At 61.0% G+C, this 115,343-nt stretch carries 92 protein-coding genes and 1 pseudogene (2 of these 93 running past the window's edge); 45 read left to right on the top strand and 48 right to left on the bottom strand.

Features of this window, described 5'->3' with window-relative positions; translation table 11 throughout:
* The 3 genes from JFV30_RS28870 to JFV30_RS28860 all read right to left on the bottom strand — a co-directional run.
* Positions 1 to 2,551: the 5' portion of a DEAD/DEAH box helicase gene (locus JFV30_RS28870; RefSeq protein WP_201125764.1), read on the bottom strand. It extends 3,719 nt beyond the left edge of the window; 2,551 of the gene's 6,270 nt are visible here — the first part of the coding sequence; its start codon is at positions 2,549 to 2,551; the stop codon falls past the left edge of the window.
* Between the two features lie 36 nt (positions 2,552 to 2,587).
* Positions 2,588 to 5,656 carry a hypothetical protein gene (locus JFV30_RS28865; protein WP_201125763.1) on the bottom strand — a complete coding sequence of 1,023 codons (3,069 nt, stop codon included), beginning with the start codon at positions 5,654 to 5,656 and terminating at the stop codon, positions 2,588 to 2,590.
* A gap of 477 nt (positions 5,657 to 6,133) precedes the next feature.
* Entirely contained in the window at positions 6,134 to 7,393 is a 1,260-nt protein-coding gene (locus JFV30_RS28860; protein WP_201126250.1) for a DNA cytosine methyltransferase, read from the bottom strand.
* 108 nt (positions 7,394 to 7,501) lie between these two features.
* Here JFV30_RS28860 and JFV30_RS33765 point away from each other — a divergent pair, with 108 nt between their 5' ends.
* The 3 genes from JFV30_RS33765 (at position 7,502) to JFV30_RS28845 (ending at position 11,119) form a co-directional block, all read left to right on the top strand.
* Positions 7,502 to 8,266, top strand: a complete 765-nt coding sequence (locus JFV30_RS33765) for a hypothetical protein (RefSeq protein ID WP_446739867.1) — start codon at positions 7,502 to 7,504, stop codon at positions 8,264 to 8,266.
* Positions 8,267 to 9,374: 1,108 nt separating this feature from the next.
* A complete protein-coding gene (locus tag JFV30_RS28850; protein WP_201125761.1) occupies positions 9,375 to 9,956 on the top strand; it encodes a LemA family protein in 582 nt (193 codons plus the stop codon).
* Positions 9,953 to 11,119 carry a hypothetical protein gene (locus JFV30_RS28845; RefSeq protein ID WP_201125760.1) on the top strand — a complete coding sequence of 389 codons (1,167 nt, stop codon included), beginning with the start codon at positions 9,953 to 9,955 and terminating at the stop codon, positions 11,117 to 11,119. The genes JFV30_RS28850 and JFV30_RS28845 overlap by 4 nt, the downstream gene beginning before the upstream one ends.
* Here JFV30_RS28845 and pbpC read toward each other — a convergent pair whose 3' ends face one another.
* From pbpC to JFV30_RS28830, 3 genes are all read right to left on the bottom strand, one after another.
* A complete protein-coding gene (gene pbpC / locus JFV30_RS28840; RefSeq protein ID WP_201125759.1) occupies positions 11,120 to 13,417 on the bottom strand; it encodes a penicillin-binding protein 1C in 2,298 nt (765 codons plus the stop codon). It lies immediately after the preceding gene.
* A complete protein-coding gene (locus JFV30_RS28835) occupies positions 13,398 to 19,241 on the bottom strand; it encodes an alpha-2-macroglobulin (protein WP_201125758.1) in 5,844 nt (1,947 codons plus the stop codon). The genes pbpC and JFV30_RS28835 overlap by 20 nt, the downstream gene beginning before the upstream one ends.
* Positions 19,242 to 19,320: 79 nt before the next feature.
* Complete coding sequence (locus JFV30_RS28830) at positions 19,321 to 19,950, bottom strand: LysE family translocator (protein WP_201125757.1); 630 nt, start codon at positions 19,948 to 19,950, stop codon at positions 19,321 to 19,323.
* Positions 19,951 to 20,095: 145 nt separating this feature from the next.
* Between JFV30_RS28830 and JFV30_RS28825 the strand changes: the two genes are divergently transcribed.
* Positions 20,096 to 20,569, top strand: a complete 474-nt coding sequence (locus JFV30_RS28825; protein ID WP_029615789.1) for an Lrp/AsnC family transcriptional regulator — start codon at positions 20,096 to 20,098, stop codon at positions 20,567 to 20,569.
* A 195-nt stretch (positions 20,570 to 20,764) separates the two neighbouring features.
* Here JFV30_RS28825 and JFV30_RS28820 read toward each other — a convergent pair whose 3' ends face one another.
* The 6 genes from JFV30_RS28820 to JFV30_RS28795 are packed head-to-tail and all read right to left on the bottom strand — an operon-like array spanning position 20,765 to position 26,449.
* Positions 20,765 to 21,697, bottom strand: a complete 933-nt coding sequence (locus JFV30_RS28820) for a phosphatidate cytidylyltransferase (RefSeq protein ID WP_003213523.1) — start codon at positions 21,695 to 21,697, stop codon at positions 20,765 to 20,767.
* A 1-nt stretch (position 21,698) separates the two neighbouring features.
* The gene (locus JFV30_RS28815; protein ID WP_201125756.1) at positions 21,699 to 22,319 is read right to left on the bottom strand and encodes a lysophospholipid acyltransferase family protein; all 621 of its coding nucleotides are present in this window, start codon (positions 22,317 to 22,319) and stop codon (positions 21,699 to 21,701) included.
* 9 nt (positions 22,320 to 22,328) lie between these two features.
* Complete coding sequence (locus JFV30_RS28810; protein WP_201125755.1) at positions 22,329 to 22,772, bottom strand: hypothetical protein; 444 nt, start codon at positions 22,770 to 22,772, stop codon at positions 22,329 to 22,331.
* Positions 22,762 to 24,060: a phosphatase PAP2/dual specificity phosphatase family protein gene (locus JFV30_RS28805; protein WP_201125754.1), complete on the bottom strand. Its 1,299-nt coding sequence runs from the start codon at positions 24,058 to 24,060 to the stop codon at positions 22,762 to 22,764. The genes JFV30_RS28810 and JFV30_RS28805 overlap by 11 nt, the downstream gene beginning before the upstream one ends.
* 3 nt (positions 24,061 to 24,063) lie before the next feature.
* The gene (locus JFV30_RS28800) at positions 24,064 to 25,818 is read right to left on the bottom strand and encodes a bifunctional alpha/beta hydrolase/class I SAM-dependent methyltransferase (RefSeq protein ID WP_201125753.1); all 1,755 of its coding nucleotides are present in this window, start codon (positions 25,816 to 25,818) and stop codon (positions 24,064 to 24,066) included.
* A gap of 10 nt (positions 25,819 to 25,828) precedes the next feature.
* Complete coding sequence (locus JFV30_RS28795; RefSeq protein ID WP_201125752.1) at positions 25,829 to 26,449, bottom strand: CDP-alcohol phosphatidyltransferase family protein; 621 nt, start codon at positions 26,447 to 26,449, stop codon at positions 25,829 to 25,831.
* Between the two features lie 184 nt (positions 26,450 to 26,633).
* Here JFV30_RS28795 and hflK (JFV30_RS28790) point away from each other — a divergent pair, with 184 nt between their 5' ends.
* From hflK (JFV30_RS28790) to cfaB, 8 genes and pseudogenes are all read left to right on the top strand, one after another.
* Positions 26,634 to 28,565: a protease modulator HflK gene (hflK, locus tag JFV30_RS28790; RefSeq protein WP_201125751.1), complete on the top strand. Its 1,932-nt coding sequence runs from the start codon at positions 26,634 to 26,636 to the stop codon at positions 28,563 to 28,565.
* 9 nt (positions 28,566 to 28,574) lie between these two features.
* Positions 28,575 to 29,573: a protease modulator HflC gene (gene hflC, locus JFV30_RS28785; RefSeq protein WP_161635746.1), complete on the top strand. Its 999-nt coding sequence runs from the start codon at positions 28,575 to 28,577 to the stop codon at positions 29,571 to 29,573.
* Positions 29,570 to 30,604 carry a protease modulator HflK gene (gene hflK, locus JFV30_RS28780; protein WP_088421967.1) on the top strand — a complete coding sequence of 345 codons (1,035 nt, stop codon included), beginning with the start codon at positions 29,570 to 29,572 and terminating at the stop codon, positions 30,602 to 30,604. The genes hflC and hflK (JFV30_RS28780) overlap by 4 nt, the downstream gene beginning before the upstream one ends.
* Positions 30,601 to 32,495, top strand: a pseudogene (locus JFV30_RS28775) (cation-translocating P-type ATPase). Before hflK (JFV30_RS28780) ends, JFV30_RS28775 begins: the two are co-directional and overlap by 4 nt.
* A gap of 116 nt (positions 32,496 to 32,611) precedes the next feature.
* Complete coding sequence (gene bufA2 / locus JFV30_RS28770) at positions 32,612 to 32,863, top strand: BufA2 family periplasmic bufferin-type metallophore (protein ID WP_201125750.1); 252 nt, start codon at positions 32,612 to 32,614, stop codon at positions 32,861 to 32,863.
* A 66-nt stretch (positions 32,864 to 32,929) separates the two neighbouring features.
* Positions 32,930 to 33,775: an MNIO family bufferin maturase gene (bufB, locus tag JFV30_RS28765; RefSeq protein WP_201125749.1), complete on the top strand. Its 846-nt coding sequence runs from the start codon at positions 32,930 to 32,932 to the stop codon at positions 33,773 to 33,775.
* Positions 33,766 to 34,551, top strand: a complete 786-nt coding sequence (locus JFV30_RS28760; protein ID WP_201125748.1) for an HvfC/BufC N-terminal domain-containing protein — start codon at positions 33,766 to 33,768, stop codon at positions 34,549 to 34,551. The genes bufB and JFV30_RS28760 overlap by 10 nt, the downstream gene beginning before the upstream one ends.
* Before the next feature lie 87 nt (positions 34,552 to 34,638).
* Positions 34,639 to 35,823, top strand: a complete 1,185-nt coding sequence (gene cfaB, locus JFV30_RS28755; protein WP_010168413.1) for a C17 cyclopropane fatty acid synthase CfaB — start codon at positions 34,639 to 34,641, stop codon at positions 35,821 to 35,823.
* A 129-nt stretch (positions 35,824 to 35,952) separates the two neighbouring features.
* Here cfaB and cls read toward each other — a convergent pair whose 3' ends face one another.
* Entirely contained in the window at positions 35,953 to 37,392 is a 1,440-nt protein-coding gene (cls, locus tag JFV30_RS28750; RefSeq protein WP_201125747.1) for a cardiolipin synthase, read from the bottom strand.
* A 130-nt stretch (positions 37,393 to 37,522) separates the two neighbouring features.
* Between cls and JFV30_RS28745 the strand changes: the two genes are divergently transcribed.
* Positions 37,523 to 38,044, top strand: coding sequence for a DUF3617 domain-containing protein (locus JFV30_RS28745; RefSeq protein WP_010168411.1), 522 nt, complete (start codon positions 37,523 to 37,525; stop codon positions 38,042 to 38,044).
* 54 nt (positions 38,045 to 38,098) lie between these two features.
* On the opposite strand, the gene JFV30_RS28740 is transcribed toward JFV30_RS28745, so the two are convergent.
* From JFV30_RS28740 to folE2, 7 genes are read right to left on the bottom strand one after another with little or no spacing between them, the layout of a single operon-like run.
* Positions 38,099 to 39,436 carry a dihydroorotase gene (locus JFV30_RS28740; protein ID WP_201125746.1) on the bottom strand — a complete coding sequence of 446 codons (1,338 nt, stop codon included), beginning with the start codon at positions 39,434 to 39,436 and terminating at the stop codon, positions 38,099 to 38,101.
* Positions 39,437 to 39,438: 2 nt separating this feature from the next.
* Positions 39,439 to 39,999, bottom strand: coding sequence for a gamma carbonic anhydrase family protein (locus tag JFV30_RS28735; RefSeq protein ID WP_201125745.1), 561 nt, complete (start codon positions 39,997 to 39,999; stop codon positions 39,439 to 39,441).
* The gene (gene hisI / locus JFV30_RS28730) at positions 39,996 to 40,421 is read right to left on the bottom strand and encodes a phosphoribosyl-AMP cyclohydrolase (protein ID WP_169386786.1); all 426 of its coding nucleotides are present in this window, start codon (positions 40,419 to 40,421) and stop codon (positions 39,996 to 39,998) included. The genes JFV30_RS28735 and hisI overlap by 4 nt, the downstream gene beginning before the upstream one ends.
* Entirely contained in the window at positions 40,418 to 41,302 is an 885-nt protein-coding gene (locus JFV30_RS28725) for a metal ABC transporter substrate-binding protein (RefSeq protein WP_010168406.1), read from the bottom strand. The genes hisI and JFV30_RS28725 overlap by 4 nt, the downstream gene beginning before the upstream one ends.
* A gap of 11 nt (positions 41,303 to 41,313) precedes the next feature.
* On the bottom strand, positions 41,314 to 42,180 hold the full coding sequence (locus JFV30_RS28720) for a metal ABC transporter permease (protein ID WP_010168404.1): 867 nt from the start codon (positions 42,178 to 42,180) through the stop codon (positions 41,314 to 41,316).
* Positions 42,180 to 42,848 (bottom strand): metal ABC transporter ATP-binding protein, encoded by a 669-nt coding sequence (locus JFV30_RS28715; protein ID WP_169386787.1) that lies wholly within the window; start codon positions 42,846 to 42,848, stop codon positions 42,180 to 42,182. Before JFV30_RS28715 ends, JFV30_RS28720 begins: the two co-directional genes overlap by 1 nt.
* Positions 42,845 to 43,741, bottom strand: a complete 897-nt coding sequence (gene folE2 / locus JFV30_RS28710; protein ID WP_201125744.1) for a GTP cyclohydrolase FolE2 — start codon at positions 43,739 to 43,741, stop codon at positions 42,845 to 42,847. Before folE2 ends, JFV30_RS28715 begins: the two co-directional genes overlap by 4 nt.
* 128 nt (positions 43,742 to 43,869) lie before the next feature.
* On the opposite strand from folE2, the gene JFV30_RS28705 reads away from it, so the two are divergent.
* Complete coding sequence (locus tag JFV30_RS28705; protein WP_010168395.1) at positions 43,870 to 45,093, top strand: N-acetylmuramoyl-L-alanine amidase; 1,224 nt, start codon at positions 43,870 to 43,872, stop codon at positions 45,091 to 45,093.
* Here the strand turns inward: JFV30_RS28705 and JFV30_RS28700 are convergent.
* Positions 45,090 to 45,458: a hypothetical protein gene (locus JFV30_RS28700; RefSeq protein ID WP_010168393.1), complete on the bottom strand. Its 369-nt coding sequence runs from the start codon at positions 45,456 to 45,458 to the stop codon at positions 45,090 to 45,092. The two genes, JFV30_RS28705 and JFV30_RS28700, sit on opposite strands and share 4 nt — an antisense overlap.
* Before the next feature lie 127 nt (positions 45,459 to 45,585).
* Here JFV30_RS28700 and dksA point away from each other — a divergent pair, with 127 nt between their 5' ends.
* Genes dksA through JFV30_RS28680 form a run of 4 tightly spaced genes read left to right on the top strand, consistent with a single transcriptional unit; the run spans position 45,586 to position 48,875 of the window.
* Positions 45,586 to 45,990, top strand: a complete 405-nt coding sequence (gene dksA / locus JFV30_RS28695; protein ID WP_169386790.1) for an RNA polymerase-binding protein DksA — start codon at positions 45,586 to 45,588, stop codon at positions 45,988 to 45,990.
* A gap of 27 nt (positions 45,991 to 46,017) precedes the next feature.
* Positions 46,018 to 47,223 (top strand): zinc metallochaperone GTPase ZigA, encoded by a 1,206-nt coding sequence (gene zigA / locus JFV30_RS28690; RefSeq protein ID WP_201125743.1) that lies wholly within the window; start codon positions 46,018 to 46,020, stop codon positions 47,221 to 47,223.
* Complete coding sequence (locus tag JFV30_RS28685; RefSeq protein ID WP_010168386.1) at positions 47,223 to 47,867, top strand: DUF1826 domain-containing protein; 645 nt, start codon at positions 47,223 to 47,225, stop codon at positions 47,865 to 47,867. Before zigA ends, JFV30_RS28685 begins: the two co-directional genes overlap by 1 nt.
* 45 nt (positions 47,868 to 47,912) lie before the next feature.
* Positions 47,913 to 48,875, top strand: a complete 963-nt coding sequence (locus JFV30_RS28680; protein WP_201125742.1) for a CobW family GTP-binding protein — start codon at positions 47,913 to 47,915, stop codon at positions 48,873 to 48,875.
* On the opposite strand, the gene JFV30_RS28675 is transcribed toward JFV30_RS28680, so the two are convergent.
* Positions 48,869 to 49,267: a DUF3301 domain-containing protein gene (locus JFV30_RS28675; protein WP_010168378.1), complete on the bottom strand. Its 399-nt coding sequence runs from the start codon at positions 49,265 to 49,267 to the stop codon at positions 48,869 to 48,871. The two genes, JFV30_RS28680 and JFV30_RS28675, sit on opposite strands and share 7 nt — an antisense overlap.
* Before the next feature lie 117 nt (positions 49,268 to 49,384).
* Here JFV30_RS28675 and pdxY point away from each other — a divergent pair, with 117 nt between their 5' ends.
* Complete coding sequence (gene pdxY, locus JFV30_RS28670; RefSeq protein WP_063033787.1) at positions 49,385 to 50,257, top strand: pyridoxal kinase PdxY; 873 nt, start codon at positions 49,385 to 49,387, stop codon at positions 50,255 to 50,257.
* A gap of 80 nt (positions 50,258 to 50,337) precedes the next feature.
* Positions 50,338 to 51,381 (top strand): hypothetical protein, encoded by a 1,044-nt coding sequence (locus JFV30_RS28665; protein WP_201125741.1) that lies wholly within the window; start codon positions 50,338 to 50,340, stop codon positions 51,379 to 51,381.
* Between the two features lie 36 nt (positions 51,382 to 51,417).
* On the opposite strand, the gene JFV30_RS28660 is transcribed toward JFV30_RS28665, so the two are convergent.
* Complete coding sequence (locus JFV30_RS28660; protein ID WP_003213461.1) at positions 51,418 to 51,903, bottom strand: acyl-CoA thioesterase; 486 nt, start codon at positions 51,901 to 51,903, stop codon at positions 51,418 to 51,420.
* Between the two features lie 295 nt (positions 51,904 to 52,198).
* Between JFV30_RS28660 and JFV30_RS28655 the strand changes: the two genes are divergently transcribed.
* Complete coding sequence (locus tag JFV30_RS28655) at positions 52,199 to 53,962, top strand: cation:proton antiporter (RefSeq protein ID WP_010168375.1); 1,764 nt, start codon at positions 52,199 to 52,201, stop codon at positions 53,960 to 53,962.
* Positions 53,963 to 54,024: 62 nt separating this feature from the next.
* Here the strand turns inward: JFV30_RS28655 and JFV30_RS28650 are convergent, their stop codons facing one another.
* The 3 genes from JFV30_RS28650 to uvrD form a co-directional block, all read right to left on the bottom strand.
* Positions 54,025 to 54,432 (bottom strand): SMI1/KNR4 family protein, encoded by a 408-nt coding sequence (locus tag JFV30_RS28650; RefSeq protein WP_003213456.1) that lies wholly within the window; start codon positions 54,430 to 54,432, stop codon positions 54,025 to 54,027.
* 136 nt (positions 54,433 to 54,568) lie between these two features.
* Positions 54,569 to 55,441 carry a Tim44 domain-containing protein gene (locus JFV30_RS28645; protein ID WP_010168374.1) on the bottom strand — a complete coding sequence of 291 codons (873 nt, stop codon included), beginning with the start codon at positions 55,439 to 55,441 and terminating at the stop codon, positions 54,569 to 54,571.
* Between the two features lie 191 nt (positions 55,442 to 55,632).
* The gene (gene uvrD / locus JFV30_RS28640; protein WP_003213452.1) at positions 55,633 to 57,816 is read right to left on the bottom strand and encodes a DNA helicase II; all 2,184 of its coding nucleotides are present in this window, start codon (positions 57,814 to 57,816) and stop codon (positions 55,633 to 55,635) included.
* A 279-nt stretch (positions 57,817 to 58,095) separates the two neighbouring features.
* Here uvrD and JFV30_RS28635 point away from each other — a divergent pair, with 279 nt between their 5' ends.
* The 3 genes from JFV30_RS28635 (at position 58,096) to JFV30_RS33330 (ending at position 62,417) form a co-directional block, all read left to right on the top strand.
* Positions 58,096 to 60,969 carry a GGDEF domain-containing phosphodiesterase gene (locus tag JFV30_RS28635; RefSeq protein WP_201125740.1) on the top strand — a complete coding sequence of 958 codons (2,874 nt, stop codon included), beginning with the start codon at positions 58,096 to 58,098 and terminating at the stop codon, positions 60,967 to 60,969.
* A 162-nt stretch (positions 60,970 to 61,131) separates the two neighbouring features.
* On the top strand, positions 61,132 to 61,998 hold the full coding sequence (gene hexR, locus JFV30_RS28630; protein ID WP_010168370.1) for a transcriptional regulator HexR: 867 nt from the start codon (positions 61,132 to 61,134) through the stop codon (positions 61,996 to 61,998).
* Positions 61,999 to 62,219: 221 nt separating this feature from the next.
* On the top strand, positions 62,220 to 62,417 hold the full coding sequence (locus JFV30_RS33330; RefSeq protein ID WP_081480060.1) for a PA3496 family putative envelope integrity protein: 198 nt from the start codon (positions 62,220 to 62,222) through the stop codon (positions 62,415 to 62,417).
* On the opposite strand, the gene JFV30_RS28625 is transcribed toward JFV30_RS33330, so the two are convergent.
* Complete coding sequence (locus JFV30_RS28625; RefSeq protein WP_169386795.1) at positions 62,347 to 63,321, bottom strand: LysR family transcriptional regulator; 975 nt, start codon at positions 63,319 to 63,321, stop codon at positions 62,347 to 62,349. The genes JFV30_RS33330 and JFV30_RS28625 overlap by 71 nt on opposite strands.
* Positions 63,322 to 63,517: 196 nt before the next feature.
* Here JFV30_RS28625 and JFV30_RS28620 point away from each other — a divergent pair, with 196 nt between their 5' ends.
* Together JFV30_RS28620 and oadA are read left to right on the top strand one after the other, a co-directional pair.
* Positions 63,518 to 64,933 carry an acetyl-CoA carboxylase biotin carboxylase subunit gene (locus JFV30_RS28620; RefSeq protein ID WP_003213442.1) on the top strand — a complete coding sequence of 472 codons (1,416 nt, stop codon included), beginning with the start codon at positions 63,518 to 63,520 and terminating at the stop codon, positions 64,931 to 64,933.
* Positions 64,934 to 64,944: 11 nt separating this feature from the next.
* On the top strand, positions 64,945 to 66,753 hold the full coding sequence (oadA, locus tag JFV30_RS28615; RefSeq protein ID WP_010168367.1) for a sodium-extruding oxaloacetate decarboxylase subunit alpha: 1,809 nt from the start codon (positions 64,945 to 64,947) through the stop codon (positions 66,751 to 66,753).
* A gap of 70 nt (positions 66,754 to 66,823) precedes the next feature.
* Here oadA and JFV30_RS28610 read toward each other — a convergent pair whose 3' ends face one another.
* The 5 genes from JFV30_RS28610 to JFV30_RS28590 all read right to left on the bottom strand — a co-directional run bounded on the left by JFV30_RS28610 (position 66,824) and on the right by JFV30_RS28590 (position 73,182).
* Positions 66,824 to 68,128, bottom strand: a complete 1,305-nt coding sequence (locus JFV30_RS28610) for an autotransporter outer membrane beta-barrel domain-containing protein (protein ID WP_201125739.1) — start codon at positions 68,126 to 68,128, stop codon at positions 66,824 to 66,826.
* Between the two features lie 111 nt (positions 68,129 to 68,239).
* Positions 68,240 to 71,212: an autotransporter outer membrane beta-barrel domain-containing protein gene (locus tag JFV30_RS28605; protein ID WP_201125738.1), complete on the bottom strand. Its 2,973-nt coding sequence runs from the start codon at positions 71,210 to 71,212 to the stop codon at positions 68,240 to 68,242.
* Between the two features lie 209 nt (positions 71,213 to 71,421).
* Positions 71,422 to 72,093 (bottom strand): GNAT family N-acetyltransferase, encoded by a 672-nt coding sequence (locus JFV30_RS28600; protein WP_201125737.1) that lies wholly within the window; start codon positions 72,091 to 72,093, stop codon positions 71,422 to 71,424.
* Between the two features lie 10 nt (positions 72,094 to 72,103).
* Positions 72,104 to 72,550, bottom strand: coding sequence for a GNAT family N-acetyltransferase (locus tag JFV30_RS28595; protein WP_201125736.1), 447 nt, complete (start codon positions 72,548 to 72,550; stop codon positions 72,104 to 72,106).
* Entirely contained in the window at positions 72,547 to 73,182 is a 636-nt protein-coding gene (locus JFV30_RS28590; RefSeq protein WP_201125735.1) for an FMN-binding negative transcriptional regulator, read from the bottom strand. Before JFV30_RS28590 ends, JFV30_RS28595 begins: the two co-directional genes overlap by 4 nt.
* A 104-nt stretch (positions 73,183 to 73,286) precedes the next feature.
* Between JFV30_RS28590 and pdxR the strand changes: the two genes are divergently transcribed.
* Positions 73,287 to 74,834, top strand: coding sequence for a MocR-like pyridoxine biosynthesis transcription factor PdxR (gene pdxR / locus JFV30_RS28585; protein WP_201125734.1), 1,548 nt, complete (start codon positions 73,287 to 73,289; stop codon positions 74,832 to 74,834).
* 6 nt (positions 74,835 to 74,840) lie between these two features.
* On the opposite strand, the gene JFV30_RS28580 is transcribed toward pdxR, so the two are convergent.
* The 7 genes from JFV30_RS28580 to aspA form a co-directional block, all read right to left on the bottom strand.
* On the bottom strand, positions 74,841 to 79,478 hold the full coding sequence (locus JFV30_RS28580) for a dermonecrotic toxin domain-containing protein (protein WP_201125733.1): 4,638 nt from the start codon (positions 79,476 to 79,478) through the stop codon (positions 74,841 to 74,843).
* A gap of 124 nt (positions 79,479 to 79,602) precedes the next feature.
* Positions 79,603 to 80,694 (bottom strand): polyamine ABC transporter substrate-binding protein, encoded by a 1,092-nt coding sequence (locus JFV30_RS28575; RefSeq protein ID WP_201125732.1) that lies wholly within the window; start codon positions 80,692 to 80,694, stop codon positions 79,603 to 79,605.
* Positions 80,691 to 81,725 carry a histone deacetylase family protein gene (locus tag JFV30_RS28570; RefSeq protein WP_201125731.1) on the bottom strand — a complete coding sequence of 345 codons (1,035 nt, stop codon included), beginning with the start codon at positions 81,723 to 81,725 and terminating at the stop codon, positions 80,691 to 80,693. Before JFV30_RS28570 ends, JFV30_RS28575 begins: the two co-directional genes overlap by 4 nt.
* A 133-nt stretch (positions 81,726 to 81,858) precedes the next feature.
* Positions 81,859 to 82,851, bottom strand: coding sequence for an AraC family transcriptional regulator (locus tag JFV30_RS28565; protein WP_201125730.1), 993 nt, complete (start codon positions 82,849 to 82,851; stop codon positions 81,859 to 81,861).
* Between the two features lie 50 nt (positions 82,852 to 82,901).
* The gene (locus JFV30_RS28560) at positions 82,902 to 83,888 is read right to left on the bottom strand and encodes an asparaginase (protein WP_201125729.1); all 987 of its coding nucleotides are present in this window, start codon (positions 83,886 to 83,888) and stop codon (positions 82,902 to 82,904) included.
* Between the two features lie 86 nt (positions 83,889 to 83,974).
* Positions 83,975 to 85,426 (bottom strand): alanine/glycine:cation symporter family protein, encoded by a 1,452-nt coding sequence (locus JFV30_RS28555; protein WP_201125728.1) that lies wholly within the window; start codon positions 85,424 to 85,426, stop codon positions 83,975 to 83,977.
* A 392-nt stretch (positions 85,427 to 85,818) separates the two neighbouring features.
* Positions 85,819 to 87,243, bottom strand: coding sequence for an aspartate ammonia-lyase (aspA, locus tag JFV30_RS28550; protein WP_201125727.1), 1,425 nt, complete (start codon positions 87,241 to 87,243; stop codon positions 85,819 to 85,821).
* A 181-nt stretch (positions 87,244 to 87,424) separates the two neighbouring features.
* Here aspA and JFV30_RS28545 point away from each other — a divergent pair, with 181 nt between their 5' ends.
* From JFV30_RS28545 to JFV30_RS28525, 5 genes are all read left to right on the top strand, one after another.
* Complete coding sequence (locus JFV30_RS28545) at positions 87,425 to 88,348, top strand: LysR substrate-binding domain-containing protein (RefSeq protein WP_010168340.1); 924 nt, start codon at positions 87,425 to 87,427, stop codon at positions 88,346 to 88,348.
* A 316-nt stretch (positions 88,349 to 88,664) separates the two neighbouring features.
* The gene (gene purE, locus JFV30_RS28540; RefSeq protein WP_201125726.1) at positions 88,665 to 89,156 is read left to right on the top strand and encodes a 5-(carboxyamino)imidazole ribonucleotide mutase; all 492 of its coding nucleotides are present in this window, start codon (positions 88,665 to 88,667) and stop codon (positions 89,154 to 89,156) included.
* A gap of 11 nt (positions 89,157 to 89,167) precedes the next feature.
* Positions 89,168 to 90,253 carry a 5-(carboxyamino)imidazole ribonucleotide synthase gene (locus tag JFV30_RS28535; RefSeq protein WP_201125725.1) on the top strand — a complete coding sequence of 362 codons (1,086 nt, stop codon included), beginning with the start codon at positions 89,168 to 89,170 and terminating at the stop codon, positions 90,251 to 90,253.
* A gap of 104 nt (positions 90,254 to 90,357) precedes the next feature.
* On the top strand, positions 90,358 to 90,603 hold the full coding sequence (locus tag JFV30_RS28530) for a GlsB/YeaQ/YmgE family stress response membrane protein (protein WP_010168336.1): 246 nt from the start codon (positions 90,358 to 90,360) through the stop codon (positions 90,601 to 90,603).
* Between the two features lie 78 nt (positions 90,604 to 90,681).
* The gene (locus tag JFV30_RS28525; protein WP_010168335.1) at positions 90,682 to 91,218 is read left to right on the top strand and encodes a DUF3299 domain-containing protein; all 537 of its coding nucleotides are present in this window, start codon (positions 90,682 to 90,684) and stop codon (positions 91,216 to 91,218) included.
* A gap of 120 nt (positions 91,219 to 91,338) precedes the next feature.
* On the opposite strand, the gene JFV30_RS28520 is transcribed toward JFV30_RS28525, so the two are convergent.
* Both JFV30_RS28520 and JFV30_RS28515 read right to left on the bottom strand, forming a co-directional pair.
* Complete coding sequence (locus JFV30_RS28520; protein ID WP_201125724.1) at positions 91,339 to 92,238, bottom strand: D-hexose-6-phosphate mutarotase; 900 nt, start codon at positions 92,236 to 92,238, stop codon at positions 91,339 to 91,341.
* Positions 92,239 to 92,296: 58 nt separating this feature from the next.
* Entirely contained in the window at positions 92,297 to 92,701 is a 405-nt protein-coding gene (locus tag JFV30_RS28515) for an acyl-CoA thioesterase (RefSeq protein ID WP_003176975.1), read from the bottom strand.
* 457 nt (positions 92,702 to 93,158) lie between these two features.
* Here JFV30_RS28515 and JFV30_RS28510 point away from each other — a divergent pair, with 457 nt between their 5' ends.
* The 9 genes from JFV30_RS28510 (at position 93,159) to JFV30_RS28470 (ending at position 104,822) form a co-directional block, all read left to right on the top strand.
* Complete coding sequence (locus tag JFV30_RS28510) at positions 93,159 to 94,448, top strand: MFS transporter (protein WP_010168327.1); 1,290 nt, start codon at positions 93,159 to 93,161, stop codon at positions 94,446 to 94,448.
* A 250-nt stretch (positions 94,449 to 94,698) separates the two neighbouring features.
* A complete protein-coding gene (locus tag JFV30_RS28505; protein WP_003213401.1) occupies positions 94,699 to 95,688 on the top strand; it encodes a phosphate ABC transporter substrate-binding protein PstS in 990 nt (329 codons plus the stop codon).
* Between the two features lie 430 nt (positions 95,689 to 96,118).
* Positions 96,119 to 98,152: an ABC transporter permease subunit gene (locus JFV30_RS28500; RefSeq protein WP_177324989.1), complete on the top strand. Its 2,034-nt coding sequence runs from the start codon at positions 96,119 to 96,121 to the stop codon at positions 98,150 to 98,152.
* A gap of 15 nt (positions 98,153 to 98,167) precedes the next feature.
* Positions 98,168 to 99,838 (top strand): phosphate ABC transporter permease PstA, encoded by a 1,671-nt coding sequence (pstA, locus tag JFV30_RS28495; protein ID WP_201125723.1) that lies wholly within the window; start codon positions 98,168 to 98,170, stop codon positions 99,836 to 99,838.
* A 175-nt stretch (positions 99,839 to 100,013) separates the two neighbouring features.
* Positions 100,014 to 100,847 carry a phosphate ABC transporter ATP-binding protein PstB gene (pstB, locus tag JFV30_RS28490; protein WP_010168321.1) on the top strand — a complete coding sequence of 278 codons (834 nt, stop codon included), beginning with the start codon at positions 100,014 to 100,016 and terminating at the stop codon, positions 100,845 to 100,847.
* A 72-nt stretch (positions 100,848 to 100,919) separates the two neighbouring features.
* Entirely contained in the window at positions 100,920 to 101,681 is a 762-nt protein-coding gene (gene phoU / locus JFV30_RS28485) for a phosphate signaling complex protein PhoU (RefSeq protein WP_010168319.1), read from the top strand.
* Positions 101,682 to 101,848: 167 nt separating this feature from the next.
* Positions 101,849 to 102,748, top strand: a complete 900-nt coding sequence (locus tag JFV30_RS28480) for a response regulator (protein ID WP_010168318.1) — start codon at positions 101,849 to 101,851, stop codon at positions 102,746 to 102,748.
* A 139-nt stretch (positions 102,749 to 102,887) separates the two neighbouring features.
* On the top strand, positions 102,888 to 103,538 hold the full coding sequence (locus JFV30_RS28475; RefSeq protein WP_201125722.1) for a M23 family metallopeptidase: 651 nt from the start codon (positions 102,888 to 102,890) through the stop codon (positions 103,536 to 103,538).
* A 207-nt stretch (positions 103,539 to 103,745) separates the two neighbouring features.
* A complete protein-coding gene (locus JFV30_RS28470; protein ID WP_201125721.1) occupies positions 103,746 to 104,822 on the top strand; it encodes a hypothetical protein in 1,077 nt (358 codons plus the stop codon).
* An 81-nt stretch (positions 104,823 to 104,903) separates the two neighbouring features.
* On the opposite strand, the gene JFV30_RS28465 is transcribed toward JFV30_RS28470, so the two are convergent.
* The 3 genes from JFV30_RS28465 to phoB form a co-directional block, all read right to left on the bottom strand.
* Positions 104,904 to 106,244, bottom strand: a complete 1,341-nt coding sequence (locus JFV30_RS28465; protein ID WP_003213385.1) for a hemolysin family protein — start codon at positions 106,242 to 106,244, stop codon at positions 104,904 to 104,906.
* Between the two features lie 124 nt (positions 106,245 to 106,368).
* Complete coding sequence (gene phoR, locus JFV30_RS28460; RefSeq protein ID WP_201125720.1) at positions 106,369 to 107,691, bottom strand: phosphate regulon sensor histidine kinase PhoR; 1,323 nt, start codon at positions 107,689 to 107,691, stop codon at positions 106,369 to 106,371.
* A gap of 43 nt (positions 107,692 to 107,734) precedes the next feature.
* The gene (gene phoB / locus JFV30_RS28455; RefSeq protein WP_003176964.1) at positions 107,735 to 108,424 is read right to left on the bottom strand and encodes a phosphate regulon transcriptional regulator PhoB; all 690 of its coding nucleotides are present in this window, start codon (positions 108,422 to 108,424) and stop codon (positions 107,735 to 107,737) included.
* A 152-nt stretch (positions 108,425 to 108,576) separates the two neighbouring features.
* Between phoB and JFV30_RS28450 the strand changes: the two genes are divergently transcribed.
* Entirely contained in the window at positions 108,577 to 108,957 is a 381-nt protein-coding gene (locus JFV30_RS28450) for a COG4315 family predicted lipoprotein (RefSeq protein ID WP_201125719.1), read from the top strand.
* Between the two features lie 38 nt (positions 108,958 to 108,995).
* Here JFV30_RS28450 and ubiA read toward each other — a convergent pair whose 3' ends face one another.
* Both ubiA and JFV30_RS28440 read right to left on the bottom strand, forming a co-directional pair.
* Complete coding sequence (gene ubiA / locus JFV30_RS28445; protein ID WP_201125718.1) at positions 108,996 to 109,886, bottom strand: 4-hydroxybenzoate octaprenyltransferase; 891 nt, start codon at positions 109,884 to 109,886, stop codon at positions 108,996 to 108,998.
* Positions 109,886 to 110,449: a chorismate lyase gene (locus tag JFV30_RS28440; protein WP_201125717.1), complete on the bottom strand. Its 564-nt coding sequence runs from the start codon at positions 110,447 to 110,449 to the stop codon at positions 109,886 to 109,888. The genes ubiA and JFV30_RS28440 overlap by 1 nt, the downstream gene beginning before the upstream one ends.
* Positions 110,450 to 110,644: 195 nt before the next feature.
* On the opposite strand from JFV30_RS28440, the gene JFV30_RS28435 reads away from it, so the two are divergent.
* The 3 genes from JFV30_RS28435 (at position 110,645) to JFV30_RS28425 (ending at position 112,457) form a co-directional block, all read left to right on the top strand.
* Positions 110,645 to 110,812, top strand: a complete 168-nt coding sequence (locus tag JFV30_RS28435) for a rubredoxin (RefSeq protein ID WP_003213373.1) — start codon at positions 110,645 to 110,647, stop codon at positions 110,810 to 110,812.
* A gap of 29 nt (positions 110,813 to 110,841) precedes the next feature.
* Complete coding sequence (locus JFV30_RS28430) at positions 110,842 to 111,990, top strand: NAD(P)/FAD-dependent oxidoreductase (protein WP_201125716.1); 1,149 nt, start codon at positions 110,842 to 110,844, stop codon at positions 111,988 to 111,990.
* A gap of 191 nt (positions 111,991 to 112,181) precedes the next feature.
* On the top strand, positions 112,182 to 112,457 hold the full coding sequence (locus JFV30_RS28425; protein ID WP_003213368.1) for an HU family DNA-binding protein: 276 nt from the start codon (positions 112,182 to 112,184) through the stop codon (positions 112,455 to 112,457).
* Positions 112,458 to 112,566: 109 nt separating this feature from the next.
* Here the strand turns inward: JFV30_RS28425 and JFV30_RS28420 are convergent, their stop codons facing one another.
* Both JFV30_RS28420 and JFV30_RS28415 read right to left on the bottom strand, forming a co-directional pair.
* Positions 112,567 to 112,941 (bottom strand): DUF4259 domain-containing protein, encoded by a 375-nt coding sequence (locus JFV30_RS28420; protein WP_201125715.1) that lies wholly within the window; start codon positions 112,939 to 112,941, stop codon positions 112,567 to 112,569.
* Positions 112,942 to 112,951: 10 nt separating this feature from the next.
* Positions 112,952 to 115,343, bottom strand: the 3' portion of a protein-coding gene (locus JFV30_RS28415; RefSeq protein ID WP_201125714.1) for an RHS repeat-associated core domain-containing protein. The gene runs 1,979 nt beyond the window's last position; only the last 2,392 of its 4,371 coding nucleotides appear in the window; its start codon lies beyond the right edge, outside the window — the gene reads right to left on this strand; its stop codon occupies positions 112,952 to 112,954.

Raw genomic sequence — 115,343 nt, 5'->3', positions numbered from 1 at the left:
CTATGCCGCTATCAGATCGTTTCTTCAGCTCTTGATTGATGAAAGTGCGTAGCAGCAGCATCCATTGCTCTTCTTCCACGCCAACAGAAAGATTCGCTGCCGCCTCGCGGCTATCAGAGAAAGCCACAAGCTTACGGGTCTTTCCCTCAGGCAGGACTCCCATCAGGTGCTTGGAGAACAAGTGTGACATGCGCGCCAAGCCAGTCACAAACGATCGGATCGGCGTACGACGGCCATAACGTTCTGAATAGTCAATGTGACACGATGGACAACGCTGGGGCATCGCCGAGTATTCATGGCGGTTTGCCTCTGGTATTTCTGCGTGAAAGAGATAGCAGGGCTGACCACCTTTTTGTGTCCCAGTAGTGACTAGACCTGTAATGGGATCGATGGTCGCCGTAATCCAACTTGCGGGTTTGTTGTCTCGTGGCTTACCTGGGCGACCATCCTTTGAGTCAGTTTCAATCGTACCGTGCTTCCATTTCAGATTGTCCGGGATTGTAGTAGGGTCTAAATCAAGGTTACGCAACCAAACGACACCGACATCCTTATATCTCTGGGCGTCTGTGCGTGTCTCGACTGTAGTCTCGGGAAGTCCGTTGATTTGGGTTTCGAGGGAAGTTAATTCGAATTGTGTTTCGATTCCCAGCCCATTCTTTAGCGGAATCCTGTTCCCACATAGAAGCTGCGTGCCACAACACTCGCAATAAAGAACTTCAAGCACGCGCCGCCCATCCAAGGAGAGCTTCCGGTCAGGCAGGAGCATTCCGCTGCGTCGATCATGGTCTTCGTCGTGCAACTCGATGGTTGCCCAGAGACCTTCGACATTCTTGGCCATCCAATGGAAGCGAAGGCGCGGGAAGGACAGCCTCTTGTCCCTCGCGTGCTTGGAACCAATGGCACGGAACAAACCCCTAGCGGCAATGGGGCGCTTGTTAGCGGGAAGGCTAGCGAACCAGTAATCGGAAAGCATATTGATCGGCTTGGCTCGGATCTGCCCGTTGGTATCGAATCCAGCGAGAATGCACTTGTTGCTGGTGACTTCGTCGACGGCAAGGAGATCAACGACAGAAATCACTTCTAGGGTTTCATTGTCGTCGCCTTCTTGAATATTGGTACCCCCAGCCTTGAGGCAGGCTTCCACTATGGCATTGTTGAATTCGGGGATGTCGTCTTCCAGTGTATGGAGGTGCTCTCCGGATTCGATATGGAAGCGAGCCTTCGCATCCTCACTCGTATAACCAAAGAAGCCGCCAAGATATTCGTAGGTGGCATCATCACTTCCATCAAGCGACGCACTAGATGCGAGTATCCGTAACTGAGGGCTTGTCGGGTCAAGCCCGAGTCTGTTCAGAAGGAGACGTATTAGATAAGCGACTTCCGTACCTGCCGAGCTACGATGCAGGTGGAGTTCATCTACGATGAGTTGGAATACGTGGTTCTGACGATCTTTTTCAAGCCATTTTCGCGTTTCCTCGAACATGTCGGAGTCGGCACGATCACCGGGTATGTGGGGATCGGGGTGCCGCATTAGCATGATGGACAACATGCTGATGTTTGTGACGAGGATGTCCGGCGGCATTGCCTGCATTTCCCAGCGATGAAACATTTCCGCCGCGTCTGGTGACATACGTCGGATGAAACTGGCTTCCTCTAATGATTGAGATAGTTGTTTTCTGGCCTTGTCAATCTCTTCCGAGATATTGGCTGCCTCAGCTTCAGCAACCGCATCACGGCAATGCTTAATTTTTTGGCACATTGAGACATAGTCTGTGACTGCTGCCTTCAAATCCTCGCGTAGCTCGGAGCGCTTGCCTGTATGTGGCTTCCCATCGGCCTTGAAAGGATGGCCGGAAACTGGCGTGGAACCATTGTAGCGGCCAAATCGGATTCGATTACCCGCGAGATATTGGTCAAGCGCTGCATGGACTTCATCTGTATCGAGTGCGAGGCGTAGGCGAGAAACCTGATCTTCAACGAGCGCATTCATGGGATACAGAACGAGTGCCCGAACTGCCGCCGTACGCTTCTCACCTCGCAACTCTTTTCGAGTATCATTCCATTTCGGCAGTTCTTCCTTGGTCCACTCACTAGGAGTCTTCGAGGGATGTTGCCATTGAGTGGATGGACTTGTAGCCTCCCGGACGATATTGGCCAAGGCGGGAAGCAAGAAGGATTCCGTCTTGCCTGAACCTGTGCCGGTTACGACGACGCAATGCTTGCCTTCCAGTGACTTCCTAAGCATCGTTTGCTGATGTAGGTAGAGTGGATGACCACCACTGAATAGCCCAGCACTGACAACCGCTTTGAACGCATCGCGTCCCACCTCGTTTAAGCTAGGGAGGTCACTTTCGAGCAACTCTGTAAGTTTTCGACCTGACTTGTAGGAAGGAATTGGTTCAACATAGGGTGTTTGAAACAAAATCCCAGGCAGGTCCAGTAATTCCTTTCGATCTTCCTCAAAGGTTTGGGAGTTCGTTCGAAATGCTGAGGTTATGTATCGCTTGATTCCGTTCTGGAAAGTATCGAAAGCGCCAACTGGGTCTTTCATTCTTTTTCCTTATAGCTTCAATTAGTGTGCTGCGAATCAGAAAATATCTAGAACCGCCCCAAGTTTGGTGGCAATAAGATTAGCAACCACCTCAGGGACATGTCGGTATGCAAGCCACTTACCTTCTGCCATATCGTTGTAAAACCGATTGGCGAAAAAGACTGTTGGTCCATCTACTGTGTAGGAAAGTGAGATCCTATTACCTGGGCCATTCGTCTCTTGTTTTTGAAGCGTAAGAACCTCCGGGGCATAGCCAGCACATAGAACGAGGGCACGTTCAAGAACACTTGGTAAGCCAAGTCTGGCTGGGAGCCAAACGGTCCCATTATTTCGCTCATACGTGATAGGTATTGGGTGAAGGTCCTCAAGGCCTGTTCTAATGCTCACCCACTTTGCAAATGCGTCAAGCGCCAGCCAAACACCCCAACGTGAGTCGCGGACGAAGGCGTACCTTCCTTGGTCCGCGAGCACGTACAGGTTGTCCATTCCTGTGTCAAGATCCTGCACCTTCCAAAGCTCGCTTGTATTGCCGCAGGGGTTGGCTGTAAATCGCCCCTGGCCTGCGTGGAATCGCATGGCGCTATCTCGAGCGCTTCCAATAGACTCCATTGTGTTGTGAAGCGTTACGTTTGTGAATGCCTTCAAACTGCCAGCCCAATTCGCAATTGAAATGCAAGGTGTTTGTGTAAGCTGGAAACCTATTTGATCTAATGTTTTTTTAGCTTCAAATTCATTGATGATGAGCAATCGCCATGACTCGAATTCAACCGCATTGGTGATCAAGCTGTGCGTAGACCACGCCTTTTCTGCTCTTGCGATATTCTCCCAATGAGAGATACGTAAGGTTCCCGCAACCCCCCAAATTTGAGGGCCGTGAGATGTGGAAGGTAGCGAGTAAAAAGTGGGCTTAACCGAATGTATTCGAGCTATATGCCCCTTATGCGTTCTGGAAATTTCGAGGTGACCGCGCCGACAAAGGTCCAGCAGGATTAATGCGGGATCACCGAATGCATCAGAAGTACGGATAAGTCGTTGTAATTGATTTCTTGCTACACCGTAATCAAAACTACCTGACTGGGCGAGTGAGTCGAGGAATTTTTTCCGAACATCGATGATGACAGCGTCGTGTTTAACGATGGCCCCAAGTTCTACGGGCTTTAAATCAAAACCAACGACCTTGAAGGCTGATTGCTCAATAACTGGCAGGAAAACACCAGACAAACCTTCGTCTGATGTCATCGGTATTCCAAGATTGTCCAGACTAAATGGACGCCCCATATCAACAAAGTCTCCTCCCAGACCGGCAACTCTCAACTTTGCCTGGCCGAGTTGGGTACCATTTTTGGCAGTTGCGTGGAGCACATACGATGCACTTCTTGCACTAGGTAGCCTAATCTCGAATCGTCTTAACGGTATCAATTGGGCTTGCTCGCCCGTGTTCGCATAAGTGGGTAAGAACGTCTCATGGATAATGATGTCTTGAGAGCATGTTATGCGCGTGCCCTCAGGAGCGTCTAACTCAATCATGGGTAGATCGTAGGGCAGATACATGCGACTGTAGCCGCGTCGAATCGACCTTCCACCAACAAAACGGATACTACGAGGCTTTGGATGGGCACATTCCTCCCCATCAGGGAGAAGACGTTGCTCAAGCGTAAGACTGTCACACGCCACTAAATTAACAAACAACCAGTTATCAGGAATTCCTGCCGCCGATATCAGTTTGTGATCAGGTTTGACACGTTCGAGGTAGCTCTTGAGAGATGCAAAACTGTGGGGCGGGGCCAATAGAAAGGCCTGTCCACTCCCAGGAAGATCACCCTCTCTCAACTCTAAGTTTCCAGTCACAGAATCAAACGCCGGAACCAGAACCCAGAGCAGATGTCGCCTTAATAGAAGTTGGAGTGTTGTAGGTTCTGACTCTTCGATACCAAGGTACTGGACATTAAACTGCAGGGCGTTTTCAGATGCTTGCTCAGCGATTCTCCAGAACTCCGCATCTTGCTTGGCAGATGACGTGCAGTTTGTCCCTTCCGTGCCGGAAAAGCATCCATTCCACTTCAATTCATTGTGGGACAGCACAAACTTACCAGTATCTTTTAAAGCAGGCAGACGCCAGCGAGGGGAAATCTCCAGGGGGTCATCCTGCACCACCACTAAAGAAATGCCAACGCCAACTCTTTTTAAATCTTTTAAATCAGTGGGTGAATAATGTGAACTACTATTTTTATCCGTTAATGTTCCATCCCAATCGGAATATGCAGTGCTGATTGCAGCAAGGATAGGCTGTTCGAAATCAGGAATATCGAGTGCCTTTTGAAATCCGGCAGTGAAAATCCGTTTCGTCGCACGCGCCTCGTCCAATATCCGCGATAAGGATGCTTCGGACAATTCTTGGCCAGGTCTAATTTGTGCCTGTACAAACGCTTGTGCAAGGTTTTCTATATCTTGGGGCTTTAAAATGCTTTGGGATCTTGGCACGCCGATCCGGTGATAGCCACCCAATCTCCTCAGTTTAAAGGAGCCGAACCGTCCAGCATTTCTTTCCGTCCACTTCTGCAAATCGGCCCAAGCCGATTCAACGCGATCCATTTCATTGGGGCCGAAAGTATGGTGCAGTTTAAGATCTGCTTGTAGCCCCCCATAATACGAGTTCGGGTTCTCCGCATCGTTCCTGATCAGAGCGGCAAGGTAGGGAAGGTATGCAGGGGCATGCAGGCCTAGGTAGGTAGGATCCAAAGCGCCAGGGTCCATGTAGTTGCGGTTATTAGCATCTCCTTTTCGTTGTTCAACCAGATCACGTATGCGTTGAGCGAGGCTACCGCCTGGGTTGGCCCAGATATGGCCAGTACGAACTGCGTCCAAAAATCCAGCGTCACCACCGATATCTTGACCAATTTGGTCGAGAAACTCCTTGTCCACCCTAAGGAACACCTCCTCACCCTTGGATGCCTCGGAGAAGAAGCTATGTAGAAAGCGAAGATTCCATTCGCTGAATCTATCGTCGAGTGGCTTGCTCTTGGAATCTGGCAGCTCCTGTACATGGCCAAATTGGCTGGGTATCTCAGTCTGGGGTTCGAGAAGGCCGTCCTCACTAGCGTTCATACGTATGATTTCTCACTCATGCGGCAAGATAGTGAACAGTTGAAAGGTAGCTCCGTATAGTCAGGTGCGATGCATTTAGTCGTTTGTGCCTGGTACGTCCGAGCAGCCTCCCTGTTTGGGTATAGTTAAAGCACTCTTTTGGCTTCTTGTCAGAGTTAGTTTTGCGAAGTCCGGAAGCAGCTGGCCTGTCCGGGCAGCCGGCCAGTCACAAGCAGACTGTCTCAAGATCGGGAGCTCCCTTGAGATGTTTAGTGATGTAGGCTGCTGGGTGTGGCGGACGCTTGTATAGGGTATGCAGCACATGGCTATCATACCCTTAGATTAGGCTATATGCATACTGTGCAGGCAGTGCAGCAAGAGCTCTTTTGGTGACAGAGCAGTTCCCGGGCGGATATGGGAGGTGTTGTGTAGCGGGCTTTTGTAACACCGACCCGAAGGCCGGTATTTTCAAATGGTACCGGTAAGGAGCTCTGCGATTTAGTAAAGCTTATGGACGGCTAACAGCCGACCAATAGCCTCGCCGACTAATGGTGGGACGGCGTTACCAACCTGAGTGTAGCGGGGGCATTCTTGCTTTCTTTGCTTTCCACCGGTCGTATACTTTCCCTGAAATTCGAACCAATCTGGGAATGATTGAAGCCGAGCATTTTCACGTACGGTAAGAATTCTTGGTTCACTATAATGGAGGATATCATCAGGCAAGGTCGTAATTGTTGGGGCTGGTCTACCTTGATCGAGAACTGTTGTTGCGTGCTTTTTAGTTCCTACTTGTTCTCGCTCTTCCTGTGATAAGGAATACCCTGGGCGACAGATTTCCTGAATATGCTTAAAATATTCTCTGGTTTCGGCCTTGTGTCTCGCAAGTCTTCGGCTATTCGGTGCACGATTCTCGCAGCTTAGCCTCATAAGTTTTTGGAACGCATTGGGGTTTGGGTGAGGGGTATATTCTGCTTCAAGAAATCTCGACATTCCAGAGTCTTCATTGGAAACAAGAATTTTCCCATGTGTTTCAAGGTCAGAAATTGCTTCTCGTGTTGTTATATGGCGAGTGATGGGTAAGTCTTTGGCGGTTAGAAAATCGCGCCGGCTTTCCTGTACCATTTTTAGCAGGTTAGATCGTTGAGAAGAATTCCCTTTTCGCTCGCAGAGCATAAAGTAGCGATGGCGGGTTTGGGGGACACCAAAATCTGCGCAATTGACGAGTCCTGAGTCGACGTCATATCCGAGAGCATCTAATTTCTCTGCAATATATTTCGCGTATGAGGCCTTGCCGGCATTCGCAATATCTTCGGCAACTCCTCCCTTGGTCTCGAAGCGCATGTTGAATCCAGCAACGTTCTCAATAACTAAGTATTGAGGTTGCAATAAACCAACAAGAGCAAGGTATTGCTCTGTCATTTTGTTGCGAGGGTCAGTGGGGTCGCGTTTTCCCGCCGTTGAAAATCCTTGGCATGGAGGACCACCAACGATGAGATCAATCTGGCCTCGGAGCGCCGCAACTTTTTCAGAAAAGCCTGAAAGTAAGTCTTCGCAGGTCATGGCCTGCTTTGGAAGCCATTTTGGCCAAGCGAACTGGTACTTAGTTCCTTCGATCAAGTTGAAGCGAAGCGTTTCAAAAGCTAGAGAGCTCTTCTCTATGGCAAAGACGCCTTCGTGTCCAGCCTCAAGGAGGCCCAATGAGAGGCCTCCACATCCGGCAAACACGTCGCAAAATCGTAGCTTTTTCGGGGTTGTCATCGCATTTAGCATAGTCAAGTGATGGCCTTCGGCCACTTAGTGTGCCAATGAATTGTCGCACAGCCCCATATTAAGTTCCAGGACTGCTTTAGTAGTGCTTGAGCGGCTATGATTTTTAGGAGGTATGAATGTTCTGGAGGATGCATGGTTAGCTTGTGCATGCGGTTATCGACAGGGCGCGTAGCAAGATTTCGTCTTCGATTGCTTGGTCGGCATGCCATTTCGAAAAGACAATTTCCATGGCGCCAGAGTGAGGCTTCGAACTACGTGCGGATAGTTGTAGAGCTTCTGCTGCAGCGAACGCGCGCGGAAACGGTCGCGGCATTCTGCCCTAGTTTTCTTACTCGCTTCCCTGATTGGTGGGCTTTGGCCTTAGCAGATCCATCTGAGTTGGAAGTGGTATTGAAACCTATAGGTTTATGGCGCCGCAGAGCTTTAGCCATGACGTTGCTAGCTCAATACGTGGTGAGACGAGGGGGGCAATGGCCAGATAATCGGCCTCAGCTAGAGGCCCTTCCTGCTGTTGGCCAATATGTCGCGAATTCTGTTTTGTTGTTTATTCATGGACGGAGGGAGCCGTTGTTGGATGCCAGTATGGCTCGACTTCTCCGAAGGTACTTTGGTCTTTCCCCTATCAAAGCTGATATCCGTCATGACAAAGTTCTACACTCCACTGCGTATCTTGTCTTGGCTAAGCAAAATCCGATAGAGATCAATTGGGCAATGCTTGATCTCGCGGCAGCTATATGTCGGCCAAGGATGCCGAGGTGTAGAGAATGCCCACTAAGGAGAGCCTGCTGCTTCTACAGGAACCGAGACTCGAGCGAAGGTCTTGTGATGCAAGACGAACCGTATGTGCCAAGCAAGAGGTGACCGGTGATGCACTGGGGAGGGCTAGTAAGCGAGCACTGGACACTAGCGTCCGTATGATCAAAAGAACCATTACCAATCAGACTCTAGCTCGGTGCTCAGGTGGATACCCATCACCTTGGCCTTGCGGTATCTCAGCGGCTCCGCGTTGATCTCTAGGGCAGCAAGTCGACTTGCTGCGATGACCAAGCTGTTGAAGCGGTCATTGCTAATGGCGACATATGCGATGAGCCTTTTGCCAGTCGCCCGCATAGAGCCGATGCAGCGAGGAGCCAACTTGTCGCTTAGGAGTAATGGATCAACGTGTAGGTAGCATTCTAGGGTTGGGTATTTGAAAGCTTCAGGGTATCGGACGGAGCCGTAAAGCTTGATCGCAGCATGTTCTGAATAATGGTGACCGATTGGCCTGGTATCGGTAGGCGTGGCCATGCTGAAAGACCATGACATATTCCATCCCCATATCCGGGCTTGTAGGATTATTCGCTCAACGGTTGCACGATTCCGACTAGCCATAGCATTCACCCTCTTTGTTTGAGTTGGCTAGATCTGCGCGTCAAGGAAATGGAATGGCGCTGGGACCCGGCCCGCGATGTGCCGGCTCTGCATTATTGGTCGAGAATGAACGGATAAAAAAGGACCTTTCGTTTTCATTGTGCGAAAACTAGGATAATTCTGATGTTCGATCGGGTCGAAGCAATGCTTGCCTTCTACCGAGCAGGATTTGCTGCTGATCCGAAATTGACGCAGTTGCCGCCACTACGCTAACCCAAAAATAATCGGTAAAAATCCAGCGCTGGCAATCGGCACCGGCTCGACATTTGTGACAAGCTTTATTGTTTGCAATGGATGTCATTTTTTGGCGAAACCAAGATTTGTGACAGTCTTTATTATCAGAGCAATATCTTAGGGCTGCCCTGCAGGCCGCGAATTATGCGGGGCGTTGTGACAATCTTTATTGTTTCGTCACAAAACCCCCGATATTCGGGGGTTTTGCTTTTTCAGGCTACCGGGCATCGGCTCTTGCCGTTTCTGTGGACTAATTCCGGGAGTATTCCCCCGCTTTACCCCTAGAATGCGCCCTGTGGATAACTAGCCAGGGAATGCCGCCACCATGAACATAGAACTGCTGATCGCCGGTATCGTCGTGCTGATTATTGTCGTCGGCCTGGTCGGTTGGCTGGTGGGGGTCTACAACGGCCTGGTGATGCGGCGCAACGATGTGGATAAAGCCTTCGCCAACATCGACGTGCTGCTCAAGCAACGGGCTGACCAGATTCCCGACCTGATGCGCGTGGTGCAAACCGCGATGAACCATGAGAACGCATTGTTCACCCGCCTCAGCGACGCCCGTAACGCCTACCTCAACGCCAGTAGCCTCACCGATAAGGTCGACGCCTCCAACCAGCTCAATACGGCGCTCAAGTCGGTGATTGCGGTGGCCGAGAATTATCCGACGCTGATCTCCGGCCCCAACATGGTCGAGTTGCAGCAGGCGATCTCGGCGGTGGAAGAGCGCATCGCCGACCGCCGCGAGTTCTTCAACGAGTCGGTCAACCTCTACAACATCGCCATCGCGATTTTCCCTGATCTGTTCTTTGCCAAGATGCTCGGCTACCAACGTATCCCGCTGCTGGCCATCACCGCCGAAGAGACCCGCTACGACGGTGTGAAGCTTGAGGTGCCGGGGGCATGAAAACCATTCAGGCGGGCGTTGTCGCGAAAAAGCCGGCTTGGAAAACCCTGGTGGCACTGGTCTTTCTCGCCGGCTTCATCGGCCTGATGGTCTACGCGCCGACGATCCTGGTGGCGCTGTTTTTTCCCGTCTGCATCCTGATCGGCCTGCTGGCCAGCTTCGGTCCCAACTTCTATCGCACCGAACAGCGCCTGGCCACCAGCCAGATACGCTCATTGGCTATGGGCCTGGTGGAGGTGAACGGCAAGGTGATCGTCGACACGCCGCTGATCTCTCCGGTCAACGGCAAACCCTGTGCCGGCTATGTGTGGATCATTGAGGAAGGCACCAAAGACAAGGACGGCGATTGGAGCTGGAGCCAGGTGTCTGCCGAGGCCCGCTGCAATGACTTCCGCCTGCAGGACGCCACCGGTGAAGTGACGGTGATTGCCGAAGGCATCGACCTGTTCGGCAAGAAGCGTCCTGACGACCATGAATGGATCAGCAACTCTCGCCGCCAGGGCGAACTCCTCCTCACCCAGGACATGCAGGTGATGCTGATTGGCGACGCCGGCGAGCGTGACGGCAAGACGGTGATTGCCCGAGGCAGGCAGCGTGACGCGGTGTTCGGCCTGGCCGAGACCAAGGAGGTGGAAAACCGCCGGGTGCTGGCGCCGCTGTGGCGCGCCGGTGGTTTCTACGCGGTAGTGGTGGGGTTGATCGGTGTTGGCATCATGGCCATGACTCCGGAGCATTTTGCCCAACTGCATTTGCCGGGACCCGCCACCTATCAGCAAATGGCGACCCTGAATCCGTTCTATCGATTCCTGGCCTGGTTGTACCGTGACAACGGCTTCGTGATTCCTTTCATGGCCGCGTTCGGGTTCTTGCTGTCGATGTTTGTGGTGTTGCTTGCACTGCGACTCTTGCTGCCCAAGGGCATGCGCCTGGCGGTAGGCCGTGTGCTGGGCGCCTGGATGGGTTTGGGCATGGTGATTGGCGGCGTGGTGACCTTGTTGCTGGTGGTGGCCCAGGTGGACACCATGAAGGTGTTCCTGGTGTGGATGATGATTCTGCTGGGCACCCTGGTGTTCTCGATCTTTGAGCAACGCAAGCTCGGGGTGGCGTACAAGCATTTTACAAAAGACGCAGGCGCCGCCGGTTTTGGCGACGAAGACGCCTGATCAGGGCACGAACTCCACTTTCAAGCCCCGGCTCGCGCTGCGCCCCTGATCATCAGTGACCCGCAGCCGGTACTCCCCCGATTTACCCGGCCGCCAGTTCAGCGTGGTTTGCGGCGGGCCCTGGCCGATCAGGGTCTGGTCGGCAAACCAATACAGCGTCAGCGCATCACTGGCCGCGTTGGCGTTCAGCGGAATGCTTTCCTGGGGCTGTGACAGGCGCAGGTGGTAGCTGACCTGGGTCAGCGGCGAACGGATCTGCGGCGCTTCGCTCTGGTCGCCGATTCGATTGGGTTGGCAGCTTTTCTGCACATTCGGTGGCGTGCGCCGTGGCAGTCCGGCGGCGCGGAACAGCCGCTGCACATCGCTGGGCCAGAATTCGAAGACTTCTTCACGGGTGTACTGCGGGTCGAACGGCGGGCACGCGGCTTTGCCGCTGCGGGTGTCGATCAGCACCGGGCGGTGCAGGTTGGACACGCGAATCGGTGACACGCCGGGGATGTACCAGGTCTTGCGGGTGCGCGGGCACCAGCGGTTGGGCAACTCGCCGGAAGCGGCGCAGACATCGATGCGGATCAGCCCGGCGGGTGGCTTGTCGGGTTTGATCACCACGTTGGGCAAGGCCAGGGGCAGGGCGTCGGCGATGCGGAAAAATAGCGGTGCGGCGGTTTTCGCGCCGATGAATTCCGGATTCGGACGGCCGTCAAAGTTACCTACCCACACCACCAGCACGTACGGGCCTACAAGGCCGGCGCTCCACGCATCGTGAAAACCCCAGGAGGTGCCGGTCTTCCAGGCCGTGCGCCAGTGGCGTCCCGGCAACCCGTCCGGGCGCGGGTTGCGCCGCAGCATGTCGCGCACCATAAACGCAGCCTGCGGGGTGAGTAGCGGGGCGCCGGTGGTTTGCGGCTGCTCCTGCAAGTAGCGCAGGGGCCGTAAATGCCCGTCACCTGCCAACATCACATACAGCCGCGCCAGCTCCTCGGGCGTCATCTCGCCGCCGCCCAGGGCCAGCGCCAAGCCGTAATGGCTCTCGCCGCGCAGGCCCTTGATGCCGGCGCGTTGCAGCAGTCCATAGAGTGACGGCGACCGGGTCTGACTGGCCAGCCACACCGCCGGGATATTGCGGCTGCGGATCAACGCATCGCGGGCTGTCACCGGGCCGACAAAACTGCCGTCGAAGTTTTCCGGCTGGAAGTAGCCGAAATTACTCGGCATGTCCTTGAGGATGCTCATGGGGTGGATCACCCCTTGGTCCAGCGCCAGCCCATACAGGAATGGTTTGAGGGTAGAGCCCGGCGAGCGGCGCGACAGCACGCCGTTGACCTGGCCGTGGATGCCTGTGGATAAGTAATCTGCCGAGCCCACCAGGGCTTTTACGCTCTGGTCGCGGCTGTCGACCAGGATCGCCGTGGCGTTTTCCACACCGCTGCTGCGGCGCTCGGCAATGAAACCGGTGATCAGGCGTTCCAGTAATTGCTGCAGCGGCAGGTTGAGGGTGCTGTTCAACTCGTTGCCGGTTTGCGAGGCCAGCAACTGTTCGCTCAAGTGCGGCGCCAGAAACGGGATCTGCTGGCGGTTGCGGGCTTCCAGGGGCAGGTCCAGCAAACTGTCGTTACGCGGGTCCTGTGGATAAGTTTCCCGCCAGTCCGCCATCAGCCGCTGCCGGGCGGTTTGCAGCGAGGGCCCGAAGCGTGCGCGGCGACCGGGCTGTTGGGGAATCACGGCCAGCGCCAGCGCTTCAGACAACGACAATTGCGCCGCCGACTTGCCAAAGTAAATCCGGCTGGCCGCCTCGGCGCCTTCGATATTGCCGCCCATGGGCGCCAGGTTGAGGTAGGCCTCCAGAATGTCGTGCTTGCTGTAACGCCCCTCCAGCCACAACGCCAGGGCCATCTGTTCCAGCTTGCCGGGCACCTGGCGGGTGTTGAGATCCCACAGGCGCCTGGCCAACTGCATGCTCAACGTCGAGCCGCCCTGGCGCTGGCCGCCGCTGTAGGTGGCCATGGCCGCCCGCAGCAAGGCCGGGGGATTGATCCCCGGGTGCCAGTAGAAATTGCGGTCCTCCTTGAGCAGCAGCGCTTCAACCAGTGACGGAGAAATCCGCTCCAGCGGTAGCCACAAGCGATATTGCCCGTCAGCCGCCAGGGTCATGCGCAGCAGCGAACCGTCGTCGGCCAGCACCACCCGTGAGGAGGTGGCGGCCTGTTCCAGCGGTGCATGGGGCCACAATCGCAGCCCCGCCAGGATCAACGCCGCTGCCAGCAGCGGCGTCAGGCGTTTAAGGCTTGGTAATTTCAAGCTGGCCTACTTTGCCGCGTCCTTGCAGGGTGGTTTCGTACATGCCCTCGGCGTAGGCCGGTGGCGTATTGAAGGTACCGGCGTTGGTGGCGCGCACGCGGTACACGAAGGTGCCTACATCCCGCAGGGCGGTGCCGTACAACACCACTCGGTCATCGCGCACGTCGACGTAGTCCGGCTGCCAGTTGCTCAGGTCGGTCTCGCCGATCGGCGCTTGCCAGGCGTCGGCTTCCTCGGTGTCTTCGCTGGTTTCAACGTACTCCGAATCGTCACCTTCGCTTTCCTCGCTGCTGGCCGCTTCCGGCTCCGGCGGCAAGTTATACACAGGCTCGACGCCGCCCGGCAGCAGGTCGACCACGGCCACTTGCTGCACCTGATCACGGTCGGTGGCCCGCAAGCGCAGGCGCACCAGGAACTCATCACCGACCGCGACCTTGCTGACCGGGTTGCCTTTGAGGTCGAGGTATTCGTGGATGACTTCCAGGCCGTTGTTGATCGGCTTGAGGTTGGCGCCCTTGTCATAGCCGGCTTCGCTCAGCATGTAGAACGCCGCCGGGCCATCGGATTTTTCCATCTGCAGTTTTTGCGTACCGGCAGGCACCGCTGCACGTGGCGGCTGGCCGGCCATCTGCAACAACTGTTGCTGCTTGTCGCTGAGCCACGCGGTGGCCTTGAGGGTCATGTCGCTTTGGGCGCGCTGGCCATAGTTGTCCAGGGCCCGCAGCAACAGTGCCGCCGACAGCGAGTTGTAGCGTTGCTCGTTGAGGCGCTTGCCGAGTTTATCCAGCAGGCTGGCCGGCACATCGTCGAGCAACTCGGGGAAGTGCCGGGCGAGCAAGTGCAGGTGCTCGGCGTCGTGCACCAGCGGGTCGTAATACAGGCCGTCGCTGTCCCATTTATCCGACAGGGAAAGCCATGGCACCTTGCGGAACAACGCATCGGCCTGACGATCCTGCTTGAGCAGCTTGTAGCTGGCGGCCAGGTACGCGGCGCCAATGTCGTTCTGCCAGGTGTCCTTGAAGTAGCTTTCATAGCGCTCGCGGATATCGCTCAAGGCGCCGCTCACCAGAATCCCCTGACGGCTCAACAGGTAACTGGCGTAGGCGCGGTTGCGCAATTCCGACAGGCCTTCGCTCGGGCCGTTGGCCAGGTCGGTGAGGTACGCGTTGGAACGCTGCAGCAAGTCTTCCGGCACCGGCAACCCGCGTTCCCGGGCTTCGATCAGGAAGTCGGTGGCGTACAGGCTGGCGTACGGCGCCACGTCCGGGTTGGCCGCCCACAAACCGAAGCCACCGGCCTGGTTCTGCCGCTGACGCAGCATGCGCACCGCGCCGCTGAAGGCCTGCTCGGCCTCGGGTGCGTTACCGCCCCAGATCAACGCCGGCATGGCCTTGGACACCAATTGCTCGGTGCACGCGTAGCCGTAGTCATCCAGGTAATGCTTGAGGCCATTGGCCCAGACCAGCGGCGAAGCGGCGACGCCCAATTGCACATCGCGCAACTGGCCGAACAACTCGCGGGTCGGCTTCAGCTCTTTGCTGGCGCTGTCGAAACGGCCCAGGCTCAGGGCCACCCGATGCTCGCTCAATGGCCGGATCGACGTGGTTTCCGTCACCTGGATCCGCTTGCCATCCGGCAGCACCGCGACGAAGCGCAAGTCTGCCGAGCCGAGGGTTTCACCGACCTTGATCTTGAACTCGGCGACGCCTTCCTTGCGCGGTTGCAGCGCCAGGGTGCTGGCCTTGTCGCCCTGCACCTGCAAGCCATCGCTGGTCTGCACTTCAAACTTCACGTCGGCTGCGGCTTCCAGGTTGCTGAACACCCCGGCGCTGACACTGAACACATCCCCCGGTGCGACAAAAGCCGGCACGTTCGGGGTGATCACCAGCGGCCCGCGCACTTCGGTGTTGGCCTCGCTGACGCCTACGCTGTCGCTGTCCACGGCCACCGCAAACAGGTGCAGCTTGCCGTTGAAGCTGTCCGGAACCTGGTAATGCAATACGGTTTCACCGGCCGGCAAGTCCACCAGGCCAGACCACCAGGCCACTGGCGGCTGATGTTTACGCTTGAACGGGTTGAGGTGGTTGGCCAGGGCGCCTTCGGTATCGCCACCGGGCGCAGCCCCACTGAGCAGGCGGCTGAATTCCGGCAGGATCAGGTCAAGGATCTGACTGGTACCAACCTCCAGCGCACGCTTCTGGAAGAAGAAGCCCAGCGGGTCCGGCGTCTGGTAGCGCGCCACTTGCAGGATGCCTTCGTCCACCGCGTAGACCACTGCGCGGCCCGGGCGGTCGGCGTTGACCTTGATGTCCAGGGTCTGCCCCGGCTCGATCTTCGCCGGGCCTTCGACTTTCAGCGCCATGCGCCGCGCGTCCAGGTTGATGCTGAACGGCACCACGCCGTAGGACAGCGGGCTCATGTAGACCTCGGACGAACCGATGTCCCGCACGAACTGCACGTTGACGTAGGCATTGCCCTCAAGCCCCGCAGGAACGCGGATGTGTTGCACGCTGTTGGTGCTGTCGGCCTTGAACCACTGCTGGGTGTAGACCTTGTCCCGCTCGATGGTGATCAACCCGGCACCGGTATACGGCGCGCGAATGCTGATGGCGATTTCATCACCGGTGGCGTAGCTGCGTTTATCCAGGCGCAGTTGCAGTTCGGCGTTGCGTTCCAGGGAGCGTGAGGTGTTGCCCTTGCCAGCGACGCTGTAGTCGATCTGGTTCAGCAGGTTGCCGTTGGCGTCTTTCAGTTGCAGGGTGAAATCCCCCGGGGCGCCGGTGTTCAGGGTTTGCTTGGCGCCATCCTTGGTCATCACCAGCGGCGAGGCCGGCTGGCTGATGTTCTTGATCCGCGACTCGTATTTGTAGGTGCCGTTGGACTGCTTCACCAGCACCGAGACGTAACGGTGTTCGACCACTTCACTGGTCAGGCCGTCGACTGCGACCGGCGTGAGGTCTGGCGCGACGGCCAGCCATTGCACCTCACGCGGGGCGTCCTTGGCGACGAACGACAGCGAATCCTTGCTCTTCACACCCACCAGGTACGGCGCCGCCGAGACCAGCAACGCGCTTTGTGCGGCGACGTTGCGACCGCCTTCGGCTTCGTACACCTGGGTCATCACTTGCAGGCGGTAGGTGCTGTTGGCAAAGCGTTGCAGGTTCAGGTCGAGAACGGCCTGGCCATTGTCGTCGACAGTGGTTTCGGCCAGGTCTTCGGAACTGGCTTCTTCCAGCGAGTCATTCAGGCGGAAGCGGTAGTCCGGGTAGCGATCAAAAGCCGCAAGCGTCGGGCTCAGGGACATTTTTGCCGTGACACGACGGCCCGCCGCCGGCGCGCCGAACAAGTGCATGGCGGTGACCTTGGCCACCACCTGGTCCGGCGGGATCCAGCCCGGCACTGGCGTGTCGTGCAGGCTCAGGCTGACCTTCATGCGGTCCGGCTCAAAGTCGCGGACCTTGAAGCTGACGCTGCCCAGGTCCGTGCGTCGCTGCTTCTCGCCGATCAGTTGCAGGGTCGCGGTGTAATCGCCGGAAGGCGCCACTTCGCTGCTCGGGAAATCAAAGGTTTCAAAGCCACTGGCGGAGAGCTTCAGTGGCTGGCGAATCACCTCCAGGCCACGTGGGTCGGTGATTTGCAGTTCCACCGGCAGGCCTTGCAGCGCGCCTTTCCAGTCGCCGCTGCGCACGATCATGCCCAGGTGCGCGGTTTCGCCGGGTCGGTACAGGCCACGGTCGGTAAACAGGTAGGCGCTGAGGCGATTGATCGCACCGTCTTCTTCCAGGCCGCCGACATCAAAGCGCGACAAATCCAGCTGCTGGGACTGACGGGCAATCGGCAGGAACGATTGGTCATTGCCGCGACTGACCACATACATCAGCGGAGTTTTCTCGCGGCGCAGTTCGTCCAGCTTGGCAAAGTGCGCATGGCCTTCGGCGTCGGTATGGCCGCTGGCGACCGGCAAACCGTTGCGCCCGATGATATCGACCTGGGCGTCGGACACCGGCGAGCCGTTGCCGATGGACTGTACGTACACGTCGTGGCTGCCATCGCTGGAGCGCTTGGCGATGATGCCCAAGTCGGTGACCACGATAAAACGCAGGTCGCTGGTGGTGTTGCGCGAGTATTCGAAGGTGCGATCAGCCGGGTCGTCCTGCGGGCTCAGCTTGAGCACGAAAATGCCCCGGCGACCGCCGTTGGCCGTCAGGTAGTTGCTCAGGTCGACGTTGTCGTAGACAGTTTTGGACGGGTCACCAGCCGACAACGGAATGTCCAGGCTCTGACGCTCCACCATCCGGTCGAAGTAGTCATTGGCAAAATTCGGTCGGGCAAAGCTGCCGCTGCTCTGGTCCACCAGGTGTTGCAACTGGTTGGGCAGCAGACGGGCGATTTCCACATGGGCGCCGGGCACGCCACGGGCCATGAAGCCCAGGCGTTTTTCGCCGGTGAGGCTGAGCAGGGCGCCGTCGGACAGGAACTGCAGCGTGCGCGGATAGGCCGGCATGCTCACCAGGGAGGCTGTCGGGTTTTTCGCCAGGTAGCCGCCGATGGCTTCCAGGTTGGCCGGTACCCGCACATACAGGGCGCGGCCAGGCGGGGCCTTGAATTTGAAGGCGTGCAGGGTATTCAGCGGTTCGACGCTCGGCACGTGGGTCAGTTTGACCTTGGTGCTGCTCGCCAGCAGCTTGTCGTCGATGTCTTGCAGGTTCCAGGGCCGGGTATCGTCCTCGGCTTTTTCCGGCAGCATCCAGGCCTGCACCTTGTTGGCGATGGTCTCGTCGGCCACGGCGCTGGAACTGCTGAACATCAGCACCGGCTCGGGCTCGCCGCGCTCGTTGTCCACAAAGCTGACTTCGGCGCCGGTAAAGGTCAGGCGATAGCGGCCGGGCACGGTGACTTCGGCCACCAACGGTGCAGCGCTGGCGTTGCCGCCGTCACGGGCCTTGAGGCCTTCATCGAGCTTGGCACTGACCGGGGTGCTTTCCAGCGGCGTGGCCAGGGCAGCCGAGCGCACAAAGGCGTTGAGCTTGTGTTCGTCGAAGGTGACTTCCGGACGGTTGGGCAGTTGCGCGTCGCGGTAGGCCAAACCTTTACCCAGGGTGACCGAGGCGCGCTTGCGTACGCTGTCTTCGTCTACCGGGTGGGAAAAGTGGAAGGTCGCGACCAGCTGTTTCTGCGTCGGGTTGCTCGGGTCCTGGTACAGCTCGTTTTGCGCCAAGGTGGCGCGGAACGGCTGGGTGGAGAATTGGCTGCTGTATTGGCTCAGCAGTACGCCGTCGGCCAACAGGTTCTTCTTGGCCAGGTCAATGGTGTAGTGGGCGTCGACGGGCCAGTCTTTTTCCGGGGTGAACACCAGGCTGCGGTCATCTGCCCAGCGCCAGGCGCCGGCGATGGCAGGCTTGAGGGTGATGCCTTCGGTGACCGGCTTGCCAATGGCCGCCAGCGGTGCCACGGATTCGGCGAAGCGTACCTGCAAGTTATCCACAACCGGCTGCGGCTGGGTGTAATCCGTCAGGTTGGGCTTGTGCAGCGAATAGCCCACGGTGTGGGGTTGCGGCAAGTGGGAATACCAGTGCCAGCCATACACGCCGGCGGCCACCAGCAACACCAGGGCCAGGACTCCGCCGGCCGCCTGGCGCGGATAAGCCCGGGCCTTGTGGCCGACGTTGACCAGGCCGTTCCCCGTGGCTTGCAGCCAGCGCGGCGGTTGCCATTGGCCGAACAGGCTGCGCGCCAGCCATCGGACGGCGTTGAACAGAACACTCACCACTGAGATCAAGGCCCCGAAAAAACGGCGGCTGGTCGCTTTTAACGAATCAAACATGGTGAGCATCCCTGGCAATGTGTCGCGTATCTTACACGTCTCTTTGATACAAAAGATGACGGCAAATGCGCCGCAAAGCTCAGGCTTGCTGTACGAAGGTGAGGCGTATCGCAAAACCGATCAAAAGGCTGCCAAACAACCATTGTTGCAGGCGCTGGGCCGACGGGCTGCGTTCCAGCCAGCGGCCGATGCTGGCACCGGCCAATCCATAGCAACTGTCGAAAGCCAGGCCGACCGCCACCAGAATCGCGCCTAACAGGGCGAACTGTGCCGTCACCGATGCGCCGTGTGGATCGATGAATTGCGGCAGCAATACGGAGCAGAACAGCAGTGCCTTGGGGTTGAGCAGGTTGGTCAGCAGGCCGCGCTGGAAGGCTCCGCGCCAGGCGTGGGCCGGTGCGGTGCCGTCCTCGGTGTTCAGGTTGGGCAGCAGGTTGGCGCGCAGGCACTGCACGCCGATCCACAGCAGATACGCCGCACCGCCCAGGCGCACCACGTCGAAGGTCCAGGGCGCGACCTTGAACAGCGTCGCCAGGCCCATCCCTGCCAGTGCCACATGGCAGGCCCGGGCGACGCCCAAACCGGCTGCGGTTGCCAGTGCCATCGCCTTGCCTTGGCGTGCGCCGGTTTGCAGCAACAAAATCATGTCCGGGCCGGGCAACAGGTACACCACCGCCAGCGCGACTAAAAACAACCAGAGTTCTGCCATGTGCCTGCCCCTTGTGGTACGTGATTCGTAGAGCAATTTTAGGGGCGAAGGCCGGGGCAGGTGCTTGCGTAGTCAGCTGGAAAAGCGTCTAGTCTTGGCACAATCTGCCACTTATGTTGGGCGAAACACTTCACTTATGCCAAATCTGAAACTGGATGCGTTTGACCGCAAGATTCTTGAAGCCCTGCAACGAGATGGCCGCCTGAGCAATGTGCAACTGGCGGATGAGATAGGCCTGTCGGCTTCACCCTGCTTGCGGCGCGTGCGCCTTCTGGAAGAAGCGGGCGTGATTCGTGGTTACCAGGCGAGTCTTGACCGGGATGAAGTCGGGTTGGGGCTGACGGTGTTTGTCGGGGTGAAAGTGGAGCGGCATAACGACGAACAGGCGGAGGCGTTTCGGTTGGCGGTGACGGCGCTGCCCCAGGTGATTTCGGCGTTTCTGGTGTCGGGGGAATCGGACTTTCTGCTGCAGGTGGTGGTGCCTGATTTGCGTGGGTATGAGCGGTTTCTGACCGGGAGTCTGTTGAAGCTGCCGGGGGTGAGTGATATCCGCAGCAACTTTGCGATTCAGACAGTGAAGACGCCGGGGGCGTTGCCGTTGGGGCATCTTCCCAATTAATGATCGAATTGCGTTGGTGAGGAGCACTTTGTGGTGAGGGGGCTTGTCCCCCGTTGGGCTGCGAAGCGGCCCCAATAAGGTCACCGCGCTTTTTCAGACGGAACCGCATCACCCGTTTTGGGGCTGCTGCGCAGCCCAACGGGGACAAGCCCCCTCGCCACAGGGGTTGCGGGTACTTGGGGTGAGGGGTGGGGCTCAGGTCCACCAATAGCGCACGAGATGAAAGAAGATCGGCGCCGCAAAACACACGGAATCCAGCCGGTCCAGCATCCCGCCGTGCCCTTCGATCATGTGCCCCCAATCCTTCACGCCCCGGTCGCGCTTGATCGCTGACATCACGATCCCGCCGGCAAACCCCAGCAGGTTGATCAACAGCGCAATCAGGAACGACTGCCAGGGATTGAACGGCGTGGTCCACCACAGCGCCGCACCGATCAGCGATGACAGCAGAATCCCGCCGACAAAGCCTTCCACGGTCTTCGACGGCGACAGGTTGGGCGCGATCTTGTGTTTGCCGAACAGCTTGCCGCACACGTACTGCAGCACGTCCGACAGTTGCACCACGATCACCAGGTAGGCGATCAGCAGCAGGTTGCGGCCTTCATAGCCGACGATGTCCAGGGTCAGCAGCGCCGGCACGAAGGACACGCAGAACACCGCGATCATCAACCCCCATTGCACCTTCGATGCCCGTTCCAGGAAGTGCGTGCTGTCGCCGCCCAAGGACGCAAGGATCGGCAGCAGCAGGAACACGTACACCGGGATGAAGATCGAGAACAGCCCGTACCAGTCGAAGTAGATCAGCAGGTATTGCAGCGGCAACGCCAGGTAAAACGCCGCTACCAGTGCCGGATAATCGCTGCGCCGGGTCGGCGTGAGGGTGAGGAATTCCCGCAGTGCATAGAACGACACGGCGTAGAACAGCAGGATCACCGCACCGGTGCCGAGCCAGAAGGCGATGCCGATCACCACCACCATCACCCACCAGGCATTGATGCGGGCGTTGAGGTTGTCGATCACCGCGTTGGGCGTGCCACGGGTGCGCAGTTTTAGGATCAGGCCGATCAGTGAGGCGAGCACCAGGATCGCGCCGATCCCGCCGAACAACATCAGGGTTTGGCTATCCATGTCAGGAATGCTCCGGGGCGAGGGCGAGCAGGGCGTCGCGGGCGCGGGCGAGGAAGAGTGCCTTGTCTTCACCGTCCTCCAGTTGCAGCGGTGCGCCGAAGCTGGTGGTGCACAGCAATGGCAACGGCAGCACGCGGCCCTTGGGCATGACCCGGTTGAGGTTGGCGATCCATACCGGGATCAATTCCGCTTGTGGATAACTCTTGGCCAGGTGATACAGGCCGCTTTTGAAGGGCAGCAGGCCGTCTTCCAGGTTGCGGGTGCCCTCGGGGAAGATGATCAGCGAGTCGCCGTTTTCCAGGGCCTGGAGCATCGGTGCCAAGGGGTTATCCACAGGGTCCTTGCGCTCGCGGTCGATCAGCACGCCGTTGAATACGCGGTTGATGATGTAGCGGCGCAGGGTGCTTGTGTTCCAGTAGTCGCTGCCGGCCACCGGGCGTGTGAATTTACGCAGGTTCTGTGGCAGCGATGCCCACAGCAGCACGAAATCACCGTGGCTGCTGTGGTTGGCGTAATAGATGCGTTGCACCGGCACGGGCGCACAGCCAAGCCACAGGCTGCGGGCGCCGGTGACGGTGCGGGCCATGGAGGTAATCAGGGTGGCGACCACGGGTTCGAACATGAGGATTCCTTATCCGGCGAAGGGCAGCCAGGGGCTGGCCAGGATGACGGCCACGGTCAGCAGCACTTGCGCCGCCAGCAGGTAGGCTTGCTTGCGCAACAGTTTCAGGGCGCCGCGACGGCGTTCGGTCCAGGGCCGGCCCGCGTGTTTGGCGGATTGCAGGCCAAGGGTTTGCATGGCCTGGTCGAAGTCGGGTGTACGGTCGGTGTCGCGGGCGAGCAGGGCGAACAGGTCGGCGTCGAAGGCCACCCGCAACGCCCAGTATTTTTGCAGCAGCCCGAGCACAATCATCCACAGGCTGAGGATCAGGCAGATTGGCGTGATGCTGGCCATCAGCAGTTGTGCGAGGCCGAACAGCACGCCGAGCAAGGTCAGGCCTGTGGATAACTGATCCAGGGAACGACCCCGGCGCAGCAGGCTGGCGACGACCTGTAATTCCATGTCAGCGGGCATGGGTTAAACCCTCCAGGGCTTCACGGTGAGCGGGATGCAGGACCACACGCGGGCGTGCTGTATGAATAATAGCCACCGCCTCGTCGACATTGGCTGCGCGCCCGGTGTGGAGCAGCCAGGCGGCCACGGCGGTGGCGCTGCGCGAGTAACCGAGGGCGCAGCACACCAGCAGCGGCCCGGCTGAGCGTAGGCGTTCAATGGCCTGGGCAGCTTCCAGGCATTGCGCCGCAGTAGGTGCCGTGAGATCGAGAACCGGCAGGCTGTAATAGGCGCGGCCCTGTGGATCAATCGGCAATTCGGCGCACAGATCGACCACCGCTTTGAATGAGTCCAGCTCCCTGGCTGTGGGAATTCGCCCCAGCCACACGTTATCCACAACCTGATCGGGCTGTGGATGTTGACGCGTCCACAGGCGGGAATTGATCCAGGCTGCTGCCAGATAAGGCGCAAACAACCAGCGCGCCGCCGGAGTGAGTCGCCCGTCGGCGCGCTTCTGAAAGCCCGAAACGCCCAGCACCAGATAATTCGCCTTCATCAATCCAAGGGAAACCGCCGGCCAAAGCAGCCACAACCAGCCGCCACCGAGGCTGAATGCCAGGATCAGACACACCAACGACCCGATGCCATAGCGCAACCCCAGGCGCCAACGCTGCCGGTCCCGGGTCAGGTGGGCATTCAGCAACGGGCTCGGATGTTCCAGCGGCCACAGCCACACGCACAGCCAGCCGGCGAGGGCGCCTGTGGGTAAGTCGATAAAGTGATGTTGATAAGTGGTCAGCACCGAAAGGCCGATCAACGCGAACCAGCCATGCACCAGCCAGCGCCACAGGCCCCGGCTATGCCGCTGGTACATTATCCACAGCACCACCAGCAGGGCGATGTGCAGCGATGGCGCCTGATTGAACGGCTTGTCGAACCCGGCGAGTACCGCAAACAGCCAGCCGAATACGCCATCCAGCTCCGGGCGTTCGAAGGTGAAGCGCAATGGCCAGATCAGGAAGCAGGTGACTGCAATCACCTGGGCCGTCAGCAGGCGCAGGGCATGCTGTTTCAGCTCATGGCGCGTACTGGGCAGCAGCAGGGAGAAACCGTAGAGCAGGTCAATCGACCAGTAGGGCACGATGGTCCAGGCCCAGAACGGGATATGGGTTTCCCAGCCGAACACCAGGGTGCCCACGTCGCTGCGCTGGCTGGTGACCCACGTGGCAAAGCCGTAGGTGCTGAAAAACAGCGGCGCCAACAGCAGCAGCCACAGCACCGCCGGTTTTAACAGGCCCGGTTCACGCATGGGTCAGACCCGCTGCGCCAGGGACACGCTGAAAATCCCCCATTCATCCACGCGTTGGGTGATCTTGCGGAAACCGGCAGCTTCCACCAGTTGATCCATTTCCGCCTGGCTGCGCCGGCGCATCACCCAGGCCTGCCCCTGACGGTGGCTGGTGAGGGCGCGGGCGATCAGTTCCAGTTGCGGGTGCCACGGTTGGCCGGTGTACACCAGATAACCACCGGGCTCCACAGCTTCGGCCAAACCGGCGAGCGAGCCACCGACCATCGCGTTATCCGCGAACAATTCATACAGCCCGGACACCACCGCCAGCGTCGGCTTGGGCTCAAGCGCCGCGAGGTCTTCCCGGTCAAACGCATCGCCTTTGACGAACCGGGCGATGTCTCCCAGGCCTTTCTCACGAATCAGTGCTCCACCGTCGCGCACATTGATGTCGCTGTAGTCCCGCAACAGGATCGATTCCGGCAGCGGCGAAACGCCCTGCAAGGCTTCCAGAATGTACCGACCATGCCCGGCGGCGATATCGACGATACGCACCTCGCGAGACTCCTCCCGCAGCTTGCCCATCGCCAGGCGCAGCAGCTCTTCCACGTTCAACTTGCGTTGGCGAATACCGCGCCAGCCGATGGAGTTGAGGTAGTTGGTGTCGATCATCCGCCCCAGCCCGCCTTTGCCGGTGGGCGTGTTGCGGTACACGTAATCCAGGGTGCTGCCGGAGTCGAAGCCGGTGTCGAAACCGAGCTTCACGCCATCCGACAGCTTGCTGCCCAGGCCCATGCTGGCACGGGTCATGCGCCAGTACAGGTCGCGCAGCGAGTTGCGGGGCAACGGTGCGGCCAGGGATTCGGATTCGGCGCAGGTCAGGCCAATTTTGTCGGCATCCAGCAAGTTGGCACGGTCCAGCGGGTGCTCGAAGTTCTGCAGGATAAAGCGCCGGGCGCTGTTCAAGGCCACGGCGCGGTCACGTTCACCGAGGGTGTCGTGGAAGAAACCGGGCAGGATGTGCAGTTCTTTCTTCAGGCTGCCGAGGCGGTCGAAAAACTGCTGCTGGGGTTTGCGGTGCACCACAAAGTCCGAGCCGGAGATCAACAGTTGGGTGGGCACCTGGATCGCCTGGGCATCGGCTACAACCCGGTCGGCCGCTTCGTACAGGCCCAGCAGCACATTCACCGAGATGGCCTTGGTGATCAGCGGATCAGTGTCGTAGGACGCCACGCGCTCCGGGTCATGGCTCAGGAACTTGGCCTTGACGTAGCTGTTGACGAAAAAGTTGCCGCGAAACCTGCGCATCAACCCCAGGCCCGGTCGGGCGAAGGGCACGTAGAGCTTGACCTTGAACGCGGGGGAGGCGAGCACCAGTGAACGAATCTTCGGCGCGTAGTCGTGCACCCAGGTCGCCGCGATCACCGCGCCGACACTTTGGGCGATCACCGCGAGGTTTTCTTCCTCGATGCTGTAGGTGGTGCCGATATGGTCAACGAAGGTCTGCACATCCCGGGCGCTGGTGGCGAAGCTGGGGCTGTCGCCGCGTTCGCCGGGGGATTGGCCGTGGCCACGGGCGTCCCAGGCGAAGAAGTCGAATTCGGGCAGGTTGAGTTCGTCCACCAGGTGGGCGATACGCCCGGAGTGCTCATGGCCGCGATGGAACAGCACAATCGCCTTGCGCGGCGCAAAGCCCGCCGGTGCGGTGGCGGGCCAGTGACGGTAGAAAAGCGCCACCCCGTCATGGGTGCTGAAGGTGTGCTCTTGCTGTTCGCGCATCGCAAAATCCTTATGCAGAAGGGGAGGTTTGTTCTTCTTTGAGGCCTTGGCGCACGCGGTTGACCAGGGTGTAGGCCAGCAAGGCCGCGACCAGCCACATCACCGCATCGACCCAACCGGCACCGAGCCAGCCCAGCGCCACACCGGTGGCCAGCACGCCGAGCACAAACGCCCGGTCACTCTTGCCCATGGGCCCGTCGTAGCGCCGCGAAGCCCCGACCATCGGCCCGAGCACGCCGGCGTACTCGCTGAACACCGCCAGCAGCGTCACCAGCAGCACCGGCGCCAGGCTGACTTCGGGGATCAGCGCAAACGGCAGGATCAGCGCGCTGTCGGCGATCACGTCACACAGTTCATTGAGGTAGGCGCCGAGTCGCGACTGCTGGCCGAATTCCCGGGCGAGCATGCCGTCGATGGCGTTGAGGGCCATGCGCAGGATCATCCACAGCGGGATCAGCGCAAACAGCCACACATGTTGCGCAAAGCCGGCGATCAGCAATCCCACCAGCAGGGAAACCACCCCGGCGAGCACGGTGATCTGGTTGGCGGTGGTACCGTTGTCGTAGAGGCGCTGCACCAGCGGGCGCAGCAGGTTCTGAAAACGCGGTTTAAGCTGATAGATCGAAATCATGGGGAGTGACGCTTCCTTGTCCGTAAGCCCGCGAAAAACTGTGGGGAGTGTGCCGATTTATCACGGCTGAAACCAGTGATGGCTCCGGTTTCTGGGGGTTTCGTCACTATCCCCGTGAAACCAAACAAAAATTTCACGCGCCGGGTTATAGAGTAACTAATTGTTTCTGGGTGGGCGTTTGGGGATGCGAGTGGATCTGGACGCTGATGACGTGGCCATCGAAGGGCTGCCGCGTTTTCAGCAAGGGTTGTTTCATGCCCGCCGGTTAAGGCAGGCCGGCATTGGCCTGACGGTGCTGGCGGTCGGCGGCTGGATGCTGGCCCTGTTTGTGGCGCTGTTTGCACCGCTGTCGATCTGGCCGGTAGTGTTGATCAACTGTGCCTCGGCGTTGCTGGTGCTGGTGGCCGGTTTGCAATCGGCTTGGTGGGTCGCCGATTGGCGGGCCATGGCGCTGGAGGAACCGGCGGCACTGCTGATCGAACAGCCGCTGCCACAGGAAGAACCAGGCTGGCTCAATCGCCTGTTCGGCCGCGTCGGTAGCGGCTTGCTGACGCAGATCGGCGCGCCGGTGTTTTGGCTGTGCGGCTGGTCGTTGTTGGCGCTGTTCAGCGTCCTGGAATTCTGGAACCTGACATTGCCCGCCGCAGCGGTGGGCCAGGCTGCCAGCGTGGGCGCGGCTATCGCTCTGGCGCTGGCGTTCGGTTTGCTGGTGTTTGAACGGCGCATGGCCCAGGAAAGCACCGCCCAATGGCCGGAAGCAGCGCAACTGGCGCAACTGAGCCGGGTGGCGATTATCTGCCTGGTGATCAGTGCGATTTGTCTGTTGTTTGCCGGTGAAGAGTCCGTGTGGCCGTTACGCCTGGCGGTGTTGATCGGCCTGTTGCCGGCCCTGGTGGCGCTGGAGTTTCTGTTACGCGGCCTGCTGTCGCTGTTCAGCCCGCGCCAGGAGCGCCTTGAGCCACGGCTGATGGCGCAGAGTTTTATCGCCGGGATGCTGCGCTGGCCGCCACAACCGTTGCTCGCTTTGCAGCACGAACTGCACAACCGTTTCGGCATCGACCTGCGGCAAATCTGGGCCTTTACCTACATGCGCCGGGCATTCCTGCCGGTGCTGGTGGTGGTGCTGGCCGTAGGCTGGTTGCTGACCGGTGTGCATGAAGTCGCCCTGCAAAGCCGTGGGATTTATGAACGCTTTGGCAAGCCGGTGGAGGTCTTCGGGCCTGGCCTGCATGCCGGTTTGCCGTGGCCGCTGGGCCGCGTGCTGAACGTGGAAAACGGCGTGGTCCATGAACTGGCCACCAGCGTTGGCGAAGCGGCGGCCACCGACGTCGCGCCCGCTGAAGGTCCGGCGCCGTTGATCGCCAATCGCCTGTGGGACGCGAGCCACGTGAATGATAAATCTCAGGTGATCGCCAGCAGCAGCGGCGACAAGCAGAGCTTCCAGATCGTCAATATGGATGTGCGCTTCGTGTACCGCATCGGCCTGACCGACCAGGCCGCGCTCGCGGCCACCTATAACAGCGCCGATGTACCCACGCTGATTCGCAGCACCGCCAGCCGTATCCTCGTCCACGAATTTGCCTCGCGCACCCTCGACGAATTACTCGGCGAACAACGCAACAGCCTCGCCGATGAAATTGGCCGGGCAGTGCAGGCGGACCTGAAGAAACTCGACAGCGGCGTGGAAATCCTCGCCACCGTGGTGGAAGCCATTCATCCGCCGTCCGGTGCGGCCAACGCCTACCACGCGGTGCAAGCGGCACAGATCGGCGCCCAGGCGCTGATCTCCCGGGAGCGCGGCGCTGCCAGCGAGCAGACTAACCAGGCGTTGCTGCTCGCCAGCACCGCCCGCGACCAGGCCCAGGCCACGGCCCATGAGGTTCACGCTGGCGCCCAGGCGGCAGACCTGCGCTTCAGCGCCGAACAAAAGGCCTACCAGCAAGCTGGCCAGGCGTTTGTGCTGGAGCAGTACCTGAGCCAACTGAGCCAGGGCCTGGCCCACGCCAAATTACTCATTCTTGATCATCGCCTGGGCGCCAGTGGCGCACCGACCATCGATCTGCGTTCCTTTACCTTACCGGCCGACCCTGCGGTGCCGCGTAAAGCCGTTCAATAAGGAGTTCATCTGTTGAGCGCTCATTCTCACGATCACGCAGGCCATGGTCACCACCACGGCCACCATCATCACCATCACGGTGATGAACATGAAGCCGGCCCGTTCCCCTGGCGGCGTATGGGCTGGGCCGTGTTGCTGGTGCTGTTTGCCGTCGCCGCGGCGAGCCTGGTGCAGGTGCGCTCCGGCGAAGCCACGGTGATTACCCGCTTCGGCAACCCGTCGCGGGTGCTGCTGGAGCCGGGCCTGGGCTGGCGCTGGCCGGCGCCGTTTGAAGCGGCGATTCCGGTAGACCTGCGCCTGCGCACCACGTCCAGCGGTTTGCAGGATGTGGGCACCCGCGATGGCCTGCGGATCATCGTGCAAGCCTACGTGGCCTGGCAGGTGCAGGGCGACCCCGACAACGTGCAGCGCTTTATGCGCGCGGTGCAGAACCAGCCGGATGAAGCGGCGCGGCAGATTCGCACCTTTGTGGGCTCGGCGCTGGAAACCACCGCCGCCAGCTTCGACCTGGCCAACCTGGTGAACACCGATGCGAGCCAGGTGCGCATTGCCGATTTTGAAGCGCAGCTGCGCCAGCAGATAGATCAACAATTGCTCACCACCTATGGCGTGCGCGTGGTGCAGGTCGGCGTCGAGCGGCTGACCTTGCCCTCGGTGACCCTGGCCGCCACCGTCGACCGCATGCGCGCCGAGCGCGAGACCATCGCCACCGAACGCACCGCCGTAGGCAAACGTGAAGCGGCGCAAATTCGTTCTGCCGCCGAGCGTGATGCACGGATCGTCCAGGCCGACGCCACGGTGAAAGCCGCCGATATCGAAGCGCAATCCCGGGTGGAAGCCGCGCAGATTTATGGGCGTGCCTACGCCGGGAATCCGCAGCTGTATAACCTGCTGCGCTCCCTCGACACCCTTGGCACCGTGGTTACGCCGGGCACCAAAATTATCCTGCGCACCGACGCTGCACCGTTCCGCGCCTTGGTGGATGGGCCGAAGGATGTCCAGCCATGAGTGAGCGGGAAAGCCTCGACAGCCCGTGGATCCAGGCTGGACGGCTGACGTTCCTGGCGCTGTATGCGGTGACGGTATTGGCCGCGTTGGCGTGGGCGTTTTCCAACGTACGGCAGATCGACCCGCAGAACCGCGCCGTGGTGTTGCACTTCGGCGCGCTGGACCGGATTCAGAATGCCGGGCTCCTATTGGCCTGGCCGCGCCCGTTTGAACAAGTGGTGCTGTTGCCCGCAGCGGACCGGGTGATCGAGCGTCGGGTGGAAAACCTGCTGCGTTCCGATGCGGCCACGCAAGCCGATCGCGTGGCCAGTTTTGCCACGCCGCTGAGCGATGCCCTGGCCGGCTCCGGTTACCTGCTGACCGGCGATGCCGGCGTGGTGCAGCTGGATGTGCGGGTCTTCTATAAGGTCACCGAGCCCTACGCCTTTGTGTTGCAGGGCGATCACGTGCTGCCGGCGCTGGATCGGCTGGTCACCCGCAGCGCTGTGGTGCTGACCGCCGCGCGGGATCTGGACACCATTCTGGTGGCGCGCCCCGAGCTGATCGGTGCCGACAACCAGGCCGCCGAACGCCGCGAACGGCTGCGCGGCGATTTGGTGCGCGGCATCAATCAACGCCTGGCTGACCTGGCGTCCACCGGGCTTGGCCTGGGCATCGAAGTCACCCGGGTCGACGTGCAATCGAGCCTGCCGGGCCCGGCCGTCAACGCCTTCAACGCGGTGCTGACCGCCAGCCAGCAAGCCGACAAGGCGGTGGCCAATGCGCGCACCGACGCCGAAAAACTTACCCAGACCGCCAATCAGGACGCCGACCGCGCCGTGCAGGTGGCCCATGCCCAGGCCAGCGAACGCCTGGCCAACGCCCAGGCGCAAACCGCCACCGTCGCCAGCCTGGCCCAGGTCAAAGACCCCGGCCTGTTGCTGCGCCTGTACCGCGAGCGCTTGCCGAAGATTCTCGGCCAGGCCGGTTCCGTGACTACGGTCGATCCTAAAGACGATTCCCGCCTGATCATTCAGGGAGCCGAACAATGACTGCCCACGCCGCCCCGATGCTCTCATCGGCCGAACAACGCAGTGCCGCCCGGCAACTGACCCTGGCGATGCTCGCCCTGGGCCTGCTCAGCCTGGGCCTGGTATGGCGCTGGCTGGCGCCGGACCAGACCGGCGTCAGCCAACTGCTGCTGGGCGTCGCCTCGTTGCTGGTGGCGGTGCCGGTGATGCGCTCGGCCTGGTACAGCCTGCGTTATCCGAGCCTGCATGGCATCACCGACCAACTGATCGCCCTGGCCATGCTCGGCGCCTGGGCCACCGGTGACCTGCTGACCGCCGCGCTGCTGCCGATCATCATGATCTTCGGCCATGTGCTGGAAGAGCGCAGCGTTATCGGTTCCCAGGAAGCGATTCATGCCCTGGGCAAACTGACCCGCAGCCATGCGCGCCTGGTGCAGGCTGACGGGACCATTCTGGAAGTCGACAACGGCATCCTGAAGACCGGCGATATCGTCGAGGTTCGCGCCGGTGACCGGGTGCCCGCCGACGGCGTGGTGTTGTCGGGCCAGGCCAGCCTCGACACCGCGCCGATCACCGGCGAGTCGGTGCCGCTGGAAGCGAGTGTGGGCGTGCAGGTGTTTGGTGGCGCGATCAACCTCGACGGTTTGCTGCGCCTTGAAGTGACCCGCACCGGTAACGAATCGACGTTGGGCAAAGTCATCGCCCTGATGCAGAGCGCCGAACGTTCCAAGCCGCCAATCACCCGGTTGCTGGAGCGTTACGCCGGCAGTTACATGGTGCTGGTGTTATTGCTGGCGGCGGTGACCTGGTTCGTCACCAATGACGCCCAGGCGATGCTTGCGGTGTTGGTGGCGGCGTGCCCATGTGCATTGGTGTTGTCGGCACCTGCCACGGCGATTGCGGGCATTGCGGTGGCTGCGCGTCACGGCATTCTGATTCGCAGCTCGGCGTTTCTCGAAGAGCTGGCGGACTTGACGTCTCTGGTGGTCGACAAGACCGGCACCCTGACGTTTGGCACCCTGCGTTTGCAGTCCATCGACACTGCGGCGCCGGATCGGCAAGAGCTGCTCAATCTTGCAGCCAGTCTCGGCTCAGCCAGCAGCCACCCGGTCAGCCGGGCGTTGGCGGGGTTGGCCACGCAAGAGCAAATGCGGGTGCTGTCGGATATTCGCGAGCGTCAGGGCCTTGGTGTCGTCGCTCAGACAGAGCAGGGCGAAGCCGCTCTCGGTCGGCCTGAGTTGTTTGAGCAACTGGGTATCACGACCACAGCAGTTCCCCATCACGACGGCCCGATTGCCGGGCTGGCGCTGAACGGGCAATTCCTCGCCTGGTTGTTGCTGGCAGACAGCGTCAAGCCGGAAGCCCGCCAGGCGATGAAGGAGCTGCGTGAGCTGGGCCTGGGTCGCCAACTGCTGCTGACGGGCGACCGGCAAAGCGTGGCCGACAGCCTGGCGCTGGAAGTGGGTATCAGCGACGTCGAGGCCCAGGCCTTGCCGGAAGATAAACTCAACCGCGTGTTGGGGAAATCGGCAGCGGTTTCCGGCCGATGGTGGTGGGCGACGGGATCAACGATTCCCTGGCGCTCAAGGCGGGCGTGGTCGGTGTGGCGATGGGCGCGGGCGGGGCGGATATCGCCCTGGCGTCGGCGGATGTGGTGCTGATCGGCAGCGACCTGCGGCGCCTGGGCACGTGCGTACGCTTGAGCCGCCAGTGCCGGCACACGCTGCAGGTCAACGTGATCATCGGCCTGGGCTGGACGCTGGCCATCGTGGTGTTCGCGGCATTCGGCTGGCTGGGCGCGGCGGGGGCGATGATTGCGGCGGTGTTGCACAACCTCAGTACGCTGCTGGTGCTGGGTAATGCGGGGCGCTTGTTGCGGTTTCAGGAGCCGTTGTTGAAACTGGACGAATAAATTTTAGAAATTTTTCAGTCTCGCTGTAACGCCTTGGGGGGACCTCACTCTAGTGCTATGTCGAGACTGAACAATCCGTTCAGACCGACTCCACTACCGATCATGAGGAATACACAATGAACATCAAATCCGCTGCTGCTGGTGCCGCCCTCGCTATCGCCGCTGCTGGCATGTTTGCCGGTGTTGCCACCCAGGTGCAGGCAGCAGACGCCCAGGTCCACTGCTATGGCGTCAACGCCTGCAAAGGCCAGAACGACTGCAAAACCAAAGATCACGCCTGCAAAGGCATGGGTTCTTGCAAAGGCCAGGGCTTCTTGTCGATGAGCAAATCGATGTGCGACGAGAAAGGCGGCAAAGTCGGCGAGTAACCGACAACCGAGTGCAACCGCAGCGGGCCCCCCGCCGCTGCGGACACTTTCCCCAGGAGTGTTTTTATGTCCGCCTCCCTTCCGAGTCTGGGTTACGGCCTGGGTCTACGCAGCGAGTACTACCAGCAGATCCTTGAACAATCGCCGGCCGTGGATTGGTTCGAAGTGATCTCCGAGAATTATCTGGTCCAGGGCAGCAAGGCCTTGTACTACCTGGACGCGATCGCCGAGCGTTATCCGTTGGTGATGCACGGTGTGTCCCTGTCCATCGGCGGGCCCCATGCCCTCGATATCGATTACCTGAAACAACTCAAGCAGCTGTCGGAACGCATCCAGCCGGCATGGATTTCCGATCACTTGTGCTGGAGTCGCGGCAACGCGCACCAGTTGCATGACCTGCTGCCGCTGCCCTACACCGAAGAAAGCCTGTACCACGTCGCCGGTCGCGTGCGGCAAGTGCAGGACGTGTTGCAGCGTCCCTTCGTGCTGGAAAACGTCTCCAGCTATGTGCGCGCCAAGGCGGACGAGTTTACCGAGTGGGAGTTTCTCAACGCCCTGACCCATCTCACCGGCTGCCAGTTGCTGCTGGACGTTAACAACGTGTACGTCAGTTCACGCAACCACGGGTTCGATGCCTGGGAATTTATCCGCAACCTGCCGCCCGAAAGCATTCGCCAATTGCACCTGGCCGGGCACATGGATTACGGCGACTACGTGATCGACACCCATGACCACCCGGTATGCGATCCGGTGTGGGCGCTGTATCAGCAGACGCTGGAGCACCTTGGGCCGGTTTCGACGTTGCTGGAGCGTGATGATCATTTCCCGCCGTTCCAGGAGCTGCTCGACGAACTGAGCAAGGCCCGCGAGCTGGGCGCCAGCGCATTGGACAGGAGAGCGTTATGCGCCTGATCGATTGGCAATTGGCGTTTGAACAGCAGTTGCTGGCGCAGACGTTCACCGCCGACAACCGCTTCAGCGCCACCCTGATCGGTGGTCCGACCCTGGATGTAGAGACGGGCCTGGCGATTTACCACAACGCCTATCACGCACGGTTGCAGGAAGTGTTGCGCGATGACTTCAGCGCCGTCTGGTATTGGCTGGGGGACGAGGAGTTTGCAGCGTTGGGTTCGGCCTATATCCGCCGCTATCCCTCGGCCCATTACAGCCTGCGCTGGTTTGGCGAGCGTTTCCCCGGGTTTATCCTCGAGCATTACGCCGGCCAAGGCGCGCCGCTGGGCGAGCTGGCGCGGCTGGAATGGGCATTCACCCTGGCCTTTGATGCGCCGCAGGGCGAGCCGTTGGCCCTGCAAGACATGGCCACGCTACCGCCTGAAGACTGGCCCGGGTTGCAGGTGCAACTGGCCCCGTCGGTGCAGCCAGTAGCGTGTGACTTCAACAGCCTGGGTATCTGGCGCGCGAGCAAGGGCGAGTGGGACTTTCCCGGCAGCGAGGCCTTGCCGTTGGCGCAGGTCTGCCTGGTCTGGCGCCACGACAATGTGTGCCAATACCGTAGCCTGGAACCGGCGGAAGCCAGCGCGCTGACGGGCATGGTCAGCACTGGCTGGAACTTTTCCGAACTGTGCGCCGAGTTGGCAGTCACTTACCAGGAGGGCGCGCCATTGCAAGCGGTTACCTGGCTGAAACAGTGGGTCCAGGACGGTTTGCTCCAGCGGCGGGCACCATAGAAAAGGGCTATTGTTTCGATAGCCTGCTAATTTTTCTGTGAATGGTCTACCCTCATTTCAGACGTCTGAAACAAGGGGGGACTACTCATGCTCGCGCAACTTCCACCGGCCTTACAGAATCTCAAGCTACCGCTGCGTCTTCGACTCTGGGACGGCCATGAATTTAACCTGGGCCCGGATCCCAGCGTCACCATTGTGGTCAAGGACCCCATGATGGTTTCAACGCTCAGCCATCCAACGCTCGACTCACTGGGCGAAGCCTTCGTCGAGGGCAAACTGGAGCTGGAAGGCTCCATTTCCGAAGTCATCAGGGTGGTCGATGAGTTGAGTCATGCCCTGGTTGAGGACGAGGAGGACACTCGTCCGGTGCGCTCGATCCACGACAAGGCCACCGACGCAGCCGCTATTTCCTACCATTACGACCTGTCCAACGAGTTCTACCAGCTTTGGCTGGACCGTGACATGGCCTATTCCTGCGGGTATTTCGAGACCGGCAGCGAATCCCTCGATCAAGCCCAACAAGACAAATTCCGCCACCTGTGCCGCAAACTGCGGCTGCAGCCGGGGGAATATCTGCTCGACGTGGGTTGCGGCTGGGGCGGGCTGGCGCGGTATGCCGCGCGGGAATTCGGGGTCAAGGTGTTCGGCATCACCCTGAGTAAGGAGCAACTGGAGCTGGCCCAGGAGCGAGTGAAAGCCGAAGGCCTGGAAGACCAGGTGGAGCTGACGCTGCTGGACTACCGCGACCTGCCCCAGGATGGCCGCTTCGACAAGGTGGTGAGCGTGGGGATGTTTGAACACGTCGGCCACGCTAACCTGGCGGAGTACTGCAAGATTTTGTACGGCGCGGTGCGTGAGGGCGGCCTGGTGATGAACCATGGCATTACCGCCAAGCACACCGATGGCCGGCCTGTGGGCCGTGGCGCCGGGGACTTTATCGAGCGCTATGTGTTTCCCAATGGCGAGCTGCCGCACCTGGCGATGATGACCGCCGAGATCAGCGAAGTCGGGCTGGAAGTGGTCGACGTCGAAAGCCTGCGCCTGCATTACGCGCGCACGCTGGATCACTGGAGCGAGCGCCTGGAAGACAACCTGGAAGCGGCGGGCAAGATGGTGCCGGAGCAAGCCTTGCGCATCTGGCGGCTGTACCTGGCCGGCTGTGCCTATGCGTTTGCCCGGGGCTGGATCAACCTGCACCAGATTCTGGCGGTGAAACCCCATGCCGATGGTAGCCATGAGCTGCCGTGGACACGGGACGATTTGTACCAGTAAGCAGTGGCACCGGTGATCTAAAGGTGGGAGCGGGCTTGCTCGCGAAGGCGTTGTATCAGAAACACATTCAGTGACTGACACTCCGCTTTCGCGAGCAAGCCCGCTCCCACATTTGGTTCGGTGCAAGCCTTACAAAATTGGAGAAATAAGCCGCGCGACCCGCATGCCCAGTTGTTGCAGGCGGTGGGTCTGGCGGCTTTCTTCCTGGCTGATTTCATGGGCCAGGGCGAAGTCATCCAGCAACATATGCTCCACCTGACTGGCGAAGGTGTCATCCACCGTCAGCAACATCACTTCGAAATTCAGCCGGAATGAACGGTTATCCAGGTTCGCACTGCCGATGGCGCTGATTTCACTGTCCACTAACACCACTTTCTGATGCAGGAACCCCGGCGTGTAGCGGAATACCCGCACCCCGGCGCGCACAGCTTCGATCGCGTACAGGCTGGAGGCCGCGTAGACGATGCGGTGATCGGGCCGCGACGGCAGCAGCAGGCGTACGTCGACCCCGCGCAACACCGCCAGCCTGAGTGCGGAAAACACCGCTTCATCGGGAATGAAATACGGGCTGGTGATCCACACCCGCTCGGTCGCCGCATGAATCGCCTCGACGAAAAACAGCGAGCACGTCTCATAGGGATCCGCCGGGCCGCTGGCCAGCAACTGGCAGAGCACGCCGTCATCGGGATAGGTGTCCGGCAGCAGCAGCGGCGGCAGCTCGCGCGCGGCCCAGAACCAATCCTCGGCAAACGATTCCTGCAAGCACGCCACCACCGGGCCGCTGACCTGCACATGGGTGTCGCGCCACGGCGCCAGGGGCGGCTTCTTGCCCAGGTATTCATCGCCGACGTTATGCCCGCCGACAAACCCGGTAATGCCATCGACCACCACGATCTTGCGGTGGTTGCGGAAGTTGACCTGGAAGCGGTTTAGCCAGCCACTGCGCGTGGCGAAGGCCTTGACCTGCACCCCGGCGTCCCGCAGCGACTGCACATAACGATGGGGCAGGGCATGGCTGCCGATACGGTCATACAGGACGAAAATCAACACGCCTTCGGCGGCCTTTTCCTTGAGCAACGTGTGCAGCCGGCGGCCGAGTTCGTCGTCATGAATGATGAAGAACTGGAACAAGACGGCCGTCTTCGCGGAACGGATGGCTTCGAAAATCGCGCTGAACGTGGCCTCGCCATTGATCAACAAGCGCACCTGATTGTTCGCCAGGCATGGCATGCGCCCCAGCTTGGGCATGGCCCGCAGTGACGCATAGGCTTGGGAGTTGCGCGCGGCCAGTGCTTCTTCGACCCACGGGCGCCAGTTCAGCTCGGTGATCGCCTTGTGCATTTCCTGGTTGGCCTGGCGCCGCGCCTGGATGTAGGCGTCGAAGGTGCTGCGGCCGAAGATCAGGTAGGGAATCAGCGTCAGGTAAGGAATGAACATCAGCGACAAGGCCCAGGCAATCGAGCCTTGGGCGGTCCTGACGGTCAGCACCGCATGGATGGCGGCAAGGGTGCCCAGAAAATGCAGGGTGGCGATGAAATAGGCGAGCAGGTGCGGGCCAAAGAAATCCATGGACAACGGTACTCCTGACAAACAAGTGCCTAACAGACCATGTTCGGCCACGAATGTCGCTATTTTATTTGCTGTGCAACACTGGCGCTTTTGCGGCGTCTAACGCCGACAATTACCCAGGAGTTACCCGATGAATGCTCGTCTGCTTGGTTTGGCCATGGTTGTTGGTTTAACGCTGCCCGTGGCGGCGCAAGCGCAGATGTTGGCGCCGGGCTTGTGGGAATTGACCACCAGTAACATGAAGGTCGATAACCAGGACCTGCCGGACTTGTCGCTGATCCTCGGTCAGCTCAAGCAACAGATGACTCCCGAACAACGGGCCATGCTTGAGAAGCAAGGCATCACCATGGCCGGCAAAGGCGTGCAGGTGTGCCTGACACAAGCCCAGGTGGCGTCCGACTCCATCCCGCTGACCGACCCGCAATCGGGCTGCAAACAGGAAGTGACGGACAAGACCGGCAACCAGTGGAAATTCCGTTTCAGCTGCCCGAAAGCCCAGGGCACCGGCGTGGCGACGTTCCAGAGCCAGCAGGAATTCACCACCACGGTTAACGGTACTTTCAACGCCACCGGCGTACAGCAGAAGGGCAGCCTGGACACCCACGCGCAGTGGCTGGGCAGCAACTGCGGTACGGTCAAACCCCGCGCTTAACCTAAGACACACCCCGATCAAAATGTGGGAGCGGGCTTGCCAGGTCCAGAGTCTTCAGCGCTGAAAATGCAGCGGCAACCCCTGGCAGCTGTCGTGCACGCGCCCGTCGTGCCAGGCCAGATGGCCGGAGACCAGCGTAGTGCTGACGCTGTGCCGGAAGCTGCGCTCGGCAAAGGGCGTCCAGCCGCAGCGCGCCAGGATAGGCTCGCTGCTGACGGGCTTGCCGTGGGGCTCGGGTTTGATCAGCACCAGGTCGGCCCAATAACCTTCCCGCAGGTAGCCACGGTCGGGGATCGCAAACAGGTCCGCGACACGATGGCTGGTTTTCGCCACCAGGGTGGTCAGTGGCAACACGCCGTCAGCCACCAACTCCAGCAGTGCCGGCAGGGCGTGTTGCACCAGCGGTAAGCCCGACGGCGCCTCCCGATACGGCAGCTGTTTTTGCGCCCAGGTGTGGGGCGCATGGTCACTGCCGATCACATCCAGACGGTCACTCAACAATGCCAGGCGCAGGGCGTTGCGGTCGGCGCGTGTCTTGATCGCCGGGTTGCATTTGATCTGGTGGCCGAGGCGCGCGTAGTCGCGGTCATCGAACAATAAGTGGTGCAGGCAGACCTCCGCGGTGATGCGTTTTTCCGCCAGGGGCTTGTCTTCGAATAGCACCAACTCCCGCGCGCTGGTGATGTGCAGCACATGCAGGCGCGTGCCATGCCGCTTGGCCAGTTCCACCGCCAAAGACGACGAGCGATAACAGGCCTGCGCATCGCGGATCAGCGGGTGCGCCACGGCAGGGATGTGGTCGCCAAAGCGTTCGCGCATCCGCTGCTCGTTGGCGTGGATGCTGGGCGTGTGCTCGCAGTGGGCCAGGAGAATGGTCGGCACCTCGGCGAACAGGCGCTCGAGAATCTTCGGGTCATCTACCAGCATATTGCCGGTGGAGGCGCCCATGAACACTTTGACGCCGGCGACTTCACGCGGGTCCAGCGCGGCCACGGTGTCGAGGTTGTCGTTGCTCACCCCAAAGTGAAAGCCATAGTTGGCCACCGAATGCAGGGCGGCACGGCGTTTCTTGTCGGCCAGGGCTTCCAGGTTCAGGGTGGCCGGGCTGGTGTTGGGCATGTCCATGAAACTGGTGATGCCCCCGGCCACGGCCGCGCGGGACTCGCTGTAGAAGCTGCCTTTGTCCGGTGCGCCCGGCTCACGGAAATGCACCTGGTCGTCGATCATCCCGGGCAACAGCCACTGGCCTTGGGCGTCGATTTCCACCGGGGCATTTACGTTGTCGATGCTGCTGGCGATCTTCTCGATGCGGCCATTGGCGACCAGCAGGTCGGCCTCGAATGCCTGGCCTTCGTTTACCAGGCGGGCGTTGCGGATCAGCAGGCGGCTCATGGTCAGAACTCGTTTTGCAGGGCTTTGTAACCCAGCACCAGGTCGACGTTGGTGCGCGCCACGTCTTCGGAAAACTCCGAAGCGCTGACGCTCACCGGCGGGAACTGGGACAGGTCGGTATTGGGCCCGATGCGGGTGGTGGAGGGCACGTAGAACGCGGCGGGCAAATCGCGGCCGTCGACTACGGAGTTGTGCCGCACCACGCAGCCGTCGCCGACCAGGCAGTTGAACAGCACGCTGTTGAAGCCGATAAACACCCGGTCACCGACGGTGCACGGGCCGTGGACGATGGAGCGGTGGGCAATGGAGGTGAACTCGCCGATGGTCACGGCGGCGCCGGATTTGGAGTGGATGACCACGCCGTCCTGGATATTCGAATTGGCGCCGATGGTGATCGGGTCCATGTCGCCGTTGGCGTTGACTTCGTCGGCGCGGATCACCGCGTAGGGGCCGACAAATACGTTCTCGCCGATGATCACCTTGCCGCAGATGATCGCGGTTTTGTCGACGTAGGCCGATTCGGCAATCACGGGCAGGTCGCCGGAAGGGTTCTTGCGGATCATGGGTCAGGTTCCTTGAGGGGCGCGGTGATGATGTGTACGTGGCTGCCTTCGATGGCGTTGTAGAAACAGGTGGGCCGGCCCGTGTGGCAGGCCGGGCCTTGCTGGTCGACGATCAGCAGCACGGCGTCGCCGTCGCAATCCAGGCGCGCCTCCACCAGCTGTTGCCAGTGGCCGGAGCTTTCGCCCTTGCGCCACAGTTGCTGGCGCGAGCGGGACCAGTAGCAGACCTGCCCAGTGGCCAGGGTTTCGTCGAGGGCCCGGCGGTTCATCCAGGCCAGCATCAACACCTCGCCGCTGCCGTGTTGCTGAGCGATGGCGGCAATCAGGCCATCGCTGTTCCACGGCAGGGCGTCGAGCACGCTAGCGAGTGGAAAGCGGCTGCCGATGGCAGCCTTTTCCAGGTCGAGCATGCTCAGGGTCATGGCTTGCTCAGGGCCGCGCACAGGGTGTTGAGGTTGTATTCGAACAGGCCGGTAAAGGTGCTGGCCGGGCCTTCTGCGGCGAGGGCGTCGGAGTACAGGGTGCCGCCGATTTGCGCGCCACTTTCGTCAGCGATCTGCTTGAGCAGGCGCGAGTCCTTGATGTTTTCCATGAACACGGCCTTGACCTTGTCCTTGCGGATCTGGGTGATCAGCGTGGCGACTTCGGCGGCAGACGGTTCACGTTCGGTGGACAAACCCTGAGGCGACAGGAACTCGATACCGTAGGCCTGGCCCAGGTAACCGAAGGCGTCATGGGACGTCACGATGCGGCGGTTACCCGGTGGCAGGGCGCCGAACTTGGCCTTGGCTTCCGCCAGCAGGCGGTAGATTTCTTTCAGGTACACCTGGCTGTTGTGCTCGTAGTCCGCCTTGTTGGCCGGGTCGGCAGCGATCAGCGCCTTGGTGATGTTGTTCACGTAGATAACGGTGTTGGCCAGGTTGTGCCAGGCGTGTGGGTCGGGAATGGTTTCGCCGTCTTCTTCCATGGTGTGGGACAACACGCCTTTACTGGCGGTGACCACAGTCGCCTTGGTCTCGGTGCTGGTGACCAGTCGATCCAGCCACGGCTCGAAGCCCAGACCATTTTTGATGATCACCTTGGCCTTGAGCAGGGCCTTGGCGTCGTCTGGCGTTGGTTCGTAGGTGTGGGCGTCGGCGTCGGGGCCGACCATGTTGCTGATCTGGATATGATCGCCACCGACCTGGTGGGTCATGTCGTCAAGAATACTGAAGCTGGTAACCACCTGAAGCTTGTCGGCAGCCTGGGCCGTCGCGAACGACAGCGGCAGCAACACACTGAACAGCACGAGTAGAGCGCGCATCGGGAAACACCTCATTGGGATGTAAGCAAAGGCGGGCGGCGCAGCAAGCCGTGCACCGGACCGAAGACCACGGACAGCAGGTACAAGCCGCCAGCCACCAGCACAATCGCCGGGCCGCTGGGCAGCGAGTAGTAGAACGACAACAACAAGCCAAGCCACACCGACAGGCATCCCAGCACCGCCGATATCGCGATCAACACCGGCAGGCGCCGGCTCCAGAAGCGTGAAGCAATCGCCGGCAACATCATCAAGCCGACCACCATCAGAGCGCCGATGGCCTGGAAACCAATCACCAGGTTCAGCACCACCAGGGTCAAAAACAGACCGTGGGCCAGCGGGCCGAGGCGGCTGACGGTTTGCAGGAACAGCGGATCGAGGGTGTCCAGCAGCAGCGGTTTGTAGATCACCACCATGGCGATCAGGCTGAAGCCCGAGACCCAGAGCATGCCGGTGAGGGTCGGGCCGTCGACCGCCAGGGCCGAGCCGAACAGCAGGTGCAACAGGTCCAGGCGCTTGCCGGCGAGGCCGAGGATCAGCACGCCGCTGGCCAGGGAAATCGGGTAGATGGCGGCGAGGCTGGCGTCTTCCTTCAGCCCTGTGCGGCGGGTGATCCAGGCGGCGAGGCCGGCCATGCTCAGGCCGGCGCCCAGGCCACCGATGGTCAGCGCGGGCAGGCTCAGGCCGGCAAACCAGAAGCCCAACGCGGCGCCGGGCAGGATGCCGTGTGACACCGCGTCACCGATCAGGCTCATGCGGCGCAGGATCAGGAACACCCCCAGCGGCGCGGTGCTGCACGCCAATACCAGCCCGCCGAGAAGTGCGCGGCGCATAAAAACAAAGTCGAGAAACGGCATCCACAAGTGAGCGGCGAAGTGCATCAGGCCACCTGCATGTGCGGCTGCGGGCGGATCAGTTCTTTGCTGGAGCCGAACACGCAGCCACTGCTTTTGATCTGCACCACTTGCTGGGTGTGCTGGCGGACGGAGCCGAGGTCATGGCACACCACCACCACCGTGCGGCCTTCGTCGTGCCAGGCGTGGATGTGTTTCCAGCACAGAGCCTGGCCGTCTTCGTCGAGGGCGGCGTGGGGTTCGTCCAGCAGCAACACCGGCGACTCGGCCAGGCTCATGCGGGCGAGCAGGGCGCGTTGCAGTTCACCACCCGACAAGGCCATCAACGGCCGATGCTCCAGGCCACTGAGGCACCAGTCTTCGAGCACCGCGTTCAAGCGTTCGGTGCGTTGTTGCGGGGTTTGCTTGCTGCCCCAGAACCCGGCGGCCACCAACTCTTGCAGGCTGATGGGGAACTGGCGGTCAAGGTTCTGTTGCTGGGGCAGGAACGACAGCCCGCCGCGGCGTGGAACATCAATCGTCACTTTCCCGGCCAGGGGTTTCTGCAGGCCGGCGATGACTTTCAGCAGGCTGCTTTTACCGGTGCCGTTGGCGCCGATGATGCCGGTGAGGCTGCCTTTTTCCAGGGTGAAATCGATAGCCGGGGTGAGTGGTTGGCCGGGGGCGCCCCAGCGCAAGGCGGTGCAGGTGATCATTCGGAAGGTCTCGTCCAGCGGCTTTCAGCTACGGCATCGTGCGCGTGCAGGCTTTCGGCGTGGATCACTTTCAAGTGGAAGGCAATGACCGCATCCGAGCGTTTCAAGGCGAGGTTGAGGCGGCGGGCGGCGTCTTCGCAGAACATCAGGTTCTGCCCGTTGGCCAGGGCGAAGGCTTGTTCGTCCGCGCGCTTTACGGCGGTTTGTACGGCGGTGCCGAGGGCGGCTTCGGTGTCGTCGATCAATTGCGTCAGCGGCAGTGTGGGCTGATCGCCTTGAAGACGGACCTGCAACAGCGCGCTGCTGCGCTGGCTGTGGGGCGTGGCGACGATGCCGTTTGCGCTGCCCAGCCAGGTCAGCACGTCTTCGTGTTGCAGCGGCGTGTTGGCAAAGTCTTCAATAAATTGCTGCTGAATCAATTGCCTGGCGAGGGCAGCCGAGCATGGGCAGGTTGAAGAGTAGGTAACGTCAATTTTTAGTTCCACGTGGAACATCTGGTTTTCCAGGCGCGCTTCGATGCTCACCGGATAGCTTTTCCAGCCGGCCAATGGGCTGACCAACGCGGGACGTTTCAGCAGCAGGTCTGCATGAATTCGCAGGTAGGCATTTGTGGATAAACCTTCATGACTGTCGAGAAAACGTTGCAATACACTGCGCAGCAGTGCTGGCGAAAGCGGCTGCTGTTCAAGCATCTCCAGCGCCAGGTAAAGCCGCGACATATGAATACCTCGGGCCTCACCGTCGTCCAGGCTAACGCCTGCATCGGCTTTGGCGCTGAGGCGCTGGCCGTCGATCTGAATGGGCAGGGCAATGCCGCACATGCCCACCCAATCGAGCGGCAAGGCTTGGCGTGAAGCCTGCGCGGCGATATCGGGCAGAGTCAGCGCGTTCATGAGCAGGTCCATCGTTGGAAATAAAAAGACATGTTATATTATTACTATTGAGTCGACGAAATTTTTTCTGCTCTGTCTTTTATTCAGTCATGTCGAGTACGGAAGCTCCTTTATTTGCGGTGTAAGTCATGCACAGACGTCAACTCCTCAACCTGCTGCTGGCCAGTGCGGTGTTTACCTTGCCCTTGGGCGTGTCTGCCGCGCAGATCCGCAATGCACGGCTGTGGCGTTCGGATAACAAGCTGCGGCTGGTGCTGGACCTCAGCGGCCCGGTGCAATACAAGACCTTTACCCTGACCGCGCCGGAGCGGTTGATCATTGATTTGAGCGGCGCGAAGCTGACCGGGGATTTCAGCCAACTGGCCCTGACCAACAGCGGCATCACCTCGATTCGCTCGGGGCACTTTGGCCAGGGTGATACGCGGATCGTGCTGGATCTGAAGGCGCCGATGCAGCTCAACAGCTTTCTGCTGCCGCCGCAGGATGGCCAGGGCCACCGCCTGGTGCTGGACCTGACCAGCGCCACTCACGCACCTCAGCAAATCGCGGCAGCGCCGGCGGCCTTGGCTGCACCCTTGGCGGCACCCGTGGACAAGGCGCATCCGAAACGCGACATCATCGTGGTGGTCGACCCCGGCCATGGTGGCAAGGACCCGGGCGCTATCGGCTCGAAGGGCCAGCGCGAAAAAGACGTGGTGCTGTCCATCGCCCAACTGCTGGCCAAGCGTCTGAAGCGCGAGAAGGGCTTTGATGTGAAGCTGGTGCGCAACGACGACTTCTTCGTGCCGCTGCGTAAACGCGTGGACATCGCCCGCCAGCACAAGGCCGACATGTTTATCTCGGTGCACGCCGATGCAGCGCCACGGCTGACGGCGTCCGGCGCCTCTGTCTATGCGTTGTCCGAAGGCGGCGCGACGTCCGCCACCGCGCGGTTCATGGCGCAGCGGGAAAACGGCGCCGACCTGTTGGGCGCCACCACCTTGCTCAATCTCAAGGACAAGGACCCGATGCTGGCCGGGGTGATTCTCGACATGTCGATGAACGCCACCATCGCCTCCAGCCTGCAACTGGGCAGCTCGGTGCTGGGCAGCCTGCAAAGCATCACCACGCTGCATCAAAAGCGCGTGGAACAGGCCGGTTTTGCGGTGCTCAAGTCGCCTGACGTGCCGTCGATCCTGGTAGAAACCGGGTTTATCTCCAACACCCAGGACGCCCAGCGGCTGGTCACCGCACGCCATCAACAGGCGGTGGCAGACGGTTTATTTGAAGGGCTGAAAAACTACTTCCAGAAGAACCCGCCGATGAACAGCTACATGGCCTGGGTTCAGGAACAGAAGAATGGCCAGGTCTAACAGCCGGTAATCCGGCTACAGGTGAACTTGGCGCTGGCGCCACCCGAACTGGAAAACCGGTTGAGGGTGGTCCAGCCCACTCGCCGCGTGTAGCCCACCCACGCTTCACCATCGGACGCCAACCCGGTAAAGAACGTCAGTTGCCCGTAGCGGCTGCTGGTCTGTGCCCAATAGCGTTTGCCGATCACCTCGAAACCCCGCAAATACGTAGTGCTGCCTGCCGTCGCGACGCTGTAGGCGTTGCCCTGCGCGTCGACGCACGCCAGCAGGTTGGCGCTGCGGGTGCAGTTGGCCAGCAGGCTGGGTCCTTGGGCGTTGGCCTGGCCCGCCACGATCAGCAACACAGCGCACAACAGGTATTTCATAGAGGCTCTCGGGGCGTTAGTCGGCTGCAAGCATTGCGCCCTTCGTCAGTGCGGGCAAGGGGGATTGGCTTATTTGTATTGTTATACTATAACATTAAAAAACAGCCTGACCCGTGAACCTTCTCCGATGACCGAACAAGACCTTCTCGCCCAACCGTCCGCCGATTACATGAATGAAGCCCAGCAAGGGTTCTTCCGCGAGCTGTTGCTGGCCCAGCGCACTGAGCTGCAAACGCGCATCGACGCTGAATTCATGGTGCTGCGCGAACAGGAACCCAACAGCGACCCCGCCGATGTCGGCAGCGCTGAAGAACAGCGCCAATGGCAACTGCGCCTGCTGGAGCGTGAAAAGAAGCTGTTGGACAAGATCGACGAAGCCCTGGAGCACCTGGCCCGCGGCGAATACGGCTGGTGCCGCGAAACCGGCGAGCCCATCGGCCTCAAGCGCCTGTTGCTGCGCCCCACGGCCACTCTGTGTATCGAAGCCAAAGAACGTGAAGAGCTGCGCGAACGCCATCAACGGGCGATTTGACCGGCCAACCCTGATGAGGAACACCTGATGCCCAATCGTCTCCCCGTTACTGTGCTGTCCGGATTTCTCGGCGCCGGTAAAAGCACGCTGCTCAACTACGTCCTGCGCAACCGCGAAAACCTGCGGGTGGCGGTGATCGTCAACGACATGAGTGAAATCAACATCGACGGCAGTGAGGTCCAGCGCGACGTCACCCTCAATCGCTCCGAAGAAAAACTGGTGGAGATGAGCAACGGCTGCATCTGCTGCACCTTGCGCGAAGACTTGCTGGAAGAGGTCGGAAAGCTCGCCAAGGAAGGTCGGTTTGATTACCTGTTGATCGAATCCACCGGCATCTCCGAACCGCTGCCGGTGGCCGAAACCTTCACCTTCCGTGATGAAGAAGGCCAGAGCCTGGCAGACATCGCCCGGCTCGACACCATGGTCACCGTGGTCGACGGCATGAACTTCCTGCTCGACTACCAGGCTGCCGAAAGCCTGGCGTCCCGGGGCGAAACCCTGGGCGAGGAAGACGAGCGCTCGATCACCGACCTGCTGATCGAGCAGATCGAATTTGCCGACGTGATTTTGATCAGCAAGATCGACCTGATCAGCAGCAGCGAGCGCCAGGAGTTGATGGCGATCCTCGAACGCCTGAATGCGCAGGCGGAAATCATCCCGATGGTCATGGGCGAAGTGCCGCTGGCGAAGATCCTCAATACCGGTCGTTTCGACTTCGAGCGCGCTTCCCAGGCGCCGGGCTGGTTGCAGGAACTGCGGGGCGAGCATATGCCGGAAACCGAAGAGTACGGCATCGCTTCCACCGCCTATCGTGCCCGCCGCCCCTTCCATCCACAGCGGTTTTTCGACTTTATCGATCGGCCCTGGGTGAATGGAAAACTGCTGCGCTCCAAGGGCTTTTTCTGGCTGGCCAGTAAACACCAGGACGCCGGTAGCTGGTCCCAGGCCGGCGGCCTGATGCGCCATGGTTTTGCCGGGCGCTGGTGGCGTTTCGTGCCGAAAACCCAGTGGCCGCAGGACGAGGAAGGTATCGCCGCGATCATGAAAAACTGGCAACTGAGCACTGGCGATTGCCGCCAGGAACTGGTGTTTATCGGGCAGAGCATCGACTTCGCGCAGATGACTGCCGAGCTCGACGCCTGCCTGCTGACCGACGATGAAATGGCCACGGGTGTCGAAGGTTGGCGCTTGTTGGCTGATCCCTTTGGCCCTTGGTTCGACGAGGCAGCCTGATGCTGGCACCGACCCTGAAACTGCGCCCGGTGATTCGCCAGATCCACGGCGAAACCCCGGCCGTGCTCACGGATATCCTTGAGGACGGCGTAAACCTTGCAGTGTGGCAGCGCCAGTTGCCTCTGCATATCGCCGAGTTTGGCGCGTTGCTGGTGGCGCTCAATGAGCCGCTGGCCGAGTCGCTGGTGGTTGAGCTGAACACTGAAGACGCCGCGCCCAACTTGCAGGACTTCGCAGCAGGCTGCCGAGACCTTGAAGGCTACGAAGGCTTTATTGCCGATGTGTCGTGGCTGATCAGCGCCTTTGCCTGTTTGCTGGGTGCCAAGCGCATCGGCGTGCGTTTGCGGTTGTTGGACAAGGCCATGTGCCCGCGTTTTCACGTGGACCACGTACCGGTTCGGCTGATCACTACCTACGCCGGCATCGGCAGCCAGTGGTTGCGCGAAGGCGTGATGGAGCGGCGGCACCTGAGCCAGGCGAGCGCGGAGCCGCAAGAGCGCATTGAGCAAATCCACTGTGGTGAAGTGGCTTTGCTCAAAGGCGAAAAATGGCACGGCAACGAAGGCTTTGGCCTGATCCATCGCTCGCCGCCGTTGCCAGCGGATGAGCGACGGTTGATTCTGACGCTGGATTGGTTGGCGTAACCGGGTAGGATCAAACCTCTCTACACGGTCTGAATGATGCCCGCCATGCTGCAGAACATACCTACCCACGTGATTGCCGGTCCCTTGGGCGCCGGCAAGACCAGCCTGATCAAGCACCTGCTGGCCCAGCGTCCGGCCAACGAGCGTTGGGCGGTGTTGATCAATGAGTTCGGGCAGATTGGCCTGGATGCCGCGTTGCTGACCCGTGATGACGACGGTATTGCCCTTGGTGAAGTGGCGGGTGGCTGCCTGTGCTGCGTCAACGGGGCGCCTTTCCAGGTAGGGCTGGGCCGTTTGTTGCGTAAGGCCCAGCCCGACCGGCTGTTTATCGAGCCGTCCGGGTTGGGGCATCCGGCGCAGTTGCTCAAGCAACTGCGGGAAGCGCCCTGGCAGCAGGTGCTGGCGGTGCAGCCGTGCGTGCTGGTGCTCGACGCCCAGGCGTTGGCCGCGAGTAAGCCCCTGCCTGAGGCCCAGCGTGAAGCCTTGGCCAGTGCCGGGCTGCTGGTATTAAACAAGAATGAAACCCTGAGTGACGCGCAGCGCCTGGCGGTTCAAGGGCAATTGCCTGACCGGCCGATTTATTGGACGCAGCAGGCACAGTTGCCCCTGGCGCAATTACCGGGTTTGAACGCCCAGGCCGCAGCGGCTGTGGATAACTTCGACGTGCCCAAAGGCGTAGGGCAAATGCCGGCAATCTGGACGGACCCTGCATTGCCGATCTGCCTCAGCCAAGGCCAGGAAGGTGGCTGGAGCATTGGCTGGCGCTGGCATCCTGGCCAACAATTCGACCGACGGCGCCTTCAAAACTGGCTGGCGTCGTTGGCCTGGCGACGGGCGAAACTGGTTATCCACAGCCTGGAGGGTTGGGTGTCGGCCAACGCTGTGGATAACGCCCCGTTAGCCTGGCAACCCAGCGAGTGGCGCCGGGATTCGCGTATCGAATTGATCTTCAGTGAAGCGCAGGATGTTGCGCAATTGCAGGACGCGTTAGCCGCTTGCCGTCAGTGACGGGTCTTGCTGTTGCCGTGCTCCTGGCGCCACTGGCTAAGCTCGATGATCTCGGCGCTGGGCAGCGGCGTCTTGATCTCGAACGGGTAGGGCGCCAGCTCGATTTGCGCGCTGTGGGCGCCGAATTGGGTGATGGTCCCCGGGTGCCGCGCTTCGCCGGTCACGGTGAATTCGAAGTTGTAGATTCGCGCCAGGCGCCGCCGACCGCTGGCATCCTTCACAAAACCGATGCGCTTCAATGCCACAGCGCCATCGAGCAGCTCGATGTCGAGCTTGGCGCAGTGCTGCTTGACCCGTTCCAGCGCCCGCTCGCGCAGGCCGTGGTTGTGCCACAGCCAGGCAGCACCGGTCGCCAGCAGCATCAGCACGAAGATATTTCCGAGGGTCAGCATTCGATGAACTCCAACAAAGTATGGCCAGCTTAACTGCGTCTCCGGTCTGTCGTACAGGCCGCGTTTAGTCGCATACTGCGCAGCCAGAATTTCAACGGCTTTACGGAAATCCCCTGCATGAAACGTACGCCCCATCTGCTTGCGATCCAGTCTCATGTGGTCTTTGGCCACGCCGGAAACAGCGCCGCCGTGTTCCCCATGCAACGGGTCGGGGTCAACGTGTGGCCGCTCAATACCGTACAGTTCTCCAACCACACTCAGTATGGTCAGTGGGCGGGAGAAGTGTTGGCGCCGCAGCAAATTCCTGCGCTGGTGGAAGGCATTGCGGCGATTGGCGAGCTGGGCAACTGTGATGCGGTGCTGTCAGGTTACCTGGGCAGCGCGGCCCAGGGCCGGGCGATTCTTACCGGCGTGGCGCGGATCAAGGCGATCAACCCCAAGGCCCTGTACCTGTGCGACCCGGTGATGGGCCATCCGGAAAAAGGCTGCATCGTGCCCCAGGAGGTCAGCGACTTTCTGCTGGACGAAGCGGCAGCCATGGCCGACTTTCTGTGCCCCAACCAGCTGGAGCTGGACAGCTTTGCCGGGCGCAAGCCGCAGTCGCTGTTCGATTGCCTGGGCATGGCCCGTGCTTTGTTGGCCCGTGGGCCGAAAGCGGTGTTGGTCAAACACCTGGATTACCCCGGCAAACTGCCGGACGGCTTCGAGATGTTGCTGGTGACGGCCGAAGGCAGCTGGCACCTGCGCCGGCCGCTGCTGGCGTTCCCGCGCCAGCCGGTGGGCGTGGGTGACCTGACGTCGGGCCTGTTCCTGGCGCGGGTGTTGTTGGGCGACAGCCTGGTGGCGGCCTTTGAGTTCACGGCCGCGGCGGTGCACGAAGTGCTGCTGGAAACCCAGGCGTGCGCCAGCTACGAGTTGGAACTGGTGCGCGCCCAGGACCGGATTGCCCATCCGCGGGTACGCTTTGAGGCAACGCCCATAGGGCTGTAGGCAAATTCCTGATTGAGCAAGGCAGAGGGCGTCCGGTAGTATCGGCCGTCTTTTTGCCCCTGCGTTCATCAAGGAAGATCATGTCGCTATCCCTGTTTCATTCGTCACGGGCATTGGCTGCCCTGGCCCTGGCATCTCTGCTCAGCGGATGCAGTATCCACGGTGCCTATACGGATGCCAGCGCGCCCGACGCGGCGAAGCTGCGGTTCATCTCCAACACGTCGAATACCACCCTCGATATCTACGACGCACAACACTGCACGGGCCAGAACACGGGCATGCTCAACAACTTCCTGGTGGTGGACACCAAGCGCCGGGCCGACATGCTCGTGCCGCCTCCGGCCAAGGCCCGGGGCATGCTGGAGGTCAAGCTGGCACCCGGCAAGGAAACCATGTTGGCGATCAACACCAACGGTGGCTCCTACATCTGCGGCAAGACCTTCAGCTTCACGCCCAAGGCGGGCGAGGAATATGAAGTGACTTTTGATATGGAGCGCGGCCGTTGCAGCACGTTGTTCCAGCGTCTGAGCCGATTTGACGGTAAAGATGTGCGTATCCCGCAGCCGGTGTTTGATACGGGTTTCCCGGTTTGCCAGGGTCAAAGTCCGATATTTGCCAAGCCGTTGCCCGACACTGCGCAGCGCACGGTGCTGATTGACCGCATCCTCGCGGAAAACGCCCGGGCGATCACAACGCTGGACCCGCCCAAGGCTGATAGTCCGACGTTTTCAGCGGAAAAAATCGACGAACTGATCGCCAAGCGCAAGGCATTGATGGGCACGCTCACCTTGCCGGATGATTACTGGGCTCAGTACCGGCAGAACCTGAAGCAGTTTAGTGACGAAGCTTCCGGACGCCAGGCGCGGGCGCTGGGCATGTATACCGATGTGTACCGCCTGCGCCTGCGCAGCACTGATGACGCCATGTTGCAGCAGTGGCTGCAGCCGACGGACGACGCTGTACGCCAGCGGATTACGGCGAGCGACGAGTACATGCTTCGGTACTACATGAACACCAGCAAAAGCGTGGCGCTGGACACCATCAACCACCACATGGAGCGCATGGCCCAGTTGGACCAGCGCTTTGATGTGTGTACGCGCTTTAACGATTGCTGGCACTGGTAGGAGAGAGCTTGCTCCTGCAAAGAAAGCGGCGGGCTCTTACGGCCCGTCTGCCTTGATTTCCTGATAGCGCTTCTCCAGCTCCTGGCGAATCTGCCGGCGCTGTTGAGCCTGCACAAACCGGCGCTTGTCTTCGCTGTTCTGCGGTTGCAGCGGCGGCACGGCGGCCGGTTTGCGTTGGTCGTCCACCGCAACCATGGTGAAGAAGCAGCTATTGGTATGGCGCACCGAGCGCTCGCGGATGTTCTCGGTGACCACCTTGATCCCCACTTCCATCGACGTGTTGCCGGTGTAGTTGACCGAGGCCAAAAAGGTCACCAGCTCGCCGACATGGATCGGCTCGCGAAAAATCACCTGGTCCACCGACAAGGTCACCACATAGCGGCCGGCATAACGGCTGGCGCAGGCGTAGGCCACTTCGTCGAGGTACTTGAGCAGCGTGCCGCCGTGCACATTGCCAGAGAAGTTGGCCATGTCAGGGGTCATCAATACTGTCATCGACAGCTGGGCGTTTCCGGGTTCCATAGCACACTCACGGGTTGTAGGCATTGGGTGGGGAGGCACCTCTGCGGGTGCTGGAATCTTTGCAGAGCCATTCATAACGGGACGCTGGGGCCCGGCTTGCCGTCACGCCAGGGGCGATCTGTTTCCATATATTGCACCGGCTTTCTGTCGCAAGTCGCGGTGTTACCCTTCAAAAGCCCGCCTCAAGGGCAATTCTTACGATCAAGGCAGACTTTTCTTTCCGTTCATTGCGACCTTTCGGGGCGAATGCGTGGAAATGGGAAAAGCGCCAGCACCCCTCAAGGAGCCCCTCGCCATGCACGCCATCAGCTTTATCCAGGACCTGGCCGTGATCATGCTGGTGGCCGGGGTGGTGACGATCCTGTTTCATCGGCTCAAGCAGCCGGTGGTGTTGGGGTATATCGTCGCCGGCTTCATCATCGGCCCGCACACCCCGCCGTTTGGTTTGATCCACGACGAAGACACCATCAAGACCCTGGCCGAACTGGGGGTGATCTTCCTGATGTTCTGCCTGGGCCTGGAGTTCAGCCTGCGCAAGCTGTTCAAGGTTGGCGCCACCGCATTTATCGCGGCGTTCCTCGAAATCATCCTGATGATCTGGATCGGCTATGAAATTGGCCGCTGGTTCGACTGGAACACCATGGACTCACTGTTCCTCGGCGCGATCCTGGCGATTTCCTCGACCACCATCATCGTCAAGGCGCTCAACGACCTGAAGATGAAAAACCAGCGCTTTGCCCAGCTGATTTTCGGGGTGCTGATCGTCGAAGACATCCTCGGCATCGGCATCATCGCCTTGCTGTCGAGCATCGCCGTCAGCGGCACGGTCAGCTCCGGCGAGGTGTTTTCCACCGTCGGCAAGCTCTCGCTGTTCATGATTGTCGCGCTGGTCATCGGGATTTTGCTGGTGCCACGCCTGCTGGAGTATGTGGCCAGGTTCGAAAGCAACGAGATGCTGCTGATCACCGTGCTGGGCCTGTGTTTCGGCTTCTGCCTGCTGGTGGTCAAGCTGGAATACAGCATGGTGCTGGGGGCGTTCCTGATCGGCGCGATCATGGCCGAGTCCCGGCAGTTGCTGAAGATTGAGCGCCTGATCGAGCCGGTTCGCGACATGTTCAGTGCGATCTTCTTTGTCGCCATCGGCCTGATGATCGACCCGCAAATCCTCCTGCAATACGCCTGGCCGATTGCGGTGATTACCGTGGCCGTGGTGCTGGGCAAGATGTTGTCTTGCGGCCTTGGGGCGTTTATTGCGGGTAACGATGGCCGCACTTCATTGCGGGTGGGGATGGGCCTGTCACAGATTGGCGAATTTTCATTCATCATCGCCGCGCTGGGGATGACGTTGCAGGTCACCAGTGACTTCCTGTATCCGGTGGCGGTGGCTGTTTCAGCGATTACCACGTTGCTCACGCCGTATCTGATTCGTGGTGCCGACCCGCTGTCGCTGAAGATCGCCGCGGTGATGCCCAAGCGTTTGAGCCGGGTGTTCGGGATGTATGGCGAGTGGTTGCGCAGTATTCAACCCCAAGGCGAGGGCGCGATGCTGGCGTCGATGATCCGCAAGATCATTTTGCAGGTGGGTGTGAACCTGGCGCTGGTGGTGGCGATCTTCTTTGCCGGCAGTTTTTTCGCGGCGCGCATTGGCAGTTATCTGGAAGGCTGGGTCAGCGATCCGAGCTGGCAGAAGGCGTTGATCTGGGGTGGGGCGTTGCTGCTGTCGCTGCCGTTTTTGATTGCGGCGTACCGCAAGCTCAAGGCGCTGTCGATGTTGCTGGCAGAGATGAGCGTGAAGCCGGAAATGGCCGGGCGCCACACGCAGCGAGTACGACGGGTGATCGCCGAAGTGATCCCGATTCTGTCGCTGTTGGTGATTTTCCTGCTATTGGCAGCCTTGTCGGCCAGTATCCTGCCGACCAACAAGTTGCTGGTGCTGATCGCGGTGGTGACGGCCGCAGTGGCCGCCGTGCTCTGGCGCTGGTTCATCCGCGTGCATACGCGGATGCAGGTCGCCTTGCTGGAGACCCTGGATAACCACAAGGACACGCCGGAGCACTGATGAGGCTGGGGGCTGCTTCGCAGCCCGGCGCGAGCAAGCTCGCTCGCCACAGGTAACCGGTCTCAGCTTTCCAGCCAGACGTCCCGCGCCCAGTGCCACACCGATTCCCAGGTTTCTTCGGTGACGAGTTCTTCTTCGCCGGACCACAGCACCACAGTGCCGTCTTCTTCGACGCAGTAGTAGTCGTCGCCGTCCTGGCAGATCGGGATCATGCTGCGGTCAACACCGGCGTCCCAGGCGTTGGCGGCAACGTCCGGCAGGTAGGTGTGGGACTGTGGGTCGGTGACAGTCACCGGCTCCAGGCTGCCGTAGACCACATCGCTGACGGTCAGCAAAAATTCACGGAAGACGAACGGGATATCGATGAACAGTTGTTCCTCGATTTCCACCAGTTGGTCTTCGTCAGGCAGCTCCAGAGGAACCGGTACCGGTTCGTTGGCTTCACGCAATTGTTCGATAACTTCTTCCACGGCCGGGATCCTCTTGCTAGATGGCGCGGTTTATAGGGGCGTTTTATACAGTAGCTCGCTATAAGTGCAACCGTGAAATAGAAAACCCCGGACAAGTCCGGGGTTTTTGTTACTGCGTACTCAAAGCGAGCAGGGATCAGCCGTTCTGGCGGATACCGGCGACCAGCCAAGGCTGGTTTTCGCCCTGTGGACGTTCCATGTTCCAGCTTTCGCTGAACACTTCGCCCTGGTCGAAACGCGAAGTCTTCGACACGCCGCTGAAGGTCAGGGTGGCGATGGTCTTGTCGGCGCGGTCGTCCACACCTTCAAGCTGCACTTTCAGGTCTTCGATGTAGGTCGACTGGAAGCCGTCGCCCAGGTCGGCACGTTCGCGCTTGAGGAACTCCAGCAATTGCGGGGTCACGAACTCGGCGATCTTGTCCATTTCGTTGGCGTCCCAGTGTTGCTGCAGGGCCTGGAAGTGGCCACGTGCGGCTTCGACGAAACGCTCTTCGTTGAACCAGGCTGGCGCATTGATCACCGGACGAGCAGCGGCAGGTGCAGCCGAACCACCAAACATCGAGTTCAGGGCTGGCTTTTGCTCGAACACTTCACGCTGCATCGGCGCGCCGGCTGGAGCCAGGTGCTCCTGTTGCTTGCGGCGACGGGCGGCGATAAAGCGGAAGATCAGGAAGGCGATGACCGCCATGATCAGGATGTCGAAGATCTGCATGCCCTGGAAGCCGCCGCCCATGAACATGGAGGCGAGCAGGCCGCCGGCCGCGATACCGGCCAGAGGGCCCAACCAGCGCGAAGCACCGCCAGCCTTGGCAGCAGCGCCTGCGGCACCGGCAGCACCAGCGGTCGCAGCTGCGCCGCCCATGCCGCCACCGGATGGGGCCATTTGGCTGGTCTGGTGGCTCGGCGCCGAACCCATGGATTTGCCGCCACCGAAGCGCTTGGCGTTGGCGTCGAGGCTCATCGTCAGGCCGATGCACAACGCCATGGCGATGCTAAGAAAACGTTTCATAAAGGGAATTCCCATTTGTGGATTGCACGCGCGCCATGTTGCACAGGTGTGATGGCAGTGGCTAGCGGCATAGTGTTTCGGGCTTTTGCGTAGGGCCAACACCGAATCGTCTGTAGGACTTATTACAGATATTGGCCCCACCCCTGCCAAATACAAGGGGTGGCCAACATCCTTCATGTTCTACAGTTGTTTCAGATTGCTTCGAGCTTGGCGTAACCCATCATCAGCCACTTGCTGCCTTCGGCGAAGTTCACCTGCACCCTGGCCTGGGCGCCGGCGCCTTCGAAGTTGAGGATCACGCCCTCGCCGAAGATCGCATGCTTGACCTGCTGGCCAAGGCTGAACGGTGTCTCGGGGATTTCCGAACCGGCGAACATGCTGCTGGAATTCTGCTGCTGGCCGCCGCCGAACGGTCGGCTGACGCTGTTGGACAGGCGCACTTCCTGGATCAGCCCTTTTGGCACCTCACGTACGAAGCGCGACACCTTGTTGTAGGTCTCGCTGCCGTACAGGCGTCGGGTTTCGGCGTAGGTCATCACCAGGTTCTGCATGGCCCGGGTGATGCCCACATAGGCCAGGCGGCGTTCCTCTTCCAGGCGGCCGGGCTCTTCCAGGCTCATCTTGTGGGGGAACAGGCCTTCTTCCATGCCCACCAGGAACACGTATGGGAATTCCAGGCCCTTGGCGCTGTGCAAGGTCATCAACTGGATGCTGTCTTCATGCTCGTCAGCCTGTGTGTCGCCGGCTTCCAGCGAAGCGTGGCCGAGGAATGCCGCCAATGGCGTCAGGTCTTCGTCTTCTTCGGTGTTTTCGAACGCGCGCGCGGCGCTGACCAGTTCCTCAAGGTTTTCTACCCGGGCCTGGCCTTTCTCGCCTTTTTCCGCTTCGTGGTACGCGATCAAGCCGGACTGCTCGATTACGGTCTGGGTCATCAGGTGCAGGGGCATTTCCATGCACTTGGCGGCCAGGTTTTCGATCAATTCCACAAACACGCTCAGGGCGCCGGCTGCGCGGCCGGTCAGGCCCTTGTTGGCGATCAGCAGGCGCATCGCTTCCCACATCGACACATCGCTGTGGCGGGCGTGGTCGCGAATCGCTTCGACGGTCTTCTCGCCGATGCCGCGGGCCGGGATGTTGATCACCCGCTCCAGCGCCGCATCGTTGCCACGGCCTTCCAGCAAGCGCAGGTAGGCCATGGCGTTTTTGATTTCGGCGCGTTCGAAGAAGCGCTGGCCGCCATAGATGCGGTACGGAATGCGTTCGCGCAGCAAGGCTTCTTCCAGCACCCGCGATTGGGCGTTGGAGCGATATAGAATCGCAATGTCGCTGCGGGCCAGGCCGGTTTTCAGGGCGCTTTCGATGGTTTCCACCACGTAGCGCGCTTCATCATGTTCGTTGAAGGCTGCGTACAGGTTGATCGCTTCGCCTTCGCCTCCGTCGGTCCACAGCTCTTTGCCCAGGCGCCCGGTGTTGTTGGCGATCAAGGCGTTGGCGGCCTTGAGGATCCCGGCGGTGGAGCGGTAGTTCTGCTCCAGGCGGATAGTCTCGGCGTCCGGGAAGTCGTCGCTGTACTGGTAGATGTTCTCGATTTTCGCGCCGCGCCAGCCGTAGATCGACTGGTCGTCGTCGCCGACCACCATCAGGCTGTCGCCGCCTTTTGCCAGCAGGCGCAACCAGGCGTACTGCACGGCGTTGGTGTCCTGGAATTCGTCCACCAGGATGTGCCGGAAGCGTTTCTGGTAGTGCGCCAGCAAGCCCGGGTTGTCGCGCCACAGGTCGAGGGCACGCAGTAGCAACTCGGAGAAGTCGATGACGCCGGCGCGCTGGCAGGCCACTTCATAGGCTTCATAAATGCTGCGCATGGTGGCCAGGAACAGGTCGCCGCTGGCCTGGATATGTTGCGGGCGCAGGCCTTCATCTTTCTGGCCATTGATAAACCACTGGGCCTGACGCACCGGCCAGCGTTGTTCATCCAGGCCCAGCTCGCGGATCACCCGCTTGACCAGGCGTTGCTGGTCGTCGCTGTCCAGAATCTGGAAGGTCTGGCTCAACCCGGCTTCCTGCCAATGGGCCCGCAACAGGCGGTGCGCCAGGCCGTGGAAGGTGCCCACCCACATGCCGGCCGGGCTGATGCCCATCAACTGCTCGATGCGATGACGCATCTCGGCAGCGGCCTTGTTGGTGAAGGTCACCGACAGGATGGAGTGAGGTGAGGCGTTCTCGACCTGGATCAACCAGGCGATACGGTGCACCAGCACTCGGGTTTTACCGGAGCCAGCACCGGCCAGGACCAACTGACGGCCAACGGGGGCGGCTACGGCCTGGCGTTGGGCATCGTTGAGGGAGTTCAGCAAAAGGGAGAGATCATCGCGCATCGGCGCATTCTAGGGTGCCCGGGGGAGTCGGGCAAATCCCAATGCCGGATGGTCGATGTAAAACCCGACAGGCTATGCCCGGCAGGCAAACAATCTGTCCCCGGTGATGACCGGTCGGTCATTGGCCACAGCCCGCGTCCTGTCTCACTCGAGCCGTCTGGCCCCAAGGTTTGCGGCTGATTATTGCGATATTTTAATGACGTGGAGCAGTTTGGCCCGGGCGCTGGCTTGTGTATGCTCCGTGCACGTTTCGGGCTCACCATTATAAGAACACTGCCTATGACCCTTAGCATTGACCTGGCTGGCCCCTCGGTGGCGCCGGCGCAGGTTATCCGCAAACACTACGCCATGGAGATGGCGGTCGAGCGCACGCGCCTGCTTTACCAGGGCTCACTGCTGCCTACCTTATTAATGCTGGTGAACGGACTGGTCTGCGCCTGGTTGCTCTGGAGCCCGCAGCGCTACCTGCTGGACAGCATTTGGCTGGTGTGGCTGCTGGCGCTGGTGGCCCTGCGGGTGATTCAAGTGGCGGCGTTTGATTCCGCGATGCCGAGCCGCCAGGCGCAGCCGATCTGGCGTCGCATGTTCATGCTGGGGTCTGCAGTCAGCGGCCTGACATTGGCCAGCGCCGCCATCGCCCTGGTGCCGGTGGACAGCTTCGCGCAGCAGGCCTGGGTGTTCGGCCTGCTGGGGGCGGCGACTTTATCCGCCAGCGTTGCCTATGCGGTCAGCCTGCCGGCGTTCCTGTCGTTTGCCGTGCCCTGTCTGGTGCCGGCGATTATCTATCTGTTCTGGAGCGGCGACCCGCAGCAGCAGGGTTGGGGCTTTTTGGGCCTGATTTTGCTGGCGTCCCTGAGCCTGGTGGCGTGGCAGGTCAATCGCCTGATTCAGCGCGGGCTGTTGCGGCGTTTCCAGAACCAGGCGTTGATCGAACATTTGCAGCAGTCTCAACAGCGCAGCGAGCAGCTCAATCAGGAACTGGTGCGCGAAGTGGAGCAGCGGCGCCAGGTCGAGCAGGAACTGCGCGAGGCCCAGATCGGCCTGCAACACCGCGTCGATCAGCGCAGCCAGGAGCTGGACGCCGCCAGCCTGGCCCTGAGCAAAAGCGAAGCGCGCCTGGCGATGGCGTTGCAGGCCAGCGAACTGGGCCTGTGGGACTGGAACCTGCAAACCGACGAGGTCCACCACACCCAACTCAAAGAGCTGTTCGGCCTGGAGCCGGAATACGTTACGGCGATGCTCAGCCACCTCAAGCCGCGGCTGCACCCGGATGATCTGCCGCTGCTCAAGCGCGCGCTGGTGGAGCACCTTAAAGGCCGCAGCGACGATTACCTTGTTGAATACCGGGTGCGCCATGGCGATGGCCACTGGGTTTGGATTCAGGACCGTGGCCGCGCGGTGGAGCGTTCCCCCAGCGGGCGTGTGACGCGGATGCTTGGCACCCGTCGTGACATCAGCGCCGGCAAGGCCGTGGAGGAACAGCAGCGCCTGGCGTCGACGGTGTTTGAGGCCGCCAGCGAAGGTATTGTGATCCTGGACCCGGACTACGTGCTGATCGCAGTCAACCAGGCGTTCAGCCGCGTCACCGGCTTTGACATTGACGACATGATCGGCCGCAATGTTGTCGAGCTGCCCAGCAGCCGGGACGCACGCCGCCACTTCCCGGTGATCCGCCAGGCGTTGCTCAGCCACGGCACCTGGCAGGGCGAATTGGTGGAAACCCGCAAGAACGGCGAACTCTACCCACAGTGGCTGCAATTGAACGTGGTGCGCGATATTCGGGGAAACGTGAGCCATATCGTGGGCTTCTTCGCCGATTTGTCTGCACGGCGCGAATCCGAAGAGCGCATGCGCTACCTCACGCACTATGACGAATTGACCGGGCTGGCCAACCGTTCGCTGTTCCGCGAGCGGATGCGCGAAGCCCATCAGCGTGTGCGCCAGGGCGGCCGCAGCCTGGCCCTGCTGCACATCAACCTCGACCGCTTCAAGCTGCTCAACGACAGCCTCGGCCATGAAGTGGCCGACCAGTTATTGCAGAAAATGGCCCGTCGCTTGATCAATGCCTTGCCCGAAGCCGACACCATCGCGCGCCTTTCAGGCGATGAATTCGCGGTGCTGTTCGACGCCTACGGCAACCTGTCGAGCCTGGCCCGGGTGGCCACGCGGTTGCTGGCCAAGTTGCGGGTGCCGGTGACGGTGGAAGGGCACGAGCTGGTGGTCAGTGCCTCAATGGGCGTCAGCCTGTTGCCCGATAATGCGCGGGAAATCTCCGCACTGGTCAGCCAGTCGAACATGGCCATGCAGCACGCCAAGCACCTGGGCGGTAATAATTTCCAGTTCTACACCGACAGCCTGCAAGCCAGCACCCTGGAGCGTTTGCAGTTGGAGAACCATCTGCGCAAGGCGATTGATGAGCGCCAACTCGCGGTGTTCTACCAACCCAAATTGTGCCTGGCCAGCGGCAAGCTGAACGCGGCCGAGGCGCTGATCCGCTGGGAGCATCCGCAGTGGGGCATGGTGCCGCCCGGGGACTTTATCGGACTGGCCGAAGAAACCGGCTTGATTGTGCCGCTGGGGGAGTTTGTGTTGCGCCAGGCCTGCTGGCAGGCCTGTGAGTGGCAGCGTCAGGGGCTGGAGCCGATTCGTGTGTCGGTCAACTTGTCGGTGCACCAATTGCGCCAGGGCAAGCTGGTCAGCCTGGTGCGCCAGGTGCTGGAAGAAACGGGGCTGGATCCGCAATACCTGGAGCTGGAGCTGACCGAAAGCCAATTGCTCGACAGCGTGGAGCACATCATCTCGACCTTCCAGCAACTGCGCGACCTGGGCGTGAAGCTGGCCATTGACGATTTCGGCACCGGCTATTCGTCCCTCAGCTACCTCAAGCGCATCCCTGTGGACTACGTGAAGATCGACCAGACCTTCATCCGGGGGCTGGGTCAAGGGCGCGAAGATGCCTCGATCACCCGCGCAATCATCGCCATGGCCCACGGGTTGTCGCTCAAGGTGGTGGCCGAAGGCGTGGAAGATCAGCAGCAGCTGGATTTCCTGCGGGCCGAACAATGCGACGAGGTGCAGGGCTATTTGATCAGCCGGCCGATGGAAGCGGACGGCCTGGCGGATTTGTTACGAAAAAATGCCAATTTTCTGTAGTTGAGCCCAAGCCGCACGCGGGGCTACATCGGGCCTGCCCGCTGAATCAGCGGGCAACAGCGCGATTAAGTGATGCATCGAACGGGCAAATCGGCAATTCTTGTAGTATAACTACAAGCTTGCTACATCCCCTGGCTCCGCCAATAACAAGAGTCCTGCCCTTTGAACCTGTTGCAACATATCGCCCAGTCGCGCCACCTGTTACGCAAATCGGAACTCAAGGTTGCCGATCACGTGCTGCTTGACCCTGCGGCTGTGATGCACAGTTCCATGGCAGACCTGGCCCACAGCGTGGGCATCAGCGAACCGACCATCGTGCGCTTCTGCCGCGCCATCGGTTGCTCCGGGTTCCAGGACTTGAAGCTCAAGCTGGCCCAGAGCCTGGCCGCCGGTGCGAGCTTTGGCCAGTTTGCGATTCACGAAGACGATTCCGTCGCCGACTACAGCCTGAAAATTTTCGACACCACCCTGCACACCCTGATGGAAGTGCGGGAAAAGCTCGACCCGGTGGAGCTGCAAAAAGCCGTGACCGCCATGTCCCAGGCCCAGCGCGTGGAGTTCTACGGTTTCGGCGCGTCCGGTGCCGTGGCGGCGGATGCCCAGCACAAGTTCTTCCGTTTGCTGCTGACCGCAGCGGCCTACAGCGACCCGCACATGCAGGCGATGTCGGCGGTGACGTTGAAGCCTACCGACGTGGCGATCTGCATTTCCCAGTCCGGCCGCTCCAAGGATCTGCTGATCACCGCGAACCTGGTGCGTGAAAGCGGCGCGACCCTGATTACCCTGTGCCCGAGCCAGACGCCGTTGGCGGAGCTGTCGACCGTCAACCTGGCGATCGACGTGCACGAAGACACCGAAATCTACACCCCGCTGACTTCACGTATCGCCCACCTGGTGGTGATCGACGTACTGGCGATGGGCGTGGCCATGGCGCGCGGCCCGAGCCTGGTCAACCACCTCAAGAGCGTGAAGCGCAGCTTGCGCAGCCTTCGGTTGTCGCCCAAATCCGTCAAAGCCCTCGACGACTGACAGGTTGTACGCGGACCAATGTGGGAGCGGGCTTGCTCGCGAATGCGGTGGGCCAGCCAGCGTATCCAGTGACTGACACTCCGCATTCGCGAGCAAGCCCGCTCCCACATTTTGATTGGGTTCTGCCCCGGAAGATTCATCGTCCTGTCATCCCCGCGCCGCCAAACCGTCATCGCCCAGGCCCATCCTGAACTCCCCGTACTCGCATTGGGAGACTCGAAATGGCTCGGCAATACGAAGAAAGCAACAGCACCGTCAAGACTCGTCGCCAACAGGAAGACCAGCGCCGCATGGCCTTCCGTCGTGCAATTGAAGACCGCTGCGACCAGCGTCAATTGCAGCAGAGCATCAGTGACTTTCCGGAACTCCATTGGCAGGCACCCGCGGCTGCCCAGCGAAGCGCTCAGCCAGCGCGCTGATCTGCAACCGCTCGCTGCGGATAAAGCCCAGGAACGCATGGGCCACCGGTGACAGGCGCTTGGCCTTGGCCTGCACCAGGCACCAACTGCGGTACAGCGGCAGTTCTTCCACCGGCAGTTCCCTGAGCCCGCCGGTGGCCAGTTCCAGGTTGACCGCGTGGCGCGTCAGCAGCGCCACGCCCAACCCGGCTGTCACGCACTCGCGCTGCGCTTCGGCCGAAGACACTTCCACCGTCTGCGTGAAGTGCACACGCTTTTCCTTGAAGTACTCCTCGCACGCCATTCGCGTCCCGGACCCCGGCTCGCGCAACAGCAGCGTGTAAGGCTCCAGGTCCTGCAGGCGCAATGGCCCTTGATGACTCAGCGGATGATCGTGGGGCGCCACAGCGACGATCGGGTTGTTCAGGAAAGGCAGGAATTCCAGGCCCATGTCCTGGGGCACCATGGACATGATCACCAGGTCATCCCGGTTGTCTGAAAGCCGGCGAATCACTTGGGCGCGGTTGACCACCGTCAGGTGCAGGTTGACCTCCGGGTGCTGGCGCTTGAAGGCGGCGAACAGGTGCGGCACGAAGTACTTGGCGCTGGACTCCACCGCCAGTTTCAGCTGGCCTTGCAGCGAACCCTGCATGTCGGAGAGCTGCATATCGAGGTTTTCCAGGCGCCCGAAAATATCCCGGCTGGCCCGTTGCAGGGCTTCGGCCGCTTCAGTCATATAGAGCTTTTTGCCGACGTAATCGAACAACGGCTGGCCAAGCAGCTCTTCCAGCTGTTTGATTTGTAGGCTAACGGCCGGTTGCGTGAGTGACATTTCCTCAGCTGCGCGGCTGTAGGAACGCAAATCACAGACTTCATTGAAAATCTGCAATTGACGCAATGTCATGCGCATCAATGACTTACGCATTGTTAAAGCCTTCCCGCCAACCCCTGATGTGCTGACTATAAGTCTTTACTTATACACAACCCAATTATTATTGATTTTTGTTAATCCCTGCGGGGGCATAGTGTGTGTCACGCGACTGCCATGAAACATTTGGTCACGCGCCGACCCGGTTCCATCGGGTCGAAGTAGGTAGCAATCGGCTCAAGGGAATTTCCAAGTGATAAAAAAGATCCTGATCGCCAACCGTGGTGAGATTGCCGTACGTATCGTGCGTGCCTGCGCCGAGATGGGCATTCGTTCGGTCGCGGTCTATTCCGATGCCGACCGCCATGCCCTGCATGTAAAGCGCGCAGATGAGGCCCACAGCATCGGTGCCGAGCCCTTGGCCGGTTACCTGAACCCGCGCAAGCTGGTGAACCTCGCGGTGGAAACCGGTTGCGACGCGCTGCACCCCGGCTATGGCTTCCTCTCGGAAAACGCCGAGTTGGCAGATATTTGCGCCGAACGCGGGATCAAATTCATCGGCCCGTCGGCTGAAGTGATTCGCCGCATGGGCGACAAGACCGAAGCCCGCCGCAGCATGATCAAGGCCGGCGTGCCGGTGACCCCGGGCACCGAAGGCAACGTTGCCGACATCGCCGAGGCGCTGACCGAAGGCGACCGCATCGGTTACCCGGTGATGCTCAAGGCCACTTCCGGTGGTGGCGGTCGCGGCATTCGACGCTGCAACAGCCGTGAAGAACTCGAACAAGCCTTCCCCCGTGTGATTTCCGAGGCCACCAAGGCGTTCGGGTCGGCGGAAGTTTTCCTGGAAAAATGCATCGTCAATCCCAAGCACATCGAGGCGCAGATCCTGGGTGACAGCTTCGGCAATGTGGTGCATCTGTTCGAGCGCGATTGCTCGATCCAGCGTCGTAACCAGAAGCTGATCGAAATCGCCCCCAGCCCCCAACTGACCCCGGAACAGCGCGCCTACATCGGCGACCTGTCGGTGCGCGCGGCCAAGGCGGTGGGCTACGAGAACGCCGGCACCGTGGAGTTCCTGCTCGCCGAGGGCGAGGTGTACTTCATGGAAATGAACACCCGGGTGCAGGTGGAGCACACCATCACCGAAGAAATCACCGGCATCGACATTGTGCGTGAGCAGATCCGCATCGCGTCGGGCCTGCCGCTGTCGGTCAAGCAGGAAGACATTCAGCACCGGGGTTTCGCGTTGCAGTTCCGCATCAACGCCGAAGACCCGAAGAACAACTTCCTGCCCAGTTTCGGCAAGATCACCCGTTACTACGCGCCCGGCGGTCCCGGCGTGCGTACCGACACGGCGATCTACACCGGCTACACCATCCCGCCGTTCTACGACTCGATGTGCCTGAAGCTGGTGGTGTGGGCGTTGACCTGGGAAGAGGCCATGGACCGTGGCCTGCGCGCCCTGGACGACATGCGCCTGCAAGGCGTGAAGACCACCGCCGCCTATTACCAGGAAATCCTGCGCAACCCGGAATTCCGCAGCGGCCAGTTCAACACCAGTTTCGTGGAAAGCCACCCTGAGCTGACCAACTACTCGATCAAGCGCAAACCCGAAGAGCTGGCCCTGGCCATCGCCGCCGCCATCGCCGCCCACGCAGGCCTGTGAGGAATATAAGAATGAGCAAGAAGATCTTCGTAACCGACACCATCCTGCGCGACGCCCACCAATCGTTGCTGGCGACCCGCATGCGTACCGACGACATGCTGCCGATCTGCGACAAGCTCGACAAAGTCGGCTACTGGTCCCTGGAAGTCTGGGGCGGCGCGACCTTCGACGCCTGCGTACGCTTCCTGAAAGAAGACCCGTGGGAGCGCCTGCGCAAATTGCGTGCGGCACTGCCTAACACGCGCCTGCAAATGCTGCTGCGTGGCCAGAACCTGCTGGGCTACCGCCACTACAGCGACGACGTGGTCAAAGCCTTCGTCGCCAAGGCCGCCGTCAACGGTATCGACGTGTTCCGCATCTTCGACGCCATGAACGACGTGCGTAACCTGCGCGTGGCCATCGAAGCGGTAAAAGCCGCCGGCAAACACGCCCAGGGCACCATTGCCTACACCACCAGCCCGGTGCACACCATCGAGGCGTTTGTGGCCCAGGCCAAACAAATGGAAGCCATGGGTTGCGACTCGGTGGCGATCAAGGACATGGCCGGCCTGCTGACCCCGTACGCCACCGGCGAACTGGTCAAGGCGCTGAAGGCCGAGCAAAGCCTGCCGATCTTCATCCACTCCCACGACACCGCCGGCCTGGCGTCGATGTGCCAACTCAAGGCCGTCGAGAACGGTGCCGACCATATCGACACCGCCATCTCCAGCTTCGCCTGGGGCACCAGCCACCCGGGCACCGAGTCGATGGTCGCGGCCCTTAAAGGCAGCGAATTCGACACCGGCCTCAGCCTGGAACTGCTGCAGGAAATCGGCCTGTACTTCTACGCCGTGCGCAAGAAGTACCACCAGTTCGAAAGCGAATTCACCGCCGTCGACACCCGCGTGCAAGTCAACCAGGTACCGGGCGGGATGATTTCCAACCTGGCCAACCAGTTGAAAGAGCAGGGCGCGCTGAACCGCATGAGCGAAGTGCTGGCGGAAATCCCGCGGGTGCGTGAAGACCTCGGCTTCCCGCCGCTGGTGACTCCGACTTCGCAGATCGTCGGCACCCAGGCGTTCTTCAACGTGCTGGCCGGCGAGCGCTACAAGACCATCACCAACGAAGTGAAGTTGTACCTGCAAGGCGGCTACGGCAAGGCGCCGGGCACCGTGAATGAAAAACTGCGCCGCCAGGCCATCGGCAGCGAAGAGGTGATCGACGTTCGCCCAGCCGACCTGCTGAAGCCGGAAATGACCAAGCTGCGCGGGGAAATCGGCGCGTTGGCCAAGTCCGAAGAAGACGTGCTGACCTACGCGATGTTCCCGGACATCGGGCGCAAGTTCCTCGAAGAGCGTGACGCCGGCACCTTGAGCCCTGAAGTGCTGTTGCCGATTCCTGAAGCCGGCGGCGTGGCCCGCGCCGGTGGTGAAGGCGTGCCAACCGAGTTCGTGATCGACGTGCACGGCGAAAGCTACCGCGTGGACATCACCGGTGTTGGCGTCAAGGCCGAAGGCAAGCGCCACTTCTACCTGTCGATCGACGGCATGCCCGAAGAGGTGGTGTTCGAACCGCTCAACGAGTTCGTCAGCAGCGGCGGCAGCAAGCGCAAGCACGCCACTGCGCCTGGCCATGTCAGCACGGCGATGCCGGGCAACATCGTCGACGTGCTGGTCAAGGAAGGCGACGTGGTGAAAGCCGGCCAGGCCGTGTTGATCACTGAAGCGATGAAGATGGAGACCGAAGTGCAGGCAGCCATCGCCGGCAAGGTCACGGCCGTTCACGTGGCCAAGGGCGACCGGGTCAACCCGGGCGAGATCCTGATTGAAATCGAAGGCTGATTAACAGCCTTCGAGACTACCGCTTAATCCTCGGGGGGGCATGTGCCCCCTTTTTTTTCGCCTGCACGAATCAGAAGGCCAGGGTCCATTGGCCAGTCAGCCCTTGGTTGCGACTGTTGCTGCCAGCCTCGAAGGCGTAGGTCAGGCCCACGGTGTGTTGCGGCGACAGCACGAGGTCCAGCCCGGTGTGCAAGGCCAGGCTGTCACGGTCCAGGGCGGTGCCTTCAACCGTGAAGTCACTGTTGAACCCCGGTCGTTTTACCCAGGCGGAAGAGTGGCGCACGCTGCTGTCCACGTCGCCATAGAGATGCTTCCAACGGGTGCTCAGGTGGGGTTTGAGGGCCATGTCGTTGTCCAGGGTGTAGACGCTGGCCAGGCGCACACCGAAGGTGCTGCTGAGGTTTTCCTGGGTCTGGGCGCCGACGTTCAGCGCGGTGAAACCGCCTTTTTCCTTGTAGCGGTCGCGGTGGTAACGCTGATACCCGACGCCGCCAAAGGGTTCGACACTGACGCTGCCCGCGTTCACCTGATAGCCCATCTCGGCAAAAGCGTTTTGGCTCTGGGCGTTGTATTTACCGGTGGACTGCTCGCGGTAATCAATAAAATCAAAGTCCACGGTGCGTTTGTTCTTGCCCGCATGGCTGCTGTAGATCGCACCCAGGCGCAGTGCCAGCGGCCCGTCCTGGCGCACGGCGTACCCGCCCAGGTGCCAGCTGTCCAGTTCGCCCCTGAAGCGGTTGGCGCTCAGTTCGCTGGTGGACTTGGCACCCATCACGCCCACCCGCCAGGCAGGGTCCACGGCCCAGTCGGTACCCAGCACCAGGCCTTGGGTACGTTGCTGCAAACCGAGGCTGCCGTGCTGCCCTTCGAGGTTGCCGGCATTGCCCAGGCCCTGGAGCCAGAAGCGGCCATGGCCCGACGAATCGCGGTCGTCGCTCACCTGGCGCATGGCTGAAAGCAGGCTGGCGTTCAGCTGTTCCATGCTGTTTTGAGTGGCGGTGGCCAGGTTGGCATTCTGGCTGCCCGCCAGTTGCTCAAGCACCGCACCCACACGCCCTGGCTGCAAGTTGCCCAGCTCCCGGCCATAGTTTTCAAGTTGGTATTCTTCCCACTCGCTCAGTTCGCCCGATGCCAGCAGCGTATCCACGGCGTTATCCAGCACGTGGGCAACGTGCAGGCCATTACGGGTGGTTGCGTGGTCGGCGAAGTAAAAGTCCTCGCTCGGCTTGGCCGGAGCGGGGGGCTTGTGGCTGGGGGCCTGGATAAGCCACTCACTGTCTGGCTCGATCTCTGTCCGTGCCTGAGCGTATTGGAGGCTGGTGGCACCCATCGTGAGGGTGATGGCGAGCGCGAGTTGTTTCTTGATGAACGGCATATGAACCCGACTTCATTGATGAATGAGGCCGGGAATTTAGCGAGGTGAAGGGCAGATAAATGTCAGGCTACCAACCCTTCGTATGCGGGAGAAGTCTCTAGTGGGCGGCGATTAAAAACTCATCTGCCATTGCCCGATCAGCCCGTGATTGCGGCTGTTACTGCCGATTTCACCGGTGTAGCCCACACCCACCGTATGGCGGGCCGACAGGCCTACATCCAGCCCGGCCTCCAACAGCAGGCTGTCGCGGTCCAGAGCGCTGCCTTCGACATTGAACGCCGTGCCACCCATCAGGAAAGCCTGGCGCGTGCTGCTGTCCACATCACCGTAGGTGTGTTTCCAGCCGGCACTGACCCGTGGCGTGAGGCTGACGCCGTTGTCCAGTTGGCTCAGGTGGGCCAGTCGCAGGCCGAAGGTGCTGCTGAAATTGTCCTGGGTTTGCCCATCGACATGCAGGGCGGCGGCACCGCCTTTTTCGTTGTAGCTGTCGCGGTGGTAGCGCTGGTAGCCGAGGTTGGCGAACGGTTCGGCACTCAAGCGCCCGCTGCCCATGGCGTAGCCCAGTTCGGCAAAGGCTTGCTGGCTGTTGGCGTCGTAGTCACCTTTGAGGCGATCACTGAAACCGTCGAAGGCCACGGTGCGCTTGCTGTCGCCTTGGTGCCCGCTGTACGCGGCGCCCAGGCGCAAGGCCAGTGGGCCGCTTTGACGCATGGCGTAGATGCCCGCGTGCCAGCTGTCGACGCTGCCGTCGACGCCGGTGGTGTCCAGGTCAGTCTTCGAATAACCGCCCAGCACGCCTACGCGCCAGTCGCTATCCACGGCCCAATCGGCGCCCAGTACGCTGCCCTTGGTGCGCTGGGTCAGGCCGTTGCTGCCGTGATCGCCGTCGAGCTTGCCGTAGCTGCCGATGCCTTGCAGCCACAGGCGGCCGCGAGCGTTGGGGTCGTTGAGGTTGCGCGCCTCGGCGGGTACGCCGGTGGCGGCCAATGCGGGTGTGTCTTGTTGATCAAGGCCCACCAGCAACCCGGCACCGCCGCCCAATTGATGCATGGCGCTCAGCATGCTGCTGCCGACCTGGGCGCTGGCGCCGAGGGTGGCGCTGGTCAGGTTGGCGGTGCTGCTGCCTGCGAGTTGCTCGATGGCGGCACCGGCGCTGCTGTTGGTGGTGTTGAGCAGGGCGTTATACAGCGTGTTGTTCTTGCCCAGGCTCGCCAGGGCGTTGGCGGCGCTGGTGCCGTTGCCGGTGTTGGCGAACTGATTGAAGGCCACGTCGTTGCGGGTATAGGTCAGGCCAACCTGAGTGGGGCTGTAATCCAGGGTCGGGGTGAGGAAGGCATAGTCGCTGGTGACCTTGCCGAACGTGCCGTTGATACTGCCGGCTTGCAGCACCGTGTAGTGGCTCTGCCAAGGGTAGGTGCCGGTGCCGGGATTGATCGCCAGGGTCGCGCCATTCAGGTAGGCGGTGCCACCGACCTGGACCGGTGCGCTGCTGCCATCGGCATTCACGCCATAGGCCAGGGTCGAGCCGCTGGTCATGGTCAGGTCGCGGGTGATAGTGGCGGTGCCGAGCGCCGTGTTGGTCTGCAAGGTGCCTTTGACCAACAGGCTGCCGACGCTGCCGCCACCGGCATAAATACCGCCGTCATCGACGGTCAGGTTGCCGGCGATCCCGCCCTGGTTGATCAGCCTGGCGCCGCTGAAAATCTCGCCGCCGTCGCTGAAGTCGCCGCTGCCGGTGAGGGTCCAGGTGCCTTGCTTGACGTCCAGCCATTCGAAGTTGCGGCTGTCGCCAAAGCTGCCGCCGGCGGTGTCGTCCATGGTCAGGCGGTCGTAACCGGTGCCGCCGTCCACCACACCGACGAAGCGGCTGCCGCCGAGCAGGGTCAGCGTGTCATTGCCACCGCCCAAATCCAGGGCCAGGCCGTTGCTGCCGCTGATCAAGCCGGCGTTGACCACCGTGTCGGCAAATTCGCCGACGAACTTCACGCCGAAGCCGTTCAGGCCCTGGATGGTGCCGTGGTTGATCAGGGTAGTCGCGGCAAGTCCCGGGCCGTCGCTGCCATCGTCCACCAGTACGGCGTTGTTGGCGCCGCTCACCAGCGCGCCCGCACCGTTGAACACGTAGCCACCGCCGAGGGCGATGCCTTCGCTGCCGTTGGCAAAGCCGTTCTTGTCGACGCCGCCGGCGCCCACACCCTGGATGATCCCGTAGTTTTCGATGTGGGCGATCTTGTCGATGTCCACGCCGTCACCGTCGCCATCGGGTTGCAGCCCGGAGTAGGCACCCGTGATGGTGCCGTAGTTGATCACCGTGCCGTCGCCGTCGGAGCCAAAGCCCGAGCCGTTGCGGCCGATCACCGTGCCGTAGTTGGTCAGCGTGGCGCCCAGGTCGGTGGTGATGCCGTGGCGGCCGCCGGAAATCAGGCCGTAGTTGGTGACCGTCACCCCGGTGGCGGAGTCGATGTCGACACCGTCGAACTTGTCATCGCGCGAGTGGGTATCGCCGGTGGAAATCTCGCCGTAGTTGGTGATGGTGGCGTTGGCACCGGTCTTCATGCCGTCGCTGGCATCGCCGCGAATCAACCCGCCCAGGCGGTTGATGATAGTGGTCGTGACGTTGGGGCTGCGGACCGCATCCAGGTCCAGCCCTTGGCCAGTGGTGGAGCGAATGGTGCCGCTGTTGTCGATCAACAAGCTGCCGCTGGCGAAGTTGCTGTCGATGCGCAGCGCGTCGTTGGCGCCCTGGATCACACCGCCGGCACGGTTGTAGAGGGTGTAATTGCGCGTGCCGGTGAGGTCACCGTTGCTGTCGATGGCGCGGCCGCCGGTGGAAGTGATTTTGCCGGAGTTGTCGATCACCACGCCGGCACCGCTGGTGCTGCGCGCCAGGGTAACGGCGACTTTGGAGGTGGTGATGCTGCCCGGCGCCGAAATCGTCAGCGAGTCGCTGCCACCCAGGGTTTGACCGGTGGTGGTCGGGGTGTCGATCTGCAACGTCTTGGGCGGAGCGGGGGCTGCGTCAGCAAAGCCGCTGCTTACCAGCAGGCCAAGGGTGAGTGCGAGGCGCTGAGGTGACGGGGGCATGGCGGGCGACCTTGTTTTTAGAAAGAGTCGACCTGTATAGCGGAGGTTTTTTACAGAATGATGGCGGGGAGGTGACAGCAGGCAGTGGGGCCAATGTGGGAGCCGGGCTTGCCCGCGATTGGGGTGTGTCAGTCGACATATTCATCGTCTGAACCACCGCCATCGCGGGCAAGCCCGACTCCTACAGGGATGGGTGGTGTTTTACAGATTCAGGCTCGGCACTCCACCAGCGTCTTCAGTTGGCCCGAACCTGCCTGGTTTTCATCCGACAACCACTGCTCAAACCCTGCTCCAATCGCCGGCCATTCCCCATCCAGGATCGAATACCACGCCGTATCGCGGTTCTTTCCTTTCACTACGGTGTGTTGGCGAAACACGCCTTCAAAACTGAATCCCAATCGCTCTGCCGCGCTTTTGGAGCGGGCGTTGGCGTTGTTGCACTTCCACTCCAGCCGGCGATTGCCCAGCTCAAACGAATGTTTGGCCAGCAGGTACACCGCCTCGGTGCTTTTCGGCGAGCGTTGCATCGGTGCACCGAAGGTCACGTGGCCGATTTCGATGCGGCCCTGCTCGGGCACGATGGACATCAGGCTGAGGATGCCTTGCACGTCGCCGCTGGCCTTGTCGATCACGCTGAAGAAGTACGGGTCGTTGTGGGTCGCATGGTTGTTCAGCCAGGCATCGAAGGCGGCGCGCTCGGGGAACGGGCCGTAGGGCAAGTAGTCCCACAACTTCGGATCAGCACCGGGGCCTTGCAGGGCGTTGAACAGGTCATCGCCATGGCGGGCCGGGTCGAGTTTTTCCAGGCGCACGAAGCGCCCTTCGATAAGGGTGACGGTGGGCGCCGGAACGCCTTTCCAATCGGCCAATGATGTCGACATGCTGCTCTCCTTAAAGACCTTTGCGAAACTGGATAAAGCCGGGGCGTTCGGCAATGCGTTCGTACAGCTGGATGGCGGTGGCGTTGGTCTCGTGGGTCAGCCAGTGGACTTTGCAGCAGCCGTCCGCCTTGGCGGTGGCGTAGACGAATTCGATCAGTTTGCGACCCACCCCGGTGCCGCGCTGGTCCGGGTCTACCAACAGGTCCTGCAGGTAGCAGGAGTTTTCGATGCTCCAATTGGAACGGTGGTAGATGAAGTTGACCATACCCACGGCCTTGCCGTCCTGCCAGGCCAGGGCCGAATGGGTGGGCTCATTGGCGTCGATCAGGCGTTGCCAGGTGCTCTGGCTGACGGCGTCCGGCAACTCGTTATTGTAGAAGCGCAGGTAGGCCTGCCACAGGGGCAGCCACGCGGCGTGGTCGGCGGCAGTGACTGGGCGGATCTCGATCTGGCTCATGTTGGCTCCTTGGGAATAAAGCGGGCGAGGGTCTGGTCGCGTACGTCGGTGCTGGCCGCCAGTCCTTCGCGAACACCGGCAATGTCGGCGGCACTGCGGTTCTGGCTGAGTTTGCGCTTGCCTTCCAGGCGCTGGATCGGCAGGGCAAAGCCGACAATGGCCTTGAGCCTCCCGTCGATGTAGTCGGCCGGGGCGTCGCTGACTTTCCATGGCTGGGCGCGCGGGGATTCGTGGCGGTCCGTCAGGGCGGTGACCAGGCTGAGCAGGCGGTCGGCGTCGGTGAAGACGTCGGCGGTGCCGTAGGCATGTACCGCGATGTAGTTCCAGGTCGGCACGACTTTGCCGTGTTCGGCCTTGGCCGGGTAAAACGCCGGGCTGATGTAGGCCTCGGCGCCGGCAAAAACCACCAGGGCCTCGCTGCCGTTCTGCAAGTCTTGCCACTGCCGGTTGGCTTTGGCCAGGTGCCCGTACAGCGTGCCGTTGGGGCCTTCGTCGGGATTCAGCAGCAGCGGCAAGTGACTGACCTGCAGGCCTTGCTCGCCAAAGGTGATCAACTGCGCCAGGCGGGTGTGCTGGATCAGTTGCTGGATTTCGGGCAAGTCATCGAGGGCAAAGGCGCGTGGTGTGTACATGAAGATTTTCCTTGGCGAATGCCTGCATCCTAGGCAGGCTATTGGTTCGATGTAAGAGCCATCTGTGCTCCATTTCATAGGTCCAATTTGCCGGAGCGTGTGCCATGCCGCCGTTAGAGCCGCCGCTGTCGTTCAACCCTGCCGGCATCGAGCTGGATCGCCGCCAGGGCCTCACACGCCAGCTGTACCAGGCCCTGCGCCAGCGGGTACTGGACGGGCGGCTGGTCAGTGGCACCCGGCTGCCGGCCAGCCGTGACCTGGCAGCGGCGCTGTCGATTTCCCGTAACAGCGTGGTTCGCGCCTACGACCAGCTGTATGCCGAAGGCTTCATCGAAGGGCGGGTGGGCGATGGCACCTATGTGGCGCAACTGCCGCAGACACCCCTCAGCTCAAAAAAACTATCCACAAAAGTATCCACAGGCTTATCAACAGGCTTATCCCCAGGTTTATCCACAAAATGCCCGGATTTACCTGTGATTTCATCCAGTCAAGTTATCCACAGTGCGGCGCTGGGGCGGGTAGAAAACAACCATTTGCCGTTGCCGCCGACCGGTCCTCCACGGGCGTTTCGGGTGGGTATTCCGGCGTTCGACCTGTTTCCCTTCGACGTCTGGGCCAAGCTGAATGCGGCTTTCTGGCGCAAGCCGGACCTGCAGCAGCTGTGCTATGGCGACCCGGCAGGGGATGAGCGCTTGCGGGGGCTGATCGCTGCCTATTTGCGCAGTTCCCGGGGCATGCACTGCACTGCTGAACAAATAGTGATCACCAGCGGCGCGCAGCAGGCAATCAGCCTTTGTGCACAGCTGCTGGTGGCGCCGGGGGATGGGGTGGCGGTGGAAAACCCGGGTTACCGTGCGGCAGGCCATGCGTTCGCACTTGCCGGGGCAAAACTCCACGGGGTGGCAGTGGACAGTGAAGGCATTGATTGCTCGGCGCTGAACGCCATCGACAGTTGCCGCCTGGCCTATGTCACGCCCTCGCACCAATACCCGATGGGCGTGGTCATGAGCCTGGCCCGGCGCCTGGAATTGCTGGCCTGGGCCGAGCGCACCGGCGGCTGGATCATCGAGGACGACTACGACGGCGAATACCGCTACAGCGGCGCGCCGTTGGCGCCGCTGGCGGCGCTGGATCGCAGTGGGCGAGTGCTCTATGTCGGCACGTTCGGCAAGGTCGCGTTTCCGGCGTTGCGCCTGGGTTACCTGGTGCTGCCGATGGCACTGGTGCAGCCCTTCGCCCGGCGCCGGGCGGTGGATGTGCGCCATTCCGAGGTCAGCACCCAGGCGGTGATGGCCGAATTCATGGCCTCTGGGCACTTCCAGCGGCATGTGCGGCGCATGCGTCGCGCCGCCTTGAGCCGGCGCAACGCGTTACTGGCCGAATGGCCACAGGGTGTCGACGGTGTGGGCAGTGTGCCAGCGGTGGCGGCGGGGCTGCATTTGACGATACCGGTGCAAGGGCTGGAGCGCGAGCAGGCATTGATCGCGAAAGCGGCTGGCGTCGGGGTGGAAATCAACGGCCTGAGCAATTATTGGTTGCCGGATTCCGTCACGCTGGAGGATCGGCGTGCCGGCCTGGTGTTGGGCTTCGCGGCCGTGCCCGAGGCGCAGATCAGCCAGGCGCTGGCACGGTTGCGCCTGGCCTGGCAATAACCCGGCTCAGGTGGCGGGCGCCTTGCTCAAGAACAATGACCGAGCCAGGTGCGGGCCGATTTTGGCGCGATAGATGGCCCGGCGTAGCTGTACGGGCATGCCTTCATATTCTTCGAAGGCGCCCCCTAGCCGGCGTTGTTCCAGGCTTTTCAGGTGGGCCACAATGTATGCCTCGTTGGGCGCATTCAGGCTTGCGTAGTGAAAGTGGGCATACCACAGCGCCCGGCTGGTTTTCTGGTCGCGTATCTCGTACTCCTGCATGAAATCCTTTTTCGGGCCTTTGAGCCTCCGGCGAACGCCTGACGCATGAATGGTCACCTCTCCTTCGGTGGACAACAGTTCTATATGGGCGGCCGTGGGCAGGCGATTCTTGAGCATGTCGAGCCTGACGCGGCGACCTGTGCGGTAGAGCTTTTTCACGGCCTCATCAAGTTGTCGGTTCATCGCCTCGGAGGCGATATTGTCGGTTTCGTTAGTGGCGTTGGCGGCTTGCTCGACGCCGCGCTTGGCCTGTTCCAGGGTTTGCGCCCGGCGCTCGAATTTTTCCTCGATCTCCACCGGCAGCCGTTGGGGTTGGTCAGCCTTTGCGGTGGTACGCTCGATAAAAGCATCGACATCGTCCAGCAATGCCTGGGCCTCTTTCAGGCTGTTGGGCACGCTTACGGCAGGTGCGCGAGTGGCGGGCGGGGACGGGTGCGCATGTTCTACCCAGTTGCCTGAATCCTTTTTGTGAAAGGTGGCAATGACCTTATGGGTCAGGGGTTCCTTGATGTCTACAAAGTCGGGATCGTTTTCGCGAGGTTCACCGACGACCACACCCTTGAAGCGAGTCTTGATGACGGTCTTTTTGGGCCGGGCAGATGCGCTTGATGACGCGTCTGCCTCGGCTCTGGCGTCCTGGGCTTTGCGTTCGCGCAGCGCAGCGCTCAGAGACTGCATGGCCCGTTGGGCGTATTCGTCGATCTGTTTGCGCAGGTCCTCCACTGAATCCTTCACTATCAGCTCGGGGTACTCGCCTGGCAGATCCAGCAGATTCTGGTTGATCACGATAAATTGATCGGCGACGTCATCCAGCGCCTCGATGTGTGCGTCCAGGTCAAGTTCAGCCCGCGTCTCCATCAGGTCACGGGAACTCTGGACGGCGAGTTGGGCGGCCAGGACAATATCGTTGATGCTGTTGCGCGCTTCAGTCATGTCTGCGGTGCTGTTCTCCTGGAGGCACAGGGTGCGAGCCAGTGAAATACGGAAACCCTTCAAGTCATCCAGGTCAAACTGCGGCAGGTTTTCGCGGGTGCGCAGTTCCAGCTTTACCCCCTCGGCGCCCAGTTCCCTGAGGTACTTGAAGCGCGAACGAACGTATTCCAATTGGGTGATCATGTTCAGGGTTTTATCGGCCACGCGCCGACGGGCGAAGACTTCCTGCGGGTCACTGTCCATACCCTGTCCACTGGCGGCCAGGTCTTTTTGGAAATCCGTCACTTGTTCGTTGATGCCAGCTTGTGCAATGAGCAACTGGCTTTCCAGGTACCTGAGCATGCGCTTCGAATAGTCCGGCACAGCGTCGAGCAGGTTCAATGACTTCAGTTGGGCGATCGGTGCGTCGTACTCCCCCCGACGTTTATCCAGCGTGGCAATGAAGGTGGTGAGTGCGCTGGCGGACGTGCCGGGTGATGCGGCTCTGCTGACGCTACGGGCGGCCTCGAGCGCGGCACTTTCTTTGGCTTCCTGGCGGTCGAACGCCTCCAGTTGTTCACGCAGCCCGGTAATCGTGACGGGTTTGAGCCGCTGGCCTTTCTTCATCCGGCTGCGAAACCCTGCGCCGCGCAGGCGCAGGCGTGTATCGATAAACCATTGGCCCACGCGGTTGTTGACCAACACCGGGCCCAGGCGCTCGGGCTGTTTGGCGTCGATGATCAGCACCGTATCGTTTTCGTCCACTTGTACCTTGAACCAGCGTTCGCCCACCGGGGCATACCACTGATCATTGAGAGGGTAGAGGTGCTGGTGCGAGCCAGGCTGGGTTTGCTGCGCGCCCAGTGTTTCGGGGCGCGTGACGCTGAAGCTGTCGAGGGTCTTTTTCAGGCTCAATGGCTTGCGGGTCAAGGCGCCGAGGGTGTGCAGCGAAAGCTCGTGGCCGCCGGGCAGGTCGGGTGTCTGGATATCCGGTAGTTGAGTCGTGGGCAGTTGGCTTGCCGTCTCGGTCGTGGGGAGCGTTTCCGGAGCGCCCACGACGGGTTTCCCGGTCTGCACAACCGTCGGTTGTCGGCTGGCCAGGTGCAACGCCAGGGCCATGCCCAGGTTGAGGAAAATGTCGGTCAAGGCGGACCATTTGACCTCGCTGTCGCCACGTTCGCTGGCGTCGATGGCTTCCTGTACATCATTGATCAGTTGGCCGACCCAGGCGGCCGTGCCGACAGTTTTGCCCAAAAAGGGCAGGGCGGCATTGAAGATCATCCAGCCGGCCCGTTTGAAACTTTCCCAGCGGGATTCTGCGTTGGACACTGACTGCTTGTCGGCGAGGTCCACCAGTGCCTTCGCGTTGGCGGTGAACAGCGCCGCCAAATCGTCGTCGTGGAGGGTCTGGCTGCCGAGAATGACCGGCCCGGTCATGCTCAACGCCAGCCACGGCTCTACCACCAGCGTGGACAAGGTCCTGGGCGAAGCAAGGAGGGCGCCGGGAAATACAAACTGTGCGTAGTCGGAACGCACGCTGTCGGGTAGCCAGGCCAACACCGGCTCGCGCAGTTCGGTGGATTGTTTGATGGCGTAAATCAGGTTGTTCGGTGAGGCAAACTGCATCAACTGTCTCGTGGCCTGGGGGCGATACAAGAGGCAGGGGCCGTTGGCCGGGTTCTGCGGGCCTATGACGAACATGTTGCTGACCTGATCGGCGGCCTGACTGGTGCGGCGCGTGGGAATAAACGCCAGGGGCCGAATGACCACGGTGTAGCCGTTCACGCGGCGCAGGTTGGGGTCGGATGCCATGGCCGCGCAGACATAACGGTAGCCTTGTTCATCCACACCGTACTGGCTGCGGATCTTGTATTGCAGCGCCAGCAACGGCAGTTGCAGGCGCAGTTGATCGGTATAGAGGGTTTGCCGCGCCAGTGACTGCACCGGGTCGTCGAGCAGGGTGGTTTTGACCAGCTTGGGATATTGATCGCCAATGTTCACTTGGGTGATCAGGTCTTGCAGGAACGTCACGCTCATCCAGGTCGGCACGCTACGACCATCGTTGTACTGCGCGACCTTGTTCCCCAACGGCAGCGCGATCAGGTTTTGCAGGGCCAGTTCTTCGAGGCTGAAGGTGACGGTGCTGGTCAGGCCGGGGGCGGTGAATAACCCCCAGACGACCTGGCTGGTCACGGTAATTTGCACGTGCCTGAGCTTGAGCATCAGTTGCTGGCTGAGTTGAGTACCATTTGCCACCAGGCCCAGGTCGGTTTTCTGGGCGGGTGTCAGGGTCTTGGCCATGGCGTCGGCGATGGCCTGCAGGGCGTAGTCACCAATCAGTGGAATACTGTCCTGGTAGGTTTTATTGCCGGTGCGGGTATTGAGGGTGGCGATGTCGAACAGGTAGCGGCTATAGCGGGACAGGTCGGCAGAGCTTGCGGTGTTCAACCAGTCGGGCAGGGCATCGCTGATTTTTTCCAGCTTGTCCCTGTCGTCTGATGACAACTGCCCGAATTCCAGTTGTCCACGCTCGGCGATCTCATCGTTGGTCCCCAGGGACGGGGTCCCCGGGGCGATTCTACCAATGGCATCGAGCTGCAGGCCGATAAGGGCGCACGCCTGGTACTCGAAAAAATCCCCCTGGGGTTCGTAGAGCCGCCATTGCAGCGCTTTATCCTCGGGGTTGGTCGCTTGCAGGACCAGCGCCTTGCCCAGGTCGTCCAGGCTGTCGAACGGTTGGTACCCGTTGGCAATCGAGTACGTGAGGATCATCGTGTGTTGGTCATGGGTGCCGATCAGGATGGCGAGCGCGGCGAGGCTGATGTGTCGGGTATGGGGACCTTTGTCGATATCAATGTCGATCAGGTAGGCCCGGGTGCGGTATTTGTCATTGGGCAGGCGCACGGCGTAATCCGGGTACAGGAATACGTTCTTCGCCATGGCACATTCGTCCTCGCCCCAACCCACGGAGTCCTTGATATCCCAGGCATTGCGCAAGGCGTTGGCGAAGGCCTGCCAGCGAGTGCCCCGGGGGCCATCGGTCTGGTTCCAGAACTCCAGTTGTTGTTCCTGATACGCGATGAACAGCAGCGGAGCACATTCATTGATCAGCCGGGCGATGGCGTCGATACGCACCGGCAGGTGGATGTCCGGGCCGCTGGTGGCGCGGTCGGTCAGGTAGTGCTCACCGTCGATGTAGGTCAGGGGCTTTTCGGAAACGGCGCGCCGTGCGAGTGCGCCGGTGAGCGATTCGTGATGGGGCAAGCCGGGCACGACCTGGTCATTGACGATTAACCAGACTGGCGAGACGACAACGGCCAGGTCCGGGTCGATATCCAGTTCGGGATACAGCTCCTTCAACGCCGGCCGCAAAATTTTTGCAGCCACTTCGCGGATGGACGGGCCGGTGGTCAGTTGGGTCAGCAGCGAATTGCCGTTGAGGGATTCTTGTTCGGTGGAGGGCTGGGGCATGCAGGCATTCCTTGCTGGCAGAAGAGCGATCGGATTGCCAGAAAGTAGCGGTGCCTGCCGGGGGCGGGTGGTAGTTAACTGTGCAGCGTGTGGCGAGGGACCCAGTGCCCTCGCCACAGGTGCGTCAGGTCCCGGACTTGATCTTGGTCCAGGCCCGGGTGCGGGCGCGTTCGGCATCACGGCCCAGGGGTTTCAAGGTGTAGAGCGTGGCCATGGCCGCTTCGGTGGGGTACAGGTTGGGGTTGTTGCGGATCGCCGGGTCCACCAGGTTGGTGGCGTCCTTGTTGGGGTTGGGGTAGCCGACAAAGTCGCTGATCGGTGCAATCACCCCGGGTTGCAGCAAGTAGTTGATGAAGGTGTAGGCGTCCTCCGGGTCTTTGGCGCCTTTGGGAATTGCGAGCATGTCGAACCAGATCGGGGCGCCTTCCTTGGGCAGGCGCATGTCCACGGTCACGCCGTTCTTCGCTTCTTTGGCGCGGTTGGCGGCCTGGGAGAAGCTGCCGGAATAACCGACCGCTACACAGATGTCGCCGTTGGCGATGTCCGCCATGTATTTGGAGGAGTGGAAGTAGGTGATGTACGGACGGATCTTCATCAGCAAGGCTTCGGCTTTCACGTAGTCCTTGGGGTCGCTGCTGTTGGGGTCCAGCCCGAGGTGTTGCAGGGCCAGCGGCAGAATTTCCGACGGTGAGTCCAGCAGGGCCACGCCGCACTGTTTGAGCTTGCTGATGTTCTCTTCGTTGAAGATCAGGTCCCAGCTGTCCACCGGTGCATTGGCGCCCAGCGCAGCCTTGACCTTGTCCGGGTTGAAGCCGATGAGGATGGTGCCGTACATGTAGGGCACGGCGAATTTGTTGCCGGGATCGTTGGCCTCGATCAGCTTCATCAGCTTGGGATCGAGGTGGTTCCAGTTGGGCAGCTTGCTGCGGTCCAGGGGCTGGAACACCGAGGCTTCGATCTGCTTGGCCAGGAACACGTTGGACGGCACCACCACGTCGTAGCCGGAGTTACCGGTGAGCAGCTTGGCTTCCAGGGCTTCGTTGGTGTCGAAAATGTCGTAGACCAGTTTGATCCTGGGGTTCTGGGCCTTGAAGTCTTCCAGGGCCTTGGGGGTGATGTAGTCGAACCAGTTGTAGACCCGCAAGGTGGTTTCTTCGGCGTGTGCCACGCCGCTGAACACTGCGGCGCACAGGACCAGATGCTTGAGCATGTTCATGATGCTGCCCCCTCAAAACCTTCCAGAACGTTGACGGCGTTGATGCCGATTTCTTCGACGGCGTAACCGCCTTCCATCACAAACAGGGTCGGCTTGCCCAGTTGGGCGATGCGGGCGCCCATGGCGAGGTAGTCCGGGCTGTCGAGCTTGAACTGCGAGATGGGGTCGTCCTTGAACGTGTCGACGCCCAAAGACACCACCACGACGTCGGCGCCATAGCGCTGGATTTGATCGCAGGCCTGCTCCAGCGCCGCGCTCCAGGTAGCCCAGCCCGAACCGGCTGGCAGCGGATAGTTGAAGTTGAACCCTTCACCCGGGCCTTCCCCCAGCTCATCGGCATAACCGAGGAAGAACGGGAACTCCGCTTCCGGGTGGCCGTGAATCGAGGTGAACAGCACATCGCTGCGCTCATAGAAAATCGATTGGGTGCCGTTGCCGTGGTGGTAATCCACGTCAAGGATCGCGACCTTCTTGTGGCCCTGGTCGAGAAACGCCTGGGCGGCGATGGCGGCGTTATTGAGGTAGCAATAGCCGCCCATCAAGTCGCTGGCGGCGTGATGGCCAGGCGGTCGACACAGGGCGAACGCACTGCGGGCGCCTTGCTGGATGGCCTGTTGGGCGGTCAGTGCAACCTGCGCTGCGCTGTAGGCCGCTTGCCAGGTGCCGGCGGTAATGGGCGCGCCGCCGTCGAAGCTGTAATAGCCGAGTTGGCCGTGCAGGCTGGTGGGGATCACCTTGCGCAAGGTGCGGGCGGGCCAGGTGTAGGGCAGCAAGTCGCCGTCCTGGTTGAATGCTGTCCAGCGTTGCCAGGCGCCCTTGAAGAAGTCCAGGTAGGCCGCGCTGTGAATGCGTTGCAGTGGCACCAGGCCAAAATCCACCGGCGCGTGCACCGGGCCCAGTTCGCGGTCCTGGACCCGTTGCAGCACATGGTCGGCGCGGGAGGGCATTTCAAAGCAGGGCATCAGTTGCCCGTCCATCAGTTCGCAGCGGCCGTGGTGCAGGTGGTGATCGTCCGAGTAGATCGTCAGCATATTGTTGTTCTCCGCAGGCTGTATCGGTGCAGGCAGTCTTGCGGCGGGCGGGGTTTATGAGAACGGCAGGAGCGGCCAAAAGGGGATAAATACGGCCAATGTGTGTGACCGCAATTCGCCCCTCAATGGGGCGTCATGCGCGAAATTGGCTCGGCGCCACGCCGCTCCAGCGCACAAACGCGTGGCGGAAACTTGCGGTTTCACTAAACCCCAGTGCTTCGGCAATCCGGTAGATCGGCAGCTCGTCCTCGCCCAGCAGCTGCTTGGCCCGCTCGAAGCGTAGCTCGTCGAGCAGTTCCTGGTAGCTGCAACCCTGGTCGTGCAGGTGCCGGCGCAAGGTGCGTGCCGAGCAGTTCATCTGTTGGGCCAACCCCTCAAGGCCCGGCGCCGACTGCAATTGGCTGGCGAGCACGTGGCGAATCCGGCCCAGCCACGCCTGGCGCCCGGTGAACTCCAGGTTCTGCTTGCGGCAACGCTCGGCCATGGCCTGGTGGGTGACGGCGTCGGCCAGGGGTAATGGCTGGTCCAGCCAGTGCTTGTCGAACGCAAAGGCATTGGCGGTGGCTTGAAACTGCAACGGGCAGTCGAAGCGCTCGCGGTAACGCGCCTGATAGTCCGGCGCGTCGTATTCAAAGCGCGCACCGCGCAATGGCAGCGGATGGCCGAGCAGGTCGTCGCAGATGACTTTCAATGAGACCAGGCAGAACTCGACATTGAAGGTTTCCAGCGCCGGGTTCTCCCGATAATCACTGGCGCTGAACCAGATGCGCTCGCCGTCCTCCACCAGGCTCAGCTCGAAAAGTGTTCCCAACAGCGCCGGATAACGCAGGGCCAAACGTAAAGCGTCACCGAAGGTGGCACTGGTGAGCAGGGCGTAGCCGAGCATGCCGTAGGACGAAACGTGCATGCGCCGGCCCAGTTCCAGGCCGATATCCCGCTGCAGCGCCACGGCATTGGCACACACGCGCATCTCCTGGTTGGTGGTGATGCGCGTGTCGGCACGGCTCAAGTCCGCCGGGCAGATGCCGCTGCCTTCGAGCAACGCGTCGCCGGGCAGGCCCTGGTCCTTGAAGGTGCCAAGCACCAGGGAGACGGCGTTGAGGGTGGTGAGGTGGGAGTGCAGCATGGGTGCTTCCAGCCAGGGGATGGCTGGAAGCGGAGCAAGTTATATGCCGGTCAGCTCAGCTCGCCACACAGGTCGAGCTCCACCAGGCGCCGGATTTCGGCATTCCCCAGTCCGGCGCCAATCAGCGCATTGAGCTTGCCGAACACCGCTTCGCGGGTCATGCCGCCGCCAGACAGTACGCCCACGCCGCGCAAGCGGCTGCCGGCTTCGTACACATCCAGCTCTACGCCGCCTTCATGGCACTGGGTGATGGCGACGACGACCACGCCCTGGTCCTGCGCGCGCTGGAGGCTGGCAAGGAACTCGGGGTTGTCGCTGGGGCCAGTGCCACTGCCGAAGCATTCCAGCACCAGCGCTTGAATACCGCTGTCGACCAGGGCATCCAGTTGCTGCGCGGCGATGCCAGGCACCAGCGGCAGCACGCCGACGTTGGCCAGGGTCTTGTCGTGACGGTAATCCAGCGCGGCGGGAAGATGATCCGCCTTGGCCACGCCGCCATTGCGCTGCAACGCGGCAAACGGATGGCGACCAAAACTGCGAATCTTCGCGCACCGGGTCGGCGCCATCAGCGTGCCGTGGAAGTACAGCTGCACGCCCGGCGCCAGGCCTTCGCCCAAGGCCACCAGCGCGCCGCTGACGTTTTCCCAGGCATCGCTGTCGGGTACGCCGGCGGGCAGCATCGAGCCGGTAAACAGCACCGGCGCCGGCAAGCCCAGCAACTGGAAGCTCATGGCCGCCGCGCTGTAGGCCAGGGTGTCGGTGCCGTGCAGGATCAGCACGGCGTCGCAGCCGGCATCCACCGCTTCGATCACCGCCACACGCAAGCGCTGCCAGTAGGCGGGCGTCATGTTGGCGCTGTCGATCAGCGGCGACATTTCCCGGAAGCGCCAGGCAGGGACGTTTATATGGGGTTGGCTGGCGAGGAACTCGCTCATGCGCGCTTCAAAACCCGAAGCGGGTGCCAGGCCGTTGGCGCTGGCCTGCATGCCGATGGTGCCACCGGTGTAGAGCACCATGATGTTAGTAGCTGGGGACATCGAAGAATCTCCTGAACGAAAAACGCCGCCGGGCCCAGAGCATGCCCAAGGCCGGGCGGCGTGTCATCTATCTAGGCGTGCGACGCTTAGCGCTGCGCTTGAGCGTTCAGCTCTGCTGTTGCTTGAGCGGCTGGCTCAGGCTTCACCGGATTCGCCGGCCAGGCCTTGCGGTCCAGGTCCAGGTCCGGGAACTTGCTGGAATCAAACACCGGGGTCTTGATGCCCGCCGCGCGCTGGCCGTCGTAGTCGTTCAGGATGCGCATGGCGATCTTGAACAGGAACGCCAAGGCGAACAGGTTGACGAACGCGAGCATGGTCATGGTGATGTCGGCGAAGGCGAACACGGTGCCGAGGTTCTCGATGGAACCCCAGAAAATCAGCACCAGCACCAGCGCGCGGTAGCCCATCAACACCTTGCGGTTGTCGCCCACAATGAAGCGCAGGTTGCTCTCGCCGAGGTAGTAGTTGTACATGATCGAGGTGAACACGAACAACGCCAGGGCCACCGAGATGAACATCCGGCCCCAGTCACCGACCACCGCCGCCAGGGAGTTCTGGGTCAGGGCAATGCCGTCGCCTTCGAAGCCCGGGGTGTAGAAACCGGATAGCAGGATCAGCAACGCGGTGCAGGTGCAGATCACGAAGGTGTCGAGGAATACGCTGAACGCTTGCACCACGCCTTGGGCGATCGGGTGTTCAACCGAGGCCACTGCGGCCACGTTAGGCGCACTGCCCAGGCCGGCTTCGTTGGCGAACACGCCGCGTTTCACGCCCATGATGATCGCGCTGCCCACCAGGCCACCGAAGGCTTGGTCGAGGCCGAAAGCGCTCTTGACGATGGTCGCGAGCATGGCCGGCACGTGGTCGAATTGCAGCACGATCACGTACAGGGTCACGGCGATGTAGACCAGGGTCTTGACCGGTACCAGCAGGTCGGCGATCGAGGCGATACGCTTGATCCCGCCGATGAACACCAGGCCCAGCAGCACGGCCAGGGCCAGGCCGGTGTAGGTGGTGTCCAGGCCAAACGCATTGTTCAGCGAGTGAGTCACGGCGTGGGCTTGCAGACCGTTGAAGGCGAAACCGAAGGTCACCAGCAGCAGGAACGCCATCACCATGCCCAGCCAGCGTTTTTGCAGGCCGTGCTGAATGTAGTAAGCCGGGCCGCCACGGTAGGTGCCTTCAGCGTCGGTGCGCTTGTAGAGCTGGCCGAGGGAGCACTCGATAAAGCTCGAAGACATGCCCACCAGTGCGGTAACCCACATCCAGAACACGGCGCCCGGGCCACCCAGGGTCACGGCAATGCCGACGCCTGCGATGTTGCCGGCACCCACGCGCCCGGCGAGGCTGAGCATCAGCGCCTGGAACGAGCTGAGTTGGCCGGTGCTGCTTTTCAGGCTGTCGCGAAACACCGAAAACATGTGGAAAAAGTGACGCAACTGAACGAAACGCGAGCGGATCGTGAAGTAACCACCGAGCCCGACAATGAGCACGATCAATACTTTCCCTGAGAGGAAGTCGTTGATGACTTCTAGCATGGAGTGTTCCTCGCTGATTTTTCTAATGGCAAACGCAGGACGGTCCGACGCATCGTTTAGCACCAGGCAGTGCACGACGCTTCGACCCCAATCCTTTTGCGGGTGTTGTTATTCATGCGGTTTCGCGCTTCCCAGGGTCTCGTTACCGACGACCGCTGACGCGAAGAGGGGCGGCACTATACCTAGGAGTGTGTGATCCGTCTGCACGAGGCGATTAAAGGTTTCAGCCAAGGCGTTACGGGCAAGGCGGGTTTGCTGGGCGATCTTGGAGTTTTTATTGGCGTCATTTCACAACCTTGAGGCAAAAAAAAGGGCCTGAAGAACGAGCCTTCAGGCCCTCAAAAGGTGAGAGGTGTCTAGTCCCTCAACCTGGTGAGCGGTGCAACAAACGCTTAGGCCTTCAGCGGGACCAAACGTGGGGCAATCATGTTTTCGGGGCGCAGGATGTCGTCGAGCATGGCGTCGTCGAGCAAGCCTTCTTCGCGCACCAGTTCCAGCACGCCGCGGCCGCTTTCAAGGGCGATACGGGCGATACGGGTGGCGTTTTCATAGCCGATGTACGGGTTCAGCGCGGTGACCAGGCCGATGGAGTGTTCCACCAGCTCGCGGCAGCGGGCTTCGTTGGCAGTGATGCCGACGATGCAGTGCTCGCGCAGCATGTCCATGGCGCGTTGCAGCAGGCGGATCGAGTCGAAGATCTTGTAGGCGATCAGCGGCTCCATCACGTTCAGTTGCAGCTGGCCGCCTTCGGCCGCGATGGTCAGCGCCAAATCGTTACCGATGATTTGGAACGCCACCTGGTTCACGGCTTCCGGGATTACCGGGTTGACCTTGCCGGGCATGATCGAGCTGCCTGGCTGGCGGGCCGGCAGATTGATCTCGTTGATGCCGGTGCGTGGGCCGCTGGACAGCAGGCGCAGGTCGTTGCAGATCTTCGACAGCTTCACCGCCGTACGCTTGAGCATGCCGGAGAACAGTACGAAGGCGCCCATGTCGGAGGTGGCTTCGATCAGGTCGGCAGCCGGTACCAGCGGCTGGCCGCTGATGGTGGCCAGGCGTTGAACGGCCAGGGCCTGGTAACGCGGGTCGGCGTTGATGCCGGTACCGATGGCAGTACCGCCCAGGTTCACTTCGGTCAACAGCTCGGGTGCCAGGGTTTTCAGGCGGGCCAGGTCTTCACCGAGGGTGGTGGCAAAGGCGCGGAATTCCTGGCCGAGGGTCATCGGCACGGCGTCTTGCAGCTGGGTACGGCCCATTTTCAGGACGTGGCTGAATTCTTCACCCTTGGCCGCAAACGACTGGATCAGGCTGTCGAGGCTGGCCAGCAGTGCGTCGTGGCCCAGCAGCAGACCCAGGCGGATCGCGGTCGGGTAGGCGTCGTTGGTCGACTGCGCCATGTTCACGTCGTTGTTGGGGTGCAGGTATTGGTATTCGCCCTTGTTGTGGCCCATGGCCTCCAACGCGATGTTGGCGATGACTTCGTTGGCATTCATGTTGGTTGAAGTGCCAGCGCCGCCTTGAATCATGTCCACCACGAACTCTTCGTGGAAATCGCCGCGGATCAGGCGGGCACAGGCTTCGCTGATGGCAGCGTGCTTGGCTTCGCTGAGCTGGCCCAACTCGCGGTTGGCGTCAGCGGCCGCTTGCTTGACCATTGCCAGGCCGACCACCAATTTCGGGTAATGCGAAATCGGAACGCCCGAGAGGCGGAAGTTATTCACCGCTCGCAGGGTCTGGATGCCGTAATACGCGTGAGCGGGTACTTCGAGTACGCCAAGCAGGTCTTTTTCTGTGCGGAAAGATGCAGCGGAGGACATGACGGAAATCATCTCGATATGGACCCGGGCTAGGCCGGAATGCTGTGAATGCTAGGCTTGCGGGAGGTTTTGGGCCAATGCTGTTAAACACTGGCCTATGCATAAACGGCATAATGTCGGTGTGACCCCGTTACCATGACGGACGTGTGTGCCAAAATGGTGCGTGCCCCGGGAGGATGTGATGAACCTTGAAAGCAAATGGCTGGAAGACTTTAGCGCCCTGGCGGCCACTCGCAGCTTCTCCCAGGCGGCTGAGCGGCGCTTTGTCACCCAGCCGGCGTTCAGTCGGCGCATCCGCAGCCTGGAGGCGGCGCTGGGGCTGACCCTGGTCAATCGCTCGCGCACGCCGGTCGAGCTGACGGCGGCGGGGCAGTTGTTCCTGGTCACCGCGCGTACCGTGGTCGAGCAGCTCGGCGAGGTACTGCGCCACCTCCATCACCTGGAAGGCGGGCAGGGCGAAGTCATGCAGGTGGCGGCGGCGCACTCCCTGGCGCTGGGCTTCTTCCCGCGCTGGATCGCTCAGTTGCGTAATGAAGGATTGAACATCGCCACCCGGTTGGTCGCCACCAACGTCGGCGACGCTGTGCATGCGTTGCGCGAAGGCGGCTGCGACTTGATGCTGGCGTTCTACGACCCGGACGCTGCGATGCAGATGGACCCGGAGATCTTCCCGTCGCTGCACCTGGGCAACACCGAGATGCTGCCGGTGTGCGCCGCCGATGCCGACGGCAAGCCGCTGTTCGACCTCGAAGGCGAAGGCAGTGTGCCGCTGTTGGCCTACAGTGCCGGCGCCTTTCTCGGGCGTTCGGTAAACCTGTTGCTGCGTCAACGGGCGCTGCGTTTCACCACCATTTATGAAACCGCCATGGCCGACAGCCTGAAAAGCATGGCCCTCGAAGGCCTGGGCATTGCCTGGGTGCCGCAGTTGAGCGTGCGGGCGGAGTTGGCGCGGGGCGAACTGGTGGTGTGCGGCGGCCCACAATGGCATGTGCCGCTGGAGATTCGTTTGTACCGCTGCGCCCTGGTGCGCAAGGCGAATGTGCGGTTGCTGTGGCGCAAGCTGGAAGGGGGGGCGGCGCAGAATCCGGCGGCTGAACGCGGTTAAATGTGGGAGCTGGCTTGCCTGCGATTGAGGTGGGTCAGCGCCTGAAATGTTGGCTGATACACCGCTATCGCAGGCAAGCCAGCTCCTACAGGGTTTTGCGGTGTTTTCGCTGACCTGAAAGTCAATAAAACCGCCGCTTTGCCCCGCTAGACAGATGGTCATTCCAGGGGCTGTTTATCTGCATTATTACGGTATACTGCGCGGCCTTCGGCCGGTCCAACCGGCCTTAATTCGTACACCAAGCCACGCCGGATTTCCCGCGTGGCTTGTTGTTTTTTGACGCGCCTGCGGGCGCCCAGAGAGAAGAGGCACGACGATGAGTGCATTGGTTGGCGTGATCATGGGCTCCAAGTCCGATTGGTCCACCCTTAGCCACACCGCCGATATGCTGGAAAAACTCGGCATTCCCTACGAAGTGAAGGTGGTTTCCGCCCACCGCACTCCGGATTTGCTGTTCCAGTATGCCGATGAAGCAGAATCCCGTGGCATCGAGGTGATCATCGCCGGTGCCGGCGGTGCAGCTCACCTGCCAGGCATGTGTGCAGCCAAGACTCACCTGCCCGTGCTGGGCGTACCGGTGCAGTCGTCGATGCTCTCGGGCGTGGATTCGCTGTTGTCCATCGTGCAGATGCCTGCCGGTATTCCGGTGGCCACCCTGGCGATCGGCAAGGCCGGCGCGATCAACGCAGCATTGCTGTCCGCCAGCATCCTCGGTGCCAAGCACCCGCAGTACCATGCGGCACTGAAAAAATTCCGGGCTGAGCAGACAGACAGCGTCCTGGACAATCCAGACCCACGCATTGCCTGAGGTTGTTGACGATGAAAATCGGTGTAATCGGTGGCGGCCAACTGGGCCGCATGCTGGCCCTGGCGGGTACGCCGCTGGGGATGAACTTCGCTTTCCTGGACCCGGCGCCAGACGCCTGCGCGGCGGCGCTGGGTGAACACCTGCGGGCTGACTACAGCGACCCGGACCACCTGCGCCAACTGGCCGATGAAGTCGACCTGGTGACCTTCGAGTTCGAAAGCGTCCCGGCTGAAACCGTGGCCTTCCTGTCGCAGTTCGTGCCGGTGTACCCGAGCGCCGAAGCCTTGCGCATCGCTCGCGACCGCTGGTTCGAGAAGAGCATGTTCAAGGACCTGGGCATCCCGACGCCGGCCTTCGCCGACATCCAGTCCCAGGCCGACCTGGACGCTGCAGTCGCCTCCATCGGCCTGCCGGCCGTGCTGAAAACCCGCACCCTGGGTTACGACGGCAAGGGCCAGAAAGTGCTGCGCAGCGCTGCCGATGTGGTCGGTACCTTCGCCGAGCTGGGCAGCGTCGCCTGCCTGCTGGAAGGCTTCGTGCCGTTCACCGGTGAAGTCTCGCTGATCGCCGTGCGTGCCCGCGATGGCGAAACCCGCTTCTACCCGCTGGTGCACAACACCCACGACAGCGGCATCCTCAAGCTGTCCGTGGCCAGCACCGATCACCCGCTGCAAGCCCTGGCCGAAGATTATTCGAGCCGTGTGCTCAAGCAGCTGGATTACGTCGGCGTGATGGCGTTCGAGTTCTTTGAAGTCGACGGTGGCCTGAAAGCCAACGAAATCGCCCCGCGCGTGCACAACTCCGGGCACTGGACCACCGAAGGCGCCGAGTGCAGCCAGTTCGAAAACCACCTGCGGGCGGTGGCGGGCTTGCCGTTGGGCTCCACGGCCAAGGTCGGTGAGAGCGCGATGCTCAACTTCATCGGCGTGGTACCGCCGGTTGAGCGTGTGATCGCGATCGATGACTGCCACCTGCATCACTACGGCAAGGCCTTCAAGGCCGGGCGCAAGGTCGGCCACGCCAACCTGCGTTGCAAGGACCGCGCGACGCTGCAAGCGCAGATCCTCAAGGTCGAAGCGCTGATCGCCGAGCAATAAGCCAAGGCGGGGCGGGAACCATTGGTACCCGCCACCCTCTGATTGCAGGAAGCCAAAGTCTGACTAGGCTTTGACTGAGTTCACTTCATTCAGAGGGAAATGCCATGGGTATCATTGGAACCATCTTTATCGGCTTGATCGTTGGCCTGCTGGCGCGTTTCCTGAAGCCAGGCGACGACAGCATGGGCTGGATCATGACCATCCTGCTGGGTATCGCCGGTTCGCTGGTTGCAACCTATGGTGGCCAGGCACTGGGTATCTACCAGGCAGGCCAGGGCGCAGGCTTTATCGGTGCACTGATCGGTGCGATCGTGTTGCTGGTGATCTACGGTCTGCTGAGAAAGAAGTAATTTAGCGACCAAGCCCTCTGCGCTGCGCAGGCGCAGAGGGCTAGAATGCCGGCACTGTAATCCTTGCCGAGCCTCTCCATGCGCCGTCTTCTGTTGACTCTCCTCTTGCTGGGCTCTGGCCTGGCGCACGCTGGCGAACTGCCGGAAACCGACTGGCTGGAACTGATGCCCAAGTCGGACCAGAAAGCCCTCGAAGAAATGCCCGAAATCGACCACAACTCCCCGGAAGCCCAAGGCACCTTCACGGCCAAGGGCGGCCTGAAGCAGAGCAAGGGTTTGCCGGCGGTGATGTATTCGACCAAGACCGTGGCCGCCATGAACGGCAAGAACATCCGTATCGGCGGCTACCCCGTGCCACTCGAAACCGACGCCAAGGGCCGCAGCACGCTGTTCTTCCTGGTGCCTTACCCGGGCGCGTGCATCCACGTGCCGCCACCGCCGCCCAACCAGTTGGTGCTGGTGCGTTATCCCAAGGGGTTGAAGCTGGATGATATCTACACGCCGCTGTGGGTGACGGGCACGCTGAAGGTGGAGAAGGTCAACAACGACCTGGCCGATGCGGCCTATGCGCTGGATGCGGGGAAAGTGCGGGTGGTCAAAGAGTCGGACTTGTAAGCCGCGACGCCATTCAAAATGTGGGAGCTGGCTTGCCTGCGATGAGGGCCTGACAGTCGACATCTCTGTCGCCTGATACTCCGCTATCGCAGGCAAGCCAGCTCCCACATTTGATTGGGTTTACAGGGCAATACCGCTGATGCTCACGCCCAAGGTGTGGCTTTCGCCCGGCGCCAGTGTCACCACATCGTCCAGCACATTCGCGGTCTCGATGCAGAGCATGCCCTGCCAGCCGTCGTCGGCCATGTCGCTGAAGGCCTTGGCACGTTCGGTCCACGGGTTCCAGATCACCGTCGAGCGCGAGCCTGTGCTGGTGAGCTGAACACGGCGTTGCCAGTCTTTATCGACAATGTTCAGCTGCGCCGGCGTGTCGAGGTAGATGCGGTCGGTCTCGGCGGTGAAGTGCAACAGCCCGGATTGTTGCTTGTGGGTCCAGCCGTCGGCGGTATCGATATAGGCCAGGCCGTCCAAACCTTCGACCTGCACCTTGCGCACATCGCTGACCGCAAAGTAGCTGTGCAGTGCCTGGCTGAGGCTGACGGTCTCGGTGCCGTGGTTGTGGCTGGTCAGGCGGATGTGCAACTGATCATCCAGCAGGAGGCTCATCTTCAGGTCGACCTGATGGGGCCAGCCTGGGAAGCCACCTTCGGGCACCGGCAGTTCCAGCTCCACGCGCAGTGCCGTGCCTTCAGCTTCAACGCCCACCAACGCCCAGTCGGCGGTCCGCACGAAACCATGCGCGCCCGCCGGCTCGTCACCCTGATACATGGCCTTGACGCTTTGCGGGTTGCGGTCGAATACACCAAACCACGGCCAGCACACCGGCACACCGGTGCGAATGCCTTTGCCTTTCTTGAACACCACGTCGTCGTTGGGCCAGATCAGCGGCTTCTCGCCGGTGCGCTGGTAACTGACGATATGTGCGCCTTGCTGGGCCACCACCAATTCGGCGCCGTTATGGCGGATGCGCCATGCGTTCAGCTCATCCAGTTTTACGGTTTCAACGTTGGGTGTAGACATAGGCACGCGCTCTCAATGGCAGACAATGGGGCAATGGACCGTCAAAACGTCGCGATGTTTAACGCGCCCGCGACGGAACCGACCGGGTGCGACCGCTGCCGTCGATGGCAACGAACACAAACACCGCCTCGGTGACCTTGCGCCATTCGCTGGACAGCGGGTCGTCGCTCCACACTTCGACCATCATCTGGATCGAGCTGCGGCCGATTTCCAGGGCCTGGGTATAGAAGGACAACTGTGCGCCGACTGCCACTGGCACCAGGAATGCCATGCGGTCAATCGCTACGGTCGCCACGCGGCCTCCGGCAACCTTGCTCGCCATGGCCGTGCCGGCCAGGTCCATCTGCGCGACCAGCCAGCCGCCGAAGATGTCGCCGAAACCGTTGGTTTCACGCGGGAGTGCGGTGATTTGCAGGGCGAGATCGCCTTGCGGGATAGGATCTTCTTGTTCGAGTTCGATCATGCCGGTGCCTCTGACCCGTGACGCTTCATGGGTATTTCAAGTGGATAGCCGTCTTCTGGAAAAACGTTTCAGCACCAACATACACCGCTCGATGCGTTTCTCGTAAGGCGTACTAAAGGGAAACTCTGCCAAATCGGCTGGCGGGCAGCCAACGGCGTTTTGGCACAGCAGCCCCTCAAGGATGCGGGTCTGGCGCTTGCAATGGCCGAGTATATCGAGCCGTCGGCGCCACGACGACCTCCTGCGGCTCATTTGGTCGGTAAATAGACGCTGTATCGCGGCTTTTTCCGGCAACTGTGCTCCTGCTCATGTTAATTGCACGTCTGCGACGGGAATATTTCGCTCATCTGAACTGTTAACTGCTCAACGCTGTGCTTTTTCAAGCGATTTGCTATCTTGCCAAGCCTGCCGCAAGTCCCGGGCTTGCCGTCCTGACTACTATAAGAGAAGCCTTGCCATGTCCTCCGTGCCCGCAAGCAGCGCGCAACCTTCGCGCCCGCTGACCCGCAACGACTACAAAACCCTGTCGCTGTCTGCCTTGGGCGGGGCGCTGGAGTTCTACGACTTCATCATTTTCGTGTTTTTCGCCACGGTGGTCGGAAAGCTGTTCTTCCCCGCCGACATGCCCGAATGGCTGCGCTTGATGCAGACCTTCGGCATCTTCGCCGCAGGCTACCTGGCGCGGCCGCTGGGCGGGATCATCATGGCGCACTTCGGCGACCTGCTGGGGCGCAAGAAAATGTTCACCCTGAGCATCTTCATGATGGCCGTGCCGACCCTGATCATGGGCCTGCTGCCCACCTACGCACAGATCGGCCTGTGGGCGCCGATCCTGCTGTTGCTGATGCGCGTGATTCAGGGCGCAGCGATTGGCGGTGAAGTGCCGGGCGCCTGGGTGTTCGTGTCCGAGCACGTGCCGCCGCGTCATATCGGTTATGCCTGCGGTACCCTGACCAGCGGCCTGACGGCGGGCATCCTTTTGGGTTCGCTGGTGGCGACCGCCATCAACACCCTCTATAGCCCGGAGCAGGTGTCGGATTACGCCTGGCGGATTCCTTTCCTGTTGGGCGGTGTGTTTGGCCTGCTGTCGGTGTACCTGCGTCGCTGGCTGCATGAAACCCCGATTTTCGCCGAGATGCAGCAGCGCAAGACCCTGGCGGCTGAACTGCCCTTGCGCGCGGTGTTGCGTGATCACCGTGGGGCCATCGTGCTGTCGATGCTGCTGACCTGGTTGCTCTCGGCCGGCATCGTCGTCGTGATCCTGATGACCCCGACCGTGTTGCAGACCGTCTACCACTTCAGCCCGACTGTTTCGCTGCAAGCCAACAGCCTGGCCATCGTTACCCTGAGCATTGGTTGCATCATTTCCGGCGCCCTGGCTGACCGCTTCGGTGCGGGCCGTGTGCTGATCGCCGGTTGCGCATTGCTGCTGGCAACTTCCTGGACGCTGTACCACAGCCTCGCCAATCATCCTGACTGGCTGTTCCCGCTGTATACCCTGACCGGCCTGTTTGTGGGCACGGTCGGCGTGGTGCCCTACGTGATGGTGAAAGCCTTCCCGCCAGTGGTGCGCTTCAGCGGTCTGTCGTTCTCCTACAACGTGGCGTACGCGGTGTTCGGCGGCCTGACGCCGCTGGTGGTGTCGCTGCTGATGAAGGAAAGCCCGATGGGCCCGGCGTACTACGTGGCAGTGATCTGCACCATGGGCATGCTGGTGGGTGCTTATCTGTGGAAGCGCGGGCGGTAAGCCGCTAGTTGAAGATCGTTCCTACGCACCAGCGTAGGAACGATCATGGATTACAGAGTATTTCTGGTACGTCGCTCCTATCGCTTCAACCTCCTCGCAAGCCCCCGAATTTATTGAACTGCCCCTTCCTGTCAGGTTTTTCATGAATGATGGCCTTTCATCTAATTGTCATATTACGGACATAGAGTGTTCACACGGCCTACCGATACTTGGCCCCGATCCAATTATCCCTATCTGCTAGGAGCAAGGCATGAAACTGAAACGTTTGATGGCGGCAATGACTTTTGTCGCTGCTGGCGTTGCGACCGCTAACGCGGTAGCCGCTGGTGTTGACCCGGCCATTCCGGCTTATGTGAAGACCACTGGTGTGTCGGGCAACCTGTCCAGCGTTGGTTCCGATACCCTGGCAAACCTGATGACCCTGTGGGCTGAGGGTTACAAAAAGGAATACCCGAACGTCAACATCCAGATTCAGGCCGCCGGCTCCGCCACTGCACCTCCTGCGCTGACTGAAGGCACCTCCAACCTGGGCCCGATGAGCCGCAAGATGAAGGACACCGAACTGGCTGCCTTCGAGCAGAAGTACGGCTACAAGCCAACCGCTATCCCGGTTGCCGTGGATGCCCTGGCCGTGTTCGTGCACAAGGACAACCCGATCCAGCACCTGACCATGGAACAAGTCGACGCGATCTTCTCCTCGACGCGTCTGTGCGGCGCCAAAGCTGACGTCAAGACCTGGGGCGACCTGGGCGTGACCGGCGACCTGGCCAACAAGCCAGTGCAACTGTTCGGTCGTAACTCGGTGTCCGGCACCTACGGCTACTTCAAGGAAGAAGCCCTGTGCAAAGGCGACTACAAACCTAACGTGAACGAACAACCAGGTTCGGCGTCGGTTGTGCAGTCCATCAGCTCCTCGCTGAACGGCATCGGTTACTCGGGCATCGGTTACAAAACCGCCAGCGTGAAAACCGTGGCCCTGGCCAAGAAAGGCAGCACTGACTTCATCGAAGACAGCGAAGAAAACGCCCTGAACGGTAAATACCCGCTGTCGCGCTTCCTCTACGTTTACGTCAACAAAGCCCCGAACAAGCCTCTGGCCCCGCTGGAAGCCGAGTTCGTGAAGCTGGTTCTGTCCAAACAGGGCCAGGAAGTGGTAGTGAAAGACGGCTACATCCCGCTGCCAGCCAAAGTTGCCGCCAAGGCACTGGCTGACCTGGGCCTGAAAGAAGGTGGCAAATAAGCCGCCGGTAAACTTGTCTTGAGCCGGGGTTTAGCCGCGGTTCAAGACCTGGGCGGGGTCTGCAGGACCTGGACCTCGCCTCCCATTTTTCAGTCTGCTGCCAGCTACGCTGCGCGGCGGATTTCTTGCGTCACTGCATTGTCATCTTTCTGTCATACAGGATCGCTAGGGTGTGCGCATGAATGATCTGGCCAATTCCACCATGACGACGACTTCTCCCCCCAAGCGCATTGATTTCAATACGCCTGAGCTGCAACGCAAGCGCCGAATCCGCGCGCTCAAGGATCGCCTGACCCGCTGGTACGTGCTGATTGGCGGCCTCGCCGTGCTGGGCGCGATCACCTTGATCTTCTTCTTTCTTGCCTACGTGGTCGCGCCGCTGTTCCACGGCGCCAACCTGACCAAGGAAGAGGCCCTGACGCCGGCCTGGCTGCAGGACGCCGGCAAGCCGCTGATGATTTCCATGGAAGAACAGAACCAGGTCGCGATGCGGGTTTCCGACAAGGGCCAGGCACTGTTCTTCAGTGTTGATACAGGGGCCGAACTCAAGCGCGTTGACCTGCCATTGCCGGCCGGTGTGACAGTTGCTTCCATTGGTGAGGACCAGCCGGGCAGCCCGCTGGTGATCCTCGGCCTGTCCAACGGCCAGTCCCTGGTGTTCCGCCATACCTATAAAGTGTCGTACCCGGACGGCAAGAAGACCATCTCGCCCGCCATTGAATACCCTTACGGCGAAACGCCGATCGTCCTCGACGAACAAGGTCGTTCCCTTGAGCACGTAGCCTTGAATGCTACCGACTCGACGCTGGTGGTGGCCGGTTCCAGCGGCGCCCATCTGAACGTGCTGTCTATCAGCCGTGAAGAAAACATGATGACCGAGGAAGTCACTACCGAGCAGAAGCGCATCGAACTGCCGCAAATGACCGAGCCGGTGAAAGCCATTTTCGTCGATCCGCGCCAGCAGTGGCTGTACGTGATCAACGGCCGCGCCCAGGCCGACGTGTTCAGCCTGCGGGACAACAGCCTCAACGGTCGATACAAATTATTGGAAGACGGCGTTGCGCAAGTCACCGCCAGCACCCAACTGGTGGGCGGCATCTCGCTGATCATCGGTAACTCCAGCGGCGGCCTGGCGCAGTGGTTCATGGCCCGTGACCCGGACGGCGAACAGCGTCTGAAGCAGATTCGTACTTTCCAGATGGGCACCGCGCCTATCGTTGAAATCACCGCTGAAGAACGTCGCAAAGGCTTCACCGCCCTCGACGCCTCCGGCAAGTTCGGCGTGTTCCACAGCACCGCCCACCGCACGCTGCTGGTGGACCCGGTGGTCGAGGGCACCGGGATCTTCGGCATGTCGCCACGGGCCAACCGGGTGATCGTCGAAGCCGGCGGCAAGCTGCAACCGCTGCTGCTGGACAACCCGCACCCGGAAGTGTCCTGGAGCGCGTTGTGGAGCAAGGTCTGGTACGAAAACTACGACGAGCCTAAATACGTCTGGCAATCGACCGCCGCCAACACCGACTTCGAACCCAAGATGAGCCTGGCCCCGCTGACCTTCGGCACCCTGAAGGCCGCGTTCTACGCCATGCTGCTGGCGGCGCCACTGGCGGTTGCCGCTGCGATCTACACCGCTTACTTCATGGCCCCGAGCCTGCGCCGCAAGGTCAAGCCGGTGATCGAGTTGATGGAAGCGATGCCGACAGTGATCCTCGGCTTCTTCGCCGGCCTGTTCCTGGCGCCGTATGTGGAAGGGCATCTGCCGGGGATTTTCAGCCTGCTGATGCTGCTGCCGATCGGCATCCTGGTGGCCGGCTTCATCTTCAGCCGCCTGCCGGAGTCGATCCGTCTGCGGGTCCCGGATGGCTGGGAAAGCGCGATCCTGATCCCGGTGATCCTGTTTGTGGGCTGGCTCTCGCTGTACATGAGCCCGTACCTGGAAACCTGGTTCTTCGGCGGCGACATGCGCATGTGGATCTCCCACGACCTGGGCATCACCTACGACCAGCGCAACGCCCTGGTCGTCGGCCTGGCCATGGGTTTTGCGGTGATCCCGAACATCTACTCCATCGCCGAAGACGCCGTGTTCAGCGTGCCACGCGGCCTGACCCTGGGCTCGTTGGCCCTGGGCGCCACGCCATGGCAGACCATGACCCGCGTGGTGATCCTGACCGCCAGCCCGGGCATCTTCTCGGCGCTGATGATCGGCATGGGCCGTGCGGTAGGTGAAACCATGATCGTGCTGATGGCCACCGGTAACACGCCGGTGATGGAGATGAACCTGTTTGAAGGCCTGCGCACCCTGGCGGCGAACGTCGCGGTGGAAATGCCCGAGTCGGAAGTCGGCGGCAGCCACTACCGCGTGCTGTTCCTCTCGGCGCTGGTGCTGCTGCTGTTCACCTTCATCATGAACACCCTCGCCGAGCTGATCCGTCAGCGTCTGCGCAAGAAATACTCGTCGCTTTAAGAAAGGTAGAAGTCTGTGAAACAGAACTCCCTGAATGGATGGTTCAAGAGCGGCGCCCCGGGCGTCTGGATCAGCGGTGGCGCGGTGTCCATCGCGGTCATCATGACCATTGGTTTGCTGGCCGTGATTGCCGTGCGTGGCCTGGGCCACTTCTGGCCGGCCGACCTGATCCAGGCCAACTACAACGTGCCGGGCCAGGAAAACCACATTGTCATCGGCGAAGTGGTGCAGAAAGAAGAAGTGCCCCGCGAGCGCCTGAAAAGCGCCGGCTTGCCGGTGCCGGACCAGGGCCCGGAGTTCATGACCCGCGAGCTGATCAAGGTCGGCAACCGTGACTTGAACGGCAACGACTTCACCTGGATCGTCGGCGAGTGGCTGACCAACCAGACCAAGCCTGTCGAGCTGATGACCATCGAGCGTCGTGAGTGGGGCAACTTCTACGGCACCCTGGTCAACGTCAAACAGGACGGCAAGGTCATCGCTGAAGGCGAGGCCGCCTGGCCGGAACTGCAAGCCCGTGTCGACCGCGTCAACAAGCTCGCGGCCCAGCTCAAGACCCTTGAGAAGTCCGACATCGGCGCGATCAACGCCGGCCTCGAACGCATCCGCCTGCACGGTCGCAAGCTGGAGCTGGAAGGCAAGCTGGACGCTACCGCCCAAGCCGACATGGACAGCGGCCGCGCCGAGCTGAACAACCGCTACAAAGACATCGAAGCCCGCCTGGCGGACCTGCACACCCAGTTCAACCGCGACAGCCTCACCGCCCGCGATGGCAACGGCAAAGAAATCGAAATCGGCATCGGCAAGGTGGTGCACGCTTACCAGCCGAACGCCATGGGCTACCTGACCAAGGTCGGCTTCTACTTCAGCAAGGTCTGGGAATTCCTCAGCGACGACCCACGGGAAGCCAACACCGAAGGCGGGATCTTCCCGGCGATCTTCGGCACCGTGATGATGACCCTGATCATGGCGATGATTGTGACCCCGTTCGGCGTGCTGGCGGCGGTGTACCTGCGTGAATACGCCAAGCAGAACACCCTGACCCGCATCATCCGCATCGCGGTGAACAACCTGGCCGGTGTGCCTGCCATTGTTTACGGCGTGTTCGGCCTCGGCTTCTTCGTTTACGTACTGGGCGGCTCGCTCGACCGGCTGTTCTTCGCCGAAGCCTTGCCGGCACCGACCTTCGGTACGCCTGGCCTGCTGTGGGCGTCCCTGACCCTGGCGCTGCTGGCAGTGCCGGTGGTGATCGTGGCCACCGAAGAAGGCCTGGCGCGCATCCCTCGCACCGTACGTGAAGGCTCTTTGGCACTGGGCGCAACCAAGGCGGAAACGCTGTGGAAGATCGTGCTGCCAATGGCCAGCCCGGCGATGATGACCGGCATGATCCTCGCCGTGGCCCGGGCCGCCGGTGAAGTGGCGCCACTGATGCTGGTGGGTGTGGTGAAACTGGCGCCGTCGCTGCCGGTGGACGGCAACTACCCGTACCTGCACCTGGACCAGAAGATCATGCACCTGGGCTTCCACATTTATGACGTCGGCTTCCAGAGCCCCAACGTCGAGGCCGCGCGGCCGCTGGTGTACGCCACCGCGCTGTTGCTGGTGCTGGTGATCGCCACGCTCAACCTGTCGGCGGTGTGGATTCGTAACCACCTGCGCGAAAAATACAAAGCGTTGGACAGTTAAGCGGGCACCTGTGGGAGCTGGCTTGCCTGCGATGCCGGCGACTCGGTTGAACAGGTACACCGCGGTGATGCCATCGCAGGCAAGCCAGCTCCCACAGGGTTAGCGTTAGACACAGATTTTGAGTAAGCCGCCCCGGCGGTTCAACGAAACGAATTGGTAGCACAGGGAGCATCCCATGCAACAAGACACTCATTCCCACGGCATCAACATGTCAGCCCTGGGTCGCGACAAGCAGAGCCTGAGCCTGGCCCAGGAAACCGTGGCCATCGAAGTGCCGGGCCTGAGCCTGTACTACGGCGACAAGCAGGCGCTGTACGACGTCAGCATGAACATCCCCAAGCAACGCGTGACCGCCTTCATCGGCCCGTCCGGCTGCGGCAAGTCGACCTTGCTGCGCACCTTCAACCGGATGAACGACCTGGTGGACGGCTGCCGCGTCGAGGGCGCCATCAACCTGTACGGCACCAACATCTACCGCAAGGGCGAAGACGTGGCCGAGCTGCGTCGCCGGGTGGGCATGGTGTTCCAGAAGCCGAACCCGTTTCCCAAGACCATCTATGAAAACGTGGTCTACGGCCTGCGCATCCAGGGCATCAACAAGAAGCGCATCCTCGACGAAGCCGTTGAGTGGGCACTGAAAGGCGCGGCGCTGTGGGACGAGGTCAAGGACCGCCTGCACGAGTCGGCCCTCGGCTTGTCCGGCGGCCAGCAGCAACGTCTGGTGATCGCCCGCACTATCGCCGTGGAGCCTGAAGTACTGCTGCTCGATGAACCGTGCTCGGCACTCGACCCGATCTCCACGTTGAAAGTCGAAGAGCTGATCTACGAACTGAAATCCAAGTTCACCATCGTGATCGTGACCCACAACATGCAGCAGGCGGCGCGGGTTTCCGACTACACCGCGTTCATGTACATGGGCAAGCTGGTGGAATTTGGCGACACCGATACCCTGTTCACCAACCCGGCGAAGAAGCAGACCGAAGACTACATCACCGGTCGCTACGGCTAGCAGCTGGCAGGTTGCACACTGAACTGATGCTGCGGTCGACCGCACCTTACCGGACGTTCCAAGGACGCCAACATGATTAGCAAAGAAGGCCTTACCCATCACATCTCCGCGCAGTTCAACGCCGAGCTTGAGGAAGTGCGCAGCCACCTCCTGGCCATGGGCGGGCTGGTGGAGAAGCAAGTCAACGATGCGGTCACCGCGCTGATCGAGGCCGACTCGGGCCTGGCCCAGCAAGTGCGCGAGATCGATGACCAGATCAACCAGATGGAACGCAACATCGACGAAGAATGCCTGCGCATCCTGGCCCGTCGTCAGCCGGCGGCGTCCGACCTGCGTTTGATCATCAGCATCTCCAAGTCCGTGATCGACCTGGAGCGCATCGGCGACGAAGCCACCAAGATCGCCCGCCGCGCCATCCAGTTGTGCGAAGAAGGCGAAGCGCCGCGCGGTTACGTCGAAGTGCGCCACATCGGCGACCAGGTGCGCAACATGGTCCGCGACGCCCTCGACGCGTTTGCCCGCTTTGACGCCGAACTGGCGTTGTCGGTGGCGCAGTACGACAAGATCATCGACCGCGAATACAAGACCGCCCTGCGCGAGCTGGCGACCTACATGATGGAAGACCCGCGCTCTATCTCGCGGGTGTTGAGCATCATCTGGGTCCTGCGTTCGCTGGAGCGCATCGGCGACCACGCGCGCAATATCTCGGAACTGGTGATCTACCTGGTTCGGGGTACCGACGTGCGGCACATGGGCCTCAAGCGCATGAAAGCCGAAGTTGAAGGCACGGCCGATCAAATCCCTAATGTTCCGGGCGTTCCTGACGATAAGTAAGATTGCCCGAGAAATAAACGCCCGGCCTTTGGTCGGGCGTTTTCGTTTGTGGCGTACGAATTTTGCGCGGCGGGGAAACGTAAAGTCCTGGCGTGACTGAAGAGTTTTGGCGAAATGCCATCAGCGAAGCGTTATGCTTGCCGGGGTTTTTATAGGATGAAGGGTCGATGAGCAAAGTCAGTGTGTTGGTGGTGGATGACGCCTCGTTTATTCGCGACCTGGTGAAGAAGTGCCTGCGCAACTACTTCCCCGGGATCAAGATCGAAGATGCGGTGAACGGCAAAAAAGCCCAGGCCATCCTGATGCGCGAAACCTTCGACATGGTGCTGTGTGACTGGGAAATGCCGGAAATGTCCGGCCTGGAGCTGCTGACCTGGTGCCGCGAGCAGCCTCATCTGAAAGCCATGCCGTTCGTCATGGTGACCAGCCGTGGTGACAAGGAAAACGTGGTGCAGGCGATCCAGGCCGGGGTTTCCGGCTACGTGAGCAAGCCCTTCACCAACGAGCAGCTGCTGAACAAGGTCAAGCAGGCGCTGAACAAGATTGGTCGCCTCGACGCGTTGATCGCCAGCGCGCCGACCAAGATGAACTCGGCGTTCGGCAACGACTCCCTCAGCGCCCTGACGGGCGGCAAGCCTGAAGCAGTAAAGCCGGCTCCGGTGGCCGCACCCAGCAAAGGCTTGCTCAACAGCCCGCCGGTGCAGGCCGCTCCGACCGCATCGCCCGCCAGCGGTCGTGGCCAGGGCCAGTTGCGCCTGTCCAGCGGCACCCAGCAATGCGTGATCAAGGCCTTGAGCATCAAGGAAGCGCTGCTGGTGGTGCGTCGCGGCGAAGTCCTGCCTCAGGTACTGGAAAGCGCCGTGCTCGACCTGGAGCAGGGTGAAAATGCCGAGGTGGCGCGCCTTAACGGCTACCTGCACGCCGTCGTGGCCTACGAGCCCAAGCCGGACAGTGATTGGCTGCAACTGACCTTCCGGTTTATCGACCAGGACGCGCAGAAGCTCGATTACATCTCGCGGCTGATCGCTCGCGGCACCGCGCAGAAGCATTTTGTGCCGGGCGCGTGACCTGGCAGTCAATTCAGGCCAACGCTTTACCTGTGGCGAGGGAGCTTGCTCCCTCGCCACAGGGCCAGTGGACGGTTCACATAGCACTGTCATGATCCCTTGTTAGCCTGCCATTCAGTCGTCCCTGGCAGGCAACCCCATGTTCGTGCGCTCACTGCTGTTCTGTGGATTGTTAATCACCGCCCCTTCGGCGATGTCCATGACCCTCTACAAATCCATCGACGCTGACGGCGCCGTGGTTTTCAGTGACCGGTACACGCCCGGGGCGCAGGCGTTTGTGTATCAGGAGCGGGTGATGCCCAAGCCTGTACATCCTGCGCAACCTGTTTCCTATCGATATCCCTTGCCCTGGCGCGGCGGGCCGTTCCGACTCACTCAAGGCCCGAACGGCACCTTCAGCCACTCCGAGCTCAAAAGCCGCTATGCGATGGATATTGCCATGCCTGAAGGCACGCCGATCATCGCGGCGCGCGCAGGCGTGGTGCTGAAAACCGAGAACGCCCAGGCCGGGCGCAGCGGCGACCCGTCGGGCAATTTCGTGCGGGTGCAGCACGATGACGGTACTCAAGGTGTGTACCTGCACCTCAAGCAAGGGTCGGTCAGCGTCAGGGAAGGGCAGCGCGTGGCGGTGGGCAGCCCGTTGGCGCTGTCGGGCAATACCGGCAACAGCAGCGGGCCGCATCTGCATTTTGTGGTGCAGCGCACGACGGCGTTGGGGCTGGTGTCGATTCCGTATGAATTCAACCAGCCGGTGCAGGCGTTGCCCAACTTTGCGTTGGGCACGCGGTAAGGCTTTTGTAGGAGCGAGCTTGCTCGCGAAAAACCTGAGGGCGCCGCTGGGCGCCAGGTTGCCGGCAGCGCCTTGGCCATAGCCCTATTGCCCCTCCCTACCACTCATCGTAACTGTTACTTTTCACAGGTTCCATGGTGGTCTCGTTTCGCCAGACTGTCGTTCAACAGTGCGTTACCGGGGCACTGAACGAGAGAGGGACTTCCAATGAATCAGTCGATTTCGATGCATGAGGCGAGAAAAGCTATTGATGATTTTCGCCCGAACCGCGACCCCTTGAAACAGCCTTGGGTCGAGGGTGGCGAGGATGGAGAGATTAGCTACGCCATGCTGGAGCAGGGGCTTACTGTTCTCTTTAGTTTTGTGGATGGCATGCATGTTGGCGACCGCTACAGCGTGACCTTCAACGGCTCTGATGGTGTTAGCGCAGGCGTTTCCGGGACAGTTGAACAGGAAGATGTCGATATCGTTTCATTTCTTGCTCCAGAGAAGGCATTGATGCTCCAGGGGCTGCAGGTGCAGTTGTACTACAGGTATCACGAATATCCGGCTGAAGAGCAGATATCACCCATTACCTTGCTCAATATCGAGGGTTCAATGTACTCGCCGATAGTGGACGAGGCCGTTCACGGTGTTATCCCGTCCCCTGTAGTCACGGTCGGTGCAACACTCAGGCTGCGTGCAGGGCTGGCGTTCACGCCAGGGGCTGTTGTATCGGTGTATTGGGTCGGCTCCAACAGCAGTGGATGTTTTGTACGTTATCTAATCGTTCAAGACCGAGAAGATTGGATCATTCCTGTAGAGCCCCGATTCCTTGAGCCGAACAGACACGGCACCGTTCACATTGTCTACACCGTTCATTCTGTGAATGGGTCGCGGACTTCATCTGCGATAGCGCTTTATGTGGCGGGTGACTTGCTGGCGCCGCAGCCTGTCCATATCGGAGGCGGAGGTTATTACACGCCACTGCACCTATTGCCCTTTGACGAAGAAGGGTTGATCCCGTTTCAGTTCCCTACCGAGGGAATGCAGGAGGGCGAGCTTGCGACATTGTTGTTGCTGGGGAGCGAGCTAGGCAGTGAGCGTATCTTGCGCCGTGAGGTGACGGCGTCGGAAATTGCCGATGGATACATGGCATTCGGTGTCCCGATCCGATTTCCGCAGATTGGTAGTCAGGCGGTACTCCTGGGTGTATTGGAACGGCGTTCAGGGGAAGTGGTGGGATCGCCTGCCGTTCAGTTGGGAATCAACCAGGATAAAACGCGCGCCGATGCGGTCGTCTAAAAAAGGTCCGTCAGCCCCGCATTTGAACTGTATTCGGATGCGGGGTTGACGCAGCGATTGATGCGGTTGGAAATTGGCGGGTCAGTCGAGCAACAGCACCTTGGCCAACACGATCTTCGGCCCTTTCATCTTCTTGATGATGATCCGCAAGCCTTCGACTTCCAGCACTTCTTCCTCTTCCGGCACCCGTTTCAGGGTGTCGTAGATCAGCCCTGCCAGGGTCTCGGCTTCGATGTGGTCCAGGTCGACGCCCAGCAGGCGCTCCACCTTGAACAGCGGCGTGTCACCACGCACCAGCAGCTTGCCCGGCTGATACGCAAGGATGCCGCGCTCGGCCTTGCGGTGTTCGTCCTGGATGTCGCCCACCAGCACTTCCAGCACGTCTTCCATGGTCAGGTAGCCGATGACCTTGCCGTCGGCTTCTTCCACCAGGGCAAAGTGCGCGCCGCCCTTGCGGAACTGCTCCAGCAGTTGTGACAGCGGCATGTGGCGCGATACGCGCTCCAGCGGGCGGGTCAGCTCGGCCAGGTTGAACGACTCGGGGATGTGGTCCAGGGCCGCCAGTTCCAGCAGCAGGTCCTTGATGTGCAGCAGGCCGACGAACTCGTTGCGCACCGCGTCGTACACCGGGTAGCGGCTGAACTTGTGGCGGCGGAACAGCGCCAGGATTTCCTTGAGCGGGGCGTTGAAGTCCAGGGTCACCAGGTCTTCCCGGGAGTTGGCCCAGTCCACCACTTCCAGCTCGCCCATTTCCACGGCGGAGGCCAGTACACGCATGCCCTGGTCGCTCGGGTCCTGGCCACGGCTGGAGTGCAGGATCAGTTTCAGTTCTTCACGGCTGTAATGGTGCTCGTGGTGCGGGCCAGGCTCGCCCTGGCCGGCGATGCGCAGGATCGCGTTGGCACTGGCGTTGAGCAGGTAGATCGCCGGGTACATGGCCCAGTAGAACAAGTACAGCGGCACGGCGGTCCACAGCGACAGCAGCTCGGGCTTGCGGATGGCCCAGGACTTGGGCGCCAGCTCACCGACCACGATGTGCAGGTACGAGATCACGAAGAAGGCGGCAAAGAACGACACGCCCTTGATCACTTCCGGCGACTGCACGCCGATCGCGCCCAGCAACGGTTCGAGGATGTGCGCAAAGGCCGGCTCACCGACCCAGCCCAGGCCCAGGGAGGCCAGGGTGATACCCAACTGGCAGGCCGACAGGTAGGCGTCGAGCTGGCTGTGTACGGTGCGCAGGATCTGACCGCGCCAGCCGTTTTTGTGGGCGATGGCCTCGACCCGGGTCGAGCGCAGTTTGACCATGGCAAATTCCGCCGCAACGAAGAAGCCGTTGAGCAGTACCAGGATCAGTGCAAAAAGAATCATGCCGAAGTCGGCGAAGAGTGTCGCGAGGGTGATGCCAGGGGAAGGGTCCATGATGGGGTTTTGCGGGTTCCGTCTAATCAAAAAGGGTGAGCAGGTGGGCCTGAAAGGCAGGCACAAGTCAGCCAATGTAGCGGCTGACGGGGCGCTTGCCTAGTGGCGGCTGCCGGGTGGAGGGTCACTCGTCCTGATGAGTAACCCGTGAACGCGTCATCTGGGCCGGCGGGAAATGACAGGTGAAGGTACTGCCATGGCCCAGCACGCTGCTGATTTCCAGCCGTGCGCGATGGCGCAGCAGCACATGTTTGACGATAGCCAGGCCGAGTCCCGTGCCGCCGGTGTTGGAGTTGCGGCTGGAGTCGACGCGGTAGAAGCGTTCGGTGAGGCGCGGCAAGTGCTTGGCGTCGATGCCCATCCCGGAGTCCTGCACGCTCAGGTGTGCGCCCTGGTCGTCGGCCCACCAGCGGATGCGGATATTGCCCTTGTCCTGGGTGTATTTGACGGCGTTGAACACCAGGTTGGAAAACGCGCTGCGTAGTTCGCCTTCACTGCCCTTGAGCAGGATCGAGGGGTCGGCTTCGAGGGTAATCTGTTGTTCCCGCTGCCCGGACAAGGCCTGGGCGTCGCTCTTGATGGTCTGCAACAGGCTTTGCACCGGTACAGGATGGTTGTCTGACGGGTAATCAGTGGCTTCCAGCTTGGCCAGCAACAGCAGGTCGTTGAGCAGGGTTTGCATGCGCCCGCCTTGCTGCTGCATCTGCTGCAGGGCGCGGGTCCAGCGCGGGTTCACATCTTCGACGTTGTCGAGCAGCGTCTCCAGGTAGCCGCAGATCACCGTCAGCGGGGTGCGCAGTTCATGGGAGACGTTGGCGACGAAATCCTTGCGCATCTGTTCCAGCTGATGGATACGCGTGACATCGCGCACCAGCATCAAATGTTCGTTATTGCCGTAGCGCGTCAGGTACAGCTGAATGCGTAAGCGGTCGTTGGTCGGTGACGGGATTTCCAGGGCTTCTTCGTAGTTGTCCTGCTCGAAGTATTCCTTGAAGCGCGGGTGGCGCACCAGGTTCGTCACCGGCTGGCCGCTGTCCTGGGGCGTCTTGAGGCCCAGCAGGGTCTCTGCGGCGCGGTTCCACCATTCCAGGTTGCCGTCGCTGTCGAGCATGATCACCGCGTCTTTCAGCGCGGCCGTAGACTCCTGCACCCGGTCGATCACTGCTTGCAGGCGCCCGCGCACGCGTTGGTCGCGGCGTTGCAGGTGGTAGATGCTGTCGAACACCTCGCCCCACAGGCCGTAGCCGTCGGGTGGCGCTTCGTCGGGTTTGTGCTGGCGCAGCCACTCGTGAAGGCGCAGCAATTGCTTGAGGGTCCAGCCCAGGTAAAGGCCCAGGCCGACGGCCAGGCTCCAGCCGTAATAGCCGCTGACCAGGCCCACCAGCAGGCAGCCGGTGATCAACAGGAGCATGTGGCGGATCAGGGTGCCATGCCAGTTTTGGTTCACTTAAACACGCGTCCTTTCAGCTGTCTGGGCAGTTCGGTGCGGCTCAGCCTTTGGTTGAAAACCGGTAGCCGGTGCCGCGCACGGTTTGTACCAGATTCTCGTAAGCGTCGCCCAAGGCTTTGCGCAGGCGGCGGATATGCACGTCGACGGTACGCTCTTCCACATACACGTTGCCGCCCCAGACCTGGTCCAGCAATTGGCCGCGGGTGTAGGCGCGTTCCTGGTGGGTCATGAAGAATTGCAGCAAGCGGTATTCGGTGGGGCCCATCTCGGCAGGTTTGCCGTCGATGGTCACGCGGTGGCTGATAGGGTCCAGCAGCAGGCCGCCGACTTCGATAGGCGCTTCGCCATCGGTAGGGCCGGCGCGGCGCAGCACGGCTTTCAGACGGGCGACCAGTTCCCGTGGGGAAAAGGGTTTGGTGATGTAGTCATCGGCACCGACTTCCAGGCCCTGGATCTTGTTGTCCTCTTCGCCTTTGGCGGTGAGCATGATGATCGGGATATCCCCGGTCAGCTCATCGCGCTTCAGGCGACGGGCCAGCTCGATGCCGGAGGTGCCGGGCAGCATCCAGTCCAGCAGGATCAGGTCCGGCTTGCGGTCGACGATAATGGCATGGGCCTGCTGGGAGTTCTCCGCCTCCAGGCAGTCATAGCCGGCCATTTCCAACGCAACGGCGATCATCTCGCGAATGGGCGCTTCGTCGTCAACGATCAGAATGCTCCTGCCAACCATGCTAAATCCTCTTGTCATTTAACTGTCTTGCGCCGCATTAGATAACGGAATTATTGCAGTCGTGTGACAGTAATTTAGTCGCTCGGGCAATCGGCGCCTCTCTGGACTACGCTTTGGGTCCGAATCCTGACAACCACAAAAGGAAGGTTCCCATGACTCACAGTACTTTTTCCTGGAAAGCCCTGCTGGTAACGGCTGCGTTGACGCTGCCGACACTGGCGTTTGCGGCGGAGCCCGGGATGGCGAAGGGCGGGATGCTGGTGGACCACAAGGGTATGACCCTTTACACCTTCGACAAAGACAAGGATGGCAAGTCCAACTGCAACGGAGACCCCTGCGAAACCAACTGGCCGCCCCTGAAGGCGGAATCCACGGATAAACCGGCCGGCAAATGGACGGTCATCACCCGTGAGGATCAGACCAGTCAGTGGGCGTATGAGGGCAAGCCGGTTTATACCTTTAAGAATGACAAAGCGGCAGGCGACAAGTCTGGAGACGGTAAAGGTGACGTCTGGCACGTCATCAAACCCTGATCACGGCTGTGGCGAGGGGGCGTGCCCCTCGCCCTTGATCACTTGAAGGCGTAGTCCGCCACAATCCCGACAAAAATCGCCAACCCGGCCCAGTGGTTGTGCAAAAACGCCTTGAAGCATTTGAGCCGGTCCTTGTCCCGTGTGTACCAGAACTCCCAGGCAAAACACCCGGCCGCCGCCACCAAGCCCAGGTGGAACCAGCCACCCAACTCAAAGCGCATCCCCGCCAGCCACAGGCAAGCCAGGGCCAGGCCCTGCAACGTCAGGATGATCACCCGGTCGGCCTCGCCAAACAGAATGGCGGTGGATTTGACCCCGATTTTCAGGTCGTCATCGCGATCGGTCATGGCGTAGTACGTGTCGTAACCCACCGTCCACAACAGGTTGGCGATGTACAGCAGCCAGGCAGCGGCGGGCAGGCTGCCCGTCTCGGCGGTGAACGCCATCGGCATGCCCCAGGAAAACGCCGCGCCCAATACCACCTGCGGGTAATAGGTGTAGCGCTTCATGAACGGGTAGCTGGCCGCCAGCGCGAGGCCGCCCAGGGACAGCCAGATCGTCATGGAGTTGGTCAGCAGCACCAGCAGGAAACTGATGAACATCAGCACCGCGAAGAACACCAGTGCCTCTTTCGAGCTGATCTTGCCGCTCACCAGAGGGCGCTGTTCGGTGCGTTTCACATGGCCGTCGACCTTGCGGTCGGCCCAGTCATTAATCACGCAACCGCCGGCCCGGGTGAGTACCACGCCAAGCACAAAGATCAGGATATTGAGCAGCGATGGCGAACCCTTGCCGGCAATCCACAGCGCCCACAGCGTGGGCCACAGCAGCAGATAAATGCCGATGGGCTTGTCCATGCGGGTCAACTGGATGAAGTCCCAGGCCCTTGGGTTCAAGTGATTCAGGGATTTGAGCAGGCGCTGATACATCAGCAGTTCTCCGGGTGGTCGTGCACGGCTTGCCACAAGGTCGGCAGGAAGATCTCGGCCACCAGCACGCTCAGCGGCCCGCGATCAAAACGCGAGCGGCGTGCCCACAGGTGATCGGCCTGGTCCGCCACGGGCAGCCATTTCCGTGGGTAGCGGCATACCTCGATGGCCTGGCGCGTGAAGGCGTGGTCACAAAACAACAACTCCCCCAGCGACCGGCTGCCCAACTCATCCATGTGCAAACCATCACCCTGCAACGCGCTGCGGGCCGCCACGCTGCGGGCAAACACCCAGGGCTGGCCGTGGCCGCGCAAATACACCTCGCGCACCCAGCCGATGCTGGCGGCGGGCAAGTCCAGGGTGGCGCATTCGTCGTCACGCAGTGGCTGCCAGCCTTCGAACAGCGGCGTCACGCTGAAGCCATCGCTGGACAGGCGCGTGAGGCGCCGGGTCAGCGAACCTTCATCGAACAGCCAGTCGAGTGTCAGCGGCGCGGGCAGTGGGCTCAGAAGGCTCTGGGTCAGCCATCGGCAAGCATCGGGAAGGGCGTTTGAATGCGGCACGGAGGGTCATTATTGGCAGTTAATGAGGCGGCGAGCTTACCATGGCGCCCTGGACTTTTGCCGGGGCGCGCCAGGCTCATGCGTCGATCATGCTTGCATCTGCGGCTGCTGATCAGTACAAAACGCCCTGAGCCGCACGGCAAGGTTGCATCTATCGACCGTGGGCCAACGCGCCTGGACCTGAGGAAACAAGCAATGAAGAAGTGGCAATGTGTCGTCTGTGGCCTGATCTACGACGAAAAAGACGGATGGCCGGATGATGGCATCGCTCCGGGCACGCTGTGGCAGGACGTCCCGGAAGACTGGCTGTGCCCGGACTGCGGCGTGGGCAAAATGGATTTCGAAATGATCGAAATCGGCTGAAACCAGAATTTAACTACAAGGAGAAAGGAATGAACGCACCTGTCGTGATCGTCGGCACGGGCTTGGCCGGTTACAACCTGGCTCGGGAGTTTCGCAAGCTCGATAGCGAAACCCCGCTGTTGCTGATCACCGCAGATGACGGGCGCTCCTACTCCAAACCCATGCTCTCCACCGGCTTTGGCAAGAACAAGGAAGCCGACGGCCTGAGCATGGCGGAACCGGGCGCCATGGCCGAGCAGTTGAAAGCCGAAGTGCGCACCCACACCCGCATCAGCGGCATTGACCCGGGCCATAAGCGCTTGTGGATCGGTGAGGAAGCGGTAGCCTACCGCGACCTGATCCTGGCCTGGGGCGCAGAAACCGTGCGGGTGCCGGTACAGGGTGACGCCGCTGACCTGATTTTCCCGATCAACGACCTCGAAGATTACGCGCGCTTCCGTGCGGCGGCGGCCGGTAAACGCCGGGTGCTGCTGCTGGGCGCCGGGCTGATCGGCTGCGAGTTCGCCAACGACCTGATCCTGGGCGGCTACGAGATCGACCTGGTGGCGCCGTGCGAGCAAGTCATGCCGACCCTGCTGCACCCGGCGGCGGCCGCAGCGGTGCAGGCCGGCCTGGAAGGCCTGGGAGCGCGTTTCCACCTGGGCCCGGTGCTCAATCGCCTGCAACGCAACGCTGACGGCCTGGAAGCCCATCTGTCTGACGGTGAAGTGATCCAGTGCGACCTGGTGGTGTCTGCCATCGGCCTGCGCCCGCGTGTCGACCTGGCCGCTGCGGCGGGCTTGCAGATCAACCGCGGGATCATGGTCGACCGTCACCTCAAGACCTCCCACGCCAACATCTACGCCCTGGGCGACTGTGCCGAGGTCGATGGCCTGAACCTGCTGTACGTGATGCCGCTGATGAGCTGCGCCCGCGCCCTGGCCCAGACCCTCGCGGGCAACGCGACCGCCGTCAGCTACGGCCCGATGCCCGTCACGGTAAAAACCCCGATCTGCCCGCTGGTCGTCTCGCCACCGCCACGAGGCACCGAAGGCGTCTGGAGCGTCGAAGGGCAGGGCGCCGACATCAAGGCCCTGTGCCGCGACGCCAGCGGGCGCCTGCTGGGCTACGCGCTGACAGGCACTGCCGTGATGGAAAAACTCGCCCTCAACAAAGAACTTCCACCGTTGCTGGCGTAAATAGCGGTCGTTCTGTCGGATTAAGCATCATTTTGACCGTAGAAAGGTCGCCGTGAGACTGGCGCAGGCCCCGATGGCATGCCATCCTCACTCCCGTCTGCCGCAGAGTAGAGCCTGCGGCGCCTTGGGCGCTGCTCCGATAGAGAGCAGCACGGACATAACAACAAAAAACCGTCAAAGAGGCTTCACTTATGCGTAAACCAGAACTCGCAGCCGCTATTGCAGAAAAAGCAGACCTGACCAAAGAACAGGCCAACCGCGTACTCAACGCCGTACTTGAAGAAATCACCGGCGCGCTGCATCGCAAGGACAGCGTCACCCTGGTGGGCTTCGGCACCTTCCTGCAGCGCCACCGCGGCGCCCGCACCGGCAAAAACCCGCAAACCGGCGAGCCGGTGAAAATCAAGGCGAGCAACACCGTTGCGTTCAAGCCAGGCAAGTCGCTTAAAGACAGTGTCAATCCGTAAGTCATGTAGAACGCGCTACGCACATGCGAGTGTGAGCGCGGGATGAAAAATGGGCACGCCGACTGGGTCGGGTGCCCATTTTTTGTTGGGGGCTGGTACGTATGCCAGATTAAGCCAGTTCGCCTAAACGCGTTTTTAGAGCGTCGATTTGCTCTTCCACTGCCTTGATGACATCAGCACTGCCTCCCCACATATCAAGAAACCCCCAGTCTTCATTGGGTGGGTCAATCATTTGGGTCAGTATTGAAATCGCGTGCTGGATCAGGGGCTTCAGTTCTGCCAAATGCTCCGCTGGCCATATATAGGGGTTGCCTAGGGTTTGTAATAGATAACAGGCAGCCCTAAAGGCGTCATAACGTTCTTCAGTGGGATCAAACTGGTTAATTTCGTTGATCAGGACTGCGAAATTCTGTTGTTTCCAAAATTCTTGAAACCAGTCGGTGGCTTCATCGTTTTCCCAAGGATTGTAATTCCAGGCGCCCATTTTTTACTCCTCAGCCACATTTTCCGAATCTGGATGGTTTGGATTTTTCTGTTGCGACCCAATTGGGGTTTTTGAACAGCTCACGTGTACCGGCAGGCGCTCGAAGGTTGGAGGTTTTTCCGCCGTCTACGCTCCTGCCACCATTTCGCACAATTTCACTGGCTTCGACCTTATAGATTTCTTGAGGGGTGGCCCCGTTCATACTGTGTAATTGAACCGAGCTGATTTTGTCAGCCGGTAGTTTCCCGGAAGCGACATGTTGGCTCAGCCTTGAGCCAAAGGTTTGATCGGTAGTGGAGCCTACGTAGAGCTTGCCATTTTTGTCGGTAAATCGATAAACACCGATTGATTTTGCATCAACGCCAAGCGCCTCCAGAAGCGCTGGGTTCAGTCCAAGAGGATCGATCCAAGTCAGTGGGTTCGAGGCATAAGCGTAAAGATTCAATCCACCTGCCAGACCTATAGGGTCAGGTGTAGTAAAGCGGCCGATGTCGGGGTCGTAATACCGCAAGGTGTTGAAATGCAGCCCAGTTTCTCGATCAAGATACTGACCCTGAAATCGCAAGTTCTGCTCTTCAATGAAGTACGCCTCGCGCACCTCTTCAAGGGTGGCGCCCCATACTTTGTAACGCGTTTGCCAAACCGTGAGCCCATCAGTCTCCGTGAGGTACTCGGGCAGTCCATTCAGGTCATTGTGGTAATACCGCACACACTGGTGTTTCCCCGTCCCGTCTACCCGAGCTAGCGGATCATAGCTGTGATTGTCATACAGATAGAGGCTGGTCTGGCTGTGCCGATGTTCCTGCAGAAGACGCAAGCCATCCCAGTCGAAGCGTGTTTCTCCCAAGCAGAACCCATGATCATCGTGTTCAATTTTGCCAACACGCCGTCCCAGGGGGTCATACACCATCCTCACAATCGTGTTCAGCTCGCCTTTCTGGCTACGTACTTCGATCAGGCGATGCTCGGCATCGTAAGCAAAACGCTGCAAACCCCGCGCCGCGCTGCGCTTTTCGATCATCCGCCCAAGGGCGTCGTATTTGTAACGTTTGTCCTGATAAGTGAGCAGCCGGTTATGCCTTACCAGACCACCTTGGCCCGGGCCATCGAGCAAATTGGCTGCAGCATCGTAGGCGTACGTTTCGCTGCGTCCTACGTGGTGGCTTACGAGGATACGTCCCGTACTGTCGTAGCCCAGGTGCTCTTGACGGTCAACACGCCGACGCCCGATCAGGTTATCGCTGGGATCGTAGCTGTAGTCAGTTTCAACCAACGGCGGCAACTGCCACGGTTGGTCAATACTGCGACGCTGGCGCGAGCGAACCCTTCCACTGCGGTCATACGCGGTGTTCGTTCTGAGTTGACCTTGAGTGCGCTGCACTTCGCGATGCAGACGATCACGCTCAAAGTCGCTGATGACCTTCCCATCGAGATTCAACTGATGCAGGTGACCGCTGCCATAGTAGAGGCGGTTCAGCCATCGACCGTCGGGCAATTGGGTCTGAATCAGGTTCCCCAATTCGTCGTAGTGATGCTGCAAGGAGCCCGCTGTGCTTTGCTCCTGCAGCAGTTGCCCCAGCGCGTCGTAGCTGAAACCCAGTCGCTGCTGCTGACCGTCAAGCGCGGTGAACGTGACGCCGACCAGTTGATCGTTCAGATCATGTTCGTAGACGGTGGTGCCGTCGGCGGTGACTTTGCTGACCAGGCGTCCAACCGGATCTCGTTGAAACTGGTGCGACAACGGCGCTACCGATTCGCCTTCGGTTCCCGGCAGGTAGTCGACGGCGACGACATCATCCAGCGGGTCATAGGTGTAGCAGCGCCGACTCTGGTCGAGGTCTTGCTGCTGAACCATGCGGTCGCACGCATCCCACTCAAAGCGATAGCTTTCGCCGTTCTCATTGGTCAGTTTGCGCAGTCGCCCATACGCGTCGTGATCGAACATGACTGTGCGGTTGTGCGCGTCCCAGCGTTGTTTGACCAGGCCACGCAGGTCATAGGCATAGCGCGTGGTGCTACCGGCCGGGTCGACATGGGCCGTGAGATAACCGCTGGCACTGCGTTGGAACTGCTCCACGCGACCGTCCGGGAGCTGGCATTCCAGCAATAGCCCCTCGGGTCCGTACCGGTAGCGAACCGACTCACCTTCCGCATTGGTCTGCACCACCAGATTGCCGAAAGCGTCGTATTGATAACGGGTGGGATAACCCGAGCAATCCACCGCTTCGACCAGTTGACTCCATTCGTTCCAATGCAGCGTTTTGGTTTTTTCGGTGGCATCGATGATGCGCACCGGCTGGCCGAACCCGTCATAGACATAGCGTGTGCTGTTGCCCAGTGGGTCGATTTCCTCGATACAGTTGCCGCGCTGGTCGTAGCGATAATGCCAACTGTTGCCTGCC

This window comes from Pseudomonas sp. TH32, from assembly GCF_016650855.1.
Taxonomy (GTDB): Bacteria; Pseudomonadota; Gammaproteobacteria; order Pseudomonadales; family Pseudomonadaceae; genus Aquipseudomonas.
Note: the sequence above shows the minus strand (reverse complement) of the source record. Positions and strands in the feature narration are given on the sequence as shown.

Excerpts from the sequence above, each read along its gene's own strand:
- JFV30_RS28480 (WP_010168318.1), top strand. The coding sequence starts at position 101,849 with ATGAGCAAAGTCAGTGTGTTGGTGGTGGATGACGCCTCGTTTATTCGC.
- JFV30_RS28525 (WP_010168335.1), top strand. The coding sequence starts at position 90,682 with ATGCGCCGTCTTCTGTTGACTCTCCTCTTGCTGGGCTCTGGCCTGGCG.
- JFV30_RS28865 (WP_201125763.1), bottom strand. The coding sequence starts at position 5,656 with ATGAACGCTAGTGAGGACGGCCTTCTCGAACCCCAGACTGAGATACCC.
- oadA (WP_010168367.1), top strand. The coding sequence starts at position 64,945 with ATGAGCAAGAAGATCTTCGTAACCGACACCATCCTGCGCGACGCCCAC.
- JFV30_RS28700 (WP_010168393.1), bottom strand. The coding sequence starts at position 45,458 with ATGAAATACCTGTTGTGCGCTGTGTTGCTGATCGTGGCGGGCCAGGCC.
- bufB (WP_201125749.1), top strand. The coding sequence starts at position 32,930 with ATGTCCGCCTCCCTTCCGAGTCTGGGTTACGGCCTGGGTCTACGCAGC.
- JFV30_RS28725 (WP_010168406.1), bottom strand. The coding sequence starts at position 41,302 with ATGCGCGCTCTACTCGTGCTGTTCAGTGTGTTGCTGCCGCTGTCGTTC.
- JFV30_RS28470 (WP_201125721.1), top strand. The coding sequence starts at position 103,746 with ATGAATCAGTCGATTTCGATGCATGAGGCGAGAAAAGCTATTGATGAT.
- ubiA (WP_201125718.1), bottom strand. The coding sequence starts at position 109,886 with ATGTATCAGCGCCTGCTCAAATCCCTGAATCACTTGAACCCAAGGGCC.
- JFV30_RS28850 (WP_201125761.1), top strand. The coding sequence starts at position 9,375 with ATGAACATAGAACTGCTGATCGCCGGTATCGTCGTGCTGATTATTGTC.
- JFV30_RS28425 (WP_003213368.1), top strand. The coding sequence starts at position 112,182 with ATGCGTAAACCAGAACTCGCAGCCGCTATTGCAGAAAAAGCAGACCTG.
- JFV30_RS28815 (WP_201125756.1), bottom strand. The coding sequence starts at position 22,319 with ATGTTCGAACCCGTGGTCGCCACCCTGATTACCTCCATGGCCCGCACC.
- JFV30_RS28430 (WP_201125716.1), top strand. The coding sequence starts at position 110,842 with ATGAACGCACCTGTCGTGATCGTCGGCACGGGCTTGGCCGGTTACAAC.
- JFV30_RS28565 (WP_201125730.1), bottom strand. The coding sequence starts at position 82,851 with ATGCTGCACTCCCACCTCACCACCCTCAACGCCGTCTCCCTGGTGCTT.
- hflK (WP_088421967.1), top strand. The coding sequence starts at position 29,570 with ATGAGTGAGCGGGAAAGCCTCGACAGCCCGTGGATCCAGGCTGGACGG.
- cfaB (WP_010168413.1), top strand. The coding sequence starts at position 34,639 with ATGCTCGCGCAACTTCCACCGGCCTTACAGAATCTCAAGCTACCGCTG.
- JFV30_RS28660 (WP_003213461.1), bottom strand. The coding sequence starts at position 51,903 with ATGGAACCCGGAAACGCCCAGCTGTCGATGACAGTATTGATGACCCCT.
- JFV30_RS33765 (WP_446739867.1), top strand. The coding sequence starts at position 7,502 with ATGATTTTTAGGAGGTATGAATGTTCTGGAGGATGCATGGTTAGCTTG.
- JFV30_RS28810 (WP_201125755.1), bottom strand. The coding sequence starts at position 22,772 with ATGCCCGCTGACATGGAATTACAGGTCGTCGCCAGCCTGCTGCGCCGG.
- JFV30_RS28590 (WP_201125735.1), bottom strand. The coding sequence starts at position 73,182 with ATGTACACACCACGCGCCTTTGCCCTCGATGACTTGCCCGAAATCCAG.
- JFV30_RS28570 (WP_201125731.1), bottom strand. The coding sequence starts at position 81,725 with ATGCTGACGATCTACTCGGACGATCACCACCTGCACCACGGCCGCTGC.
- JFV30_RS28475 (WP_201125722.1), top strand. The coding sequence starts at position 102,888 with ATGTTCGTGCGCTCACTGCTGTTCTGTGGATTGTTAATCACCGCCCCT.
- JFV30_RS28685 (WP_010168386.1), top strand. The coding sequence starts at position 47,223 with ATGCTGGCACCGACCCTGAAACTGCGCCCGGTGATTCGCCAGATCCAC.
- JFV30_RS28835 (WP_201125758.1), bottom strand. The coding sequence starts at position 19,241 with ATGTTTGATTCGTTAAAAGCGACCAGCCGCCGTTTTTTCGGGGCCTTG.
- JFV30_RS28625 (WP_169386795.1), bottom strand. The coding sequence starts at position 63,321 with ATGCGTAAGTCATTGATGCGCATGACATTGCGTCAATTGCAGATTTTC.
- JFV30_RS28705 (WP_010168395.1), top strand. The coding sequence starts at position 43,870 with ATGCACAGACGTCAACTCCTCAACCTGCTGCTGGCCAGTGCGGTGTTT.
- JFV30_RS28530 (WP_010168336.1), top strand. The coding sequence starts at position 90,358 with ATGGGTATCATTGGAACCATCTTTATCGGCTTGATCGTTGGCCTGCTG.
- JFV30_RS28680 (WP_201125742.1), top strand. The coding sequence starts at position 47,913 with ATGCTGCAGAACATACCTACCCACGTGATTGCCGGTCCCTTGGGCGCC.
- JFV30_RS28600 (WP_201125737.1), bottom strand. The coding sequence starts at position 72,093 with ATGTCGACATCATTGGCCGATTGGAAAGGCGTTCCGGCGCCCACCGTC.
- JFV30_RS28830 (WP_201125757.1), bottom strand. The coding sequence starts at position 19,950 with ATGGCAGAACTCTGGTTGTTTTTAGTCGCGCTGGCGGTGGTGTACCTG.
- JFV30_RS28635 (WP_201125740.1), top strand. The coding sequence starts at position 58,096 with ATGACCCTTAGCATTGACCTGGCTGGCCCCTCGGTGGCGCCGGCGCAG.
- JFV30_RS28520 (WP_201125724.1), bottom strand. The coding sequence starts at position 92,238 with ATGTCTACACCCAACGTTGAAACCGTAAAACTGGATGAGCTGAACGCA.
- JFV30_RS28610 (WP_201125739.1), bottom strand. The coding sequence starts at position 68,128 with ATGCCGTTCATCAAGAAACAACTCGCGCTCGCCATCACCCTCACGATG.
- JFV30_RS28515 (WP_003176975.1), bottom strand. The coding sequence starts at position 92,701 with ATGATCGAACTCGAACAAGAAGATCCTATCCCGCAAGGCGATCTCGCC.
- JFV30_RS28740 (WP_201125746.1), bottom strand. The coding sequence starts at position 39,436 with ATGAGCCGCCTGCTGATCCGCAACGCCCGCCTGGTAAACGAAGGCCAG.
- pstB (WP_010168321.1), top strand. The coding sequence starts at position 100,014 with ATGCAACAAGACACTCATTCCCACGGCATCAACATGTCAGCCCTGGGT.
- purE (WP_201125726.1), top strand. The coding sequence starts at position 88,665 with ATGAGTGCATTGGTTGGCGTGATCATGGGCTCCAAGTCCGATTGGTCC.
- JFV30_RS33330 (WP_081480060.1), top strand. The coding sequence starts at position 62,220 with ATGGCTCGGCAATACGAAGAAAGCAACAGCACCGTCAAGACTCGTCGC.
- JFV30_RS28580 (WP_201125733.1), bottom strand. The coding sequence starts at position 79,478 with ATGCCCCAGCCCTCCACCGAACAAGAATCCCTCAACGGCAATTCGCTG.
- JFV30_RS28800 (WP_201125753.1), bottom strand. The coding sequence starts at position 25,818 with ATGCGCGAACAGCAAGAGCACACCTTCAGCACCCATGACGGGGTGGCG.
- folE2 (WP_201125744.1), bottom strand. The coding sequence starts at position 43,741 with ATGAACGCGCTGACTCTGCCCGATATCGCCGCGCAGGCTTCACGCCAA.
- JFV30_RS28575 (WP_201125732.1), bottom strand. The coding sequence starts at position 80,694 with ATGAACATGCTCAAGCATCTGGTCCTGTGCGCCGCAGTGTTCAGCGGC.
- JFV30_RS28720 (WP_010168404.1), bottom strand. The coding sequence starts at position 42,180 with ATGCACTTCGCCGCTCACTTGTGGATGCCGTTTCTCGACTTTGTTTTT.
- phoU (WP_010168319.1), top strand. The coding sequence starts at position 100,920 with ATGATTAGCAAAGAAGGCCTTACCCATCACATCTCCGCGCAGTTCAAC.
- JFV30_RS28665 (WP_201125741.1), top strand. The coding sequence starts at position 50,338 with ATGTCGCTATCCCTGTTTCATTCGTCACGGGCATTGGCTGCCCTGGCC.
- JFV30_RS28595 (WP_201125736.1), bottom strand. The coding sequence starts at position 72,550 with ATGAGCCAGATCGAGATCCGCCCAGTCACTGCCGCCGACCACGCCGCG.
- JFV30_RS28535 (WP_201125725.1), top strand. The coding sequence starts at position 89,168 with ATGAAAATCGGTGTAATCGGTGGCGGCCAACTGGGCCGCATGCTGGCC.
- JFV30_RS28605 (WP_201125738.1), bottom strand. The coding sequence starts at position 71,212 with ATGCCCCCGTCACCTCAGCGCCTCGCACTCACCCTTGGCCTGCTGGTA.
- uvrD (WP_003213452.1), bottom strand. The coding sequence starts at position 57,816 with ATGCGCGATGATCTCTCCCTTTTGCTGAACTCCCTCAACGATGCCCAA.
- zigA (WP_201125743.1), top strand. The coding sequence starts at position 46,018 with ATGCCCAATCGTCTCCCCGTTACTGTGCTGTCCGGATTTCTCGGCGCC.
- hisI (WP_169386786.1), bottom strand. The coding sequence starts at position 40,421 with ATGACCCTGAGCATGCTCGACCTGGAAAAGGCTGCCATCGGCAGCCGC.
- JFV30_RS28820 (WP_003213523.1), bottom strand. The coding sequence starts at position 21,697 with ATGGATAGCCAAACCCTGATGTTGTTCGGCGGGATCGGCGCGATCCTG.
- aspA (WP_201125727.1), bottom strand. The coding sequence starts at position 87,243 with ATGTCCTCCGCTGCATCTTTCCGCACAGAAAAAGACCTGCTTGGCGTA.
- JFV30_RS28805 (WP_201125754.1), bottom strand. The coding sequence starts at position 24,060 with ATGCGTGAACCGGGCCTGTTAAAACCGGCGGTGCTGTGGCTGCTGCTG.
- JFV30_RS28465 (WP_003213385.1), bottom strand. The coding sequence starts at position 106,244 with ATGGACCCTTCCCCTGGCATCACCCTCGCGACACTCTTCGCCGACTTC.
- JFV30_RS28845 (WP_201125760.1), top strand. The coding sequence starts at position 9,953 with ATGAAAACCATTCAGGCGGGCGTTGTCGCGAAAAAGCCGGCTTGGAAA.
- phoB (WP_003176964.1), bottom strand. The coding sequence starts at position 108,424 with ATGGTTGGCAGGAGCATTCTGATCGTTGACGACGAAGCGCCCATTCGC.
- JFV30_RS28435 (WP_003213373.1), top strand. The coding sequence starts at position 110,645 with ATGAAGAAGTGGCAATGTGTCGTCTGTGGCCTGATCTACGACGAAAAA.
- pdxY (WP_063033787.1), top strand. The coding sequence starts at position 49,385 with ATGAAACGTACGCCCCATCTGCTTGCGATCCAGTCTCATGTGGTCTTT.
- JFV30_RS28715 (WP_169386787.1), bottom strand. The coding sequence starts at position 42,848 with ATGATCACCTGCACCGCCTTGCGCTGGGGCGCCCCCGGCCAACCACTC.
- dksA (WP_169386790.1), top strand. The coding sequence starts at position 45,586 with ATGACCGAACAAGACCTTCTCGCCCAACCGTCCGCCGATTACATGAAT.
- JFV30_RS28555 (WP_201125728.1), bottom strand. The coding sequence starts at position 85,426 with ATGCTAGAAGTCATCAACGACTTCCTCTCAGGGAAAGTATTGATCGTG.
- JFV30_RS28420 (WP_201125715.1), bottom strand. The coding sequence starts at position 112,941 with ATGGGCGCCTGGAATTACAATCCTTGGGAAAACGATGAAGCCACCGAC.
- JFV30_RS28645 (WP_010168374.1), bottom strand. The coding sequence starts at position 55,441 with ATGAAACGTTTTCTTAGCATCGCCATGGCGTTGTGCATCGGCCTGACG.
- bufA2 (WP_201125750.1), top strand. The coding sequence starts at position 32,612 with ATGAACATCAAATCCGCTGCTGCTGGTGCCGCCCTCGCTATCGCCGCT.
- JFV30_RS28545 (WP_010168340.1), top strand. The coding sequence starts at position 87,425 with ATGAACCTTGAAAGCAAATGGCTGGAAGACTTTAGCGCCCTGGCGGCC.
- JFV30_RS28675 (WP_010168378.1), bottom strand. The coding sequence starts at position 49,267 with ATGCTGACCCTCGGAAATATCTTCGTGCTGATGCTGCTGGCGACCGGT.
- JFV30_RS28745 (WP_010168411.1), top strand. The coding sequence starts at position 37,523 with ATGAATGCTCGTCTGCTTGGTTTGGCCATGGTTGTTGGTTTAACGCTG.
- hflK (WP_201125751.1), top strand. The coding sequence starts at position 26,634 with ATGCGAGTGGATCTGGACGCTGATGACGTGGCCATCGAAGGGCTGCCG.
- JFV30_RS28655 (WP_010168375.1), top strand. The coding sequence starts at position 52,199 with ATGCACGCCATCAGCTTTATCCAGGACCTGGCCGTGATCATGCTGGTG.
- JFV30_RS28860 (WP_201126250.1), bottom strand. The coding sequence starts at position 7,393 with ATGACAACCCCGAAAAAGCTACGATTTTGCGACGTGTTTGCCGGATGT.
- JFV30_RS28795 (WP_201125752.1), bottom strand. The coding sequence starts at position 26,449 with ATGATTTCGATCTATCAGCTTAAACCGCGTTTTCAGAACCTGCTGCGC.
- JFV30_RS28450 (WP_201125719.1), top strand. The coding sequence starts at position 108,577 with ATGACTCACAGTACTTTTTCCTGGAAAGCCCTGCTGGTAACGGCTGCG.
- JFV30_RS28510 (WP_010168327.1), top strand. The coding sequence starts at position 93,159 with ATGTCCTCCGTGCCCGCAAGCAGCGCGCAACCTTCGCGCCCGCTGACC.
- JFV30_RS28760 (WP_201125748.1), top strand. The coding sequence starts at position 33,766 with ATGCGCCTGATCGATTGGCAATTGGCGTTTGAACAGCAGTTGCTGGCG.
- JFV30_RS28560 (WP_201125729.1), bottom strand. The coding sequence starts at position 83,888 with ATGTCCCCAGCTACTAACATCATGGTGCTCTACACCGGTGGCACCATC.
- cls (WP_201125747.1), bottom strand. The coding sequence starts at position 37,392 with ATGGATTTCTTTGGCCCGCACCTGCTCGCCTATTTCATCGCCACCCTG.
- pdxR (WP_201125734.1), top strand. The coding sequence starts at position 73,287 with ATGCCGCCGTTAGAGCCGCCGCTGTCGTTCAACCCTGCCGGCATCGAG.
- JFV30_RS28735 (WP_201125745.1), bottom strand. The coding sequence starts at position 39,999 with ATGATCCGCAAGAACCCTTCCGGCGACCTGCCCGTGATTGCCGAATCG.
- JFV30_RS28505 (WP_003213401.1), top strand. The coding sequence starts at position 94,699 with ATGAAACTGAAACGTTTGATGGCGGCAATGACTTTTGTCGCTGCTGGC.